The sequence below is a fragment of the Martelella mediterranea DSM 17316 genome (assembly GCF_002043005.1).
In the GTDB taxonomy this organism is placed as follows: domain Bacteria; phylum Pseudomonadota; class Alphaproteobacteria; order Rhizobiales; family Rhizobiaceae; genus Martelella; species Martelella mediterranea.
Window position 1 is genome coordinate 456,920 of sequence record NZ_CP020331.1, and the last position, 114,970, is coordinate 571,889.

Below are 114,970 nucleotides of genomic sequence, written 5' to 3' on the forward strand. Positions count from 1 at the left end.
GTGCGCAACGGCTTCGTTGGCTACAACATGACCAAGTTCGCGGTCATGGGGCTGACCCACACGACGCGTCATGTCGCCTGGGAAAAGGGCGTGCGTGCCACCGCGATCTGCCCAAGCTTCGTGCGCACTGAAATGAGCTCCTACACCAGCAAGGTCAAACCCGAGGACATGATCCAGCCGGAAACCATGGCCGAACTGGTGCGCACCGCGATCGAGCTTCCCAACAATGCGGCGATGGCGGAAATGCTGGTCAACTGCCGCCTCGAAGACATGCTCTGAGGAGAGCGCCATGCCGGTTCCGAATTTGCAGCGTCCGGGCTTTGCCGCGCCTCTGCCCGAAAGTGCTGATGTCGTCGTCATTGGCGGCGGTATTGCCGGGGTGACGACCGCGCTGTTCCTCGCCGAGGCCGGGGTCAATGTCGTGCTCTGCGAAAAGGGCACGATTGCCGCGGAACAGAGCTCGCGCAACTGGGGCTGGGTGCGGCAGATGGGGCGCGATCCCAAGGAATTGCCGCTGACGATCGAAAGTCTCAACCTCTGGCGCGATATCGACCGGCGTTTCGGCATCGAGACCGGCTTCCGCGAAACCGGCATCACCTATGTGTGCCGCACGAAAGCGGAGATCGCCGAATTCACCGCCTGGGAGAAATATGGCCGCGAGGCCGGCATGCCCTCGACGCTTCTCGATTCCGCCGGCCTGCAGAAACTGCTGCCGGGCATTGCCGCGCAATATACGCTGGGGCTCCATACTGCCAATGACGGCCGCGCCGAGCCGGAACGGGCCGTGCCGCAGATGGCATCGGCCGCCGTGCGTCTCGGCGCGACGATCACCGAAAACTGCGCCGTGCGCGGGATTGAGACGGCGGGCGGTCGCATCAGCGGCGTTGTGACAGAAAAGGGGACGATTGCAACGTCGAGCGTCGTCGTCGCGGCGGGCGCCTGGTCGCGTCTCTTCCTTGGCAATCTTGGGCTCGATTTCCCGCAGCTGAAGCTGCTCGGCACGGCCGCACGGATCGAAAGCGATGGCGCCGTGCCGGACATGCCGGTCGGCGGCGGCGACTTTTCCTTCCGCAAGCGTCTCGACGGCGGCTATACCATCGCCCAGCGCAATGCCAATGTCGCGCCGGTCACGCCGGACAGCTTTCGCCTGTTCTTCGACTTCCTGCCGACGCTCATGACGAGTTGGCGGGAGCTGAAGCTGCGCGTCAACGGCCAGACGGTGAGCGAACTGAAGATGCCGCGCCGCTGGTCGCTCGACCAAGTCACACCCTTCGAGGCGATCCGGACGCTCGATCCTGTCCCGCATGCGCCGTTCAACCGCAATGCGGTCCGCAACCTGACGCGCGCCTTTCCGGCCTTCGCCGATGCCCGCCTGACCCATAGCTGGGCCGGCATGATCGATGCGACGCCGGATGCCATTCCGGTCATCGGCCCGATTGCGGCCGTGCCCGGCCTCTATCTGTCATCGGGCTTTTCCGGCCACGGCTTCGGCAGCGGGCCGGGTGCGGGCCGCCTGATGGCCGAGATTGTCCGCAATGAAAAAACCTGCGTTGATCCGGCGCCTTTCCGGTATGAACGCTTTTCGAAGACTGCCAAGGCCGCCTGAAGAGCGGCGCGACGGCACGGCGCGCAGGCGGAAAAAAGGTGCAGACCTTTTCGTCCGCAATGCGCGTCAAAACAAAGGGAACACGATATGGCCTGGAGAATCGGCGTCGATTCCGGCGGAACATTCACCGATGTCTGTCTCTTCAATGATGAGACCGGAGCAATCGAGATCTGGAAGGTCTCGTCCACCCCGGACGATCCGTCGCGGGCGATCGCCCAAGGCGTGGTCGAGGGGCTGGAAAAGGTCGGCGCGACGGCCGGTGATCTCGCCTTTCTCGGCCACGGCACCACGGTCGCCACCAATGCGCTGATCGAACTGCGCGGCGTGAAAACGGGCCTCGTGGTGTCCGACGGGTTTCGCGACCTGCTCGAAATCGGCCGCCAGAAGCGTCCGAACCTTTACGACATGTTCGCCGAAAAGCCGGAACAGCTCGTCACCCGCGACCTGCGCCGGGAGGTGCCGGAGCGGCTGAAGGCGGACGGCAGCGTCGCCGTGCCGCTCGACGAGGATGCGCTGCGCGACGCCTTCCGCGCGCTTGCCGCCGAGGATATCAAGGCGCTGGCGATCTGCTTCCTCTATGGCTTCCTCAATACCGCGCATGAAGAGCGCGCGCTCGCGATCGCGGCGGAGGAACTGCCGGAGGTGTTCGTCTCTACCTCCCATGCCGTCGCGCCCGAGTTCCGCGAATATGAGCGGCTGTCGACCACGGTGGTCAACGCCTATCTCGGCCCGGTGATGCAGCGCTATATCCGCCGGCTGAAGGATAGGCTCGCCGAAGTCGGCCTGAAGGTTGCGCCGCAGCTCACCCAGTCCAACGGCGGCGTCATCGGCTTCGATCAGGCGAGCAGCCTGCCGGTGCGCACCGTGCTCTCCGGTCCCTCGACCGGCGTCGTCGGCGCCCAGGCGATCGGCAAGATGGCCGGTTTCGACAACATCATCACCTTCGATGTCGGCGGCACCTCGTCCGACGTGGCGCTGCTGCAGAACGGCGTCTGCCAGCTCACCGGCGAGGCCGATGTCCACGGCTACCCGATCAAGGCGCCGATGCTCGACATCCACACCGTCGGCGCCGGCGGCGGCTCGATCGCCCATGTCGATACCGGCGGCCTCCTGAAGGTCGGGCCGCGTTCGGCCGGCGCCCATCCGGGCCCGGTCTGCTACGGGCTCGGCAATGAGGAGCCGACGGTGACCGACGCCAATATCGTGCTGCAGACGCTGAACCCGGTGGAAATCCTCGGCGGCCGCATGAAGGTGCGGCATGATCTGGCGCTCGCCTCGATCCAGCGGCTGGCCGACAGGCTCGGCGTCGGCGTGATGGAAACGGCGCAGGGCATTATCTCGGTCGTCACCGCCAATATGGCGAAGGCGATCCGGGTGATCTCGGTCCAGCGCGGCCATGATCCGCGCGACTATGCGCTGATGGCCTTCGGCGGCGCCGGACCGCTGCATGCCGCACGCCTTGCGCGCGAGCTGGACATGAAGACGGTGATCGTGCCGCTGACGCCCGGAACGCTCTGCGCGCTCGGCCTGCTGCTGACCGACCTGCGTTCCGACTTCGCCCTGTCGCGGCTGATGCAACTTTCAGAGGCCGCGCGCCCCGCTCTGGAAGAGGGGTTCGCGACGCTTGCCGAACAGGCCGATGTCTGGTTCGCTGCGGAAAACATCGCCGGGGATCGCCGTGTCATCACCCGCACGGTGGACATGCGCTATGCCGGGCAGAATTACGAGCTTTCGGTCACGGTTCCGGCCGGACCGATCACGGCGGAGACCTTCACAGCGCTCGAGAAGGGCTTCGAGGCGGCGCACCGCCAGCGCTTCGGCTTCATCGCCGAGGGCGAGCCGATCCAGCTCGTCACCCTGCGCGTCGAGGCCGCCGGCATCGTCGACAAGGCCGAATTCCAGCGCCAGGACGATCACGGGCCCGATGCCTCGGGCGCGAAGATCGGCGAACGCGATGTGTGGATGTCGGAAGCCGGCGGTTTCGTCACCTGCCCGGTCTATGAGCGCGGCCTGATGAAGGCCGGCAATGTCATCACCGGCCCGGCGATCGTCGAGCAGATGGACACGACCACCGTGCTGCTGCCGGAGATGACCGGCACGGTCGATCCCTATCTCAATCTCATCCTGGAGGTTTGAACGATGACCGCCATCGATCCCATCACAGTAGAAGTCATCGGCTCGGCGCTGCAGTCCATCGTCGAGGAGATGGGCGAGGCGCTGGTGCGCGCCTCCTATTCGACCAATATCAAGGAGCGCCGCGACTGCTCGACCGCGCTGTTCGACCGCCACGGCAACACGCTTTGCCAGGCCGAGCATATCCCGATGCATCTCGGCTCCTTCCTCGGCGTGATTGGCGCGATCTACGGTCGGTTCAAGATGAACGACATCAAGCCTGGCGATGTGTTCATGGCCAATGACGCCTATGCCGGCGGGGCGACCCATCTGCCGGATATCGTGCTCGCCGAGCCGATCTTCGTCGCAGACACGCTGGTGGCCTGGGCCGTCAACACCGCCCACCATTCGGATTTCGCCGATCGCGGCCACGAGCATATCTATCAGGAAGGTCTGCGCATTCCGCCGGTCCGGCTCTATCGCGAGGGCGTGCTGAACCAGGACCTGCAGGAAATGTTCCTGCTCAACTGCCAGGTTCCGCGCGAACGCCTCTCAGACCTGCGCGCCCAGATGTCGGCCAACCGGCTCGCCGTTCAGCGCATGCAGGATCTCTGCGGCAAATACGGCACGGACAAGGTGCTGGCCGCCGGCGAGGCGTTGCAGGATTATGCCGAGCGCAAGATGCGCGCCGGCATTGCCGCCATTCCGGACGGCACCTACAGCTTCTCCGACCAGTTCGACTCGAACCAGCGCGGCGACCGGATCCGGCTGTCCGTCGAGATTACCATTGCCGGCGACGAGATGACCCTCGCCTTCGACGGTCCGCCGCAGCTTCGCGCCGGGCTGAACCTGATCTACACCTCGCTGCTGGCGGCGAGCTATTTCGCGGTGAAGTCGGTCGTCGATCCGACGATCCTGCCCAATGCCGGCCTTGCCCGACCGCTGACGGTGACCGCGCCGAAGGGCTCGATCCTCAACTGCGAGCATCCGGCGGCGGTCGATGGCCGCATCGCGGCGGCCCAGCGGGTCTGCGACCTCGTCTATGGCGCGCTCGCCAGGGCGCTTCCCGGCAAGGTCATGGCCGCCGGCAATGGCTGCTGCACCGGGGCGATCTTCAACGGCACCCATGAGGACGGCTCGATCTGGGTCTATCTCGAAACCATCGGCGGCGGCGGCGGCGCGCGACCATCCTCCGACGGGCTTTCGGGCATTCATGTCAGCCTCACCAACACCTCGAACCTGCCGGTGGAATCGCTGGAGCTCGAATATCCGCTGACGCTGCTGCGCTACGAACTGGTGGATGATTCCGCAGGCGCCGGCACCTGGCGTGGCGGCATGGGCGTGCGCCGGGTCTACCGCGCGGAAAAGGCCTGCCGGTTCACCGTCGAGGGGTCGCGGGTGGCTTCCGAGCCCTGGGGCCTTGATGGCGGCACCTCCGCACGGGGCACCGTGCTCGACTTCGGCGACGGCCGCACGGATTTCGCCGGCATGGTCGACCTGAAGCCCGGCCAGATCGTCTCCATCACCACGCCCGGCGGCGGCGGTTACGGCGATCCGGCGGGCCGCGATCCGGCGGCCGTCCGGCGCGACCTTGCCGAAGGGCGCATCAGCACGGCGACGGCGGAGCGCTTTTACAAGCAGTAATCGCCCGGCCGGCATTTCATCCGATTCCCATCCTCGTCGCAGGCGGCAGCGCCTGCGGACACTCTTCCTTTGTCCTTCTCAAACTCAAACCGAACAGGAAAAACCATGGTCAAGATCACCAAAGTCAAATCCGGCTCCATCTTCGAAACCAAGGAAAGCTATTCGCGCATCGTCTGCGTCGATGACTGGATCTTCGTGTCCAACACCGCCGGCCGCAACTACAAGACCCGCGAAATGTCGACCGATCCGGTCGAGCAGGCCCGCCAGTGCTTCGACAATATCGAGGGCGCGCTGAAGGCGGTCGACTCCTGCCTTGCCGATGTCGTCCAGTCGAAGATCTTCATCCCTTACGTCGAGGATGCCAAGGCGGTGATGGAATATGTCGGCGAGCGCTTCCGCGGCATCGATCCGCAGCGCACCGTGACCTGCTCGCCGCTCGGCGCGCCGGATTTCAAGGTCGAGATCGAAGTCACCGCCTATCGCGGCGCCTCCAAGGCAGAGGTCGAGGAAATCACCATCTCGCTCGGCTGACCACCGCGTTACAGCAATTCCAGATGAAGTGGATACCGGTTCACCGTCCGGAATTGCGTTAAAACAAAGAGATAGAACCTTTCCGCGTTTCCGTGAAATGCGGAAAGCTTCTAAAGCGCACTGCCGCTGCTGTCGCGGATTGCAAGTTCCGGCTCTATCATCGTAACGCGCGGAGAAGGCAGTTTGCCGGATGCCGCGATCAGCTTCAGAAGCCGTTCGATCGCAAGTCGTGTCAGGATATCGATCTCATAGCTCACGCTCGACAGCGGCGCGCTCAGGAATTCGCTCATTTCAAGATTATCGAAACCGATCAGCGCGACATCGTCGGGGACACGGAGCCCATGCTTCTGGCACCAGCGCACCGCGCCGACAGCGATATAATCATTGGCCACGAAAACGGCGGTGGGCCGGTTTGCTGCGGCCATCAGCGTATCCATCGCCCAGTAGCCGGCGGCCGGACCATAGCCCGCGGGCGAGACCTGCAACTCGGGATCGAAAGCAATGCCGGCGCTTGCAAGCGCCTGAACGTAGCCGTCGAATTTTTCATGATTGCCTTCGGAGGCATTGCTGTCGAGCGTGCCGATGCGTCGGTGCCCGAGATCGATGAAATGCCTTACGGCCTTGTAGACCCCGACTTTTTCGTCGACCCCGACCATATCCACGCCGATATCCTCGCCGCAGGTCAGCAGCACCACCGGAAAATTGGCCCGGCGCAGCTTGATCAGATGCTCGAAATTGCGATCGCCGCGCGCAGGGTAGATCAGCATGCCGTCAACCTGGCGCGAACGGAACATTTCGATGGCCGCGACTTCCTCGCGCCGCGTATTGTTGGAGGTCGCAAACAGCGTGCCGTAGCCGAGCTTCGCCAGTTCCTTCTCGATCATCCGCGAGGTTTCGGTGAGGATCGGGTTGGTGATATCGGCAAGCACGAGGCCGATGGTCTTGGTCTCGCGGCTGGTCAGCGATTTGGCGACGTGATTGGGCAGGTAGTTGAGTTCGCGCGCGGCGGTGCGGATGAGGTCACGCGTCGCCTCGGGAATGCGCGGGCTGTCGCGCAGGGCAAGAGAAACGGTGTTTTTGGAATAGCCGGTCCGGGCCGCGATATCGGCGAGCCGGGCCCCTGAATTGCCCATGCCTAACAGTCATCCTTTCTGCGGTGGGCCGCCGGCCCGAAGACCGGCAGGCTCGAATTCGTCTCAGCGGCCTTCGCGGTGAAGGCGATCGATCGCCTCGAACTGCAGGCAGCCGGGTTTCATTTCCATCAGTTCGATGCGGTTGCCGTCCGGGTCCTCAAGCCAGGCCTGACGGTTGCCGTCGAGCCCTTCCTTGATCGGCGACAGCAGCGTTATACCCGCTTCCTCGATGCGGGCAACCGTGCCGTCTAGGTCCTCGATCGTGAAGCACATGTGGTTGACGCCATTGGCGTTCCAGCCCGGCGCCCGGTCGTTTTCGGCGCCTGGGAAAATCTCCAGATACTGGTCGTCGGTGATCCTCAGATAGACCAGCCACGGCGTGCCGTCGTCATTGTGCAAACGCAGCATCTCCGGAAAACCCAGGCGTTTTTCATAATATTCCAGTGACTTTTCGAGGTCTGTCACCTTGATGGCGACATGCCCGATGTGAACGATACCCTTCATGAAATTCCTCCCACGCACACTTTCGAAGATAAGGACGACCCGGGCAAGGTGCAGTTCCCGGGATCGTATCCGGCCTGTAGTACCGGTAACACGGACAGGTTTTAGCCAAGCCGCATGACTTGTCAATGCCGTCTTCAGTCCCAGTCTGGCGCCCAGTCGAAATCGATATAGCGCCGGCCGCAATCGACCCTGGCGATCGTCGCCATATCCTCATCGCTCAACGTCACCGCCTGTGCGGCGAAATTGCTCTTCAGCCGCTCCGGCTTTCCCGACGCCGGGATAACCGCATGACCCTTGGCCATGGACCAGGCGAGCGCAAGCTGTTCGACGGTGCAGTTTTTCTCCGCGGCCAGCGGCTCCAGCACGGGGTCGCCCGCGAGCTTGCCCCTGGCAATCGGCAGGTAGCATGTGACGGAAATCCCATTTTCCCGGCAATAATCGGCCAGAATCCGGTTCTGGAGGTAGGGATGGCACTCGAACTGGTTGTTGACGATCCTGAGGCCTCCGAGCATCGACTGGGCCTCGGCAAGGAGAAGCCGGGTAAAATTCGAGACCCCGATCATTCGCGTCAGACCGGCCGCGTGCGCTTCCGCGATTTGCTCGACATAGGTCGAAAGCGCGACCTTGTTCTTCGGCGAGGGCCAGTGCAGCAGGGTGAGGTCGACCTGATCGAGGCCGAGCCGGTCAAGGCTCTGCCGGAGCGACGGCACCAGCATGCCGGGGCCGAAGTTCTCCGTGGAAATCTTGGTCGTGACGAACACGTCTTCCCGTTTCAGCCCGGATCGGCGAAGCGCCTCCCCGCATTCGCGCTCCGTGTCATAGGTCTGCGCGGTATCGATGTGCCGGTAGCCGATTTCCAGCGCCGTCAGGATCGCGTCGATACCGGCGGATCCCGTACGGTCGAACGTTCCGAGCCCCATCAAGGGCATACCGTATTGATTTCTCTTCATATTTCTCCTCCCCCTGTTCTTTCAACCGCTCCTCCGCCGCCGCCCGGCAATGCAGGCAACAACCGAAGCTTTTGCCGTGAAAGCGTGCTCGCCGATTTTCCCTGTTGACCGGAATACGAACATAGCCGTATGTTACCGGTAATACAACATTGATGGGAGCGATGTTGCAGGAAGCCGCGGACCCCGGCGCAAGGGGCAGGCGGAAAGGGAGGAACATGCGTATTCGGTGGAGCCGATGGTCGCCCCAGCTCGCGCTGGCGCCGGCGGTCATCATCACATTCGTCGCCTTTTTCGGGTCGATGCTCTGGACCATCTATCTGAGCTTCACCCGCAGCCGGCGGTTTCCGGATTATGCCATCGACTGGGGCGATTGGTCGCGTCAGTACGAGCGTCTGTTCAAGGATGACGCCTGGCTCATCTCGCTGAAAAACCTGCTGATTCTCGGTGTCGGCAGCACGCTGGCGATCGGCTTCGGTTTCATTCTCGCCTGCCTGATCAACGCCGAGAAGCGCGGGGAGGGCGTCTTCCGCACGGTCTTTCTTTATCCGCTCGCCGTGTCGCTGATCGTCACCGGCGTCGCCTGGCGCTGGCTGTTCGATCCGAGCCTCGGCCTGCAGAATTTCTTTCATTCGATCGGCATGGAATGGGTGCGGTTCGACTGGCTGTCCTCCGGCGATACCGCGATCTACGGCATCATTCTCGCCTCGATCTGGCAGGGCTCCGGCTTCTACATGGCGCTGATGCTGGCCGGGCTGAAGGGCATCAATTCGGAAATCTGGAGCGCGGCCAAGCTCGATGGCGTCGGCACGTTTCGCTTCTATATCGAGATCATCGTGCCGATGATGCGCTTCACCTTTCTCACTTGCGCCATCCTGCTCTCGCTCGGCGTGGTCAAGGCCTATGACATCGTGGTCGCCATGACCAATGGCGGACCGGGGCAATCGACCTATGTGCCGGCCTATTTTACCGTCAACGCCTACTGGCAGAAATCCAATCTCGGCTATGCCTCCGCCGCTGCGGTCATCATGCTGCTGATCACCCTCGCCGTGTTCCTGCCGCTAGTGATGCTGACGGCCTGGCAGCAGCGCCGCAAGGGGAGCCCCGCATGACGCTTCCGACAGATGCCGGACCGACAGCGCCGTTTCCCGCGGCAAGGCCGCGCGCGGTGACCGATCGCCCGGTCTATTTTCCCCGGCCGAAGAAACGGATCAGTCCGCGGTCGATCGCCATCCTGGTTTTCCTCGTCATGTGCGCTGCGTTCTTCTGCCTGCCGCTCTACGTCATCGTCGTCACCTCGCTGAAGACCATGGACCAGATCCGGCTCGGCGACATTTTCGCGCTGCCGACGACATGGACGCTTCAGCCCTGGCTGACGGCGTGGAACGATGCCTGTTCCGGGATCAACTGCAACGGGCTCAAGGTCGGCTTCGTCAATTCGCTGATGATCCTGTTTCCCTCGTTGATCCTGTCGCTCGCGGTTTCCTCGGTGACCGGCTATGCGCTGGCGCTGTGGAATGTGCGCTGGGCCGGGCCGTTCATGTTCCTTCTGTTCATGTGTGCCTTCGTGCCCTTCCAGATCATCATGATCCCGCTGATCGTGCTGTCGGGCCTCGTCAAGGTCTATGGCACGGTCTGGGGCATCGCGATCGTCCACGCAATCCTGTCGCTCCCGCTGCTGACCCTGATCTTCCGGAACTATTACAAGGACATACCCGACGAGATCATGCGCGCGGCGATGATGGATTGCGGCTCGTTCTGGCGGGTGTTCGTCGAGATCATCATTCCGATGTCCGGCAATATCCTGATCGTGGTGCTGATCATGCAGATCACCCACATCTGGAACGACTTCCTGGTCGGACTGACATTCGGCGGCCTCGGCACCCAGCCGATGACCGTCATTCTCGCCAATGTGGTGATCACCACCACCGGCGAGGTCCGTTACAACGAGAACATGGCGGCAGCGCTTCTGACCGCAATCCCGCCGCTCGTCATCTATTTCTTCCTCGGCAAGTTTTTCGTGCAGGGGATCACTGCCGGCGCAATCAAGGGATAATCCATGCCTGAGATCCGTTTCGAACACATCGTCAAGGATTACGGCGCGCTGACCGTGCTGGACGATCTCAATCTTTCCGTCGATGACGGCGCCTTCCTGGTGCTGCTCGGCCCGTCCGGCTGCGGCAAGACCACGCTTTTGAACCTGCTTGCCGGGCTCATCGAGGTTTCCGACGGCCGCATCACCATTGGCGGGCGCGACGTTACCGAGCTTGATCCCAAGGACCGCGGCCTCGCCATGGTGTTCCAGTCCTACGCGCTCTATCCGACCAAGACGGTGCGCGGAAACCTGAAATTCGGCCTTGCGGCGGCCAAACTCCCGAAGGAGGAGGTCGACAAGCGCATCGCCTGGGCTGCGAAGCTGTTGCAGATCGAGCCGCTGCTCGACCGCAAACCGGCCCAGCTTTCCGGCGGCCAGCGCCAGCGCGTCGCGATCGGCCGGGCGCTGGTGAAGAATGTCGGCGTGTTCCTGTTCGACGAGCCGCTGTCCAATCTCGACGCCAAGCTGCGCACCGAAATGCGCCTGGAGATCAAGAAGCTCCATGACGAGCTGAAGTCGACCATCGTCTACGTCACTCACGACCAGATCGAGGCGATGACGATGGCAACCGAGATCGCGGTGATGAATGGCGGCGTCATCCAGCAATTCGGTACGCCGGACGAGATTTACGAGCGCCCGGCCAATCTGTTCGTCGCCGGCTTCATCGGCGCGCCGTCGATGAACATGCTGGAGGCGACGCTGACGTTTGAGAACGGTCGCGTCGGCGCGCGGCTTGCCGATGCGGAGGGCTTCTTCGATCTCAGCGACCACGGTTTCGCGGAGCCGCCTTCCGATGGCCGAAAGGTCGTTCTCGGTCTCAGGCCGGAACATTTCGGGCCGCCCGGGGCGGCATCGACGGGCCAGGCCTTCACCTTCTCGCTGCCGCTGCAATATGGCGAGCGCACGGGATCGGACTCGACCGCCTATTTCAGCATCGGCGGCCGGCTGCTTGCGGTGCGCTGCGATCCGTCCGAACTGGCCGCCGTGCGGACCGGCGAGATTTCGGAAATCGGCTTCCTCAAGGGGAAAGTCCATGTCTTCGACGCCCATACCGGGCGGCGATTGTAAGCAACATCTTTGGGAGGAACGAGATGTACAGGAAATCGCTTTTGGGGCTCGCCGGCGCCCTCATGATGGGCACGGCCCTCAGCGCCTCGGCCGAGGAGCTCATCGTCTATCACGGCTGGTCGACGCCGGGAGAGGTCGGCGCGCTGAACGTGTTGCGCGATGCGCTGGCCGAACAGGGCATTACGTGGAAGGATCTGGCGATCCCGCACAATTCGGGCGTCAATGTCAGCCTCGTCAATATGGTGACCGGCGGCAACCCGCCGAACGCCTTCGTCGAATCCAACCCCGGCGTCTATCGTGACCTCGCCGATCGCGACCTGTCGTTGGACCTGACCGATCTCTACAATTCCACCGACATCGCCGCCAATCTGGCGCCGATCGTGCGCGAGCTTTCGACGGTCGACGGCAAGTTCGTCAAGGTGCCGGTGGCGCTGCATCTCGACGGCATGGTGTACTGGAACATGGACGTTGCCCAGAAGGCGGGCGTCGATCCGGCATCCTGGACCTCGGTCGATGAGATGCTTGGCGATTTCGACAAGGTCCGCGCGGCGGGCTTCGCGCCGGCGGCCGTCGGCAGCCAGGCGTTTCAGGTCGGCTACCTGACCCATGCGATGATCGCCGCGATCGCCGGTCCCGACATCTATAACCGCATCTACGGCCCCGAGCCGGATATTACCGCCATCGACACGCCGGAATTCGCCAAGGCCGTCGAAGTGGTCCGCGCCTTCTCGAAGGAAGCCGGGCCCGAAGCCCAGAACCGGCCCTGGAACGAGATCACCAACCAGGTGATCACCGGCAAGGCGCTGATGCACATCATGGGAGACTGGATGAAGGGCGAATGGAAGGCGGCCGGCAAGGTTCCGGGCGTCGATTTCGGCTGCATCGTCATCCCCGGTGCCAAGGCCGTGCCGGTGACCTCGGATGCCTTCGGCCTTCTCGGCGGGCAGTCCGAAGAGGCGACCGAGGCCGAATATACCTTCGCCAAGACGGCGCTTTCGCCGGAAGTCTCCGGTGAATTCGCCCAGAAGAAGGGGTCGTCCCCCGCCCGCCTCGATGCGCCGGCGGACCTGCTCGATGTCTGCAACGAGGTCGTGATCGACCAGCTCAAGGTTCCGGACGGGACGGTTCAGAACCCGTTCAACACCGCCGACAGCGACTGGCACCACGCCATATGGGATGTGATGTTCGCCTTCTGGAGCGACCAGGACATGACCGTGGATGACGTACGTGCCGACCTCGCCGATGAATACGACGCGATCTTCGGCTGAGGCCGGGAGCCTTTCCACCGGATCGGGACCGGCGCGGTGGCCGCACCGGTCCAACACGAGAGAGACACCAATGGACAAGCGCCTTCTCGACGAAGACAAGGTCATGCAGCTTTGCTTCGTCACCGACAATCTTGAAAAATCGACCGCCTGGTTCGCCGATCTCACCGGCAAGGAACCGGCCCATATCGGCAAGTCGGCCAAAGCCGATATCGCCCAAGCGACCTATATGGGAAAGCCCGCCGAAATCACCTTCCGCCTCGCTCGGGTAACGTTCCAGTGCCTGGTGCCGGCATAATCGAGGCCGAAATCCACTTAACGAAACGCCCGAAACTGTTCAGGCAAACCGAGTCACCTCAAACCACTCCAAAATTACAATATTATATTTTTATAATACTTGTTATATTGATTTTATATCCATCATGCGCTCTCCTTTATAAACGTTTAACACTTTGGGAGCATGTCGATGAACAGCAGAGCCGGACGCTTTACACAACTGGTCACAGGATGGCTGCTGACCTCGACGGTCATAATACTGCCAGGCACAACCGGCGCGGCCCGGGCCGATGATGAATGCGGGCAGGCGACCGGCGCCATCGTGACATGTGACGCCGGCACCTATTCCGACGGCGTACACTATCAGTCCGACACCAGTCTTGCTCTATACTTCATCAACCCGGACACCGTTATCGATGGTGATGTCTCGCTTGCCGTTACAGGCGCCGGACAGGATGCAGGCGTCGAAATGCCGGGGATCAAAGCCCTCAGCGGAGACATTTCCGTCAGTTCCTTTGCCGGAGATGCCTCTGCAAAACTGAACGAAATCCTCACGCCGACAGACAGCGTGCGTCAAATCAATGTCTCGTCGACGCAGGCAAGCGCCTCAATTTCCCTTAATCCGACTGCGCTTCTGAGCGTTAATCTTTCACATTACAACCTTAATGCGCGTTCTGATTCCAGCGCGGGCGGATCGGCCAAAATAGAAATTGATAATTCCGACGGGACGAATACGTTTTCCCTCGTAGCTAAAGGCAACAACGCGATAACATCCGAAACGACTGGCAATGGCGATGCTATCATCGTATTTGACAACGGAACGGCGCCCATGCCCTATGGAAGAATACTTGTCGATGAGTTTGACGATACCGCGATACTGGCAAGCGCCACAGGCTCCGGTAATGCCATCATTTCAGTACAAGACCTTTTTTTATTGAGTGGAGGCGTCGATCCTGATCAAAATTACTTGCTGGCGCAGACAGGGGAGAACAATTTACTTGGCGACGCAACCATCAACGTCAATGGCAACACCTTTTTTGATGGACCTGGCAATCTGAAGGCTGATTCTGCCCATGGGGATGCCAGCATTGTGTTGAGTGCCAATCCCGGTCTCTTTATCCAAATCAACGCCCCCCTGAGCCTCGTCGCTCTTGCCCCTGAAGGCACCGCGTCCGTCGGCCAAACGGGCGGTCTTGGCCCTGTGCAACTTAACTCATTCTATCAAACCGACGCTGTTATCCTGGCAAAAGGAAAGCAGGCGGCGGTAACCCTGGCCGACCTGGAACTCGACGCGACCACAGCCACCGGTTCAGTCACAACGGAACTCATTGGCGTCAAAGCCGAGAGCGCCACGCCCGGACTTTCCACAGTCGGGCTTGCCGGCGAAATTTCCGTCGGAAATCTGAACTATGAAAACGTAAAGGCTGTTCAATATAACGGTACGGGCGCGATCTCGGCCGCCCGGATTAAAGCCATGGGTACCACTGCCTCCGGCATATGGGTTGATGTCGACACAAAAGCAGCCGACCCGAATGTGACTTTCTCCGAAAATACTTCACTGGTCGTCGACGGCAGGTATCCTTCCGGCATCGTTCTGGCGATGGTGCCCGATTCCGCTGCTGCTCTCGATCTTGAAAACGGCTCAATTCTGGTGTCGACCAAGAAATACCCGAGCGACACCCCCCTTACGCCGGCCGCAATCGTGACCATGAAAAATTCAGACGCCGCCGGCGGTGATTATGCCGTCAAAATTGATGTCGGCGCGCAAATGGCAATCGGTGAGATCAAACATTATCTGGAAGAGCAGTCGATCCTTTACAGCGTATTGAACAAGGTCGATGCGGCAGGGGCCCGGATCACGCTCAGCAATACGGGGCAGGTTTTCGGCCACGCGATGATGGGAGGCGGCGCGTCGGATTTTACGTTTTCAGGCGGCAGTTTTACCGGCAATATCTACGGCGACTATGACGAGATCAACGGGCAATCCTCCGACACGCAAAATCAAGGCAGCGACGATTTCACCTGGACAGACGGCGTATTGACCGGCGATTTCTATGGCCAGGGCGGCAATGATACGGCGACCCTTGTCAATATCGGCGACGCGCTCTTCGGCAAGCAGTATATAAAGTTTGACGGCGGCGATGACATTGACACATTTGTCCAGTCGGACGGTTCGCTTTCCGTTTCCGACATCATCGCTGGTCCGGCCGATGTTCTTGTGGTCATGAATTTCGAGATCGGCAGCATCAGCTCCGGCGGGCGGACGACCCTTTCCGGGGCCGGCTTCGCCCTGAACGGCTACGCGCATCAGCCGGACGAGGCGTTTTTCAACGACCGCTACGGGGACCTGATCGTCAGGGAGGGCAGCGCCATCGTCATTTCTCCCGATGACGCCGGCGCTTTTGAACTTGCAGCCAATGTCCATATCGACGACGCCGACAGCAGCCTCGCCGTTTCCGGCGCCTCTCATGTCAACCTCGCCGGTAACCTTCACAATCGCGGTCTGCTGTCGCTGGCAAACGGCAAAACCGGAGAAACCCTCACAATCGGCAGCAGCGAGACAGCCGCCGCCTGCGATTGCGAGGGCAGCCGTATTGCGCTCGACATCAACCTTTCAGCCGGCGAAGCGGATACAGTCATCTTCGCCGGCGAGGTCACGGGCAAGGTCGCCCTTGAGCTCGCTGATATCGGCGGCATCGCAAGCGGCGCGGGGCTGACGCTCGTGCGCGCCGCCGATGGCGTGCGGCTTGCCCCTGAAGCCTTCAGCCTGGCGGATGGCAGACAGCCTGTTTCGGAAGACCGGGTTTTTGAGCTCCGTCATGTTGTCGACGATAACGGCGAGAGGATCGATCTTGTTGTGGCCGGTTCCCGGCCCTGACTTGCCTCAACGAGTCCAGCCTTCGGCGCTCGACCGTGGCCGAGCGCGCCCGCGAAGAGAAGGGCTACTAGACGGTCGGCGGCTGCGGCGGCAATATCGCCTGGCACACCGAAAACGACACGCTCGAGATCGCCGACAAGGATATCCTGTTGCGCGATATCAAGGTCTATCTTTTGGTCGTCCTGCGCGACGCTAACGCCGGAAACCGTTTCGATCTGACGCCGGTGCGGGGCGAGGCCGAAGCGCTTAAGGCGGCGCTCGTTGCCTTTTACGACGGCATTGCCGCTGGAGACATCAAGCCTGCAGCGGCTAACCATGTCATCCAGAGGCTCGCCCGAATTTTCGTGCCGCTGAACTTCATGCGCGAGCAACGCTTCCGGCACGATCCGGCGATCCCGGCGCTCCCTTTGCCTTGCCCCGGGCCCGCGCCAACAGCAGGCGGCGCCGCGTCGCGTGAATAGCCGGCCGGAACTGGCGCCGCTATTTCTCCTGCGCATCGCGCCAGGCGATATACTCGTCGTAAACCGCGTCGCTGAGGGGATAATAGCGCTGCAGGTCGGCCCCCTGGGAGAGGCGCAATCTGGAAAACTCTTCCCATTCGGCATGCCCCCCTCCGGCTTCGATCAGCTTTTCGGCGAGCGCGATCGGCACAACGACGGCGCCATCGTCATCGGCGATGATGATGTCGCCCGGCATGACGAATGCGCCGCCGCAGGCGACCGGCACGTTGACCGCATAGGGCACGATGTCGGTCTGGGCGTGATAGTTTGGCGTCACGCCATTGACCCATATGCCGAGGTCGAGTTTCTTCGCCGGCCCTGAATCGCGGATACAGCCGTCGATCACAACGCCCTGTCCGCCGCGGCCCTTGAAGTAGGTCAGCATCATCTCGCCGAAAATACCGCTCGACATATTGCCGCGCGCGTCGACGACGATCATGTCGCCGGCCTGGGCCGGATACATCACCTCGCGATGGAGCTGAAGTTCGGGATTGTCGTATTCGCCGCCGGCAAACAGGTCCTCGCGCTTGGGCATGAACTGCAGGGTCAGGGCCGGCCCGGCAACCCGCTTGCCCGCGACCAGCGCCTTTGGCCCCGCGATGTGACAATTGCGCAGACCCATGAGGTTGAGCTCACTGCTGGCGGTGGCTGTACCGATCGCGGCCAGCGCATCGCAAAGCTCTCGGCTCGGGCGCTTGATATCGTCGTATTTCATAGGTTGATCCTGTCTGCGGAGTGGGAGGGCATGCGTTGGTGCGGTTCTATTTCAGGCGGTCGCCGGTTTCGGCGCTGAACAGTTTGATCTGCTCGGCATCCGGTACGATCTGAAGCATCGTGCCGCTGCGCTCCGAGATACGTTCGCGGAAGACGGCGACCACCTGATGGCCCGCGAATTTGAGGGAAACCTGGGTTTCCGAACCGGTCGGCTCGACGGTCACGATCTCGCCGGCGAGGCCATTCTGTTCGAGGCGAAAATGCTCCGGGCGTATGCCGAGCGTGACCGGGCGGTTGGCGGCGCTTTCCGGCACGTTCGGGCCGAGCGCGATCATGGTGCCGTCATCGGCGATGAAATCGCCGCCTCTCACCGTGCCGGACAGCATGTTCATGCTCGGCGAACCGATGAACCGGGCGACGAAGGTATTGGCGGGTTCATCGTAAAGTTCAAGCGGCGTGCCGATCTGCTCGATGTTGCCGCCGTTCATAACCACGATCCGGTCGGCCATGGTCATGGCCTCGATCTGGTCATGGGTCACGTAGATAATGGTTGTCGTCAGGCGCTGATGCAGCGCCTTGATCTCGGTGCGCATGGCCACGCGCAACTGTGCGTCGAGATTGGAAAGCGGCTCGTCGAACAGGAACACCTGGGGGTCGCGGACGATGGCGCGGCCCATCGCCACGCGCTGGCGCTGGCCGCCGGAAAGCGCGCGCGGATAACGATCGAGCAGGTTTTCCAACCCGAGAATCTGGGCGGCGGCGCGCACCCTTCTATCGATCTCGGCCGGGCTGGTGCGGGCAAGCTTGAGCGAAAAGCCCATGTTCTTTGCGACGGTCATATGCGGATAGAGCGCATAGGACTGGAACACCATGGCAATATCGCGCTCCTTTGGATGGAGGTCGTTCACCACCTTGCCGCCGATCCGGATCTGTCCGCTGGAGATTTCCTCCAACCCGGCGATCATGCGCAGCAGCGTAGACTTTCCGCATCCCGAGGGGCCGACGAGAATGACGAACTCGCCGTCCGCGATATCGATGTCGATGCCATGCAACACCTCCAGAGCGCCGTATGATTTGCGGACATCGTCGATTTTCACCGTGCCCATGGGCGTCGTCTCCTTTGCAAGTCTGGCTGTCCCGTCATCGCGTCAATCGTCCCAGGCGGGAGCCTTGTCGGGATCGATCATCCGTTCGCCCCGGTCGAGCGCGCGAAGGGCGCTCACCTCGTCCGTGTCGAGCGTGACCGAAAGGGCGGCATGATTGTCCCGCAGCCGACCGGCATTGGACGAGGCGGGGATGACGATATGACCCTCGCCCATCAGGAAGGCGAGCGAGATCGTCGCGGCCGTCACATTGTGGCGTGCCGCGATCTCCCGCAGCACGGGGTCGTCGCTCACGCGGCCCTTGGCGAGCGGCATATAGGCCGTCAGCGGCAGGCCGCGCGATCGCGCGTAATCGCAGAGCCTCGGGCTTTGCAGGAAGGGGTGCAGTTCGACCTGGTTGGTTGAAAGAACGCCGCTACCGATCGCCGTTTCGGCACGTTTCAGGTCGGCGATGGGAAAGTTGGACACGCCGATCCTTGCCGCCCAGCCGCGCGCCCTGGTTTCGGCCAGCGCCTCCATATAGTCAGCGAAGGGCACGGCGTCCCTGGCCGAGGGCCAGTGGATCAGCAGCAGGTCGATGCGGTCGAGCGCCAGGGTTTCGAGGCTTTTCTCGACGCTTGGCAGAAAGTCTCCCCTGGCGAGATTGGTGTCGGCGACCTTCGTCGTGATGAAAAACGCATCGCGTGGAAGGCCTGAGCGTTCAACCGCCTTGCCGACATTTTCCTCCGTGCCATAGCTTTGCGCGGTGTCGATATGGCGATAGCCGATCTCGATCGCGTCGAGCAGGGCGCGCAGTCCATCGTCGCCCGTGCGTCCGAAGGTGCCGAGGCCAAGCTGAGGTATGCCGTTTACGGTTCTGTTGTGCATGGGTTTCCTCCTCATCCCTTGGTGGCGCCGGCCATGATGCCGCCGACGAACAATCGTTGCATGGACAGGAACAACACCGCGATCGGCACGGTCATGATCATCGAGGCGGCCATGACGGCGCCCCAATCGGTGTTGAATTCCGTTGTGAATTCGGCAAGTCCGATCGGCAGCGTTTTCACCGAGGAATCGGTGGCGAAGCACAGCGCGAAGATGAACTCGTTCCAGGTGGTGACGAAGGCATAGACCATGACCGCGACAAGACCGGGGACCGAAAGCGGCAGGGTGATGCGGAACAGCACGCCGAGACGCGAGGCGCCATCGATGATCGCTGCCTCCTCAAGCTCGACCGGGATCGCCTTGAAGTAGCTGGTCAGCATCCACACCGACAAGGGCAGGGTGATGATCATGTAGACCAGGATTAGCCCCAGATAGGTGTTCACCAGCCCGAGATAGCGCAGCGTGACGAACAGCGGCACGATGATCGCGGCCGTCGGCAGCAATTGTCCGACCAGCACGAAGGACTGGTAGTATGGCTTGCCCTTGAAGTTGAACCGGGCAAAGCCGTAGGAGGCAAAAACCGCGAGGATCAGCGCCAGCAGGGTGGAGCCGACCGAGATGACGACGCTGTTCAGAAAATAGCGCGGGATATTGCTGTCGAACAGAACGGTCTTGTAGTTGCCAAGCGTCGGGGTGTGCGGGATCCATGTCGGGGGAACCGTATAGAGTTCACGCAGCACCTTGATCGATGAAATCCCCATCCACAGAAACGGGAAAAGGCAGACGCTGATGACGAGCAGGGACGAAATCAGAATGATGACGCGGGCGAGCGGCGACGTTCTCATCGGGCCACCTCGTCATTGGAGGACAGGAACCGGATGTAGACGGCGACGATCGCCATGGCGACCACGAAGAAGATCAGCGAGAGTGCCGCGGCCTGATTGAACTGGAAGGATTCAAAGGCCAGGCGGAAAATCTGGATCGGCGTGATCAGGGTGAGGTTCGCCGGTCCGCCGCGCGTGATCGCATAGATCGTGGTGATATGGTTCAGCCCCCAGATCACCAGCAGCAGCGTCACCGCGATGATGACCGGGCGCACCTGCGGCAGGGTGATATGGATGACCTCGTCCCAGAATGTCGCGCCATCGACGCGGGCGGCCTCGTAGAGATCCTTGGGAATGGACTGCAGGCCCGCCAGAACCATGATGGCGACAAAGGGGAACAGCTTCCAGACATTGATGGCGATCATCGCCGGCATGACGGTATTGGGATTGGTGAGCCATCCGATCGGCTGGTCGAGCACGCCGGCAGAGGTCATCATGTAGTTGATGATGCCGAATTCGGTATGAAACATCCATGCCCAGGTGGTGGCAGCGACGATGCCGGGAACGACCCAGGGAATGACGGCAATGGCGCGCACCGCGCCGCGGCCGCGAAATTCCTGGTTGAGCAGGATGGCGGTCGCGGTGCCGAGCACGACCTGGAACACGATGGATCCGCCGACCCACCACAGCGTATTGACAAAGGCCTGCGGCGTGGCGCGCGAGCGCAGCACGTTGACGAAATTGGAGGAGCCGACATAGTTGCCGCGAATATCGGTCACGCTCAGGATCCCGGTATAGATCACCGGATATGCGATCAGCAGCAAGAGAACGATGAGCGCCGGCAAGGCGAACAGCAAACCTGTCGGGGGCCGTTTCATGGATCATCTCCGAAAAGACGCATTCAGTATTCCCCGGGGCGAGACGCCCCGGAGGTCGGTTCAAAAGGAAATATCGATTACTGATCGAGAAGCGCCTGGATATCCTGGGCGGCCAGATCCATCGATTCCTGCGCGGTCTGCTGTCCGAGAAGGATGCGCTGAATGCCGTCGAAATAGGCCTGGGTGATCTGCACCCAGTTCTTGTGGATCGGCAGCGGACGGGCATAAGGCAGCATGTCCTTGTAGACCTGGAGAAGCGGCGTGTTGAAGCGCTCCATGTCCATGGCGGATTTGCGGGCCGGGAAGGTATCCGTGTAGTTGCCCATGTTCTCGGTTTCGGTGAGGAACCGGATCAGCGTCTTGGCGTCTTCGGGATTGCCGGCGTCTTTCGGAATGACAAAGCTCCAGCCGGCGAGAATGCCCGAAGTATCCTTGCCTTCCGGATGCGGCGTCATCATCACGCCGATATCGATATCCGGATTTTCCTGTTGGATCGAAGCGAGGTCGAACTGGCCGGACTGATACATCGACACCGTGTCTGCGATGAACAGGCGGCGATTGGCGGTGCCGTCGTTTTCCAGCGTCGAGGAGGGCGAGGAGCCGTCCTTGTAGAAATTGGTCCAGTATTCGACGGCCTCGACCGCCGCCGGCTCGTTGACGGTCGCCTTGGTCAGGTCATCGGAGACGATCGTGCCGCCATTCATCCAGATGAAGGGAAGGGAGCGATAGAGCGTATTGCCCACCTCGCCGCCGCCGGTAATGGCGAAGCCGAACTTGCCGTCGCCGGTCAGCGTCCTGGCGGTTTGCGTCAGTTCGTCCCAGGTTTTCGGCGGGCTGTCGGGATCGAGGCCGGCCGCGGTGAAATCGCCGCGGTTGTAGATCACCGCCATGGTCTCGATGCGGTAGGGAATGGCGTAAAGTTCGCCGTCATAGGTCACGTAGTCGAGCGCCGCCTTGACGAAATCATCCTTGTCCTCGATGACGTCGCCGAGCGGCTGTACCAGATCAGCCTCGGCGTAGCCGTTCACCCACGGGCTCTGCACATCGATGATGTCGGGCGCGGAGCCGGACATCAGCGTCGTCAGGATACGCTGCGGCAGGCCGTTCGTGGTCGTGATCTCGAGATTGAGCGTGATGTCGGGATGCGCCGCCTCGAACGCGGTCTTGAGCTTCTGGGCCCGTGCCTCGTTGAAGTTGGGTGTCCACCAGGTGACTTCGCCGGCAGCAGCCATTCCCGATGCCAGCGTCAACGCCGACACCGAAGCGGCGATCAGCGCCGTCAGTTTAATCGCGGTCTTGGTCATGTTTCCTCCAATGCCGCGGCCTCCGCCGCAGCTCCTCGCGGCGTTGGCCGCTCATCTCCCTCGCGGTCGCGCGCCACGCATGGCCTTTCGCATCCGCTGTCCTCCTGCCGTCTTTCGACGACGATTTGCCTGAAGGAGCTCGCCGCTCTCGACCCATTTGCCTGAAAGCGAATGGTCCGCCGTCGTGCGGCGTGTCGCGAACAACCGGGGCAAAGCCCCGTCTCCTCCCAGGTTCAGATCGGAACGTCAATTCACATTTGAACTGAACCAGTTCGCAATTTAACTATGCCGCTGAACTGACGATGAGTCAAGTCGGCCGGGGCGACCCGCGTTCGTCGCTCTAAAGAATTGAAAAAATTATTATTTATTGATTTCAGGCGGGCGTCGCACGCGCGGCTGGCGGGGAAAATCAGTACACGCGCGCGACCTCGCGACCGTCATCGATGGATGATGCCGAGACTCCGGTCCGGATCGTCATGACGTTTCCGGCCGCTTCCATTTGCGCCGATCGCCTAATCCTTGGAGGAAAGGGTTTGCGCGCCGGTGGCGATCCCCTTGGTATTCATCGACCCGTCGAAGAGCGGCACGTCATAGGGCTCGTAGGGGAAATTGGCGCAAGCCTCCTCGATGAGCTCGACGCCGAGGCCGGGGGCGGTCGGCGCCAGCAGGTCGCCATTGTCGAATTGCAGGGTTTCCCTGACCAGCGACTTGCGCCAGGGCACGTCGATGGAAACCGTTTCGAAGATCGCGAAATTGGGAATGGCGACGGAGGTGTGCAGGGTCATCGCATTCATCACCGGGCCGACGGGATTGTGTGGCGCCAGCGGGATGAGATGCGCATGCGCCAGATGGGCGATGCGTTTGGTTTCCGAAAGCCCGCCGAAATGCGAAACGTCGGTCTGCAGCACGTCGACAGCGTGTTTTTGCAACGCCTCGAGAACCTTTCCCGGCTCGAACCAGCGCTCGCCGGCCGCGATTTCGACCGGCGAGTTGGCGCGCACCTCGGCCAGCGCATCGATACTTTCCGGCGGCGTCGGCTCCTCGATCCATCTGAGGTCGAAACGCGCGAGCTCCCGGCACATGGCGATCGCGGTCGGCACGTTCAGCCGGCCGTGCACGTCGAGCATAAGGTCGATCTCCGGGCCGACGGCATCGCGCACTGCGGCGACGATATCGATGGTTTCCCGGCGCTGCCTGCGACTCATTTCAAGATCGGCGACGTCGAATGGGTCCCATTTCAGGGCGCGATAACCCATCTTCACCGCCTCGCGGGCGCGCTCGGCATAGTCCTCCGGCTTCGTCGCGCCGAAAAACCAGTGATTGGCGTAACACTGTATGCGATCCCGGTACTTTCCGCCCAAGAGCTCGAACACCGGCACGCCGAGCGCCTTTCCCTTTATATCCAGAAGCGCGGCATCGATCGCGCCCAGCGCCGTGCGGAACACCGCGCCGGTGCGCCAGTAACTGTCGCGGTGCAACTGCTCGATGATCGCATCGCTTTGAAATGGATCGCGGCCGATGAGCGCGCGTTCCAGTTCCCTGAGCGCGGAAACGATGGTTTCGGTTTTCCATTCCAGCGTCGCCTCGCCCACGCCGTCTATGCCGTCATCGGTGTAGAGCTTGACGAAGACGAAATTGGTGCGCGACACATTGGCGACGAAGACGTTCAGCCCGGTTATTTTCATGTCCTGATGCCTTGCTTGAATGCTTGCTGCGGCCGCCGCCGGCGTGCCGGCCAGCAAGGTTCCAGACCGTCTGGCTTCGCGACGTCTTTCAGTTTACGCTGGCGCGGCTTCGGATAGTCGGGGGTCCTGCCATGATCGCGCGGCGAGCCCGGCTGCTGCATGGTGACTTGCGGTGCGATGACTGGCTGTTTCGTTGTCCTCCGCCCATGGTCCTGTCCGTGCGGGCGATGCCATGCTTGCCGGCCTCCCAACCAGCTCAATTCATATATGAACTTTTGCAGTTCAATAAATAATGCTATAGGCAGTTTCCATCAAAAGTCAATCGAGCTGAGGGCCCATGGAAGAACTGGCTGAACCCGCCGAACAGAAGAATACCGTTCCCGTGATCGACCGGATGATGGAGGTTCTGGGACAGCTTGAACGCCGCCCGGACGGGAGCAACATTCGCGAGCTCACGCAGGATCTCGGCCAGCCGCGCACGACCGTCTATCGCATCCTGAATACGCTGCAGCATCACAACATGGTGCGCCGCGATGAGGACGGCTTCTACTATCTCGGCGATCGGCTGTTGCGGCTTGCCTCGCATGTGGCGGGCGGCGGCGGGCAGGTGGATATCGCGGCCCTTGGCCAGCCGGTGCTCGACAAGCTGGCCGACGAGATCGGCGAGAGCTGCAAGCTTTCCGTGCTCGACGATCAGGGCCTGCTGGTCATCGCCGTTTCCCAGGGGCGACGGGAGTATGCGCTGGCGGTGACGCCGGGCCAGCGGATGCCGGTTCATGTCGGCGCTGCCGGGAAGCTTCTGCTTGCGCATCTGAGCGAGGACGAATTGCAGGACCGGTTCGCCCGTCCGCTGGTTGCGCTCACGCCGAAGTCGATCACCGATCCGCGTCGTCTGCGGCGCGAGCTTTCGCGGATCCGCAAGCAGGGTTGGGCGCAGGATGCCGGCGAGCACATGCTGAGCATCCAGGCTGTGTCTGCTCCGGTATTCGACCGATCCGGCAAGATGATCGCCGCCATAAGCGTTCCCTTCCTGAAAGGCACGGACCAGCAGCGGATCGACGAGATCCGCGAGGCGGTGCTGACGGCGGCCGAAGGCCTGAGCGTTGCCCTGAAGGGCCAGGCCGCCCAATGAGGATTACCGATCTCAAATGCGCCGTGATCGGCCAGCATCCGGTCGTGCGTATCGTCACCGACGAGGGTATTTCGGGCTATGCGCAGGCGGAGTTCTGGAAGCCTTATCTCAAACGCCATATTCTCGATTTCCGCGATATTCTGATCGGCGAAGACCCCACTTTGGTCGAGCGCACCATGCTGAAAATCCGCCAGCGCGGCAGCTTCAAACCAGCCGGTGCTGCCGTCAGCACCATCGAGATGGCGCTTTGGGATATCGCCGGAAAGGCGGCCGGTCTGCCGGTTCACCGTCTGCTGGGCGGCAAGGTGCGCGACCGGGTGCGGGTCTATAATGGCGGCGTGCGGTTTCCGATGGCCGGACACGGGCCGGAGGACTACGCCGAGGATACGCGGAAGATGCTGGCCTCGCCTGAAGGCTTTACCATTATCAAACAGCCGATTGCGTTCCACTCGGACATGAAACGGAAAGTGCCCGATTTTTACTACGGCGAGTCGCGTGCGAGCGAACTCCATGGCGCGCTCGATCGCGGGCCGATAACCGAGCGCGGCCTGGCGCATGCCATCGATTGCGTGGCGGCGATGAAGGAGGTGACCGGCGACCGGGTCGGTCTGGCGCTTGATTGCGGGCCGGGCTGGATGCTCGCGGATGCGCAGCGTTTCGCGCGCCGCGTCGAGGGTTTCAACCTGATGTGGCTGGAAGATCTGCTCACGGGAGACTACACGCCCTATGTCAATGCCGGGGTCTACCGCGAACTCACGCGGTCCTCGCCGACGCCGATCCATACCGGCGAGCAGATCTATCTGCGGCAGAATTTCAAGGAATTGATCGAAACCCAGGCCGTCCATGTCATCGGTCCCGATCCGGCGGATGTCGGCGGGCTTGCGGAATTGAAATGGATTGCCGAATTCGCCGATCTTCACGGCATCACCATCGCCCCCCACGGAACCGCGAACGGTCTTCTGGGACTTGCCGCCCTGGTACAGGTTTGCGCCACGCTGCCGTTCAATTTCATCGCCTTCGAATATCCGGTCGCAACGCCGGACTGGTGGGCGGATATTGTCGAAGGGCTGCCCGATCCGATCGTGCGGGACGGCATGATCACGGTTTCCGACCGCCCCGGCATGGGAGTGGACCTGATCCCCGAACGAGCGCTGGAACATATGGGGGAGGGCGATCGCGGGTTCTTCGACTGACGCAATGACCCCGCGCTCCTGCTGATGCGGTTTTTCAGGAGCACAACCCCATGTCGTCAGAAAGCGGCGAGCCAGCGTGGCGCCGGTGTTGCCTGGACCGCGTTATTGTGTCGTCCCCATGCATCCCTCGACGGGTATGACAAGCAGGGTAAGTTCCGCCTGTCCCGCCCGGCCGACCGGCAGGCGCGCAACGGGTTGGGGAACCTTCGGCAGGCATGACAGGGCCTTCCCGTTCTTTGCCCAGGCTTTCTCGCTGGCCACGATGACAAGTCCCTGCCTGCCGGCAAGACGCGGATCCGACCGTGTGGCAAATCCCCGCTTGTCCCGTCCCAGAACAAGCACGGGCGCGATTTCCCCCATTGCGAGATCCAGCTTTCCGGCCTCGGCCCAGTCCAGCCCCGCGACTGCGGGCCCGTCCGGCATCCCGATATTGAGCGGCGTGAGGACCTCCGCCACCGGAGACCAGTCGATCAGGTCCTCGGTCGGATCATGCAGGGAGGACGCCAACCGGTGCAGCGCTCCCGAGGCGCCGAACACGGCGGCGACCGTCAAGAGCGCGAGCGTCAGAACTGACGTCGCGATCGCATAGCGGATGGATGGCCGGACGCGGTGGCTCATCCGAGCGCCCAGCAAAGGAAAGATAAACAGCCACCCCGGCATCGGCCAATGCGGCAAACCGCTTCCGCTCCAGAGCGCCTGAAGCGTTGTGTAACCGATCGCCGGAACGGCGAGGGCAAGGCAAAACAGCTCTTTTTCCGTTCGCCCCTTTCGAAGGGCGTGAAGGGCCGCACCCATGAGCGGGAACGCGATCCACGGACCCAGCCAGACGATCTGCCCGAGAACCATGCGGGCAAAGGCCCAGGGCGAAAACTGCGGGTTGCCGCGCCCGGCCTGGAAACGCAACGATGCCCAGTCATGCTGAACATTCCAGACCAGCACGGGCGAAATGACAACCAGGCCCACTAGGCAGGCAACATATGGACCTGCCGTTGACAACTGCCGCCGATGCCGCGTCGCGATCACAAAGAACACAAGGCCGGCGAGCGTGAAAAGCGCTGAATATTTCGCGAGGCCCGCCAGACCGAACAGCCCGCCCGCGAGGATCCACCAAGATATCGTGGGCTCTTTGTCACCGGGTGACGGGAAAAGGATCCTTGCCATGACCTGTGCGGCGCAGGCCAGGAAGAAAAGAAGGGGACCATCCGGCACGATCCAGGCGCCGGCCGAGACGAGAAAGAACAGCGACAGGTTGAGGAAAAGGACGGAGAAGACCGCCGCTACGCCGCCGAACAGGCGCTCGGTCAGGCAGAAGATCGACCACGACGTCGCCGCAAACAGCAGGACCGTGGGAATGCGCACCGCCCAGCTCCATCCGAAGAGAACGCCTGCCGCGTGGGCGATCCAGTAGTGCAAAGGCGGGTGGTCAAAATATGACAGTGCGAGAAGCCGCGACTGGCCGATCGTATAGCTTTCATCGATGCCGAAGCCGAGCGCATAGGCCCACACAAGACGCACCAGCGTGAAGGCGAGCACGATCGCGAAAGCGATGCGTCGCGGCGATGCGGTGAGCTTTTCGGATAGCGTTTCGACGGAAAAGGGGTGGGCAGACTGTTGTCTTTCAACGGCACTGCCGCCCGCCTTGCCATTGCCCGGGCGCGCTGGCGTTACCATCGCGCAGGCCTCGGGCGGAAAGGGAGAAAGCCGATGGTCATAGCGCCCCCGGGCGGTTCCAGACGAGGGTTTGGGTGACCAGATAGTTCCACAGGCCGCTGACGAAGGCGCCGGCAAGACCCGCAACCCACCAGGGGCCGGCCACCGTGAACAGCGCCGTCGCGATACCGACATTGACCACAGCCCCAATGCCGCATATCGCGACATATACCAGCAATCCCCGGAAGAAGCTGCGCCCTCGCAATTGTTGGTCGTGATAGGTCAACAGGTTGTTGCCCGAGAAATTGACGACCATGGTGATCAGGGTTGCGATCGCTTGGGCGGCCGCGAAATTCACGCCCGCGACAAGAACCAGGATGAGCAGCGCCATGTGCAGGCCCAGGCCAGCGGCGCCGATCAGGAAAAAAGATACCAACCGCAAGGAGACCAGCCCTCTCGTTGCCTTGGTGAAGAGAAGTCCCAGGAATTGAAGGGCGACGCGACGATCCATCTTGCTGTGTCCGGCCGAACGGGTGGCGAAGCGATAGGGCAATTCGGCTATCCGGACATCCGGTTCCGCATTTGAAAGGATATCGAAGAGAATCTTGAACCCCCCATTGCTCAGCCGCGGCGCCATCGCTTCGACCAGATCACGGCGTGTCGCGAAGAAGCCGCTCATGGGATCGGTCGTCCGCGCCGTGATCAAGCGTTGCGCAAGGTAAGTCCCGATCCTCGACATGGCGCTCCTGAATGGCGAGAGCGCCGTTTCCTGGCGAGGCGAGCTATATCGGGTGGCGATGGCGAGATCGTTTCCGTCGCGTATGGCGGCGACCAGATCCGGCAGGAGCCGGTGATCATGCTGAAGATCGGCGTCCATGACCGCGACGATCTCGCCCTGCGCGGACAATATGCCCTCGATGCAAGCACCGGCAAGCCCGCGTCGGCCGACCCGGCGAATGCAGCGTATCCGCGGCTCATAATGGCCTATATCGCGCAGCACCTCGACGGTGCGATCGGCAGAATCGTCATCCACGAATATCACCTCCCAGTTCAGGCCGTGGAGGGTGGCGATCAGGTGGCTCACGAGCTTGCCAACATTCTCCCGCTCGTTGAATGTCGGTATGATCACCGAAACGTCCGGAGCTGAGTGAAGCCGTTCGGGTTGGGCTCGAGCGGCTGGAAGGAACATCTCCATGTGCTGACATCCTTGTTTGATTTGACGCGAAATTTGCGCGGCGGCGCTGGAAACTCTTGCTGATCGACAACACGTTCAGGCGGGAAACGCCGGGAAGAAGGGGCTCTCGGCCGCTGGCGCGCAGATCCCGCCGCGCATTGGGGAATTGTCGTGTTGATCCGTTGCCATCATGCGCCGGTCTTCAGCCCCATTTTTCCGTGGAGCCAGAACATCAGCCAGCAGACGAGCAGCCAGCCGAGCACGGCATCCGAGAGAAAATGGGCGCCCATGACGACGCGGTTCAGGGCGACGAAGATGGAGAGCGGAACGATCACCGCGGCGGCGTATTTGCGGTATGCGTCCGGGACGAACACCAGCACGGCCATGAATGCGGCCGCCGATGCGGCTTCCCCGGATGGGAACGAGCAACTGCTCTCGCACATAGATGCGAACTGCCATGCCGGCGTGAACTCCATCGCGCCGCCAAATTCGATCACGTGCTGGGGTCTGGCCCGGCCGAAGAAGAACTTGAACGCGTGCACCATGACTGCCGAACCCAGCGCATAGGTAAGCAGAACGAACAAGGCGCGCTTCGATATCTGAGGCGCCGAACGCCTGACCGGTCTCGCCGCCAGCAGGACGAGCATCACGGGCACGACAAGGTAGGGAAGCATGCGGTTGGCATCGCGGATCAACACCAGCAGTCGATCACCGGAAAGATAGAAGTGCGTGCCATCGGCGAAGAACCGCGAAACGCTGAGGTCAATCTGCGGAAACATGACGAACAGCATGCTGGACAGGAGGACCAGCTTTCCAAGCACAAGCGGCGGATGCAACGGGACGGTACGGCCGCGAGGAGCCCAGCTTCCGCCGGCCGTACCGTCGATGGGCGCGAGCGAAGCGAGCTTTCCGAGGGTAGGCCGGTTGACATCCTTCGACGCTGAATATGAGGTTTGCACGAGGACCATCCTCTCAATGACTAGTTGTTGAACTGGGCGTGGTGGGGGATTGCATGCTTCCGCCATCCGCTGCGGTGCGACATGGCGACTGCAAGTCTTCTGGTGCTTGATTTGGCGGGCTCGCGCTCAGTTCCTTGGCTTCACGCTGCTGTCCGCCGATGGCCAACTCCGGATAGGCGGTTTCAATGCCTATCTTGTGCCATGGCGCGAACCGCCGGGATGTTTGCTTGTGTGAAGTTTTGTTTCGGGCCGGCCCGACAGCCGCGGGCTCTGAAACAAATCTTAATATTGCTTCAGCCAACGCGCATGCTGCGCCGTGTTATTCAGAGACAGACACAGTGCCATATGAATGGTGAAGGAGCCGGAGCTTGGACGCTTCTCGAATTCTGATCGTCGAGGACGACGCCCAGATTGCAGCCATGCTGCGCGATAGCCTTATCGAAAGCGGAATGATCGCGGAGGTCGCCCGGGACGGTATCGCCATGGATGCACGCATGCGCGCATCCAGTTACGACCTGGTGATCCTCGATGTCATGCTGCCTGGCGAAAGCGGCCTCAGTCTCTGTCGGCGGCTGCGGGTCGCAACGAATATTCCGATCGTCATGCTGACGGCGGCCGATGCCGAGATTGACAGGATCGTCGGTCTCGAGATCGGCGCGGACGATTATGTGACGAAACCGTTCAGCGTACGGGAGCTCATCGCGCGGATACGCGGCCTGCTGCGCCGCGCCGCCTTGCCCTCGCTGAAGGAGCCGAGACAAAAGCAATTGCGTTTTGATGGTTGGTTGGTTGACCCCATCCGACGGCAGCTCTTCGATCCGACCAACGCCCGCGTCGGTCTGACGACGCACGAGTTCGATATCCTGCTCGCCTTTTGCCGAAACCCTGGCCACGTTCTGACGCGGGAGGAACTTTTGGGCGTCACCCATGCCGGTCTGGCCGGCCCGATCGAACGCAGCATCGATGTTCACATCAGCCGATTGCGGCAGAAGATCGAACATGATGCGCGCGACCCCGTCGTTATCAAGACCATCCGTCTGGGCGGTTACATGTTTACCGCCACTGTCGAGGAAGTATGAGGGTGAAGCGTTTCCTCCCCAACACGATCAGAGGCCAGATCACGCTCATCATCATCGTGGCGCTGATCGTCGTCACCCTCGTCGGCAGGGTGTTGGAGCAATGGGCAAGGGATGCGGCGCCCGACATGGAGGATATCGTCACGCGCGTGGATACGATGGCGGAACTCCTGAAAGCGTCCCCGCCCGATACGCGCGAAGCCATCCTTTCGGCATCGCGCGTTGCCGGCTGGAATTTCTCGCTGGAGCCGTTTTCGGTGAGCGAGGCCTTCACCGGACCGTCGGAACCCGAAGGCGCGCTGGCCATGGCGATCGACGTGCTGTTTCCCACCGATCACATCCGCCCACCGGTCGGCGGCTGGCGCACCTTCTGGAACGGGGAGAGGGTGATTGCAGCAAAGGTCGACGACGACACGCTTCTCATCCTGTCCGGCTTTCCGGATACGATCCTGAACAGCGCCATCCTCAACGAGGGGCCATATTATTCCGTCGCCATCGTCGTTCTGATCGCGTTCTTCTTCGTATTCGCCGTTCGCGTCATCACCGAGCCGATCAAGCGGATTTCCGAAGCGGCCATGCATGCGGACATCGCAAACAGCTCGGAGATTTTCGAAGAACGCGGACCTGTCGAGATCGTCGCGCTCGCCCATGCGCTCAATGCAATGCGCAGCCGGATACGGGTGATGGTCGAATCCAGGACGCGCATGCTGCGGGGCATCGGCCATGACCTTCGAACCCCTCTGACGCGGTTGCGGCTGCGCGCCGACCGCATGGAGGACGGCCCCGGACGCGATGGGCTGCTATCCGACATCATGCGCATCGACGGTCTCCTGAACGAGGTTCTGAAATATCTCAGGGATGATTATGCCACCGAACCGATACAGCGCGCTGACGTCGCCAGCCTGCTGCAGACCGTTTGCGCGGAGTTCAGCGATGTCGGTTTTCCGGTGCGGTTCGAGGGCCCCAACCGGATGGTCATCGATTGCAAGCCGATGGCCATCATGCGCGCGGTCACCAATCTCTGCGACAACAGCGTCAAGTTCGCGACGGATGTCACCGTCAGTCTCAGAGACTGCAAGGCGGGCTGCGAAATCTGTGTGACCGATAACGGACCCGGCATTCCGGAACATTTGAGAGAGCGGGTCTTCGAGCCGTTCTTCAAGGGCGATGAGGCGCGGCCCCATGGGGATGCACCGGAGGGCAAGGAAGATTTCGGGCTCGGACTCTCCATTGTCGCCGATATCGTCCACGCCCATCGCGGCGCCATCTCTCTCGCCGACAACGCACCGAGCGGCCTTATCTTTCAAATCCTTATCCCGACCCATGGCGGCAACAGAACCACAAACGAAGCGAAGTGACCTGCTCTCCTGAATGGCCCGGGCGGGCCAAAACCGAACGACGCAAACATTGGAGCAAAACTGATGAAGTCGATCCTGAACCCCCTGATGTCCCTCATGACGGGAGGTCCCACCCTTCCATCCGGCGTTCACGCACCTGATGTCGGCGCCGGATCGGCGCCCGGCATTGCCTCGCGCGCCGCGGCAACAGAGATTTCCGACATCGCTTTGCGTGACAAGGACCTGCCATTCATCGGCACGGAGGAAACCTTTTCCACCCGTGAACTGATGGCGTTGAACAACAGATTGTTTCTGGAGAAGACCGGACTTGCCGAAATCGGTCCGCGCCGCATCGCCGCAATGGACGAGGCGGGCATCAACGTCCAGATCCTCTCCGCCCATACGCCGGGGGTGCAGAATGTCCCCGGTCAGGAGGGCATCGATTTTGCCTATCGTCTCAACAAAATGCTCGTCGACGGCCCGATGGCCGCCTATCCGGGCCGGTTCCAGGCGTTTGCGACCTTGCCGTTACTCGATCCGGAAGCCTCGGCGGACGAGCTGGAGCGCGCCGTCCGGGACGATGGTTTCGTGGGGTGCCTGACCAATGGGATCATTGGGAAAAAATTCCTCGATCATCCCGATTTCGAGCCCGTACTGGCGCGCGCCGAAGCGCTGGATGTGCCGATATACCTCCATCCGGGCCTGCCGCCCGACGAGGTTTTCCAAGTTTACTACAGCAATATGCGGCCGGAGTATCAGAGGGAATACCAGGATCAGGTTCTCTCCATCTCCGCATATGGATGGCACCAGGAAACGGTTACGCAATGCCTGCGCATGGTCACGTCCGGTGTGTTCGACAGATTTCCCAAGTTGCAGGTCATTGTCGGCCACATGGGAGAGGGTCTTCCATTCTTCTACAAGCGCATCGTGGAGAAGATGGGTGAAGTGACCGAAGACACGCTGGAGAAGCCGTTCGAGCAGTATTTCCAAGACAATTTCTGGTTCACGACGAGCGCCTTCTTTCAGGATGAATTGCTCGCTCTCTTGCTGAAATACATCAGTGCGGATCGGGTGATGTTTGCAACCGACTACCCGTTCGCAAACACGAAGGAAGGAACCGACTGGTTCCGCGCAGTGGATCTGCCGCGCGAGACCAAGGAAAAAATCGCGTTCCGAAACGCAGAAAAACTGTTCGGCATAAAGGTCTGACGCATCCGCACCACCGGCGGCGCGGACGGGCGACGCACGTTCATCCGCGGTCGAGCGGGCGCGAGACACTGAACTGCGCAACGCAACATCGGAGTTGAAACTGGCATGAAACCGATCGGGAAAAAACAAACAAGTCTGGCGATGGGACGCCGCACGTTTCTAGGCGGCGCGACAGTCCTTGGCGCCGGATTGTCCGCGCCCGCCATTATCTCCCGCGCTGCCGCGGCAGGTCCTTCGGTCATCGCGGATCGTGACCGGGACCTGCAGTTTATCGCCGCGGAAGAGACCTACACCACCGACGAACTGATCGCACTGAACGCGATTAATGACGAACACGTCGCGTACCTCAAGGAAACCGGCCTTGCCGAACTCGGCCCTGACCGCATCGCGGCCATGGACGAGGCCGGGATCAATGTTCAGATCCTCTCAGCGCATACGCCGGGCGTGCAGGATGTCCCCGGTCAGGAGGGCATCGATTTTGCGGTTCGTCTGAACAAGATGATCGCCGATGGCCCGATGAAAGCCTATCCCGGACGGTTCCAGGCCTATGCAACCCTGCCGCTGCAGGAGCCGGAAGCCTCAGCGGACGAACTGGAACGCGCGGTTCGGGACGATGGCTTTGTCGGAGCGATGACCAATGGTTTCGTCGGCGAGAAATTTCTCGACCACCCCGATTTCGAGCCCCTTCTGGCGCGCGCCGAGGCGCTTGGCGTCCCGATTTACCTGCATCCGGGCTTTCCGCCTGAAAAGGTCTTCGACATTTACTACCGCACGTCGCGGCCGGGCTATGATCAGGAGTTCCAGAACTATATTTTCAGCGGTTCAGGCTATGGCTGGCATCAGGAGGTGCTTACGCAATGCCTTCGGTTGATCATCACGGGCGTGTTCGACAAGTACCCTGACCTGCAGATGATCATCGGCCATATGGGAGAGGGCCTTCCATTCTACTACGAGCGTATCGTGGGCGATATGAGCGAGTCGACCGAAGACGCGCTGAACAAGCCTCTCGGGCAATATTTCAGTGACAATTTCTGGTACACGACCAGCGCCTTCTTCCAGGACGAACTGCTTCATCTCTTGCTGAGATACATCAGCGTGGACCGGGTGATGTTTGGAACCGATTACCCGTTTGCGGACATGAAGCAAGGCACCGACTGGTTTCGGGCGGTCGATTTGCCGCGCGAGGCCAAGGAGAAAATCGCGTATCGGAACGCGGAAAAACTGTTCGGCATAAAGGTCTGACGATCGCGACGGGCAACAGCGTTCGAACCGCGGGCATGCTTGAAGACTGCGTATGGATCGCAGAGCCATCGATGATGTCGATCCTGATCGCCGCGGGATTGTGCGGTTTGCGGCGCCTGAACCGGATGAAGCGATCAGCCGGCTTCAGTCAGGTCGAACCGAGTCAGGGGGAGCTTGTATTTCAGGCGATTTGCTGAAGTCACGATGCTCGAGATCGGCTATGCTTCTTCTGTAACTGGTGCCAGCGGGACGCTTTCGATGACGCAGGTTAAATCCATGAGCTTTGCCCAGCAGCAAGCTGACCTCTTGCGTGTTCAAGGGACGGCAAGTCGTTTTGATGCCCATTTTCATAGCACCTACTCGATCGTGGCGATCAAACGGGGGGCGGCTGAGATCAGATCGGCGAGATGGAGTGAAACCGCACGCGCGGGCGATGTCTTCTTTTTCAATCCGTACGAAATCCATTCGGCTTGCTGCTCCAGGGAGGATGCTGAGTACGACACATTGTACCCCTCCAGGGCGTTTCTCATCAGCTGTCTCGCGATCGACCACCGCGGCGACGGACCTGTTAGCATCCAGACCGGCATTCTCAGGCAGAGCCGGGCGACAAGAGAGCTTATCGACGCCCTGAATACGCCGACGGTTGAGGACAAGATCATCGAGGTTTCGCTCCAGCAAATACTGGCAGCGTGTGTTTTTTCAACGGATTGCGTGGATGAAAGCACCGGAGCACTGGCGCGCAGGGCTTGCATGCTGATCCGGAAGAATTGCACGCGGGCGATGCGGACCGAAGACCTCGCGCGGGAACTGGGGGTGCACAAGAGCCACTTTGCCAGGGCTTTCGGCAAGGCGGTGGGCATGGCGCCTCAGACCTATATCCGTCAGGTAAGGGTGGCGAAGGCCAGGGAGTTGATTACAGAGGGCTTTCCGCTCAGCGAGATCGCGCTCATGCTGGACTTCAGCGATCAGGCCCACCTCACGCGAGAATTCAAGAAGGTCTATGGGGTGCCGCCCGGCGCGCTTTCGCGGGCCCTCGGGAAACATCGACGAATAGACCGGCGCTTGCCCCATCAAGCGCTTTGATAAGATTGAGCTGGCCGCTACGCCGTTTCGTCCGCCTTCGCGGCGCTCGGCCGCCAACGCGACATGCAAATCCTGTTCAATACGCCACAGGATGGGTCACGTAACTTCGGCACGCAAACGTCGAGGTTCCCAAGATGCAACAAGATGATCTTCCGTATTTGGTAAAATTCCCTGACGCCACGGGGCAATTTGGGCGATTTGGCGGCAATCATTATCCGCCGCAAGTATGGCCGGCCCTTGAAGAACTCACATCAACCTATCTGTCGCTGCGAGACAGGCCGGACTTTCAGCATGACCTCGATACGGTTCGCGTCGGTTTGCAGGGTCGACCGACACCGGTTCATTTTCTCAGGACCACCACAGCGGAAGTCGGCGGCGCGCGCATCTACATAAAGCGTGAGGACCTGAACCACACGGGCGCGCACAAGATCAATCACTGCGTCGGGTTCGCGCTGCTCGCCCGCAATATGGGCAAGCGCAAACTGATTGCTGAAACGGGCGCGGGACAGCACGGGGTCGCGCTCGCTGCGGCCGCCGCCTATTTCGGTCTCGAATGCGAGATCCATATGGGCGAAGTCGACATGGTGAAGCAGGCCTCGAATGTCGGGCGCATGCGTCTCCTCGGCGCGCGGGTGGTCGCGGCTAGCGCTGGGCAGTCCGCCCTGAAGGAGGCGAGCGACGCCGCGTTCAGCGCCTATATCGAACAGCATGAGCACGCCCTCTACGCGATCGGTTCGGCGATAGGGCCGCATCCCTTCCCCATGATCGTGCGCGATTTCCAGTCGGTCGTGGGGAAAGAGGCGCGCAGCCAGTTCCTGTCTCTGAACGGAGGGCAGTTGCCCGACCATGTCGTGGCCTGCGTGGCCGGCGGATCGAACGCAATGGGCATCTATTCAGGCTTCCTCGATGATCCAGCCGTCACGCTCCATGCCGTGGAACCTCTCGGCACGTCAGATGAGACCGGGAAACATGCCGCGACACTCTCCTTCGGAACGCCCGGAACGCTCAACGGTGCGCGGTCCCTCGTTTTGCAGCAGGAAGACGGAACGCCTTCGAAGGTGTCGTCCGTCGCATCGGGCCTGGTCTATCCCGGGGTCGGGCCAGAGATCGCGATGCTGCATGAGGAGGGGCGCCTGAAGATTGCGGCGATCTCGAACAACGAGGTGATTGCCACCTTCTTCCGCTTTGCAAAGTCGGAAGGCATCATTCCGGCGCTCGAGAGTTGCCATGCGCTGGCATTCGCGATCAAATTGGCAGAGCGCCGCCCGCCCTCGGAAACCATCCTGGTCAACCTGTCCGGCCGGGGCGACAAGGATGTCGATTTCGTTCTGAACGAGTTTCGGGACGCGGACGGTCCCGCGCGCTAGCCAGTCGCTATCCCATGGGGGCCACGCCTCGGAGACGATAGCGGCCATTCGGTCAAACGCTCCAGATCGTCTCCAGCGAAGCCAAGGCCGGAGCGTTGCCTCAGGCACCGGCCTCTTTCGCAATGCTATTCCGCTTCCGACCAGTGAGGATAGGTGACATAGGCGGTCAGCGCGCCTTCCGCGTGGGAGCGAATGATCACGGCGTTCCCCTTCGGCATATAGATAATTTCGCCGGGGCCGGCGGTCAGGGTCTCGCCGTCGGCTTCAACCGACACCCTTCCTTCCAGTACCACCATGACGTCGTCGACGACGATATCGGTCTCCAGGACCTGGTCGGGGCCGTAGCGTCCATATCCGACCGTGATCGGCCCTCCTTGTTTTTGATCCGCCATGTTGGCGGCGAAAATGTCGGCGTCCTGTCCGGGCGAACGTTCGAAAACGGCATCGGCAGGTTCAAATCTGAGGACTTTCATCTCTTTCCTTTCCGCGTTCTCGCTATTCACGTTTGGCGATTTCGGCGTCGGCGAGCCCCGACATCTGTTCCCCCATAACTTTCAGGAACACGAGCGCCCGCTCGCGGTAGAGCGCATGTTTTTCAGGCATCCGGTCCCAGGATTGCTGAAGGGTGGTGCCGGGGGTGGCGATCTTCATTCCATCACTGGCAAACAGAGCCAGAGCGACTTGGTCGATGATATTTGGCGTCATTTCTGAACCTCCTCATTTGGTTGGATCCGTCAGCTAGCAACCGACATTGGCAATTCTGGGGTCCCGCCAGCCTCGATATCCATGATCCGATCGCTCTCTGCCGGGTCAGGTTTCGGTTTCAAGGCGGCGGGGAGCATGGACTGCGCGCAGGTACTGGGCCGGCGTTGTCGGCTTGCGGCCGAGGAGTTTTTCCAGATCGCCGCTCTCACCGTCCCATTCGCCGGCATTGACGCCCTGCACCCATTTCAAAATGAAAGCAGCAGCCGGCTCCGGCAGCCCCAATGACATTAACTGGGCGACGTAATCCTGCTCCGAAAGGACGTTGAACGGTACGGGCTTGCCGCTGATGTCCGAAAGAATCTGCGCAATGTCGGCGAAGGACACGGCCGGACCGCCATAGAGCGCGTAGTCCTTGTACCCATGCCCGTCTTCGCTCAGCACGACGGCGTGCGCTTCTGCCAGATCCTCACGGCTGGCGTAAGCCGCCTTGCCCGTCCCGGCCGGCGCAAGGACGCCTTTTTCCAGAGGGGCTCCGCCTGCATAGTTTTCGATATTTTCGAGAAAAGGCGGATGACGCACCAGCGTGTAGACCAGGCCGGACGCCTTCAGGCTTTTTTCGACGAAGCGATCCTCTTCGGTGACCTGCGGCATGTGGAAGCCGGAATCCGCCTTTTGGATGATCGGCATAAAGACGATATGCCCGACGCCGGCCTGCTTCGCCGCGTTGATGACATTCTCGTGCTGGGTATTGCGATCGGTAAAGGCGGTGGCGGAGACGAGCATGACCTTGCCAATGCCCGCGAAGGCGCGCACCAGCCCCTCACGATCGAGATAGTCGCCCTGGCGAATCTCGATCCCCTTGGCGGCGAGATCGGCCGCCTTGGCCGGATCGCGGGCAAGGCCGACCAGATCGCTGGCGGGCACGCGTTTCAGAAGATGTTGCAGGGTCATGCGGCCGATATTACCGGTCGCGCCGGTGACGAGGATCCTGGTCATGGATTTTCCTTTCGGTTTATGCGGTTGGTGCGGCGCGGAGCGTCGACATCGTCGTTTGACCCAGTTAAGACATTGCAGACTTTCGTTCCAGTACCCACTATTTTGTAAGTATCGAATTTGGGAGATCAAAATGACCGAGACGCATTTCCGGTGTGGCCTGGAAGCGGTTCTGGCCATCCTCGGCGGCAAGTGGAAGCCGCTTATCGTCTATCATCTCGCTTTCGGCTCAAAGCGCACCGGGCAACTGCGCAAGCTCGTCACCAATGTGAGCGAAAAGATGCTGATCCAGCATCTGAAGGAACTGACGGATGACGGCGTCGTTCGCCGCATCGATTTCCAAAAAGTGCCGCCGCATGTCGAGTATGAATTGACCGACTTTGGCCGAAGCCTGGCCCAGGTGCTCGCGCCGCTATGCGAATGGGGAACGCACCACAACGACGAGGTCGCAAAGATCGTACAAAACCGGGATCATGGGACGAGGGTGGCTTAGCGTCTCGCTGGCAAGGTGGCCGCGACGGCGTGATGCGCTGTGCGCGAAAGGTCGACTTCCCGGCTATTATTGGTCTGCCCCGATGGTTCCCGGCGCGGGAACCATCGCCTTCCATTCGGCTTGTCCCTGCCATTGCGGCGCATCTGCGATCAGGTCCGCGGGCCGGCTTGGCGGAACCCGATTCAAATGGTTATGCTTCCGCCGTCGCACTGGAACGGCGGGGCGCGCTTGAAACGGGTATCGGACATGGATGCATATGGACATTTGCGGATATTGGTCAGCCTCATCCTCGGGCTGGCGATCACGCGCGTACTGTCCGGTCTTTCCCGCCGCCTGCAGGAGCCGATCAAGACCAACGGCATGCATGTCCAGATCGTCTGGTCGCTGGTGCTTCTTCTCGGCGCCGTGCACTTCTGGTGGTGGGAGTTCGCCCTTCGCCTGATCACCCAATGGAATTTCTGGATCTACATATTCGTTCTGTCCTACGCCTCGCTGTTTTTCCTGATGTCGACCCTGCTTTATCCCGACCACATTCAGGGACAGGTTGATCGGGAGGATTTCTTCTTCCGGCGGCGGTCCGCGTTCTTTGCCCTGTTCGCGATCTCCTTCGCTTTCGATCTGGTCGACACGCTCATCAAGGGACGAGAGCACCTGACGTCCCTTGGCGTCTGGTATGGCTTCCGCCTTATTGCCGGAACCGTGGTCGCCCTGATCGCGATGAGAACCGAAGACAACCGGAAACTGATGTGGCTTGGACTGGGCTGGCTTGCAGGCAACACCGTCTGGATCACCGTGCTCTACGGCGCCCTGAACTGAGCGGCACTTTGGACGCTTTTCGTCGGAGCGCTTCACTTTCTGCTGCAAGCGCCGCCAAACCGGATCGCGCGGCGATGCGCAATCTGCGCCGTCGGCCGGCCTGAATGACGAAATCAGGCAATATGAAAAGTCCCTGATCCAGCGGATGCTTGCGACCTCCGGCAACAATGTCGCGGCAGCCCGCAACGGTGCCCCATCAGCGATCCTTGCCGTTCATGCCTGTCACGGCCTTCAGATCTTCCAGCAACTGCCGGACAACGGGAATGCCAAGAGAGCTGAGCCGGACATAGGCGCCGGTGGAAAGCCGACTGATCGGCGGATCTGTCGGGCGGATGACGAGCCCGCCGATTTCGACATGATCGGCAAGCTGCAGCGGCGCCATCAGTTTGGCGCCCAGCGCGCGCGTCAGGTCCAGCGCCGCGGCAAAAGAGGTCGAATGGGCGATGATGCGCGGCGGGCTCAGCCGCTGCTCGGCGCAATAGCGCCGCAGCAAGGGCACGTTGTCGGTCGCGCCGCTATAGGCCACCCAGGAAAAGCCGGCCAGCTCGCGAGGCCCGAGCAACGGCAGTGCCGCCATCGGATCATCGGCTGCCATGATCACGGCAAGCTCGATCTCGGCCACCGGTATGGCGGTGATCAGGGCATCGGGCTCCGATGGTTCGATCGCCCCAAGCACGACATCGAGACGGCCATCGCGCAGCATCGGCAGCGTCACCGCATTCTGGTCTGCAACCAATTCGAAGGTCAGGGACGGGTACCTGTTGCGCAGCCGGGCAAACAGCGGCGCGGCATAGCGCAGGTGAAACAGCGGCCCCGCTCCGACCCGCAGGGTTTCAAGCCCGATGCCGGCGAGTGCCCGGATTTCCTCGCGCGCCTGCCGGTATTCCTGTTCGATTCGCTCGGCGCGGGCCAGAAAGTGACGGCCGGCGGCAGTCAGGCGCATCCCGCGGCGATGGCGCTCGAACAGCTTGCCGCCGAGATCCTCCTCGAGATTTGCGAGACGCTTGGTCAGGGAGGGTTGCGTCAGGCCGATCTTTTCGGCTGCGTCGGACAGATTGGCTTCCGCCGCGATCGCAAGAAAGGCAGTGAGGTTTCTGTCCACGAGCTATTCCATTTTTCTATCGCTAGGTCCGTAAAAATCGATTTTACAGAAAGCCTGCGATCCGACAAGTTCATCCTCCAAGATGTGGGAGGACTTTTTGCGGACGATTTTTGTACTTTTCGATTCCCTGAATCGAACGGCGCTCGGCGCTTATGGCGGCAAGGCGGTCCCGACGCCGAATTTTGATCGCTTCGCCGCCCGCGCGGCCACGTTCGACACCCATTACGCCGGTTCGCTGCCCTGCATGCCCGCACGGCGCGACATGCAGACGGGGCGGCTGAACTTCACCCATCGCCCGTGGGGCCCGCTCGAACCGTTCGACAACGCCTTTCCGCAATTGCTGAGCGCCGCCGGCGTCTATACCCATCTGGTTTCGGACCACCTGCATTATTTCGAAAACGGCGGCTGGGGTTATGCCCAGGCCTTCGACAGTTGGGATTTCATCCGCGGTCAGGAATATGACCCGACCACAGTGTTCACCGTGCCGCCGGTGGAGCGCATCCGCGAAAACTTCGACGCCCGCCACTATCCGACCGGAACGCTGCCGGAAGGCCGCACCGCCACACGCGGCACCTTGGCAAAGGATGTGTGGAAACGCTCCCGCCACGCCATCAACAAGCTCGAACCGTGGGATGAGGCGGACTATCCGACCGCGAAGTGCTTCGCCAAAGCCTTCGATTTCCTCGATCGCAACCGGGACAGCGACGACTGGTTCCTGCAACTCGAATGCTTCGATCCGCATGAACCGTTCGATGCGCCCGAACGGTTCAAGGCAATGTTCGCGACCGGCTATGACGGCCCTGTGCTGGACTGGCCGCTCTATGAAAAGTGCACGAATTCTGCGGAGGAGATCGCCGAAATCCGTTCCAACTATGCCGCCCTCGTTGCCATGTGCGACGATTATTTCGGCCGACTGCTCAACTGGATGGACGCCAATGACGCCTGGAAGGACACCACGCTGATCCTGACCACCGATCATGGCTACCTTCTGGGCGAGCATGAGTGGTGGGCCAAGAACCGGATGCCGTATTACGAGGAGATCTCGCATATCCCGCTGATGATCTGGCATCCCGATCATCCCGGGAGCGGCGGCGCGCGCATCGCGGAACTGACCCAGACCACCGACCTGATGCCGACGATCCTGGACCTGCATGGCGTGGCCACACCTGTGGAAGCGCGCGCGCATTCGCTGCTGCCGCTGCTGGACGAACGCCCGTCGGGACGCGACACGGCGATCCTCGGCATGTTCGGCGGCCCGGTCTGCGCGACCGACGGGCGGTACACCTATTTCAGGTTCCCCGAGACCGACGATCCGGCGGCGCTGCCGCTTTACACCCTGATGCCCAGCCATCTCGAAGACATGTTCTCGGTCGGCGATCTCGCCACCGCCGAACTGGTCGACGCCTTCGACTTCACCAGGGACGCGCCGTTACTGCGGGTCAGGCTTTCCAGAAAGCTCGGCGAATCCGGCATGGACATTCTTGCAAACTGGCAGGGCGGAAACGTGCTCTACGATCTCGCCGCCGATCCCGGGCAGACGACGCCGCTGGAAGCTCCGGAGATCGAAGCCCGCATGAATGCCGCCATCATCGAGCATTTCGTGGCGCATGACGCCCCGGAGGAGCTTTACGCCCATTACGGGCTGGCCCGCGATCAAACGCCGGCGGAAAGCATTGACGCCCTCGGTTGAGCGGCGAAAAATATCAAAGGAGGAGCAAATGAAAACAACGATAGCAATCACACTGGCCGCAATCGCCGCCATGCCGCTTGCCGCTGGGGCGGACGACTTTCCCAAACGCACGGTCGAACTGATCTTCCCCTGGGGGCCGGGCAACGCGATGTCGGCCAGCCAGATCCTGGCAGAAGCGATGTCGGAGGAGCTCGGCGTCTCGATCCCGGTGATTTCGACGCCCGGGGCCGCCGGTACCAAGGCCTTCCAGATCGCGATGAACAAGCCGGCCGACGGCTACACCATCCTCGATGGCTATGTCGCGCCGCTGGTGCTGCAGCCGGTGCTCGGCAAGGCCGACTGGACCTATGCCGACTTCGTGCCGCTGCACGCAGCCTTCTCCAACGCCTTCGCGATCGGCACGGCGGCGGACGATGACCGCTGGGCGAATTTCGAGGCGATGATGAACTATTGCGCCGATCACCCGGCGGAGCTTCGCTACACGACGGGGTCGCGCAACAACCTGCCCCATATGGTCATCGCCAAGGTGCTGCAGAGCTATGACTGCGTGGCCCAGAACATTCCCTATACCGCCAATGGCGACGCCATGTCCGACCTCAAGAACGGCGTTCTCGATTTCGGTTTCATCAATGTCGGCGATTACCAGCAGAATGGCGACGACTACACCATCCAGCTCGTGCTGTCGGAACTGCCGGCCAGCGCCGCGGCCTTCGGCGGTGCGCCGTCCATTGCCGACCTCGATGTCGATCTCGGCCTGAGCGGGCTTGGCCCCATGGGGTGGAACTGGTGGCTGGTGCGCAAGGACACCCCGCCCGACCGCCTGGAAATTCTGCGCGAGGCGATGAAGGCCGCGATCGAACGCCCCGAGGTGCAGGAAAAGGTCAACGCGCTCGGCTTCGCCGCCCTGGAATGGGACTGGGATCAGTACGATGAGATCGTGGGTCCGGTGGCAGGCCAGTTCGAGGCGATGGGCAATGCGCTCAAATGGGAAGAAGAACAGCTTGCCAAATACTGATCTCTACAAGCCGGGCCGGGAGGAAAGGGTGACCATGAGCATCGGTAAAAGACATGTCGAATGGCTCGCGGTCGCGCTTTTCCTCGCCGTCATCGGCCTTGTGTATCAGCAGGCCGCGACCAGCATGGCCGAACAGGGTATCGCCTCCGGCGGGCCCTATGACAACGCGGCGGCCTATCCGAAGACGATCGCTGCCGTGCTTGCCTTGCTGACCGCGATACAGGCGCTGCTGCAGATTTTGCGGGCGCGCAAGACGAAAGCCGAAACGGGCGTGCCGCTTGGCCAGCTCGCCCGGCCCGCGTCGCTTGTCCTGATATTCGCGGCCTATCTCGCAGCCCTCGGCATTGCCGGCTATCACATCGCCACGCCGATCATGCTCGCGGCGCTGATGATGCTTTGCGGCATAAGGCGACCGCTGGCGATCGTGGTTCCGGCGGTGCTGATCTCGCTGGGGCTTTCCTATGTCTTCGAAGCCTGGCTCAAGATCGTGCTGCCGGGCGGCCTCCTGCACCTGAACATTGCTTGGTGATCCATGCTCGCGCAATCGCTTGCCGCTGGCCTTGACCAGTTTCTCACACCGCTCACCCTCACACTGACGACGCTCGGCGTCATCTTCGGGCTCATCGTCGGTGCGCTGCCGGGTTTGGGACCGCTGATGGGCATCGTGCTGATGCTGCCCTTCGCGGTCGACATGCCCCCGGTGGCCGCCATGGGCTTTCTGCTCGCAATCGGCGTTGGCGGTTCCTGCGGCGGATCGATCTCGGCGATCCTGTTGCGGATTCCCGGCACGCCGCTTGCCGCCGCGACCCTGTTCGACGGCTATCCGCTGGCGCAGAAGGGGCGCGCTGCGGATGCCATCGGCATCGCGATATCCGCCTCCGCGCTCGGCGGGCTGTTCGGCGGTCTCGTGCTGATCCTGGCGGCGCCGGTTCTCGCAGACTTCGCCTCGAACTTTTCGCCGCCGGAATATGCGATGCTGGCGCTGACAGGCCTGATCGCGATCGCGGTCGTTTCCGAGGGTTCGCTGCTCAAAGGTTTGATGACAGGCTGTCTCGGCCTCCTGATCGCCACCATTGGCACGGATGAATTCTCGACCGGCTTCCGCTTCACCTTCGGCAGTTTCGAGATGCTGAACGGCTTTCACATCGTTGCGATCGTCGTTGGCATTTTCGCCATCTCCGAAATGGCGCATCAGGTGCAGGGCAATGACCTCAATCAGAAATCCGACGTCAAGATCGTCAGGCCCGGTTTCAGAACCCTCCTGATCACGCTCCGGCACTGGAAGAACCTGCTCCGCTCCTCGACCATCGGCGCGGCCTTCGGCGCGCTTCCCGGCGTTGGCGGCACGATCTCCACCTTCGCCTCCTACGCCGTCGCCAAGGCGTTCTCGAAACCGGAAGATGGCTATGGCGAAGGCGCGGAGGGCGGCGTTGTCGCCACCGAAAGCGCCAACAATGCAACGGTCGGCGGCGCGATGGTGCCGACCATGGCGCTCGGCATTCCCGGCGAAGCCTCGTCCGCCGTGCTGATCGGCGCGATGCTGATCCTGGGCTTTTTCCCGGGTCCGGCGCTGTTCGAGCAGCGGCCGGAGATCGTCGGCGGCGTGTTCCTGGTCTATCTGTTCTCCAACATCTCGCTGCTGATCGTCGGCATTCTGGCAACGCCCGCCTTCGTCTGGGTGCTGCGGCTGAAGAAAAGCTATCTGATCCCGATCGTGCTGCTGCTTTGCGCCATCGGCACATTCGCCCTGCAGAGCTCGGTGTTCGACCTGTGGGTGATGATGGGTTTCGGCATCCTCGGCCTGCTTCTGCGCAATGCCGGCTATCCGCTGGCGCCGCTGGTGATCGGCGTCATTCTGGGGCCGCTTCTGGAAAACAATCTCAGGCGCGCGCTGCTGATCTCGCGCGAGGGCTACTGGATTTTCCTGGACCGGCCGGTCTCCGCCGTGCTGGTGGCCGTCAATATCGCGCTGATCGCCGGCGCGATCTACTGGACGATCCGCCAGCGGCGCGAGCGCGATGTGCGGGCAACTGCTCAGTCCGAGGGCTGAGCGGATCGGGGTCGAGCCACGCCGCCATTAAAACCAGTGAGCGGCGGCCGGCCTCGCTCAGGGCGTGGGCATAGCCGCTGACGCGCAGCGGATCATGCTCGGCCGCCGAAACTTGGGTCTCCAGAATGTAATTTTTATTCTATAATATTGAATTATGAAATAAAATGAATATTCCTTGGTCCTGGAACATCTGCATCATAACCCGCAATCAATGCGCCTGAGGGGCGCAGGAGGCTAGCGCATGTCGTCTATCGGAATTGGCCTGATCGGAACCGGCTATATGGGCAAATGCCATGCTCTGGCATGGAATGCCGTTGGCCCGACATTCGGCGATTGCCCGCCGGTCCGGCTCGTGCATCTGGCCGAGGTCGATCGCGATCTCGCGCGCGAAAAGGCGAACGCCTTCGGTTTCGAGAAGGCCACCGGCAGCTGGCGCGATCTCATTGCGGACCCGGAGGTGGACGTGATCTCGATTGCCGCGCCGAATGCCTTTCATCCGGATATGGCGATCGCGGCGCTGGAAGCCGGCAAGCACGTCTGGTGCGAGAAGCCGATGGCGCCGAAATTCGACGACGCGCTCAAGATGCGGGCGGCAGCCCGCAGCGCGGGCCGCGCCGCCGTGCTCGGCTATAATTACATCCAGAACCCGATGATCCGCCAGATCGCAAGCTTCCTCGAGCACGGGGCGATCGGCACGGTCAATCATATCCGCATCGAGATGGACGAAGACTTCATGGCCGATCCGGAGCAGTTCTTCTACTGGAAGAGCGAGGCGAGTTCCGGCTATGGCGCGCTCGACGATTTCGCCGTGCATCCGCTGTCGCTGATCCGGATGCTGTTCGGCCGGCTTGCAAGCGTCACCACGGATATGGCCAAGCCCTACGCCGAACGCCCGCTGAAGGCCGGGGGGAAGCGTGCGGTGGAAACCCATGATATCGCCAGCGTGCTGTTTCGCATGGAAAGCGGCGCGTCCGGCGTGCTGATGGCCAACCGCGCCGCCTGGGGTCGCAAGGGCAGGATCGCGATCCAGATCTTCGGCTCTGCCGGATCGATCACCTATGATCAGGAGCGCATGAACGAGGTGGAAATCTACCGCGCCGGCGGGCCGGCCGCGGAGGCCGGCTATGCCCGGATTCTCGCGGGTCCGGCGCATCCGCCCTATGACCAGTTCATTCCCGCGCCCGGCCACGGCCTCGGCTTCAACGATCTCAAGGTGATCGAGTGCCGCCACCTGATTGCCGCGATGGCTGGAGAGCCTGCCCATGTGATCGACTTCGAGAAAGGCGTCGAAATCGAACGCGCGGTCCATGCCATGGCCGAAGCGCATGAAAAGCGCGGCTGGGTCGATATCGGCTATGATTGATGGCGCAATTGCCGCCTGACTCCGGCAGTTCAGCGAGCGTGTTGCGCGCCGTGGATTCCGGGTAGGCTGAGCGCGGGCTTTTCGCTCGTCTCACGCCGCTTCGAATGCCTCGATCGCGTCGATCTCGCCCTTCAGCGCTTCCGCCTGGCGCTTCAGATCGAAGCTGTCCTGCATGTTCAGCCAGAATTGCGGCGTGGTGCGGAAGAATTTGGCGAGCCGCAGCGCCGTATCCGGCGTGATCGCCGTTTCCTCCTTTGCGATCCGTTCGATGCGGGTGCGCGGCACGTGAAGGCGCTTCGCCAGTGCGCCGGCGCTCATGTTCAGCGGGATCAGGTATTCTTCCCGCAGGATTTCACCCGGGTGGACCGGCGGCAGAATGCTGGCCATGGTTCCTGTCCTTTTCTCAATGGTAATCGACGATTTCGACATCTTCCGCGCCGCCATCCGTCCAGACAAAGCAGATGCGCCACTGATCGTTGATCCTGATCGAGTACTGACCTTTTCTATTGCCCTTCAACGCCTCCAGCCTGTTGCCCGGCGGCGAGCGCAAATCATCCAGGGCGTGCGCATTGTCAATCATCGTGAGCTTTCGGATCGCCGCGCGCATTATATCGGCAGGAAAGCCTTTCGGCGCCTTGCCGCTGGCGACACTCTCCGTCGTGGCATTGCGATAGGATCGGATCAGCTGTCTTCCTTTTCTGTTTGTATCATAGAATGATACGCATCCCTGTCAAGCGATACGTATCACGTCACGATACAAAAAAGTCCGGAACTTCTCGCGGTTCAAAGGATGGACGCGCTGAACCGGCGACACGACTTAGATTATCCCTCGCCGGAAAAACGGGCGAGCGAGAAGGGTTCCATCTGTTCGGGAATCCTTCCCTCTTCAAGCCAGCCGGTGCTTTCATAGGCGTGAAGCGCGGCAAGCGATACGCCGCTGTGGCAGGTGATCAGGAAGGCGCCGGGGACGACTTCCTCGTAGGCGGCAAGATCACCGCCATTGAGAACTGACGCTGACCCTTTCAAGCCCTCATGCAGCCCTTTCTGCGCGCAGCGCTTCCTTGAAGAGTTCGAAAGCGGTCGTGCCGCGCCGATCGGGGTAATAGAGGTGGTAGCCGGAAAACGGCTCGCACCACGGCTCCAGCAGGCGGGTAAGACGGCCATCGGCAATCGGCGCCGCCACCAGATCTTCCAGGATGTAGAGGATGCCGAACCCTTCAATAGCGGCGGCGACCAGCAGGTCCGCATCGTTGAAGACCGGTCCGCGGCCTGGCGTGACCGTCACCGCGCGGCCGTCGCGCTCGAATGACCAGGGTGACAGATTGCCGTGCGCGTCGGCGTAGGCGATGCAGCGATGGGCGGTGAGATCGGCCGGCTCCATCGGCGTCGGATGGTCGCGCAGATAGCCGGGAGCGGCCACCACCGCCACGCGCAGCGGAGGCCCGACCGTGAGCGCGATCATGTCCTTCTCCAGTCGCTCGCCGAGCCGGATGCCCGCATCATAGCGGCCCGCCACGACATCGGTCATGCCGTCCTCCACGCTCACGTCCACCTCAATGCCCGGATAGCGGCGCATGAAGGCGGGCAGCATCGGCCACAGCACCGTGTCTGCAGCGTGTTTGCCCGTCGTGATCCGGACCGTGCCGATTGCTGTCCCGCGTGCATGGGATAGCGCCTCGATCTCGGCGTCCAGCCCGGCAATGGCCGGCGACAGGGTGGCGAGCAGGCGCTCGCCGGCGGCGGTGGGGGCAACGCTTCGCGTCGTGCGGGTGAGCAGGCGAAAGCCGAGTTGGCCCTCCAGCCGCTTCATGGTCTGGCTCAAGGCCGATTGCGTGACGCCGAGCCGCCGCGCGGCGCGGGTGAAGCTGCGGTCGGAGGCAATCGCCGCGAAGATGGCGAGGTCGCCGAACTGATCCGGACGCATTGATGATTCCTGCTACTGGGGCCTATTACTCATTAGGCGATTATAATGATCCATTAGCATAGCTACATAGTCGACGACTGCACAAGAGCAAGGAGACGACGATGCCAAAGGTTTGGTTGGTGACCGGCGCGAGCCGGGGACTTGGACGCGAGATCGCGCGCGCGGCGCTCGATGCGGGCGAAACGGTGGTGGCCACGGCGCGCTCCGCCGATGCGGTGCGCGAGGCCTTCGGGGACCACGATCGCCTGCATGCCCGCGCGCTCGATATCACCGATGCCGAGGCCGCCAATGCGGTGGCCGCCGAGACCGCGGAGCGGTTCGGCGCGATCGACGTGCTGGTCAACAATGCCGGCTATGCCGAGCTGGGTTTCTTCGAGACCTTCACGGATGAAGCGGTACGGCGTCAGTTCGAGGTCAATCTGTTCGGCACGATGAACGTCGCGCGCGCGGTCGCCCCCCATATGCGTCGCCGCCGCGCGGGCCTGATCGTCACCATCTCGTCGGTCAGCGGGCTGGTCTCCAATGCCGGCGGTGCGGTCTATTCGGCCTCGAAATTCGCGGTCGAGGGATGGATGGAGGGCTTTGCGCAGGAACTGGCGCCGTTGGGCGTCCGCTCGCTTCTGGTCGAGCCGGGCATGCTGCGCACCGACTTCATGGACGGCAAGTCGGCGCGCTTCGGCAGCATCGACATTCCGGATTATGCCGAGGCGATCGCGCAGTATCTCGCGTTTGTCGACGGCGCGAATGGCAACCAGCCGGGCGATCCGAAGCTGCTCGCGGCGCGGATCGTGCCGCTTGCCGCGCAGGACGATGCGCCGGCGCGGTTCGTGTTCGGCGACGACGCCCGGCAGTGGGCCGGCGCAAAGGTCGATCAGTTGCGGCACGAGATCGCCCGCTCGGCCGATCACGATTGATGCGACAGTCCAGTGCGCCGGCAGGCGGGTGATTGGGAGCCGGGCTGGCACCGATATTCTGCATCTTGCTCAATCCATGCGCGCCAGCCCAAGCCATCAATGCGGGCACGAACAGGTCTGGGGTCTCCCCGTCAGAGAGAGATTTTGCTTTTGCTCCCGTCGCCCGATCGTTCGAATTCAGCCTCGTCGAAAGCACGGCGCGAGGTCTCGATGTCCTGCCAGGTATCCCTGATCCAGCCCGTAAAGGCGGCCAGGGGGCCGAGCATGGACCTGCCACGGGCCGTCAGTTCATATTCCACGCGCGGCGGCACTTCGGCATGATAGTAGCGCGCAACGAGGCCGTCGCGCTCGAGATTGCGAAGAGTGAGCGTAAGCATCCTTTGCGAAATATCCGGAATGCCGCGCTTGATCGCTCCGAACCGCATGGGAGCATCCGGCGACAGGGCGAGCATGGACACCACCAGAATAGTCCATTTGTCGCCGAGACGCGCCAGCACGCTGCCCGGGGCGCATGGCGTCAGAACAGGCCCTCGCGCGGTTTCGATTACCGGGCGGCCATTGATTTCACGCTGCACGTAGGAACTCCTTCAATGGTTATGTCGATGTAACCGACGATCAAAAATGTGCCGTCTTGCGCTGATTTTCAATCAGTTCCAAATGATAACCATCATTAATTACAGATGGTAACCAAAATGGATCACACAGCGGAATTTCTCGTGTTCGGAGCGACCGGGCAGCAAGGCGGGGCTGTTGCGCGCGCGCTGAAAGCCAAGGGGAGGGAGGTCAAGGCCTTCGTGCGTGATCCCGACAGCGCCAGATCGAAGGCCTTGTCTGCCGCAGGCATCTCGCTGGCAGTCGGCGATCTGTTTGACCCAGCATCGATTGACCGTGCGATGGCAGGGGTCAAGGGTGTGTTCAGCGTTCAGACCAGTTCGCCGTCAGGCGAGGTCACCGATGCCCAGGAGGTCCTGCAGGGCAAGGGGATTGCAGACAGCGCCGTCCGGCAAGGGGTACGACATCTCGTTTATTCGTCGAGTGGAGCATCGGGCAAGGGCCTGACGGGAATGGGGCATTTCGACAGCAAATCGGAAATCGAAGCTTATGTGCAGAGCCTCCCCGTGATGACCACGATCACGCGCCCGGTAAGCTTCATGGAAATGCTGTTATTGCCCGGTCTGGGACTTCCTCAAGGCGAATTCACCTTCTTCATGCGCCCGGAGCAATCCATGCAGATGATCGCGCTTGCCGATCTGGGAAGGATGAACGCCCAGATCCTGGTGTCGCCTGAGCGCTATGCTAGCAAGGCCATCGAACTGGCGAGCGCGAATGTGACGGGCCGCGACCTAGAGCGGTTCTGTGTTTGACGGAATCAAAGGGATTCCCCTTTTGCTGGTTTTGTGATTCAAGATGCTGGCTGGGCAGGAGGCCAGCATCTGATGACGGCACCTCTTTCCAATGATCTTCGTAAGCGTGTGGTTCTTGCCATTGAGGCTGGCGAGAGCTGCCGCTCGGTCGCTTCCCGCTTTGGGGTTTCCGTGTCTGCTGCAGTGAAGTGGTCGCAGCGCTACCGGGCGACAGGTTCGGTCGCGCCCGGCAAGATGGGTGGCCATCGCAAGCGCATACTGGAACCGCACCGGGCCTTCATCATCGAGCGCATCAACCAGACCTCGCATCTGACGCTGCACGGGCTGAAGGATGAACTGGCTGCGCGTGGCGTAAAGGTCTCGCACGATACGGTCTGGAAGTTCCTGCGGCGCGAGGGTCTCAGCTTCAAAAAAAACACTGTTCGCCCTTGAGCAGGCGCGCGCCGACATCGCCAGACGGCGTCAACGCTGGCAGACTTTGCAGGCCGGCCTCGACCCCAGCAGGCTGGTGTTCATCGATGAAACCTGGATCAAGACCAATATGGCCCCGCTTCGGGGATGGGGCAAACGCGGCAAACGCCTTCGCGGCTTTGCGCCGCATGGGCATTGGCGAACCCTGACCTTTCTCGGCGCGCTGCGCTGCGACCGGCTGACGGCCCCTTGCGTCTTCGACGGGCCGATCAACGGCCAGTGCTTCCAAGCCTATGTCGAGCAGATCCTCGTGCCCACTCTCAAGCCCGGTGATATCGTCGTCATGGACAATCTCGGCAGCCACAAGTCAGCCGCGATCCGCAAGGCGATCAAAGCGGCAGGCGCAAGGCTATGGTTCCTGCCGCCCTATTCGCCCGATCTCAATCCGATCGAACAGGCGTTCGCCAAGATCAAACACTGGATGCGTATGGGGCAGAAGCGAACCGTCGAGGAAACATGGCGGGCCATCGGCCGCCTCGTCACCACCATCAAACCGCAAGAGTGCGCAAGTTACCTTGCAAATGCTGGATACGCTTCCATTAAAAACTGAAACGCTCTAGAGACCGCGTTCACGCACGCCGCCGGCCGCCCGATCGCCTACAAGCGCTTTCCCGTCGAACTGCTTGCGAACAACCCCTTCCTCAAACGCCTGGCCGAGCTTCTGGATAGTGGTTTGCTCGCTGGGGCCGCCGACCTTCCCTTTCTCGAACAGGAGTTCGACCATCTTACTTCGCTCGGGGAGTGGCTGGACGGTCCTGGCAATCCACTCTTTGAGGCGGCGCTCAATCATGTTGAAACCGAGGTGGCCCTTCGTTAGTCCGTTTCATTGCCACATCTGCCGCTCACAATCCCGGGACGCTCACCACCCAAGGGCATCGACGGCGTCGCGGCCCTGTCAGGTCAATTCAAGCCATTGCTCCCCGCCATCGCGTCGCCAGTTGACAACGGTCATCTTTTAATTTTACTAAGTAAGGAAATTAAATACGGGAGGCACCGTGAGGAGCGGAAGCGGGGAGATACTGACTAGGTTGCGAGACCAAGGCGCGATGTCGCGCGCCGAGCTGTCGCGCGTGACCGGCATTTCGTCTGCAGGCGTCACCAAAATCATGACGCAGATGATCCGCGAAGGTCTGGTGCGCGAGTGCGATCCATCGGGCGCGTTCAGCATCGGGCGGCCCGCAACAACCGTGGAAATCTGTCCCGAGGCTCGCCATGTTCTCGGCATTCATCTTGGAGCAGGGCAGGTCCATATCGCGCTGTCGGATGCGGCGCTCAACCTTTCCCACACGCGAAGCATCACCTACGACCTGACGGAGCCCGTCGAAGATTTGATCGCGCGCGTTTCTGATCTCGCCCGCAACGTCCTTCATGACGGCGCCCTTCCTTTCAACCAGATCCTCGGGATCGGGGTCGGCGTTCCCGGCGGCGTTGATCCGGCCCGACGCGTCAATACGCATTCCGTGCTGACGGGATGGAAAGGGATCGCCTTTGCGGAGGCGTTCGAGCAGTCGCTCGGCCTTCCGGTCGTGCTGGAGCACAATGCCACGGCCATGGCGATGGCCGAAGCCTGTTACGGCGTTGGGCGGGCCGCGGAAAGCATTCTCTATCTTCTGCTTGGCAAGGGCATTGGCGGCGGTTTCGTGCAGACCGGAGCCGCCGAGCGGCGCAGCGTCGTCGAGATCGGCCACATCGTCGTCGAGCCCGGTGGCCGACCTTGCCGATGCGGCGGGCGCGGCTGTCTCGAACGGTTCTTCTCGGAAGAGCCGCTCAGCGCGCTTGTCGGTCATCCCGATCTTCCCCGGTCGAAATTGGTCGCAGCCGCCATGGAGCGCCCGGAATGGCCCCAGCTTTACGAGTATCTGCTTCAGGCCATGTCCACGACCGTCACTCTTTTCGGTCCCGAGCGGGTCGTGCTGGGCGGCGATTTCAACGGCGCGCCCGAGCGGTTCTTCGCGGATCTGAGACGGGACCTGCCGCCGCGGGTGATGCCGCAGCAGCGGCTGAAGCTTGCGATCGAACGCACGAGCCTCGACGAGCCGGTCGGCGTGCAGGGCGCGGCCGGCGTCGCGCTTGAACAATTTCTTTATTCAAACGGCCCCTTGGCCGCCGCGCGGATGTCTCACCGGCAATCTGTGCGCGTCTAAGGTCGGCCACGGGAGGAACGAATGAGCGTCGCAAAAGACCTCGACATTGCCGAACCGCGCCGGGACTTCGTGTTTCGTTCGCCGAAACTTCTCTGGGGGATTGTGTCCTTTGCCTGCGGCATCGGGCTGTGGTGGCTTGCCACGGCCTCCGGCGTATCGGTGCTGCCAACGCCCCTGACGGTTTTCCAGCGCATGATCGAGCTCGCCATTTCCGGCCAGCTGTGGATGGATATGTTCGCTTCCCTTCGCCGCGTGCTGATCGGCTTTCTCATCGGTTCGCTGATTGCGGTGCCCGTGGGCTTTCTCATGGGGTGGTACAAGATTGCCCGCGCGGTCATCGATCCGTGGATCCAGTTCTTCCGCGTCATCCCGCCGCTTGCCATCATTCCGCTTGCGATCGTTACGCTCGGCATCGATGAAAAGCCGAAGATCTTCGTGATCTTTCTCGCCGCCTTCCTGTCCTCCGTGGTGTCGACCTATCAGGGCGTCATCAGCGTGGACCGGACCTATATCAATGCCGCGCGGGTGCTTGGCGCCGGCGACCGCGTGATCTTCACCCGGATCATCATTCCCGCATCGACGCCGTTCATTCTGGTGGGCTTTCGCATCGGTCTCGGCTCGGCCTGGGCGACCGTGGTCGCCGCGGAACTGATCGCCGCGCAATCCGGCCTCGGCTTCCGCATGCAACAGGCGCAGCTCTACTACGACCTGCCGACGATCTTCGTCAGCCTCATCGCCATCGGCATTCTCGGCCTGATCATGGACCGCATTGTCGTGCGTGCCGAAGAGCGCCTGACCCACTGGCAGGAAAGAATTCATCATGACTGACCCAAACCCCAAGATCGCGTTTCGCAATGTGAGCAAGTCCTTCGGTGAAGGCGACAAGTCGTTTGTGGCGCTCAGGGACCTGACGCTGGATATCGCCGATGGCGAAATCGTCACCGTGGTGGGGCCGTCGGGTTGCGGCAAGTCGACGGCGATGAACATCGTGGCGGGGCTCACAGGCGTGACCTCGGGCGAATGCCTGGTCAATGGCAAGGCGGTCAACGGCCCCGGTCCCGATCGCGGCGTCATCTTCCAGCAATACGCGCTCTTTCCCTGGCTGACCGTGATCAAGAATGTCGAGTTCGGCCTCAAGCTGCAGGGCATGGGCCGGGAACAGCGCCGCGAGCGGGCGCTGCATTACCTCGATCTCGTCGGGCTCAAGGATTTCGCCGAGGCCTATCCCAAGACGCTGTCCGGCGGCATGAAGCAGCGTTGCGCCATTGCCAGGGCCTATGCCGTCAATCCCAGCGTGTTGCTGATGGATGAACCCTTTGGCGCGCTCGATGCGCTGACGCGGGTCAAGCTGCAGGACCAGTTGCTCGATACCTGGTCCAAGGACAAGCGGACGGTGATGTTCATCACCCATGATGTCGACGAGGCCGTCTACATCGCCCACCGCGTTATCGTTCTTGCGGCCCGCCCCGGGCGCCTGCAGGAAATCATCAATGTCGACCTGCCCTTTCCGCGTAACGAGGAAATCCGGCTGTCGCCTGAATTCACAGAGATCAGAAACAATGTCTGGCGGGCGGTTTATGACCGGTCCCAACAGGCGGCATGAGCAAAACGGAGGAAAAATCATGCTGAAGAAACTGGTACTCATGGCCGCGGTCGCCGCGGCTGCCCTGTCCGGCCCGGCCAGCGCCGAGGAGCTCGACAAGATCCGGATGGGCTATATCGCCGATTATTTCGGAACGAGCGTCGCGGCCATCGCCACCGAAGAGGATCTCTGGGCCAAGCACGGCCTTGAGGCGGACCTCAAGGTCTTCACCAATGGCCCGATCCAGGTCCAGGCGCTCAATGCCGGCTCGCTCGATTTCGCCTATATCGGTCCCGGCGCGCTCTGGCTGCCGGCAAGCGGACAGGCCAAGGTCATCGCCGTCAACGCGCTCGGCTATACCGATCGCGTGATCGCCCAGCCGGGCATCGACAGCATTGCCGATCTCAAGGGCAAGAAGGTCGGCGTGCCGGAAGGCACGTCCGGCGACATGCTGCTGCGTCTGGCGCTTGAAAAGGCGGGGATGACGCTCGACGATATCGACGTGATCCCGATGGATCCGTCGACCGTGGTGACCGCCTTCGCATCGGGGCAGATTGACGCCGCCGGCATCTGGTATCCCTTTGTCGACGTCGTCAAGAAGCGCGTTCCGGACCTCAAGGAGCTGAGCTCCAACGAGGACTTCTTCCCCGATATCGCGTTCCCGTCGAGCTTCATCGTCAGCGATGCCAAGGCCGGCGATGAAGACGTCATCAAGAAGGTGGATGCGGTCATCAAGGACGCCATCGATTTCCGCCGCGAGAACCCGGAAAAGTCGGTTGAGATCACCGCCGCGTTCCTGAACGTGCCGGCCGAGCCGCTGCTGGTGGAATCCAAGCTCGCCAAGCTGCCCTCAAGCGAGGAACTGGTGGAACTGACCCGCGACGGGAAGGTCGACAACTGGTTCGATACACTTGCCGGGCTCTATGCCGATTTCGGCAAGATCGAAAGCCCGCTTCCGGCTTCGGAATTCTATCTGGGCAAGCTTTACGCCGAATAAGTCTTACCACGGGGCGGTCCGTGCCGGCCGCCCCGTTTCTTCCCGCATCAGGAGCCGAAATGACCCGCCCCAACATCATCTTCATCATGTCCGACGATCATGCCTCGCGCGCCATTTCGGCCTACGGCGCGGGCATCAACAACACGCCGAACCTCGACAGGCTGGCCAATGAAGGCGTGCGGAGCGATGCGACCTATGTCACCAATTCGATCTGCACGCCCTCGCGCGCCGCGATCCTGACCGGAACGCATAACCACGTAAACGGCGTGACGACGCTTTCGACCCATATCGACAACCGCCTGCCTAATGTTGCCAAGGCGCTGAAGGCCGGCGGATACGCGACCGCGATCTTCGGCAAATGGCATCTCGGCGAAGGCCCGGCGCATGAGCCGACCGGTTTCGACGAGTGGGCGGTGGTGCCGGGGCAGGGCGACTACTGGGATCCGGGCTTCCACTTTCCCGATGGCTACCGCCGTGTGCCGGGTTATGCGACCGACATCATCACCGACATGTCCGTCGACTTCATCGATCGCCACAAGGACGAGCCCTTCTTCCTGATGTGCCACCACAAGGCGCCGCACCGCAACTGGCAGTATCATCCGCGCTACAAGGATATCCACGAACCGGGCAGCATTCCGCTGCCGCCGACCTTCGAGGACACCTATGAGAACCGCGCCGCGGCGGCGGCCGCCGCAAAGATGCGCATCAAGTCCGACATGCTTTATGAGGACCTCGGCCTCGTCCAGCCGGAAGGCGGTGCCGAAATCGCCGGCGAACTGATGGTCGAGGGCTGGCCGGCGCGCAAGATCCCCGAACTGAAGGACGGCGAGACGATCTCGGTGATTTGCGCGGAGACCGGAAAGACCTTCACCTTCGACGATCCGAAGGCCTTCGCGGAATTCAAGTACCAGCGCTACATGTCGCGTTATCTGCGCACCGTCCAGGCGATCGACGACGGCGTCGGGCGCATGCTCGACAAGCTCGACGAACTGGGGCTCGCCGAGAACACGATCGTGATCTACACCTCGGATCAGGGCTTCTTCCTCGGCGAGCACGGCTGGTTCGACAAGCGCTTCATGTATGAGGAAAGCTATCAGATGCCGTTCCTGTGCCGCTATCCGGCGGAGATCGCCGCGGGCTGCACCTCCAGCGACATCGCCTGCAATGTCGATTTCGCCCCGACTTTCCTCGACTGGGCGGGCGTGGCCAAGCCGAGCTACATGCAGGGCACCTCGATGCGCGCGATGCTGCGCGGCGAGACGCCTGAGGACTGGGACCAGCTCGCCTATCACCGCTACTGGATGCACAATGACGAAATCCACGAAGCCTGGGCGCATTACGGCGTGCGCGATGAGCGTTACAAGCTGATCTACTGGTACAACAAGGCGCTGGGGCAGGACGGCGCGCGCGAGAACGATGCGCCTCCGGAATGGGAATTGTTCGACTGCGACAAGGACCCGATGGAGCTCTTCAACGTCGCGAACGACCCCGCCTATGGCGAAACCTTCAAGACGATGCTCGAAAAGCTCGATGCCAAGCAAGCCGATATCGGCGACGTGCCCGAACATGACAGCGCCGAGGTTCTGGCAAGCCTGCCGGTAAAGTCAGGGTGAGACCGTCTCAGGCGCGGCGGCAGTGCCGGCAAAAAAAACGGCACTCATCGGCATGCCTTCAGCGCCGCTGACGGCTCAGCTCATCCACTGGCCGCCGTCGACATTGTATGTCTGGGCGAGAATATAGTCGGCCTCCGCGGAGGCCAGGAAGACGGCCATGCCCGAGAGGTCTTCCGGCTTCGCATAGCGTCCGGCGGGAACGCCGGCCTCTACCTCGGCCTTCTTCTGCCCGAGTTCCTTGCCCTCGAGCTTGGCGAAAAGGGAATCGACATGCTTCCAGTGGTCGCCCTCGACCACGCCGGGGGCGATGGCGTTGACGTTGATGCCGTGGCGGATGAGGTTGAGCCCGGCCGATTGCGTCAGCGAGATCACCGCGGCCTTGGTCGAGCAGTAGACGGCGACGAGGCTTTCGCCGCGCCGCCCGGCCTGGGAGGCCATGTTGATGATCTTGCCGCCATGGCCCTGGCGGATCATCTGCCGGGCTGCGGCCTGAAGCGTGAACAGGGTTCCGGCGACATTGACGGCGTATAGCCGTTCATAGCTTTCCCGCGTGATATCGACGATGTTATCGGCATCGAAAAGGGCGGCGTTGTTGATCAGGATGTCGAGCTTGCCCGCCCGCGCGACCACGGTCTCGATGGCGCTGTCGATGCTCTCCTGACGGGTCACGTCGAGTTCGACGGCATAGGCCGCATCGCCGATCCCGGCGGCCGTGCGCTCGGCGGCTTCCAGGTTGATATCCGCGATCGCAACCCGAGCGCCCTCGCGCGCATAGGCCTCGGCAAAGCCCTTGCCGATGCCGCGCGCAGCCCCCGTGATCAGGGCCGATTTTCCCGCCAGTCTCTGTGTCACAACCTTGCTCCCTTTTCATCGAAGCGATGGATCTTGCCCGCTTCGGGCGTCATATAAACCGTGTCGCCATGGTGAAGACCGATCTCGCCGGTGGCCCGGATGGTGATCGAGCCGGCAATGCCCGTGCCATGGACGTGGAAAAACGTATCGGAGCCGAGATGCTCTGCAACGCCGATCACGCCGCGCCAAGCGCCCTCGCTCGCCGAGACGGCGATGTGTTCGGGACGGATGCCGATCGCGTGGGCGCCATGCTTGCCGGCTTCCTCGCCCTCGATGATGTTCATCTTTGGCGAGCCGATGAACTCGGCAACGAACCGGTTGGCCGGGGTGTTGTAGAGCGTCAGCGGGGTGCCCACCTGCTCGATATTGCCGCGCTGGAGGACGACGATCCTGTCGGCCATGGTCATCGCCTCGACCTGGTCATGGGTTACATAGATCATTGTCGTTTTCAGCCGCTCATGCAGCTCGGAGATCTCGAGCCGCATATTGACCCGCAACGCCGCGTCGAGGTTCGACAGCGGCTCGTCGAACAGGAATGCCGCCGGTTCCCGCACGATCGCGCGGCCGATCGCCACGCGCTGGCGCTGGCCGCCGGAAAGCTCGCTCGGCTTGCGGCCCAGATAATCGATGAGGTTCAGGGCCTCGGCGGCCTTTAGCACCTTCTCCTCCGCGACCGCCTTGTCGATCTTGGCCATGCGCAGCGGAAACATCATGTTCTCGGCAACCGTCAGATGCGGATAGAGCGCATAGGACTGGAACACCATCGCAAGACCGCGGTCGCCGGGGGGAAGGGCAGAGATATCCTTGCCGGAGATGCGGATCGCGCCGCCGGAGAGGTCCTCCAGCCCGGCGATCATGCGCAGCAGCGTCGATTTCCCGCAGCCGGAAGGTCCGACGAAGACGACGAATTCGCCGTCCTCGATCTCAAGATCGATCTGCGGGATCACCTCGACCTTGCCGAAGCGCTTGGCGACTTTCTCAAGGGCTATGCTACCCATTTCATACTCCTTCCCGTATCGGCGGCCGATTGGCCAGGGCCTGTCGGAACCCTTGGGTTTTTCTGTCGCTCTGGATGCGCCATTCGAGGATCTTCATGGTCAGCGAGCGGCGAATTTCGGCATATCCGGGATCATCCCAGAGATTGACGGTTTCGCGCGGGTCGGTCTGAAGATCGAAGAGCTGCCCCTCGTCGCTGTCAACGAAATGGACGAGCTTGTATCGCTCGGTCCGCACCATCGTCATGAATTCGGTATCGCTGAGGATCGCGTCGTTGGCGTGCTCGGCGAAGACGCAATCACGAGCCTCGCCCTTTCCCGCCATCAGCGGATTGAGCGAGCGCGCCTCCATCCAGCCCGGCGGCTTGACGCCCGCCCATTCTAGGATCGTCGGACCCCAGTCGAACAGCGAAACGAGGGCGTCGCAGCGCTTTTGCGCAATGCCCTTGCCCCAGACCAGCGCCGGAACATGGACGCTCTGCTCATACATGTTCCATTTCTGCGAATGGCCATGATCGTTGAGGCAGTCGCCGTGGTCGGAGGTGAAGACGATGATGGTGTTGTCGAGAACGCCGCGCTTTTCCAGCGCCGCAAACAGCTTGCCGAGCTGGGCATCGATCATCGAGACGTTGGCATAGTAATGGGCGCGCTGCCTGCGCATCTGGTCGGCCGTGGGATTTTCAAGGTGGACGATGCCGTCATGGTCCTGGGCGTAGTGCCCCTCGCGCAGCTTGCGGATCGGCCCGGGCTGGGTGCCGAAATCATAGTCGCGGATCGGCTCCGGCAGGTCATTGCGGCCTTCGTAGAGGTCGAGATAGTTCTGCGTCGGATCATAGGGCGGATGCGGGCCGGGAATGCCGATCTGCAGGAAGAAGGGCTCATCGCCCGGATAGCGGTCGAGCCACATCTGCGCCAGTTCCGGCACGAAATTGTCGGCGTGCAGGTCCTCCGGCGCGTCCCAGACATAGCAGCCCAGCCGTTCCTTGTAGTCGGCAAGGCGGCGCTGGGTGATCCGGGTCGGCTTTTCGATGCCGCGCGTCCAGAAGGCCTTGTCCCAGGTGTCGAGATAGAAGGGCAGATCTGGATGAGCCCGATCCTTGTTTTCCACGACGTGCCGCTCGTGGAAGCCGAACGCGTCCTCAACGGGCCAGGTGTGCATCTTGCCGGTGTTGACGCAGCGATAGCCCGCCTGTTTCAGGAGATCGACCCAGCACCAGGACCAGGGCTCGTCATTGCGGTAGACCCCGTTGGTATGCGGGAAGGTTCCCGAAAACAGCGAGGCGCGCGACGGGCTGCACGATGGCGAGGTGACATACATCCGGTCGAAACTGGTGCCCTCTTCGACCATGCGATCGAGGTTCGGCGTATGCATATAGGGAAAGCCGAGCGCATTGACGGTGTCGTAGCGCTGCTGGTCCGTGATGATGAAGACGATATTCGGACGTTGCTGCATGCGCCTTGCCTAGCCTTTCACTGCTCCGCCCAGCGACTGGACGATGTATTTGTTTGCGATGATGATGATCGGGACGACCGGCAGCGTCAGCGCGATGGACGCGACGGCGATCGCGCCCCAGTCGACGCTGGCATAGGAGACGAAGTTCATCACCGCGACCGGCGCCGTCATCGTATCGGCGCGGGTGATGATGAGCGCGAAGAAGAAGTCGTTCCAGGCCAGCAGGAAGCTGAGAACGGCAGCGGCCACCAGGCCGGGGCGGGCCGCCGGGATCGCCACCTTCAGGAGCACGTTCCACATCGATGCGCCGTCCATCAGCCCGGCCTCGACAAGCTCGTCCGGGATCTGGTTGAACGAACTCCACATCGACCACACCACGAATGGAAGGGTGAGGGAGGTGTAGGCGAAGATCAGGCCGGCATAGGTGTCGATCATGCCGGTCTTGATGTAGATGAGGAACAGCGGGATCACGAAGCCCACCGGCGGCGCCATGCGCAGGAGCAGCAGCAGCCACGATGCCAGGAACTTGTTGGCAGCCTTGCGCTTCGACAGTGAAAACGCGCCGGGCACGCCGAGGATCAGGGCAAGCGCCGTCGAGCAGCCGGCGGTGATGAAACTGTTGACCAGCGCCTTGGGGAAATCCGACCGGGTGATCGAATAGATGTTGTCGAGCGTCAGCGCCAGCGGCGAGCGCCAGATCGGTTCGAACAATTGCTGGGCCGGCCGCAAGGCAAGGATAATGACCCAGATGACCGGCAGAAGCGCGAACAGCAGGAAGGCGAGCATCATGGCGATGCCGAGGCCGCGCTTGACCCGGTAGCTGGCGGTTGAATCACGCATTGGAATACCTTGCGTTGAAGCGGGCGATATAGAAGCTCACAATGGCCGCGAACACGAACAGGACGACGGCAATAGACGCACCGTAGCCGACATTCGAATTCTGGAAGGTCTGGACATAGGCGTAGTAGTTGGTCGCCTGCGTGGCCCGGCCCGGCCCGCCATTGGTCATCACGAAGATCAGCGGAAAATGCTTCAGCGTTTCGATGAAGCGGAACAGCGCGACCATCAGCAGCGTCGGGTAGAGCAGGGGCAGCGTGATCAGGAAGAACGTCTTGACGCGGCTTGCGCCATCCAGCGCCGCCGCCTCGTCAAGATCGGGCGAAATGCCCTGAAGCGCTGCCAGCACGATCAGCATGACGAACGGATAGGTCGCCCATGTGTCGGCGATCACGATTGCCGCGATCGCGCCGCTCTGGGTGGTCAGCATCGCCGGCACGGTGATCCCGAACATGTCGAAGAAGGCGTTGATCGGCGACAGCGTCGGCGTGAACAGCGACAGCCAGATCAGCGCCACCGCGACATGCGGCACGGCGAAGGGAATGACGAAGATGCCGCGCGCCGCCTTCCAGCGGCTGACGATCTTGTCGAGGCCAACGGCGACCGCGGTACCGAGGACGACCTGCGCAAGCACGCCGAAACCCGAAAGGGCCGCCATTATATAGACGGAGGCGATAAACCGGTGATCATCGAGAAGGCGCAGGAAATTGGCGATCCCGATCTCTCCGCTCCAGCCCCGGATCAGATTATAATTCGTCAGCGACAGGGCGAACATGCCGGCAAGCGGTGCGATCGCGAAAATTCCGACCGCGATGGAAGCCGGCAGCATCATGGCTCTGTAGCCGCGATTCATCGAGGCCGAGGCGCGCGCTGGCGTCATGGATCAACTCCGGTTTCTTGAAGATATGTATCCGCCGGAGGACCGGCGGATACGCTGGGGGAAACGATCAGTTGTCGAGGATGGCTTCCATCTCGTCCTGAGCGGCCGCAAGGGCCTCCTCGGGCGTCATCAGGCCATTGACTGCGGCGTTGATGTTTTCGCCGACGGCTGCGCCGATTTCCGGCCAGGTCGGGATCAGCGGGCGATAGTTTCCGACCGCAAGGTTCAGCGCTTCGACGCGCAGGTCGAGGAAATTGTCCTGGATGCCGGCATATTTAGCCTTCACCTCGGGGTTCTGCGCCACCGAAGCCCGGGTGAAGTCGGGATAGGCCTCATTGATCGCGAGCTTCGTCAGGGTTTCGGTGCTCGTTGCCCATTCTATGAACTTGCGGGCAGCCTCGCTGTGCTCGGCGCCGGCGGGAATGCCGAGACCGTGCACGGCGATCGCGGGCGAACGGCCGGCCGGGCCGCCGGGCGGGAGCGCCAGCACGAACTCATCGGCGAACCGGCTCTTTTCGGGATCGACGGCCTGGCTGACGATCGAGGTGCCGTCCACGGTCATCGCGGCCTGACCGGACTGGAGTGCGGCGACCACTTCCGGGAAGTTGAAATTGCCGATGCCTTCCGGCCCGTAATCGTTCATCAGCGTGATGTAGGTCTTCAGGGCCTCAAGATTTTCGGGCGAATCCAGCGCCGGCGTCAGGTCGTCGGGGTAGTTCTCGAAGAACTTTCCGCCATAGGCGCGCATGATCATCGGGAAGACGAACATGTTGAAGCCCTGACCGGGCGCGACGCGCATGGCGATGGCGGCCGTATCGCCGGAATCGATCGCGGCGGCGACGTTCAGCATCTCTTCCCAGGTCTCGGGCGGATTGACGCCTGCGGCCTCGAGAATGTCACGGCGGTACGCCATCAGCCCCGTCTCGGCGAAGAACGGCACGGCCCAGTATTCGCCGTCGACGAGATAGGAATTGAGAGGGCCGGCGAGAATGTCGTCACGGTCCTCGATATTTTCGACCAGATCGGTAATCGGCTGAAGCCATCCGGCCTCCACCCAGCGCTGGACCTGGATGACGGGCGTGTGGACCACATCGATATCGCGCGCGCCGCCCGCAAAGGACAGGGTTATCCGGTTTTCGAACACGTTCTGGCCAACAACATCGATATTGGCCTTGATGCCCGTTTCGGCCTCAAAGTCGCCGGCCAGCTTCTGCAAGCCCTGCGTGGACGGCATCGAGAACAGCAGGACATTCACTTCCTGCTCCTGGGCACTTGCCTGCCCGCCCATGAGCGCGGTGGTGCACAGCAGCGCCGTGACACCTGAAATCATTGTCTTGAATTGCATCGTTTCCTCCTCCTTTTTGAGAACAATTCGCCCGTGTCGCCTGCCGGCTATTGCACGAGCCTGAACTTGGCCGCGGCCTCGTTTGCGCGGCGTTCGTTCGCCAGAAATTCCGTAAGACGATCTCTCTCCTTAAGAAGCGCCTCCCGGTTGCGCGTGGCAATCGCGCCCTCGCCTGTTCCGGGGGGCGCGTTGTCGGCAATCGACAGCAGATGCAGAAAGGCGTTGTCCGGGCCTTGAACCATCGTCGCGAAACGGCGGATGCCGATATGGTTTGCAACCGCGTCACAGGCGAAATCGCTGCCGCGGGTCGCCGCTATGCGGCTTCGAACTTCCTCCTCGGCGAGCCACTTGATTTCGCGACCGCTGGCGCAGCCGGTATCGAAGAAGCCGATCAGGTCGAAATTGCGCTCGAGGTCGTCCGGCGCGAGCGTGGACAGATAGAGCCGCGACAGCGCATCGAATTCCAAAAGGCTTCGCCGGAAACCGCCGCGCGCCAGGATCGTCACGTTCGGATCGGGATGCGGCGTGCGGGAATGCCAGAGCAGTTCGTGCCCGACGACGACCACGATCTCCGCGGCGCCGCCGGTCTTTTCCGTCAGCGCCCTGGATGCACGGTCCAGTTCTGCGAGATAGGCCGACGACATCGCGATGGTGCGCTCCAGCGTGAAGTTCTTGACCAGATATTTCTCCGACGTCCTGAACAGGTAGCCGCGATCGGACAGGATTTTCACGATCCGGTTGAGGGTCGCGGGCGAAACACCCAGATCGCGTGCGATATCGACCTGTTTCACCGGCTTCGACCCCGCCGAAGCCAGGTATTCAAGCACCTCAAGTATGCGATCGGTGGGACCCATTGGACGATTCAAGTCTCGCTTAAAATTTCATTATTGAAATTAACAATTATCATAAATAAAATTTCATGCAAGGGGTGGCGTGCTCAAAACGCTGTTCGCAGAGCAAGGCAAGGCCTGGGCGATGTTGATATTGACGATTGCCCGGCATGAAGCGCCGTCGATCCGGGATATCGTTTTCAAGCCTACCGGCGGATCGCCGCTGTCATCGCCTCAGACAAGACAGTCTGATCTACCGCGCCGCGAACACGCGGCCGATCGTGTTCAGCAGGATCTGGGCGGCGAGGCTGATCGCCTTCATCAAAAAATGAATTCGATGCTTTTTGGCACGCCGAAACCGGGCCGGGTCTTGCTTTCGTCAAATTTATATGTAGTATGCTAACTAATAGCTACCTAACATATAGTGTTCTATCGACATGTCCCAGACATCGACCGAGTTGCAGATCGCCTTTATCGAGGCGCTAGGCGTTACCAGCCGCAAGATGCGCACGCTTTACAATGCGCGGGTTGCGGAACTGGGGTTGACCTTTTCGCGCGCCCGCGTGCTGACGCTGCTTGCGAAAAGCGAGAGTTGCAATCAGAGCGCGCTTGCCTGCGAACTGGAGCTGGAGAAGCCGACTCTGGTGCGCATGCTCGACAGGATGGCGGAGCTCGACCTGATCGAGCGGGTGCCCGACCCGGATGACCGCAGGGTCAACCTGGTGCGCCTGCGCCCGCACGGAAAGGCGATGGCGGAAAGGCTTCTTGCCGAACGCGCCGGTTTTATCGGCACCTTCTTCGTTCCGGAAGACGAAGAGGCGCTGAAGGAGGCGACCAGCCTGCTGCACGCGATCGTCGACCGTATCGAGCGGATGGAGCGCGAACCATGAGCGCCGTCCAGAGCGCCGAACTGAGCGACGAGCCGGAAGAGAAAGCCGCCGAAACGCCGGACGAACAACCGGCTGCGCCGCCGCCGCTCTATCCGGGCGCGCCGCCGGCGCAGCCGCCAAAGCCGCTGCCGCAATTGCTGCTCTACATGTTCGCCGCAACCGTCGTCGGCCTGACCCAGGCCCTTGGCATGTCATTCATCACCGTGTCGATCCAGCAGATCGCCGGCCCGCTGAAAGCCACGACGGCAGAGGCGACATGGCTGCTTGCCGCCTATCTTGTTCCCAATGCCAGCCTGACGCTGATGCTGTTCAAGATGCGCCAGCAATTCGGGATTCGCCGCTTCGCCGAATATTCGATCGTTCTCTATGTGCTGATCAGTCTCTGCCATCTGTGGACCGACAGCTATCAGTCCGCGATCATCGTGCGTTTCTTTGCCGGCGTCGCCGCCGCGCCGATGTCGTCGATCGCGATCCTCTACATGCTCGAGGGCCTGCCGCGCGAGAAGAAGTTCTCGATCGGCATCTGCGCCGCGATGACGGTGATTTCGCTCGGCACGCCGCTTGCCGGGCTGATGGCGCCGGTGCTTCTGGACCACGGCGGCTGGCAGCGGCTTTATATCTGCGAGATCGGCCTCGCCCTGATTTCGCTCGCCCTGATCTACAAGCTGCCGCTGGTGTCGGGCGAACGGGTCAAGGTGATCAGCCGCAACGACCTGATCGCCTTCGGCTTCCTGTTCGTCGGCATGGGCGCGCTCACCGTCGCGCTGACGGTCGGGAGGATCTACTGGTGGACGGAAAAGCCGTGGATCGGCTGGCTGATGATCCTCGGCGTCGCCTGCCTGACGATCATGGTGCTGATGGAGACGCACCGGGAGAACCCTCTGCTCGACATCAGATGGATCACCTCCGCCGAGATCATCCATTTCACCGGCGCGCTCTTGATCTTCCGCATCATCCTCTCGGAGCAGTCGAGCGGTGCGCGGGCGTTTTTCATGATGCTCGGGCTCGGCAATGAGCAGTTGCGCGGGCTCTATATCGTCATCCTGCTGGCAACGATCGCGGCCGGCGCCGCCTGCGCCATGCTGCTGAAGCCCGGACGGGTTGCCGCCATGCATGGCTTCGCGCTGGTGCTGCTGATTATCGGGACCTGGCTCGACAGCCATTCCACCAGCCTTACCCGTCCCTCGCAGATGTATCTGAGCCAGACCCTGATCGCCTTTGCGGCGGGCCTCTACCTGCCGCCCGCCATGCTGGTCGGCATCATGGCGGCGCTGAAACGCGGACCCAATTATCTCCTGAGCTTCATCATCGTGTTTCTCACCACCCAGCGCATCGGGGGGATCCTCGGCTCTGCCCTGTTCGGAAGCTTCGTCACATGGCGCGAGCAGGTCCATTCCGCAGCACTTGCGCAGGATCTCGCCGCCGGCGATCCGCTCGTCAGCCAGCGCATCGCCCAACTTGCCGGGGCCTATGGTTCGACCATAAGCGACACGGTGGTGCGAAAGGCCGAAGGCGCGGTCCAGTTTGCGAGCCAGGTGCGCCAGCAGGCCTATGTGCTTGCCTATAACGACGCCTTCCGTTTCCTCTGCCTTCTGGCCTGCGTCGCCCTTGTCGTTCTCATCGTCGATGTCGCCTTCGAGACATGGGAACACAAGCGCGCCGCCGCCGAAGGCCTCCCCGCCTGACAACCAAAAAGACATTTCAAGATGACACGCATTATCCGCTCATTCGCCACCTATCTGACGCTCGCCATCGGTATAGCCGGGATCGTCGCCCTGTTGTTTGCCTGGAACCTGCCGCCCTTCGGTGGCGCCGTGGAGCGCACCGACGACGCCTATGTCCAGGGCAAGGTCACGCTGCTTTCGCCGCAGCTCTCCGCCCTTGTGGCCGAAGTCCCCGTGACCGATTTCCAGACGGTCAGGAAGGGCGATCTCCTGGTCCGTCTCGACGACCGCATCTATAGCCAGCAGCTTGCTCAGGCCGAGGCCAGCCTGCGCTCGGCCGAAGCCGCGCTCGATAGCAACGCGCAGGCGCAAAAGACCGCGAAGGCCAATATCAGCTCGGCCGAAGCCGGCGTAGAAAGCGCCAAGGCAAGCCTTGAAAACGCAAAGTCGCAATGGGACCGCATGGAGCGCCTGAGCGCCAAGGAGCTTTCCACCGGCAGCGACATGGACAAGGCGCGGGCAACGCTCGATCAGGCGAAAGCCGCTGTCGCGCAGGCCAATGCCAAGGTTGCGGTCGCCAGGGAAGCGCTGCAGACCACGATCGTAAATCGCCGGGCCCTCGAAGCCAGCGTGGCCGCGGCCGAGGCTGCGCGCTCGCTTGCCGAAATCAACCTGGAAAACACGAAGATCACGGCGCCGCGCGACGGCACGCTCGGCCAGGTCAAGGCGCGCGAGGGGCAGTATGTTACCGCCGGCGCCCAGCTCGTGGCGCTGGTGCCAGACAGCCGCTGGGTGATCGCGAATTACAAGGAAACCCAGCTCAAGGGATTGAAGCCGGGCCAGAAGGTCACCTTCACCGTCGATGCCCTGAACGGCGAGGCCTTCACCGGCCATATCGAGAGCTTCTCTCCGGCCTCAGGCTCGCAGTTCTCGGTGATCACGCCGGACAATGCCACCGGCAATTTCACCAAGGTCGCCCAGCGCGTCCCCGTCAGGATCGAAATTGATCCGGGCCAGACCGATGCCGACAAGCTCGCCCCCGGCCTTTCGGTCATCGCCCGCGTCGACACCAGCCAGAGCTGATCGCATTTTTGAGGCGCCCCTTTGCCGGGGCGCCTCGAGCTTCAGAAATCGTAGGAGAACCGGAGCATTCCGGAATTGCTGGAGGTGTTCTCCGAGAACGCCCCGTCATATTCGGCGCGCAGATGCATGCCGTTGTTGAGATTGGTCAGCTCCGCGCCGAGGCTCACCCGACCGAACACATCGTCCATCGGCAGGGTGATATCGAAGGTTCCAGCACCTGCCGGGGCTGCGGTGAAGCGGGCCTTGGTGTTCCAGTCGTCAGCCGACGAGACGGTCACGCCGGCCCGCGCATAACCGCGAAGCTGGTAGGTTTCCGAGAGAGCGAAGCGCGAGCCGACCTCGAACGAGGGCGAGGCCATGATCGCCCACTGGTCGCTGTCTTCCACCGTCTGGTTGAAGACGCCGGCTCCGGTTTCGGTGTAACCGCCGGCATTGGCGTAGATCAGGTCGATATCGACATAGGGCTTGGCGTAGAAGCTGTCCTGCGCGAAGGTGTAGGCCATCCTCCCGCGGGCGGCGAAGGTGGTCACGTCGCTGGAGCTGGTCGCCAGGCCGCCTGTCGAACCGAGGATCGACTGGCGGCTGTTGTCGAACGAGCCGTAGCTGCCCGAAACCGCGCCGGCAAAAAGCCATGGCCCGGGATTGTATTTCAGGCTTGCGCCGACCGCGAAGGTGTCGCCGTTGACCGAGGTGCGGCCGTCCGCGCCGTTGATGTCGCTATTCTCATAAGCCGCCGTCAGCCCCATGAACAGATCATCGGCAATGGCGAACTGCCCGCCAAGGGCGTAGCTGTAGGTGGTGTCATCATAACCGCTGACGCCATCGATCGTGCCCTGGTTAAAGCGCTGGCCGCCGAACTGGGCCCAGACGCATTCCGTCTGCACGATCATCGCCGTCGGGCCGTCGAAGACCGGGCAGCTCATCAGCCGGTCGAGACGCTGCGCGGCCATCGTCGCGGACTGCGCCGCAGGTACGGCGGCCATCGGCGAGTGGATCGCGTCGATCGCATTGGCAAGTCCGCTGCCGCCGGCCCTGGCGAGTTCGGCAAAACCTGTGCCGAACCCTTCGCCGCCCGTGTCCCAGACCCGCTGGAAATAGTCGGCGATGCGGGCGCGATTGCCGGTCAGGCCGAAGCGCGAACCGTCGAAGTCGGCATCGACCGACAAGGCCAGCGACGAGCCTTCCTCCAGAACCCTGTAGGTGAAGATGTCATGCAGCTTGCCGGTCAGCGTGCCGGTGCGCGCGCCATCCACCGTGAGGAAGGGGAGCTTGCGGGGCAGCAGCGAGATCGGCGCGACGTCGAGCGTGCCCGAAAGAGTCGCGTCCTGTTGCAGGATGAGCTGGTCGATCCGGTTGTTCTCGAAATCGGCATCGACGACCAGCGTTCCGCTGTCCACCTGCCGGAAATTGCCGGTCACGCGGGTCTCGCCGATGCCATTCTCGTCGCCGACGAACAGCTGGCCGTGGTTGACCACATTGGCCTGCAGCGTCCGCGCGCCCCGGCTGACGCCGAAATTGTTGAACGCGCCGGCATTGTAGGGCACCGCGATGAACGCGGTCGTCGCCAGGCTCTGGGTCGCAAGGTCGTATTCATAGCCCGCGCCCGAACCGTTGCCGTCGGCGTTTTCGAGCAGGACATCGCCAGCGACAACGCCGTAATTGTAGATGTCCAGCCTGCTGCCGTCCGCCGATGACCTGTCGCCGACGAAGCGGACCGCCGTGCCGGAATAGGCGCTGACCATGGCGCCATTATCGACGAGCAGCACATTGTCGCGCCCGCCGCTGACGAAGACGCCCGCGCCCTGGTTTGTGCCGCCGCCGACATTGCCGCCGACCTCGATGCTGATCGTTCCGAGATCGGACGCATCGGTACTGGCAGCGCCCTGGCTCTGCGCGAAAATGCCGATGCCGTTCGAGCCGATCGCGTTGACCTCGCCGCTCTGGACGACGTTGACGTCGCCGCCGTGACCATCGCCGAACAGGCTGGTCGAGCCGGCGAACGCGCCGGAACTGTCGCCGCCAAATCCGCCGCCGCCGCCGATCGACTGCGCGACGATGCCGTAGGCGTCGACGCCCGAGACTTGGATCGTGCCGTCGAACTCTACGCCGACATCGCCGCCGTCGCCGCTGCCGTTGATGCTGTCGAACTTGCGGTCGAGCGAGAGCGTCGACGTCGTCGCATCGCCGGCAATGCCGCCGCCGCCGCCGACCGACTGGGCGAAGAGGCCGTGCGCGCCGCTGCCATGGGTTTCGATAGAACTGCCATTGCCCGCGATCACGGTGACATCGCCGCCGTCGCCGCCGGAACCGCCGCGGCCGCCGACGCCGAGCGACAGGATGACATCGGACGCGCCGACCGCGCCTATGCCGCCGCCGCCGCCCACCGACTGGGCGAGCACGCCAAAGGCGCGGCTGCCATTGGTGGTGATGTTGAGGCCGGACTGGATGTTGACATCGCCGCCATGGGCGCTTCTTCCGCCATTGCCGCCGACCTGAATTTGCAGCGTCGCGTCGCGCAGGCGGTAGGAATCTTGTCCGCTGCCGATCGCCCCAAGCCCGCCGCCGCCGCCGACCGACTGGGCCACCAGGCCCATTGCGTCATTGCCATCGGTCGCGATATTGGCGGTGCCACCCTTCACGGTGACGGTGTCGCCATCCGAGCCTTCACCGCCATCGCCGCCGAAATTGGCGCCGAGCACCATCGCGCCGAAAGGATTGTCGGTCGCATCGCCGCCAACGCCGCCGCCGCCGCCGATCGATTGCAGCAGCACGCCATGCGCCATCACGCCGTTGGTCACGATCGCATTGGCGTTTTCGAAGGTCGCCGTCACCTTGCCGCCGTCGCCGCCGTCGCCGCCCGTGCCGCCGAGCAGGAGGTTGGCCTCGCCGGTCACCCGGCCGCCGGGGATGGTTGCCGCCCCGCCGAGGCCGCCGCCGCCGCCGATCGACTGGGCCATGATGCCGATCGCATGATCGCCCTTCGTGCCGATGGAGCCGCCGAAGGTGACGTCGACCGCCTTGCCGACGCCGCCCGTGCCGCCCGCGCCGCCGATGCCGACATTGCCCTGATAGGTCTGGTAGAGCAGCGAGAGGTAGGAGCCCGCCGCGACATCATTGCCGGCGACCGAGCCGCCGATACCGCCGCCGCCCCCGATCGACTGCGCCGCGATGCCGATGGAGCCGACACCGGTCGTGGTGATGGTGCCGTAGTCGGAGATCGTTACGTCGGAGCCGTCGCCGCCCACGCCGCCCTGCAGGCCAAGCGTCATCGACAGCGAGCCGGTCACCGTCATCGGCGTGCCCGTAACGCCGACCTTGCCGGAAATGCCGAAGGCGCTGCCCTGCGAGGTGCCGCCGCCGCCGCCGATCGACTGCGCCACGATGCCGTGGGAATTGTCGCCCGTGGTCTGAACGCCGGCGCCATTGGCAAGCGTGACCGTGACATAGTCGCCGTTGCCGCCCGCGCCGCCATCGCCGCCAAGCTGTTTCTTGCCGGTGAAGCCGACAAACCCGAACGAGGCGGAGGCACCTGTCGATGCCCGCCCGGCATTGCCGCCGCCGCCGCCGATCGATTGCGCCACGATGCCATCGGCATTGTTGCCGCTGGTTACGACCGAGGCCGTGTCGTTGAGCGCCACGGTAACGGTGTCGCCATTGCCGCCGGCTCCGCCCGTACTGCCGAGCGTCTCGCCGAAGGATGCGGAGAACACGCCGGCGCCGAGGCCGCTGGTCATGGCATAGGTCCATGAATTGCCGCCCGTGCCGCCGCCACCGCCAACCGACTGTGCGAGAATGCCGTGCGAGCCGTCGCCGGCGGTCACCACGCCGGTCGTGCCGTTGAGGCCGACATCGACATCGCCGCCCTTGCCGGCCGCGCCGCCATCGCCGCCCGCCGAGAGGGTAAAGCTCATCGATACCGGGACCTCGACCGGGATCACCTGGGCGATCGCGGCCGACATGGCGCGCCCGCCAATGCCGCCGCCGCCGCCGATGGACTGGGCGAGGATGCCGATCGAATCCGACGTGTCGTCGCCCGCCGTGCCGGTGGAGATAATGCTGTCGGTGAGGTCGACATTGACCCGGCCGCCATCGCCGCCCTGGCCGCCCGTGCCGCCAAGCGAGAAGGTCGAGGCGAACACCAGCGATTCATTCGCGCCGTAAGCCGCGCCGCCAATGCCGCCGCCACCGCCGATCGATTGCGCCACGATACCGTTGGAATTGGAACCGAGCGTCGATGCCTGCAGGCTATCGAAGGCGACGTCGACCCTGCCGCCGGTGCTGCCATCGCCGGCGTCGCCGCCCACCGTAAGCTGTGCGACCGTCAGCACCGCTTCGCTGACCGCATTGCCGCCCGTGCCTCCGCCGCCGCCGATCGACTGCGCGAGAATGGCCGAGGCATTATCGCCGGCGGTGGCGACGGCCGGCGCGCCGCTATAGGCGCCGGTGGCGAGATTGCGGTTGCCGACGGAGACGGGGCCGCCATCGCCGCCGATCCCGCCGCTGCCGCCGATGCCGACGCCGACAAGCACGCCGAAATCAAGCACGTCGCCGCCATCCCCGCCGCCGCCGCCGATCGACTGGGCGGATAGGCCATAGGAGAAATCGCCGCCGGTATAGATCGAACTGTCTTCCAGGAAGGCTTGAACCGCGCCGGCATCGCCGCCTTCGCCGCCATCGCCGCCGACGGAAAGCAGGCCGAAACCGCCAGCGCCCGCGCCGCCGCCGCCGCCGATCGACTGCGCCAGAATGCCGGTCGAGGCGTTGCGCGAGGTCTGCACGGAACCGCGATTGTAAACCTGGACGAGGCCGCCGGCCCCGCCGCCGCCGCCGCTGCCGCCGACAATCAGCTTGCCGCCGCCAAGCGTGCCGGCTGCACCCCCGCCGCCGCTGATCGATTGGGCGATGATGCCGCGCGAACCATAGCCGAAGGTCGCGATGATGCCGGTATTGGTGACGGAGACATGGCCGCCATCGCCGCCAAGGCCGCCATCGCCGCCAAGGCTGATGATCGAGGCGACCGGCAGGTCGCCCGCGCCGCCACTGCCGGCGATCGACTGGACCAGCATGCCGGGCGCCAGATTGCCGCTGGTGTAGATCAGGCCGGCATTGGACGCGGTGATCGCGCCGCCATCGCCGCCCTGTCCGCCGGCGCCGCCGGCCCCGAGCACGGTGACGAAATCGCCGCCGGTGCCTCCGCCGCCGCCGATCGACTGCAGGGCAATGGCCGCGGAATAATCGCCGAAGGTCTCGGTCTGCGTGCCGCTGTCGGTCGCAAAGGTGATGCGCCCGCCATCGCCGCCAACGCCGCCGCCGCCGGTCTGGCCGACGAGGGCTGTATTGTCGCCGCCATCGCCGCCGGTCCCGCCGATCGACTGGGCGAGGAAAGCATAGGCAGACGTGCCGGACGTGGTGATCGAGGCGGTGTCGTAGATGCCGACGGAAAGCGCGCCGCCATTGCCGCCATCGCCGCCGGAACTGTCGCGTTCGCCGTCCTCGCCATCGCCGCCATCGCCACCCTTGCTGCGCATCACGACGCCCGAAATCGCCTCGCCCTGGGTGGTGATGTTGGCGCTGCCATGCAGTTCGACCTTGCTGAGGCCGGCGACATCGCCGCTGGTGTCGCCGGCATTGCCGCCGTCTCCGCCCTTGTTGCTGCCGGGCGCCTCGCCGCCATCGCCGCCCTGGCTGATGGCCACCACCGCGCCGGAAAGCCCGTCGACATGGTTGTCGGAAACGATATGGATGTCGTTATTGACGTAGACCTCGACCTGGTAGCCGGCCTCGCCCTTTCCGCCCTTGTCGCTGTTGTCTTCGGAATCCCGGCCATCGCCGCCCTTGCTCAGCGCATAGATGCCGCGCACGCCGTCATCGGAGCCGTTGTGGTCGTTCCAGTAGATGTCGATCGTGCCATTGTTGGTGACGGAGATATTGCCGCCCGTGCCGCCATTGCCATTGTCATGGCCGCCCTTGTTACCCTCGGCGATCGCGGCGATGCCCCAGCCGAAGTCGCGGCCGTCGATATGGGCGCTGCTCGTGCCGAGCGTGATCGCGCCATTGTTGACGATGGCCATGTCCTTGGCGTCGCCGCTACTGCCGCCGCGCTGGTCACCGACCGTCGAATCCTGGTCGCCGCCCTTGCCGGCATGGGCGAGCGCATAGATGCCCGCGCCGCCGTTCGGAAGCGCCTGCTGAAGCGAGATGGTGGAATTGTTCTCGATGGTGATCGTGCCGCTGTCGCCGCCGCGCCCGCCATCATCGCCGCCGGCGCCGGTATCGTCCTCGTCGCCGCCGCCATGGCCGCCGAGGCTCTGGACGAGAATGCCGTAGACCTCGTCGTTCGAGGATCCGGCAATGGTGATCGGGGCGTAGTTGTAGACCGAGAGATTGCCGCCATCGCCGCCATCGGTGTGGCCGTCATCGTCGCCGTCGCCGCCGCTGGAGGAGAGCGCCAGGCCATAGCGGCCGTCGTCGCCGATGGTGATGGTGCCATAATTGTCGAGCCGATAATCGGGGCCATCATCGCCATTGCTGTCGTCGTCGCCATCATCGCCCTCGCCGACCAGCGGATAGCTGGCCGTGTAGGTGCCGCTCGAAATCGTGCAGGAACTGGCGTCGTCAGGGGAGAGGCAGAACACGGTCTGCGCCCCGGCTGCCGGCGGCATCAGCAGGGCGAGGGCGGAGACCGTTGTCAGGAGGAGCGACGCTCCGGTCGCTCCGTTGTTTCCGGTTCCGCGAACCGCGCCGCGCTCGCCCCCCAGACGCTTCCAACCCTTGGCCATCAGTCTGTCCTCGTCCCTCAGCTCGCCGCAGCGGCGATGTTAACAATGGAAAAGTGCATGATGGCTGTAAAGAGCGGGCCAAAACCGGTCAACGCGTCGCCGATGAAACGGCCGTTTCACTCGATGAATCGGCACGAAGGCCAGAGCCGCCACCCGACAGCCCCGACCTTCTGCAAATCAAGTCGCATTGCGAAGCCCCGATTTCGGGGCGGCGCGCTAGAAACGGATCTTCAGCCCGGCATTGACGCCGTTCTCGCTGCCGCCGTCGGAAAACTGGCCGACATAGTTGACGTAGAGATTGGCGTTTTCGGCCAGGTTGAAATTCAGCCCCGCATTGACGATGGCCGCGTTCTCGTTGATCGGCGTGCCCTCGATGGAAAACGGCGCGCTTCCGGCAATCGCCATGGCCATCTCCGGCGTGATGTCGCCGAAGGCGTGACGCCAGCCGATCTGGCCGTTGACGCTCGCGGTCCGCTCGCCGATCGCGAAGGTCTTCGAGGCGCGAACACCAAGATCCATATAGGTGACGTTCATGTCGCCGTCGCCAGCCGAAAGCGCCGCCATGCTGCCGTTGTCGGTAAAGCCGTCGGTTTCGGCATGAACCTGGGCGAGGCCGAGATAGGGCTCGAACACGCCGCCGGCAAAGTCGATCCGATAGGCGGCCTCGGCGAAGACCTGGCTGACGGAGCCGTCATAGCTCGCCGTCAGATTGTCCGAAAGCGAACCGAAATCGATCGTGCGCCTGGCATCGGTCTCGTTGAAGGCATAGGCGCCGCCGAAGGTCAACCGGAAGGCATCGACGCTGGCCGCGCCATAGACGCCGATCAGATAGCTGTCGGTGTCGGCGGAAGCGCCCTGGCCATCGAGGCTGAAGCTCGAACGGCCATAGCCCGCCATCGCGCCAAGCGTGAAGGCGTCCGAAAGCGCGGCGTCGCCGCCGAAGTAGAAGCCGCCGGTGTTACGGTCGAGTGTTGCGACATCATTGCCGTCGAGCGAGCCATGCGCGCCATAGGCGTGGCTCCAGACCGAGAACTGGCCTTCGGTCCCCGTTCCAGCGCCTGTGCCCGTTTCTGCGGCTGCGCCGCCGGAAAAGCGTGCGGTAACGGCGTCGCGGAAGAAGTGACTGTCTTCCGCCAGTGCAGCGGTGACGGAGGGATAGAGTTCGCCGGAAAGCTGGTTGAAGGCATAATCGGCGGTACCCGCATCAAGGCCGACGATCGAGTCGTAGAGCCCGCCGCCGCCGAGACCGTCAATGGCCGCGGCCACGGCCTTGCGGTTCTGAGTCGTGCCGACAAAGGCGTAGGGCGTATCGTTGCGCTCGGTCGAAAGCACGAGCTGGCCGCTGGCCGCGTCGAAGCTTGGCGTCAGGAAGGCCATGTTGGTGGTAACGCTGTCGAAGGCGCCGGTCACGCCGCCATCGGCGATGAGCACCGCATAGCGGGCGCCTGCCTGGTAATTGCCATTGGCGGCAACCGTCGCCATTGTGCCGCCATTGATCGTGGCCGTGCCGGAGGCGATGACCTTGTCGGCATTGCCCTCGGCATCGACCTCGACGATGAAGTTCGAGCCCTGCTCGAAGGTGACATCGCCCTGGACGGTGAGCATGCCGATCGAGTTGCCGGGCGAAAGCGTGCCGCCGCCCGCAACACGCAGGCTGCCGAGCGTTCCGTTGCCGCCGAGCAGGCCGCCGTCATTGATAGTCGTCAGGCCGGAGGCCGCAATCGAACCGTTGACGAACAGCGCGCCGCCATTGACGAAGGTCTCGCCTGAATAGGCGTGGACGCCGGTCAGGTTCAGCGCGCCGCCGCCGGTCTTTGTCAGGCCGCCCGAACCCGCGATCGCGCCGGCAAAGGCCGTCGTGCTGCCATCCGCGCCGACGGTCAGTATGGCGCTGCCGGTATCGACGGAGCCCGCACCCGTCAGCCCGCCAATGGTTTCGTCATCGCCAAGCGCAAGCCGGGCATTTTCGGCGATTGCCACCGTGCCGTAATCCGGCAATGCCGCGCCGCCGAGCGCGCCAAGCGTGCCGCTTTCGATGAAGGTGCCGCCGGCATAGGTGTTTGCGCCGGCGAGCACCAGCGCGCCGTCGCCTGCCTTGGTCAGCGCGCCTTCGCCCGAGATCGTCCCCAGCGCCGTGACATTTGCCGCGGCGTCGGAGACGTGGAGCGTGCCGCCGACGCCTTCCAGGACGACGTTTCGGTCGAGCGTCGGCATCGCCGTGCCCGCAATCGCGAGCGTGCCGTTGTTTAGGCGAAGATCGGCGTCGGCATTGCCGAGCGCCAGGTCCTCAGCGACGATGATCGTGCCGCCATCGGTGATCAGCGTTTCGCCGATGAAGGCATGATCGTCAATGCAGTAGGCCGCGATCGCATCCTGCAGCCATGCCTCGTCGCTTTCGCAGTCGAGCTTGGTTTTCAGCACGTCGACCGGGAGATCGGTGAAGATCGGATTACCGTCATCATCGGAAATCTGGCCGATGGTCATATCGGTGCGCATATTGTTGCGGGTGAGATGGAAGACGCCGCCATCTTCCGCGAACGTGTTGGCGTCCGCGCTCCAGATCAGGGTCTTCTTGCTCGCGTCGCCTTCATAGGCCTCCAGCACGGGACCGACCCAGCGGATTTCGTGGGCGACCAGTTCGTGGTCGGAAAGCGCCTTGCCATCGTCGTTGACCGCGATGCCGTTCAGGACGCCGAGATAGTCGTCGTCGGGGGCGTCCACCACGGTCCACCACTTGCCATAGGGGCGGGAGGCCAGGAAGTGGTCGATCTTTCCATGGGCCCAGCCGGGCGAGGTGATATTGCCTTCGTCATATTCCGTGCCCGGCCAGGTGACGCTGCCGTCGCCATGGCTATGCGGCGCGTAGCCTTCCCGCGTGGAGGCCGAGTTGAGCGCGATGAACCGCTTCTTCAGAATGTTCATCGTCACCGGCTGGTTGCTTGCGGTCGGGTAGGTTTCATCCTCGAGCACGAGACCGTTGGAGGCCATGTCCTTCTGGATGATGACCGCCCACTGTTCCCAGCTCATGTCGGAGATCTTCGAAATTCCGGGGAATTCTTCCGGGTGGGCGTCGAAATAGGCCTGCAGCACATTGCGATAGTGCTTGGCATTGTTGGGATCGGTGGCGCGCATCGCGTCGATATAGGCCTGCGCCTGATCTTCCCTGCCTTCCGGCGCATATTCGAGAACGAGATCGCGCCAGAGCTGCGACGGCGCCGCGTCGTAAATGACGCGGGTATAGAGATAGGCCTGCTGCAGGGCGGAACTCAGACCGCGCTCGGAAACGTCGCCGGCATTCAGATCGCCCATCAGGATAACCGGGTTGTTGTGATCCAGAACCCAGTTATTGACCTGTTTCGCTTCGCTGATCCGGTAGGTCTCCGGCTCGTTGCGCCAGTCGAAATGCGCGGAGGCATAGGTCGTCTGCGGTAGACCCTCGCTTGCATCCGCCGTCACATAGGCGAACTGCCCGGAGAAGTAATTGCCCCAGTGGTGGGAGCCGCCTTCACCGGCAAAGCGCGTCACGACGCCATCCTCGCCATCGCGGTAACCCGCGGCATTCGACCAGCCCTGGCCGGACAGCATCTCCGGTATCGTATCCATATAGGTGCACTGGCTGGCGTAGTAGCACAGCTCCTGAAGGCCGATGACATCGTAGTCACCCGCTTCGAGGAACGCCTTCATCGAGGCGTCATCTCCGGAAAACAACTCGCGGTAGGTGTTGAAAGTCAAAATCCGAACAGTATCCTTGGCGTCATCCGCAGCATGGCCAGCGATCGGCATTGCAACCGAGCCGGCGAGAGCCGCGCCGCACAAGAGGCGGCGGACGCGACGGGCATGGCTGGTACGGCTTCGTGTCGAGGACACGGAATGTAACTTTATTGACATTTTTGACCTACAGAAGTTGGAAAAGGTGGGTGAACTCCGCTGTAGGTCGATATCAACACAACTTTATGTAGGTAATATTACATTTATTAACCCTGCCGAATCTGTGGCAACATGAGGCGCTCGCGGGTGGCGGCCGGCGCGGTCAGGCCACGAGCAGCCGCTTGAGGAAGGGGTTTTCCAGCAATTGTTCGCTCTCGATACGGTTGTGGGCCACCATGCCGCTTACGCCGAACGCGCCCTTTCGCAGAAGGTCGATCAGGCTTGCGGCGTAGGCGGCGGCGACCGAGGTCATGGCGTTGAACGACTGATGCCGGTCGGAGCGGAAGCGCAGCGACAGCGATCGTTCAGCGGGACGGTTGCGATGCGTGCTGCGCGCCGTCAGGAACAGAAGGAGTTCATCCTCGTCGATGACGGGCAGTCCGTTCATCAGCAGGGATCGCAGCATATCGCGGCGGGTTTTCAGCCCCAGATCGTCCAGAAGAAAGCGCATATAGTCGAGATGGCCGGGATAGCGCAGGGTCTTGAAGGTGACGTTCCGCACCCCGGCCTCCAGATAGGGCGTTAGGTCGGACAGGCCGCGCGCGGTGGTGAAGCACTCATAGGCCGTTCCGTCGAGAATGACCTTTTCCAGATGCTCCAGTGGTTTCAGGAACACCGCCTTGCCGTCCTGCACGGCTTCGCAGGCCCGGGTATATTCCTCGATCATCGCGTCGATGTCCCAGATCTGGCCGTAGCCCAGCCGGTTTGTGGGGTAGCGCGGCAGCGATCCGACCCGGATCGTCAGATCGCTGATTGTCCGGCCGGGCTCCATCAGCCCCGAGGCGATGTTGTCCACCAGCCCCGGCGCCACGCCGGCGCCCGAAAGCACGACGCGGGTTCGGGCAAGCTGTTGCAGCAGGGAAAGATTTTCCGGCCGGATCGGGGAGAAGTCCAGAAAATGCGCGTTCGAAGCGCCTGCAAGCTCGGCAATGCCGGATGAAGCCCAGTCGGGGGCGGCGGCAACGATCAGATCGCTGCCGCGCGCCTCGGCGGGCATTTTCTCATTTTGGCGCTGGCGCAGCGCCTTCACCGGAAGGCCGAGCGACGCAAACGCGTCGAGCGCCTCCTCGGAAGGGTCGATGATCGTGACGTCGATGTCTGAGGTAAGACACAGCGTTGCCGCAAGCGCCGAACCGACCTTGCCCGCGCCGAAGATCGCAATCTTGAACCTGTCCATGATCTACCCCCTGAAGCGGGAAACGAAGGCCTGAAGCCTCGGATTTTGCGGATTGAGGATCACCTGGTCGGGCGAGCCGGTTTCCGCGATCACGCCCTGGTCCAGGAACAGGACCCGGCTCGAGACATCGGCGGCAAAGGCCATTTCATGGGTCACGATCGCCATGGTCATGCCGTCCTCGGCGAGCTTGCGGATAACGGCGAGAACCTCGCCCACGAGTTCGGGATCAAGCGCGCTGGTCACCTCGTCGAGCAGCAGAACCTCCGGCTCCATCGCCAGCGCGCGGGCAATCGCGACGCGCTGTTTCTGGCCGCCGGAGAGATGATTGGGGTAGGCAGCGTGTTTTTCGGCGAGACCGACCTGGCCGAGAAGTTCCATTGCGTGGGCGATGGCCTCCTTCTTCGGCTTGCGGCAGACGATCACCGGCCCTTCGATCACGTTTTCGAGCACCGTCTTGTGCGGAAACAAATTGAAATGCTGGAACACCATGCCGACATGGCGGCGAAGCGTGCCGATGCCGATCTTGTCGCCGGCATCGCGGAAACTGGTTCCCACGTCGCGTCCGCGAAAGCGGATCGTGCCGCCGGTGGGCGTCTCCATGACGTTGAGGCAGCGGATGAAGGTGGACTTGCCGGACCCCGAGGGCCCAATCAGGGCAACCACCTCGCCGCGCGTCAATGTCAGGTCGATCCCTTTCAGGACCTCGTGAATGCCGTAGCTTTTCTGAAGGCCGGCAGCTTCGAGAACCGGCGCGCCGGTCTGGCTTTGCTGTGTCATATTCATCTTCCTTCCCTCAGTCGCTGACCCTGAGCCGTTTTTCAAACCAGTCCGCGGCCTGCATCAGAGGCAGCAGCACGACGATGTAGAGCACGGCCATGACCGTGTAGGATTCCAGCGGCCGGTAGGTCTGGCCGTTCACCACCGCGGCCATATAGGCGAGGTCGGCAACCGAAATGACGGAGACGAGCGAGGTGTTCTTGAACTGGATGACCGACTGGTTGATGAAGGACGGCAGCACCCGTTTCAGCGCCTGCGGCAGAATGATCCGGCGCATCGATTGGAACGGGCTCATGCCGATCGCGGCCGCCGCCTCGCGCTGGCCCTTATCGATCGACACGATCCCGCCGCGGAAGATTTCCGCGTAAAAGGCGCCGACATAGAGTGACAGGGTCAGCATGGCGGCGAACCGGTTGTCGATGTTGACGCCGATCAGGAGCGGGAAGGCGTAGTAGAACCACAGCAGTTGCACTAGGAGCGGGCTGCAGCGGAAGATTTCCTGATAGATTCGCCCGATCCAGTTGAACACCCTAAACCGCGACAGCCGCGCCGCGCAGGTGATAAAGCCGAGGATCACTCCGAAAAAGATCGATCCGAACGTGTAGACAATGCTGATCCCGAGCCCGTAGAGGAACAGGTCGCGATACTGCCATACCGAATGAAAGTCCCAGTTATACTGCATCATCTTGCTCCCTGGCTGTCATGTCGATGCCTTGTCAGGGCCAATCTTCGCCCGGAACACTGCTCCTGATGCCGTTTCTCGTTCATTTCGGTTCCCCTCGTTATGGTGAAGCCCGGCCCCTCTCGAGATAAGGAGCCGGCGTCTGTCGCCGGCGCGCTGACCGGCATTCCTGTTAGCCGTTGCCGCGCGCCGGGCAATTGTCCTTGCGCAAATCCGGACCGAAACGGGCGGATTTCCGTCGGGTTGCCGCGATGTCTCAGCGCGCGCCGAGCACGCCGGAGGCCGCCGACGTGTAGCGGTTCAGGATGCCGGCGAGGCGCTCGCGGTTGGCGTCGGAGACCGGTACCATGGGCAGCCGCATTTCCGGACCCGAAAGGTTGTTCAGCGCCAGCGCCGCCTTGACCGGGCCGGGATTGCTTTCGACGAACATGCCATCGGTGAGTTCCGCCACCAGATCGTGCAGCGCAAGCGCGTGGGCGGTATTGCCCTCATGCCAGGCCCTGACCATCGCCACCATCGTGTCCGGCGCGACATTGGCGACGACGGAGGTGACCCCGACCGCGCCGAGCGACAGGAACGGCAATGTCAGCCCGTCATCGCCCGAATGCACGATCAGCTCGTCGCCGCAGGCGCGGCGCAGCTCGCTGACCCGGGCGGCGGAGCCGCCGGCCTCCTTGATGGAGAAGATATTGGCGTGCTTGCGCATCAGCGTCGCGCAGGTTTCCGGCGCGATCTCGACGCCGCAGCGGCCGGGCACCGAGTAGAGCATGACGGGCAGCGCGGTCGCCCCGGCCACGGCGCCGTAATGGGCGATGAGGCCCGCCTGGGTCGGCTTGTTGTAATAGGGTGTGACGACCAGCACGGCGTCGGCGCCGGCCGCTTCGGCGCGGCGGATCTTCTCAACCGCCTTCTTGGTGTCGTTGGCGCCAGCGCCCGCCATGACCAGCGCGCGGCCCTTGGTTTTCTCGACCGTGCGGGCGATCAGTTGATCGGCCTCGTCATCGGAAAGGGTCGCGGCCTCGCCGGTGGTGCCGACGGGCACGAGACCGGCGACGCCGGCGGCGATCTGCCGCTCCACAAGCGCATCGAAGGCGACAAAATCGATCGATCCATCGCGAAACGGGGTCACGAGGGCGGTGAAAACGCCGGTAAAGCGGCTCCTGAGTTTGTTCATGTTGTTCTCCTCTGATTGGAATATCACCGGGCGGCGAGGCTGTCGGCGAGTGAATAGCGGCGGGGTTCGCGATGACCGGAGCTCAGCCACTGGGCTGCGGCGATGGCGCCCTCGGCATAGGCCGAAAGCGTGTGGACCTGATAGGTGAAACGGGCCTCCGCCGAACCGAGATCGAAGCTGACGGCGTTGATGCCCACCGTGTCGCCCTCGCGGAATACGGTGATCGGCGTCTTTGCGGCGGCAAAGCCCATGACGGCGGTTCTCGCCTCCTCGATCTGTCCGGCCAGCAGTCTGGACGTTCCCGAAGGCTCGGCCTTCTTGCGGACGTGATAGGTCTCGCTCACGCGCGGCTCGCCTTCCGGCATCATCCGGGCAAAGCCGAGAACGTTCAGGCGAAAGGCCTCGAAGCCGCGGGCGAAATTCGCGCTGATCAGCATAGGCCGGTGGGCGCAGCAGGCCGACAGGCGGGCATCGTCCTCGGCGGAGAACCCGGTCGTGCCGATGACCACGGGTATGCTCTTGACGCCGATGGCGTCCTGAAGCGCCATGCTGGCTTGCGGGGTCGAAAAATCGATGATGACGTCGCAATGGCTCTTCATCGCCGCGTCGGCGGGGCGATATTCGATGCTGCTGCCGGCGACGGGCTTGCCGACAAGCCTTGACCCCGGCGACACCAGCGCCGCCGCAAGCTCAAGGCCGGGATTGGAGACGATCAGCTCCACGAGACTGGTTCCGACACGGCCCGAAGCGCCGAGAATTCCGATACGCATTGTACTCTCCTTAGTCGATCACGACCTTCTGTTCCGACATTTCCCGGATGGCGACGCGCACGCCCTCGCGGCCGAGGCCGGAACGCTTGATGCCGCCGAAGGGCACATGCTCGGCGCGGAAATCCGGCCCCTCATTGATCATCACGCCGCCAACGGCGAGGTTGCGGGAAAACATACGGATCAGGGCATGGTCGTTGGTAAAGACGCCCGCCTGCAGCCCGTATTCCCCGGCATTGACCTCCGCGATCGCCGCGCCGGCGTCGGAAAAGCGGCGGATCGCGATCACGGGGCCGAAGGTCTCCTCGGCAATGACCGGAGCATTGGCGGCGACATCGGTGAGAACGGTCGGTGCGAAAACGGTGCCATCATGATTGCCGCCGGCAAGCAGCCGGCCCTCGCCGGCGCTGACCGTCGCCGCGATCCTTTCGGCGACCATGCGAGCCGCAGGCAGGTCGATCACGGTGCCCATGTCGGTGTCGTCACGCGCAGGGTCTCCGAATTCCACCCCGTCCACGGCGGCCATCAGCCTGTCGGTGAAAGGCTTTTCGATATCGGCGTGGAGATAGAGCTTCTTGACGGCGGCGCAGCTCTGGCCGGCGATCTCGAAACGGTGGCCGATCGTGGTGGCGACGGCACGGTCGAGGTCAGCATCGGGCAGGACGAACAATGGGTCGTTGCCGCCAAGCTCCATCAGGCAGCGCACCAGACCGCTGGCGTTTTTGAGCGCCAGCCCGGCCGCCGGTCCGCCCGTGAACGAAAGCAGGTCTATCGGCGCGCGGGCAAGGGCAAGGGCCGCCTCCGCCCCACCATTGACGACCTGGAACAGGTCGTCCGGCCAGCCCGCCTTGCGCGCCAGCTCGCAAAGCCTGTTGGCGGCAAGCGGCGCCTTCGGCGAGGGCTTGGCGACCACGGCATTGCCGGCGGCGATCGCCGGGCCGAGCTTGTGGCACAGCAGATTGACCGGATAGTTGAAGGGCGTGATCGCCCCGACAACGCCGACGGGCTCATAGGTGACGGTCGCAAGCCGGTCGGCGCCACCCTCGACGACGGCGCAATGCAGGGCCTCACCGTCAAGGAAGGTGGCTGCGTCGCCGGCAAGCTTCAGCGTGTTCTGGGCGCGGCGGATTTCGTTGCGGGCCTCCCGGATTGTCTTGCCCATTTCCGATGATACGATCCGCGCCAGATTTTCGGCATCGGCGGCCATTTCGGCGGCAAGCGCGTTCAGCAGCGCGCGGCGCGTGGCCGGGGTCGAGAAACGGAAGGCGCGGGCGGCGGCCTTGGCGTTGATCACGGCGGCGTCGATCTCCACCGGCGTGTTCACGCAAAGCTCGCCCACCGGCGCGCCGGAAAACGGGTTGCGGATGGAAATCGTTTCTGTTTGCGGCAGGATCGCCGCCTGTGCCTGTGCCATAGATGCCTCACTGGTCTTTCGGTTCAATTGGGGAGGAAGCCGCGGTGATCATCGCGTCGATCGGGACCGGGCGGATCGGCCATCGCCTGCCGGCCAGATTTTTGGCCGCGGGGACGGTCTGGTCCGGTCTGAGCTCGGCCATGAATGCTGCCGTATTGTGGGCGCAGAACCGCCCCTGGCACGCGCCCATGGCGAAGCGGCCATTGTGCTTGATCTCGCGCTCCGAGGGCGCATCGACGCCGAGCACGAGCCGCTTCAGATCGCCCGCGGTCTTGCCCTCGCAGCGGCAGAGGATCGTGTCATCGGGCAGCGCCGCGAACGGGGAGGCGCCTGATACCGGTGCGAAGATCCGGTCGAGCACCGCCTGCGCCGCGCGCATGTGCGCCAGCATTGCTTCGGGCCTTGGCGCATGTCCGGACAGCGCGGCAATCACCTGGCCCGCGGCCTTGCGCCCATCGGCTTCGGCGGCGCTGCTGCCCAGCGCCTCGCGCCCGTCGCCGGCATGGAGGATCAGGGGGTGGCTTGGGGAAGGCTGACCCTCCGGCGGCAATGCGAAATCATTGGGCCGGATACCGTCATGCAGGCCTACGCGATCGACGATGATTTCCCGGGTGCGGCCATTCCGATCGGCAAGCGTGACGGCGAAGCCGTCGTCGGTTCGACGGATATCGCGCACCGTTGTCGCCTGCAGAACCGGTATCCGCCGCGTGAGCAGCGTCGTCATGTAGCCGAGGGATTCCATCAGCAATTGGGGAAACCGGAAAAGCTGAAAGCCGGCGGCAACCGCCCTGAAGGGCGCGCCCGCTTCGACGACCGCCACCGGCGGATTGCCAAGCCGCGTCATCTGGGCCGCGACGGCGAGAAGGAGCGGGCCGTTGCCCGCGAGCAGGACGCGGCCCTGCGGCGGCCGTCCGGTTTCCTTCATCATCACCTGCAGGCCGCCGGCGGTGGAAACGCCGGGCAGGTGCCAGCCGGGACGCGGCAGAATTTTCTCGACCGCCCCGGTTGCGATGATCACCGCCTGCGGCCGGCGCGCTTCGATATGCCCTGTCCGGCGGTTTTCGGTGACCACCCAGCCGTCGCCGTCGACCGCGATGAAGACCTGTTCATGGTGGATCGGGATGTTTTCAGCGGCCTGTCTCAGCCGCGCAAAACGCGCCTTGGCCGCGCGCGGCTGCGGGATCGGGGTGACGCCGTCGATGGGCTGGCGGAAGATCGCGCCGCCGATCGTCGGGCGTTGTTCGATGATCTCGACCGAAACACTGGCGCGCTTCAGCGTGGCGGCGGCCGCGAGCCCTGCCGGACCGGCGCCGATGATCAGCACTTCAACCACGGGCTCAGACATAACCGCCCTCCATGCTTTCCACCTGCATGCCTTCGCGAGCAGGGGTCAGGCAGGTTTCGCGCGCGATCCCGTCGACCCGCGCGACACAGCCCTGGCAAGCGCCGATGCCGCAGAAATAGCGGGTCGGCTGGCCGAGCCCGTCGGCGCCGAACTGCGTCACGCCTTCGGCGGCAAGGGCGGCGGCGATGGTTTCGCCCGGGCGGAAGACGATTTCGCGCCCCATGAAGAAGAATGTCCCCCGGCTCATGCCGCCACCTCGCAGATGCCGAAGCGGGCGGGATCGAACGGGCTGATATCGATCGACGGGCGCTCTCCGGTGACAAGTTCGGCGATCGTCCTGCCGGTGACCGGGCCAAGGCAGATGCCATCACCTTCAAAGCCGGTGGCGATGAAGCCGTTTTCTATGCCGGGCAGCCTGCCAATCAGCGGCAATCCGTCGGAAACGGCGGTGCGCGCGCCGGCGAAGGCCCTGAGAAGTCGAAGCCGCGCGAGCCCCGGCACCAGCGCGACGGCATCGCTCAGGATGCGGGACACCGCCTCGAGATCGTTGACCTTGCGGTCGCCAAAGGCTTCGCGCGTGCCGCCGATCAGGAATTGCCCCGTCTCCAGCGGGTCGATGACAAGCCCAAACCCGCGTCCGGGCGGGGCGGCGTCGCTGGTGCCGGAACGCTTGGAAAGCAGATAGCGGCCCGACATGATCGCGCCGGGCATGGATGCGTTGAGGGCGACGGCGCGTTCGGTCACGAGCAATTGCCCCTTGCGCGGAATGAGGCCGGCGCCGACATTGACCAGACGCTCGGAACCGGAGCCGGCGCAGATGATGACAGCGTCGGCGGCAAGAAACCCGTTGTCGGTTTCAACGCCCTCGACCCGTTCGCCATTGCCGGCAAGCCGCAGGCGGCTGGCGCGGGTATTGCGGTGGACGGCGATGCCGGCGGCTCCGATCAGCCGGTGAACGATCCGGTAGCCGATCGCGTGTCCCTCCGCATGAACTTCGACGGCAAGGGACGCGCTTTCGGAAAGCGCCGGAAAGCGCCGGCGCAAGGCGCAGCTGTTGAGGTCCTCCACGCTCACGCCGGCGGACGAAAGGGCTGCTGCATGCGCCTCCAGCACCGTGCATTCTTCCGCGCTGGAGGCAATGATGAAGGTCGAGCGCTGCTTGAACAGGCCGGCGAACAGTCCGTCTTCGGCAAGCCTGCGGTAAAGCGCAATGCCTTCCAGGGCCGTCGTCATCATCGGGCCGGGACGCTTGCTGGCCGCGGAGACCGCGCCATCGGCAGCACCGGTCGCTTCCGCCGCCGGCGCGCTGCTGTCGATCAGCGTGACGCGGACGCCCTTTTTCGCCAGAAAATAGGCGGTCGCCGCGCCGACGATGCCGGAACCGATAACGATGGCGGATGGTGAGGAGCGGGCATGCATTTGGTTTGACCGGTATGATGACGTTCGATATCGGTCATATTGACGGCTGTCGGCTTCGGGCGTCGATACAAGAGAATGGCCTTCAAAGGTCATGTTTTTTGTATCAGGTTAGCGGCCGGCCACCCCTTAAAAGAGAAGAAAGGGGATTTTCGCGATGGCAAAGATCAGTCTTACGCTGGTGCAGACCTTCTATCATGTGGCGCGCAACGGCTCGTTCTCGGCGGCGGCGCGCGAGCTGAACCTGTCCTATCAGTCCGCCGCCAACCATGTGCGCCGGCTCGAGCAGATTTTGAAAAGCAGGCTGATCGAATCCGAGCAGGGGGCCAAGCGCATCACGCTCACGCCGCGCGGGCGCGCGCTGTACAATCTGCTCCATCCCGAACTCGACATCATGCTGGAACGGCTGACGACGCTGATCGAGAACCAGCGCTCCGCGCTCCGGGTGGGCATGCCGCAGGCGATCTTCTTCTATCTGTTTCCCAAGGTTCTGGCCCGCTTCCGCGAGGCTTTTCCGGAGATGGAGTTTTCCGTCTACGAGCGCGATACGGTGCTGGCCGAACTGGTGAAGAATGGCAGCCTCGATGTCTGCATCTCGGAACGCTATTTCGGCGATCCCGTCGTACCGCAGCGCATGCTCGGAAGCTACCGGCTTTCGCTGGTTTTCCCGCGTGCCTGGGGCGATGTTCCGGCGCAGGAGGATATTCCGGACTGGGCCGCGGACAAGCCGTTCGTGACCTATGAACCCGGGCAGACGCTGCGCAATGTCTCGGTCGATTTTCTCGGCCGTGGCGGCAGGGCCGTTCACCCCGCGATTTCGACGTCGGGCAGTTCCAGCGTGAAGCTGTGCGTCGAGGAGGGGCTCGGCTTTTCCATCATTCCCTCATGGTGCGTGGCCTCCGATGACGAGAAGGTCGCCTCGCTCCGCCTCACCAGCCTGCCGGAAATCCGGGTCTATTTCGGCAGTGCCGGCTTCCTGCAAACCCACCCCATGGTCCAGCAGCTTTACGAGGATTGCCAGCGCGAACTGGTGGGGCCGGTTCTGGACCCGCCGAGCGGCGATATCCTGCCGCCTCTATGACCCGACATACAAAAAAGCGCACAAGCGCCGTCTTTTCTCTAGCATTGTCTCGATCGGCTGAGCCGCTAGCCTGTTCCCGACGTGACCGATGGGGGTTGCGGTTCGAAAAAAACGATCAATCCGGGGAATTATGGAGATCTCTCAATGAATTTGTTTGCCAAGATCTGTGGCGTGACGGCGGTGGCGCTTTCGCTGTTCTCAGCCGCCGCCAGCGCCGACACGGTCAGTGATATTCGCGAGCGCGGCACGCTGCGTATTCCGGCGATCCTGAACGAAGTGCCCTATTTCAACAAGGACCCGCGCACGGGCGAATGGACCGGCTTCGTCATCGATATGGCGTCGGATATCGCCAAGACGCTCGATGTCGAGCTTGAAGTTGTGGAATCGAGCTGGTCCAACGCCATTCTGGATGTCCAGAGCGGCAAGGTCGACATGGCCTTCGCCGTGACTGCAACGCCGGTGCGCGCGCTGTCGGTTTCGTTTTCCGACCCGACCTATTACAACAGTTTCGTGCTGATCTCCGCCGATGAAACGCTGGAAGGCAAGAGCTGGAACGAACTCAACGACCCGCAATACACCTTCGCCGTGGATCTCGGCTCCGCGCAGGATCTGATGGCGCAGCAATATCTGCCCAAGGCCAACATTCTGCGCTTCAAGACCCGCGACGAGGCGATCGTCGCCGTCACCACCGGCAAGGCGCAGGGGCTGATCAACACCATGCTCAACGGGCTGGTGATCTCCAAGAAGGCCGCCAATGTGGGCAGCGTCAAGGTGCCGACCCCGGTTCTGTCCACCCCTTCGGTGATTGCCGTGAACTACGGCTCGGACGAGACCTTCAAGAGCTTCGTATCCGCCTGGGCCGAATATAACCGCCGCATCGGCAACAACCAGACCTGGATCCTGAAGAGCCTGGAGCCGTTCGGCATCTCGCTGACGGACATGCCTCCCGGCTTCGGCTTCGGCGGCTGATCGGGACCACGGATTGCCGTCCATTTCAGCAGATGGAAAGACGCCCGGCGCGTGTGCCGGGCGTTTCTTGCGCGTGGCCTGCGACGGCAGAACCCGGTTGTGAAACGGCGGGTACGCGCCAGCGGGCTCGCGGCCGCCCGAGAACAGTTATCGCGCATCCCGGGCGGGAACCGCGTCCCCCTGCAGCCGGCCATCGCGCCAGAGCTGACGCGACATCGGGCCGTCGGCGTCATAATAGGTGGTGGTGCCGTCGCGCTTGTCGTCCTTCCACATCTGCACTTCCTCAAGCGCGCCGTTTTCCGCCAGAATGTAGCGCGGCCCGTCCTTCATACCGTTGCTGAAGCTTGTGACCGCGATGCGGTAGCCGTTGCCGTCAAAGGTCGTCCAGCGGCCTTCCTGGATACCGTGGTCGTAGCGGCCCTGTCGCGTTTCGTCGCGGTAGGGCACCTGTTCCAGCCATTCGCCGTGCTTCTCGCCGTCGACATAGCGGCCACCGGCAATCATCCGGTCGCCATCCAGTTCCTTGTAGGGCCCGTTCAAGACGCCCGCGTCATAGGTGGCGAGCCGCTTCAACTCGCCGTTCATCCTGTATGTGCGCTGCGCGCCGGTCAGCTTTCCGTCATCGTTATAGGTCTCGTGGATGACGTCGCTGGAGTGTTCCGTCCGGCGCCAGTCGCCGACGCGCTTGCCATGGTCGTAATAGCCCCGGTCCCACTCCCGGCCGCGCCAGGCGCGGGTGTAAAGACCATCCTCCTTGCCGTCGACATAGTGGACGCGGGTGGTGATCTGGTCGATTTCGGTGGTCGAGACGAACAGCCCGCGATATTCGCCATCGACCAGTTCGGTGCGGTCCAGCAGCTGGTCGTTGAGATACTTCGTGAAGAGGAGATAGCCGTCGGCCTTGATCTCGGTCTCGGTGAAATTGCCGTAATGCTCGACAGTTTTCTGTCCTTCGCCACGGCCTTCGATCTGCACCGGCTCTTCGAGCCAGATCAGCGCTCCGTCCTTCCATTTCCGGTTTCTCAACGCGTTGCCATCCTCGGCATAATCGGTCTGGGCCACGAGTTCGCCGGATTCCGACCAGCGTTTTGCGCTGCCGGTCGGCGTCCCCATGTCGTAGTGACGCTCGGCCCGGCGCGCGCCCGAGGGCCAGTATTCGGTGACGACCCCATCGGCCGCGCCATCGACATAATGGCCTTCCTCGATAAGGTTGCCGTCCTTGTCGTAGTCCCTGTAGGGGCCATCGCGCCGGCTCATCGACCAGTGGATTTCGGCGGCAAGCTTGCCGTTTTCGTGGTATTTGCGTTCCACGCCATCGATATGGCCGTCGACATGGTTGTTTTCGGCCGAAAGCGTGCCGTCCTGATAATAGAGACGCCAAGGGCCGTTGAGCACGCCATCCTTCCACGTTGTTTCGCGCTGCGTCTTGCCGTCCGCCCAGTACCGGACCTCCGTGCCGTTTTTGCTGCCGTCATCATAAGGCGTGCGGCCCACGACGTTGCCGTCCTCATCGAAGGTCACCATCTCGCCGTCGCGGCGGCCGTCCTCGTTGAGCGGAACGCGGGTTTTGAGGTAGCCCGAGCCGGGATAGAAGGTCTCGATCTTTCCGACCTTGCGGCCCTCATCCAGCGTCGGGGCGGTGTTCCAGACACGGGCATAACGGTCATCGTCTTCATCGTAGATATCGATGATATAGACGCCGTCCTTTGCCTTTTCCGGCGGGGTGTAGCTGTAGGCGCCGTCCGGGGAGGGTGCCAGATTTTCATCGACATTGGCGGCATGTGCGGCGCCTGCCGCCAGAGCGAGTAGAAGTGCGAGAGCGGTTTTCATCGGGCGTCCTCCCTCGGTTCAGGCAGATCGGGAAAGCGGATTTCGAAGCGCCGGCTCACCGGGTCGGAACCGGCGTCCGCTTCAAGGATGCGCTCCGGCCGGCCGGCGGCGCGGATATGGCCGTCTTCGAAGAGCGCCGAGGCGAGCGTGTCGTCGGGGGCGAGGGGCGGGCCATCCGGCGCGACCAGCGCCAGCGCGGTGCCTTCGGCATCGACCAGCCGGAAGCGCGCGTTGAATGCGCCAATCGTCATGGTGCTGTCTGCGCCGAGGGTTTCCGGATCGATCAGCCATGGCCGCGCGGGATCGAGCGCCGCGCTCACCTCGCGCCATGCCACGGCGGTCTCGCAATCGATCACGACGGCGATCGGGTCATGCCCGTAGAAATGCGTGCGGATGCCGTCATCGGTCTGAAGCTGCAGCGTCGTCGTACCGGTCCGTTCGTCCGCCTGCGTTTCAAAGACCAACTCGTGACCGGCAAGCGGTGCGGGCTCATCGAGCCCGGCCTCGCAGTGCTTCGTCTGCGTCGTCGCGAGCCTGAAACGCAGCGCGGCCAGATCGAGGCCTTCGGGCGTGAGCGCATCGAGCGCCGGCGGTGCGCCTTCCGGATAAAGCGCTCGCGTCTCGGGTTCGGTGTCGGGATCGAGGCGTTTGCCGCGCTCGGTGCGGAAGGTGACCGCGCGGGTCGCGACCGGCGTTTCGGCATAGCGCTCGACCCGGATTTCGATCTTCTCCGGCACGGTTTCAGCCTTGAGCGCAACCTTGAGGCCGCTGTAATCCGGCAGCGCCAGTCGTCTCGCCTGGCTTTCGGCCGGCGTCAGCCAGTCCGCGCCGCTGTCGGCGGCATAGATCTGTCCCTTGACCGCGCTGCCTTCCGGGAAGGAAAGGCCGAAGAAATCCCAGGTTTTGCCGGAGAGCAGCAGCTCGTAGCCGTCATCTGTCGGCCGGAGTTCGGCCGACGCGCCGTTGCGGCTTACGCTGGCCGCCCCGTCCGCGTCCGGTCGCAGCGTCAGGGTGAACGGCTCTGACGGATACCAGTCGACCTTGGCGCTGAGCGCCGTCGCCCGTTCCAGATCGTCGCGGACATCGCCGATGCCGACGGGACGCGCGCGCGAGACCGTCCGGAAACCGTCGGCGTCCGGAACAGTTACGGGCATGGTGGCGATGAACGCGGTCGGCAGTTCGGCGTCGCCGTCGAAGAGATGGAGATCGTGGAGCGCGAAGCGGCCGATATTGCTGCCGGCTGCGGGATCGTGGGCAAAGCTCAGCGTGTAGGTCTTGCCGTGCTTGTCGGCCTCTCCCGGTTCGCCGGTGAACACCATGTCCGGCTCGGGCGGCATGACGATGGTTGAAAACGGAAAAGTCGGCATGTCATGCCATTCAGGCTCGCCCCGGAACGCATGGGTATAGAGCGGGAAGGGACTTTCCGTGTTCGCCATCGCGATGGTCTGGCGCGAAAAGCGCTCGTCGTCCGCGCCGGGATTGATGCGCATGTCATAGGTCATCACCGAGCGCTCGACCCAGCCGCTGTCGCGCGCCAGCACCGAAACGCCGGACAGTCGCGTATCCGCCGACGCGCCGTCATAGCTGAGAAACACTGCATCCGGCGTCACCGCGCTGACGGTGATCTCGACATCGGCGATGCCCGGCAGCGTGGTGGTGGTGGACCAGCCTTCCTCGGCTTCGATTTCGACCGGCAGGACCGGCTGACCGAGCTGGTCGCGCATCTGGGCGAGCATGGCTTCCGGCATCTCGGCATCGCCGCGCGGGGCGAAATCCGTCAGCCCGTGGCTTTGCGGATCGATCGTGGCGGAAAAGCCTTCGCGCATCAGCGCGGCAAGGTCATCGGGCGCGTCGCCGAAGGCGGTGCTGGTCACGCGCGATCCCTCTTCATAGGCAAACCACAAAGGGAAGACGTCCATGCTGATGCCGCCGTCCTCGTCGCGTCCGGTGACCGCAAAGCGGGTCAGCGCCGAAACGAACTGGTTGTCGTAAAAACCGTCCGAATCGCTGAAGCCGGAAGCCATGGAAATTTCGAGGTGATAGGTCCGTTCGGCTCCGACGGCCGGGTCGAAAATGATGGTCTCGGCCTTTGCCACGCCGGGAATGGCGGCGACAAGCAGGGCGAACCAGAAACGTCGTTCGATCATGCTTTCTCCTTCGATGGCGCAGTCATGAAGGGGCAGGCGGGCAGAGGCAAGTAACTGCAAGTTGAGATTTACTCCCTGCCGGAAAACCATTGTAACGAACGGGTTTGTCTATGCTTTTTCGCCGGGCTATAAGGCCCCGTCACCCGGATTCGCCACACCAAAAGCCAGGGCAGTCAGCCATTTTATTCATGAAATCACGCTCGGTTTTCCAGACAGTTTTTTTCCGCCGGCATGGTAAATCGGATGACGGCCTTTTGGTCTCGGGGAAGCGGATCGTCGCGGCCTTCCTGCTTGTGCTGATCTGGCTTGGGCCGGCCTTGGCGCGCGAGAGGATCGAGCGTTTCGAAAGCGACATTACGATCGGCCCGACCGGTCGCCTCGACATCACCGAGACCATCGCGATCAGGGCGGAGGGTTACCGGATCGAGCATGGCATCTTTCGCGATCTGCCGATCGCGGGACGGACGGCGGAGGGTGGCGTCGATCCGGGCGCGCTGCAGATCCTGTCGGCCACGCTCGACGGCGCGCCGGTGTCCATGCGCGTCGCCCGCCGCAGCGACTATATACGCATCTTTCTGGGGGATGCCGGAACCGATCTCGAACCGGGCGTTCACACCTTCCGGCTTTCCTATCGCACCGGACCGCAGATCGAAAGCCGCGACGGCCAGGACGAGTTCTACTGGAATGTGACCGGCAGCTACTGGGCCTTCCCGATCGACAATGCCGCTGCGACCATTCATCTGCCGGAGGGTGCTGCGGCCACACAGGTTGCCGGCTATACCGGCCCGCTCGGCTCGACGCGCACCGAGGTGTCCCGCCGCCTCAGCCCGGATGGCGGCACGGTCGATATCTCGACCTACCGCATTCTCCGCCCGGAGGAGGGGCTGACGGTCGCCATCACATTCCCCAAAGGTTTCGTCAGCGAACCGGCTGCCGCCGAGCGGTTCCGGTGGTGGGTGCGCCGCAATCCGGGCGTGGCGATTTCCGGCGTCGGTCTCGGCGCTCTCGGCCTGCTTTTCCTGTTGGTCTCCCGGCGGATCAGGCGGCCCGGAGAGGAGCACGCCGGACGCTATCCGGTGGTCGAGCGGCGCAAGCCGCCGCGCGGCACGACGCCGGCTCAGGTGCAGTATATTTCGATGCGGCGCATGCTCGGCCATTCCGCGCTCCTCGCCACGGTCATCAATCTCGGCCTGCGCGGGCTGATGACCATCGTTCCCGAGGGCAAGGCCTGGCGGATCGTGCTGGACGAGGGCGACACCGGCACGCTGGCGCCCGAGGAGGAAGCGCTGGTTTCTGGCGTGCGCGCCGAAGGCGGCAGCATATTGGTCGAGCGCAACAACCGGCAAACGCTGAGACGGCTTTACGGCGATTTCGCCCGCGCCGTGCGCGCCACCCATGGCCGGCGGTATTACGCGCCGAACGGCAAGTGGAAGCTGGCGGCCGCCTTCCTTTGCTCCGGCCTTGCCGCAGCGCTTGCGCTGACCGGCATGGATGGCGAGGGGTGGATCCTCGCCTATGGCCCGCTGCTGCCGATCGCGCTCGGCATTGCCTTTGCGGGCTTCGATGCGCGCGCCTCGGCGGATACGGTCAGCAATGCCGCCGGAAACGGCATGGGCGGCGGGCTGGTCGCGAGCGCGGGTCTGTGGCTGATGACGGGCTTCTTCACCGGGGCCTTCGGATGGGCGACGGCGCTTGGCCTTGTCGCGACGCCGGTGCTGTTCTGGTGGTTTGCCGCGCGGATCGGCCAGCCGACGGAGGAGGGGCGGGCGCGCGAGGCGGAAATCGAGGGGCTGCGCCTCTATCTCGAGCGCGTCGGCGACATGCGCCACGCCAATCGCAGCGAAAGGGACGCGCTTCCCGCCCTGCTGCCCTTCGCGGTGGCGCTCAATATGAAATCCGAATGGAGCCGGGCCTTCGACAGCGTGATGGACGCCGGCCGCGGCACCATCAACCCGATCCCCTTCGGCCTGCACCCGACCTTCTATGACACGGGCGCGAACGGCGCGACCATCTTCGGCGCCTGCCAGGCGCTCAGCACCAACCTCACGGCTTGCATCTCGCCCAACGGTTCGGGCTCTGGCGGCGGCTTTTCGGGTGGGGGCTTCTCCGGTGGGGGCGGCGGCGGCGGTGGGGGCGGCGGCTGGTGAATGGCTGTCTCGAGATCAGAACTGGCTGACCGCAGGCGAGGGCGCGGCGATTTGCGGTTGCTCGTGAGTTGACCGGAGGTCACAGCCGGTTGCATGCGGCTTTGTATTCCGCATCGAGCCGGGTGACGAGATTGCCGGCGTATGGACGATATCGGCGGCGCTTCAAACGGCCGCACTATCCTCATATTTCGCCTTTTCCCCGATGGGATCAGGGAATGGTCGCGGGGCCTGCGGTATCGTCTTTCGGAGAGGTTCCGAAGGTGCGGCGGAAAGCCTGACTGAACGCACTTTGCGACTGGTAGCCCACCATCTCGGCGACATCGGCCACGCGCAGATTGTCCCGCATGAGCGCCGTTCGCGCGACTGTGAGCCGCCACGAGCGGAGGTATGACAGTGGCGGCTGGCCGATGCGGCGGGAGAACGCGGCGGAGAAGGCTGCGCGCGACATGCCGGCAATCCCCGCCAGTTCCGCCACGGTCCATGGATGGGCGACGTTTTCGTGCAGGGCGGCAAGCGCCCGGCCGATCCGCGGATCGAGAAGCGCGCCAAGCCAGCCCATGCCGGTCGCCCGGACCTCGCTCGCACAGGCGCGGATCGCTTCCACCAGAAGAATATCGGCAAGGCGGGAGCGCACGATTTCGCCCCCGATCGCCTCGCGCTCGGTCTCGTTCGATATCAGGCTGAGAGTTATCCCGATCGCGCTTGAGCCCGAGGCATCCCTCGGCACGACCGAGAAATCCGGCAGCATGTCCAGCAGGAAATCCGCATTTGCCCCGGCAAAGGTGACGCTGCCTCCGATGCCGACAGTCTCATCGCCGTTGATCCGGGCAACATCCCGCTCCGGACCGTCGTAAAGAGCGCGGCCATCGGCCGGGGCGAGTGTCGGATCACTGCATACCACATAGTCCGTGCGTCCGATCAGACAGACATCGCCCGCCTGCATGCGCCGGGGCTGATGCCCCGGGACCGAAATCCACGCATCGCCGCGAAGCAATGCCACGAATTTGAGACGATCGAGGCCGGGAAAGGAGAGCGACCACGCGCCAGCGGCTTCTATTCGTGTGCGCCGCGCCACGCGCGCGCCCAGAATATCGAGCACGTTTGAAAGCGGATCGACGGCGATGCTGGACGATCGCGACAATTTGAGAGACTCCTTCGCGTCGCTAATCTTTCCTTCCTGGCATAGATAACTGCAAAAGCAAATCATCTATCGGGAGTGCCAAATGACCATTGAAGGCAGAGTTGTCGCCATTACCGGCGCCAGCAGCGGCATCGGCCTTGCAACAGCGAAACTGCTGGCCGCGAAAGGGGCCCGCGTCGTGCTCGGCGCGCGCAGAGAGGCCGAGCTTGAAACGATCACACGCGAGATCGTCGCCAACGGAGGCCAGGCTGTTTTCAAGGCCACCGACGTTCGCCGCCGCGCCGATCTCGAAGCTCTGGTCGCCAAGGCAATCGACAGCTTCGGCCGGCTCGATGTCATCGTCAACAATGCCGGTATCGGCCCGATCTCCCGCTTCGATGCTTTGCGGGTCGACGATTGGGACGCGATGATCGACGTGAACCTCAAGGGCACGCTTTACGGCATAGCGGCCGCCCTTCCGGTGTTTGGACGACAGAAGAGCGGTCACGTCATCAATGTCGTCTCGACGGCAGGCATCCAGATCGTGCCGACGATGGGGGTCTATGGCGCCACGAAAAATGCCGTCAGAACGGTGACCGAGGCGCTCAGACAGGAGGCGGGGCCGCATTTGCGGGTCACCGAAATATCGCCCGGAATGATTGCCACGAATTTCGGCGACAGCATCACGGACCAGACGACAAAACAGATGATTACGGAGCGTCTGGGGGCGATCGCGATCTCGCCGGATGCGATCGCCGGCGGCGTCCTCTACGCGCTGGAACAGCCCTTCGATGTCGACGTTGGCAGCATCGTCATCCGCCCGACGGCGCAAGGCTGAATCCGTTCTGCTGCTTTCTTTGCTTCTGGCAGAAAGGGAGTTGAACTCACGCCGGCTTCCGCCGACCCCGATCCGGACGATTGACATACCGCCCACACCCGTTTATTTCCGAACGGTCGGAAATAAACGGGTGATCGATGGCGCGTCCCAGAAAACATGATCAGGATAAGATACTCGATGCGGTCGAACGGGTTGTCGCGCGCGACGGCGTGCTGACCGTCGATGCGGTGGCGAAGGAAGCGGGCGTCTCGAAGGCGACCGTGCTTTATGAACATGCCAGCAAGCGCGCGCTTGTCGCGGCGCTGGTCGATCGCACCATCAAGGCCGACAACGCCTTCAACCAAGCCTGCGCGGCGGCGTTTGCCGGCGAGGCGGATGCGCCTTTGAAGGGCCGCATCGAGGCCGCCCGGCGCAGCCCGCCCGTGCCCGAGGGCAATCCCGCGGTGCTGAGCCTCGTCGCCGCCCTGATGCAGGATGCCGATTTGCGCGCGGAGTTTCGCCGCAACCAGAAGACGCTTTCCCGTCAACTGCTGGCGGAAGCAAGCGATCCCCGGGCCGCACGGCTTGCCTGGCTTGCGCTGGAGGGCCTGAAATACCAGCAGCATCTCGAACTCCATGACTGGGACGAGGCCGAACGCGCGGAAATTCTGCGCGACATCGAAACCCTCGCCGGCCTTGGCAAAGACGGCATCGGACATGACAATGGCTGAAGAGCACGTATTCATCACCGGCGCGTCGGGCTATGTCGGCCGCAACCTGCTGCGGCACTTCGTCTCCAGGGGCCATCGGGTGACCGGGCTTGTCCGCAGCCCGGAGGCTGCCGAGCGGGTCGCGTCCTGGGGCGCGCGTCCGGTTCAGGGCGACATGCTGACCGCCGACCTTGCGCCGCTTATGTCCGGCGCGGATGTGCTGATCCACGCAGCGGCCAATGTCGACCATGGAACGGGCTCAAAGGCGGCATCTGTCAATCCGGAGGGCGCGCGCCGGGTATTGGAAGCGGCAAGGGATGCCGGGGTCAGGAAGATCATTCACATCAGCACGGATTCCGTGCTGCAGGACGGTCGTCCTCTGCGCAATGTCGAGGAGACCGCGCCCTATCCGGACCGCCCCGCCGGGGCCTATTCGGCCGGCAAGGCCGAGGCGGAGAGGGTCGCCCGCCGGGCCGCCGCCCAAGGCCAGCATGTCGTCATCCTGCGTCCGCGCATGGTCTGGGGCCGCGATGATACGACCGCGCTTCCGATGCTGGTCGAAGCCGTGAAGAGCGGCAAGTTCGCCTGGATTTCGGGCGGCGGCTATCGCTCCTCCAGCCTGCATATCGCCAATCTGTGCCATGCCGTGGAGCTTGCCTTTGCCCGTGGCGGGCGCGGCGAGATCTACCACGTCACCGACGGACCGGCCCGCCCGTTTCGCGAAACCGTCAGCGGCCTGCTCGCAACCCAGGGGCTGGAAGGCGGGACCAGGAGTGTGCCGCGCGGCGCGCTCTGCATGATTGCCCGCCTTGGCGACGGGCTGTATCGCCTGAGCGGCGGCAGGTTCAGTGGACCGCTGAGCTATCAGGACTATGCCACCAGCGCGGTCGAGATCACGCTCGACATCCGAAAGGCGGAACGCGACCTCGGCTATCGGCCGGTGGTTACGTTTGAGGAAGGTCTGCGCGAATTGCGGGCGCTTCGGTGACCGCCCGTGATCGGAAGTTGCCGGGCGCTTTCGTTATTGCGGGGACCGTTCCGGCATGAGTTGATCGAGGGTCACCTCGGCAAACTGCGCCAGAAACAGCGATTCCGCCTGTTCCATCGTGTCTGAAAGCGCCGCGTTGACGCGCTCCTGAACCTTGCAATCAGGATGCTCGCTGCGGTTTCCGATGGCGAACAAAGTGGGCCGACCAAGGGCCTCGTAGACGGAGAGCAGCGTGATCTGGTGGAGCGGCCGCGCAAGTTGCCAGCCGCCGCCGTGGCCCTTGCCGGATTTGACATGGCCGGCCTCGCGCAGGCCCGCCATCGTCCGGCGGAACACGGCCGGGTTGGTGCCCATGTTTTTTGCCAGCGCCGCCGAGGTCAGCGGCTTGTCGACCTGGCCCATATGCAGCAGCACGTGCAGCACATCCGACAGGCGGGTATCCTTGTTCATCCTGCATTTGCTCCATGGTTTTTATGTATCAGTTGTTGATGCATGAAATCGGACCTGATATGTAGCTCCAACTGATACATATCATGAGGTCGCGATGTCCAGCACAGACAGTTTCTTTTCAGCCGGTTCGCCCGCGGCGAGAGAGCCAACGGCAGGCGCAAAGGCCTTCACCGATCCGGGCGCGGTATCATCCTATGTCAGCGATACGCCCAGAAAGGTGCCCGGTCTGACCGATCTGCACCGCATGACCACACTTCTGCTCGACGAGCACGCGCCGGAGGCCGCCCATATTCTGGTGGTCGGCGCTGGCGGCGGCCTGGAACTGAAAGCGATGGCGGAAGCGCGGCCCGGCTGGCGGTTTGACGGCGTCGATCCCTCGGCAGCGATGCTGGATATCGCCCGGAGGGTAACCGCGCCTCATGCCGAGCGGATCGCGCTTCTCGAAGGGACCGTCGATCAAACCGGGGCCGGCCCTTACGATGGTGCGACATGCCTGCTCACCCTGCATTTCCTCGACAGGGAGGCGCGCCTGCATACGTTGAGGGAAATCCGTCGCCGCTTGAAGCCGGGCGGCGTGATCGTGGTCGGGCACCACGCCGCACCTGACGGGAATGCCGGGCTCTGGCTGGAGCGTTCCGCCGCCTTCGCCAATCGTGCCGATGCCGATCGCGTTGGCGCGGCCGCATCGGCAAGGGCGATGCGCGCGCACTTGCCGCTCCTTGCGCCAGACGAGGAAGAAGCGCTGTTGCGGGAAGCCGGTTTTTCGGCGCCGGCCTTGTTCTATGCCGCCTTCTCGTTTCGCGGCTGGGTCGCAATCGCCGGCTGACGGTCGCCGCGATCGCGCGAAAGCCGGTGCGGCGTCGATCAAGCTCTACGATTTCGCCTGTGATCCCGGCGGCTAGGCCGCCTTCTCCGGAATGCGGGCAATCACCTTGATTTCCACGTCGAAGCCGGCAAGCCAGTTGACGCCGACGGCGGTCCAGTTCGGGTAGGGCGCTTCGGGAAACACCTCGTTCTTGACCTCCATGAAGTCTGCGAACTGGCGTTCGGGGTCGGTGTGAAAGCTCGTCACGTCGACGATGTCCTCAAGTCCGCATCCGGCGGACGCCAGGACCGCCTTCAGGTTGGTGAAAGCCTGCCGCGCCTGTTGCCGGTAGTCCGGTTCCGGGCTGCCATCGGCACGGCTGCCGACCTGGCCGGATACGAAAAGAAGGTCGCCCGACCGGATGGCCGCGGAATAGCCGTGGGCCTCGTAAAGGGCGTGTCGGTCGGCGGGGAAGACGGGTTCTGGCTTGGTCATTGTCTGGCTCCACTGGCTGGCATGTTTCGGACTTCTCAGTCTGCGCGTGAAATGATATACGCAACGTATGTCAAATAGTACACATACGCGGCGTATGTCAACAGGTGCGCGCCAGCGTTGGAAGGCGGAGCACGATATGGCCTCTATGACCCGATCCGAGATGATGGAACAAACCCGCGCCAAGCTGATTGCCGCAGCGCGGCGGGCCTTTGCGGAAAAAGGTTTCGCCGCCGCATCCATGGACGATCTGACGGCGGCCGCGGGACTGACCCGCGGCGCGCTCTACCATAATTTCGGCGACAAGAAGGGGTTGCTGGCGGCCGTGGTGGCGCAGGTCGACGGCGAGATCGCGGCGCGGGCGCGGGAGGCGAGCCGGCATATGGAGGGTGCGTGGGAGGCGCTTCTGGCAGAGGGAGTCGCCTATATCGAACTGTCGCTCGAACCCGAGGTTCAGCGCATTGTCCTGCTGGACGGTCCCGCCTTTCTCGGCGATCCGTCGCACTGGCCCAGCCAGAGCGCCTGCCTTGAGGAGACCAAATCGGTCCTCGCCAAGCTGATCGACGCCGGCATCGTCAAAAAGGTGGACGTCGAGGCGGCCGCGCGATTGCTGAACGGGGCGGCGCTCAATGCGGCGCTCTGGGTGTCGGCCAGCGACAGGCCGGAGGAAACCCTTGCCGGGGCCATCGAGGCTTTCACCGCACTGGCATCCGGGCTTCTCGCCGACTGAGTTCGGCTCTTTTCGGGCTGGACCGGAAATGATGGCGCGGGCCGCATTGCCGCGACCCTGCGCTTTGCTTGCCTATCACTCAGTTGTGACGGATTTCCGTGCCGAGAACCTTGAGGCATTCCCGCATGAAGGCGGCCAGCCCGGTCCAGCCCTTGGCCGACACCATCGTGCCATCGACATAGGCCTCTTTCGGCTCGACGTCGATATAGGTGCCGCCGACCGCCGCGACCTCCGGGGCGCAGGCGCCGAGACCGGCGACCTTGCGGCCCTTCAGCACGCCGGGCACGGCCATCAGGATCTGCACGCCGTGGCAGATCGTGAAGATCGGCTTGCCGGCATCGTGGAAATGCCGGACCATCGCCTGGATGCGCGGATCGGTCCGGATATATTCCGGTCCGCGGCCGCCCGCGGCATAGACCGCGTCATAGCTGTCGAGCTCGGCCTCGGCCTCGGAGAAGGTCTTGTTGATCTCGGCGAAATGGCCGGGCTTTTCGGTATAGGTCTGGTCGCCCTCGAAATCGTGGAGCGAGGTCTTGATCAGGTCGCCTTCGCTCTTGTCCGGGCAGACGACGTGAACCGTGTGGCCGACGGCCTCCATGCCCTGTTGATAGACGTAGATTTCATATTCTTCCGTGAATTCGCCGGTGAGCATGAGGATTTTCTTGCCGCTCATCTCGATCTCCTGATTATGGGATTGATCCGTCCGGCCGCCGCGAGGCGACCGGACAGGGTGTTTCGGTTCAGAACGGGGAGTTGGGGAAGTAGAACTGGTCCGCGTTCTCAGGCGTGATCAGCGGGGCGTCCAGCTTGAACGATCCGCGCATCGGCGCCTGGCCCGCGAACTGCGCCGCGGTCATGTACATGGCCGAGGCGATCATCGACGGCGGGTAGGGGGTGGAGATGGGCGTACGCTCATCGCCTGCCTGCACCATCTCGATCACCTGTTTCATGCCGTTGCCGCCAAGGGCGAACTTGATATCTCCCCGTCCGGCCTGATCGACGGCCTCGATCACGCCCAGCAGCATGTCATCGTCATTGGCCCAGACCGCATCGATATTCGGATAGCGGGCGAGGTAGTCCTGCATCAGGGTGAACGCTTCGTCCTGGTTCCAGTTGGCATACTGCATGTCGAGGATTTCGATGTCGGACTGGTCGATGACATCCTTGAAGCCCTGGATGCGTTCGTCATCGATCACGGTGGGGATGCCGCGCAGCACGACGATCTCGCCCTTGCCGCCCAGTTTGTCGACCAGCCACTTCGCCGTGTTCGCGCCAACGGCGATGTTGTCGCCGGCGACATAAAGGTCCTGGATCGACGGGTCGGAAAGACCCCGGTCCACCACGGTGATGAAGGTGCCGTTCGAGGCGACCTGCTCCACCGGCCCGGTCAGTTCCTCCGACGTAAACGGCAGGATGACAAGCGCGTCGAGCTCGTTCGTCGCCGAGAGGTCCTCGAGCGAAGACACCTGCGCGGTTGCCGACGAGGCTGTCGAGACGATAACATCGATGCTCGGAAATGCGGCCTCGATCTGCTTTTCCGCCTCTTGGGCATGGTAGACCACGCCGCCTGTCCAGCCATGTGTGGCCGCCGGTATGGAAACCGCGATGGTGAATTCCTTGTCCTGGGCAATAGCGGCGTGCCCGAACAGCGTTCCCGCCACCACTGTGGCCGACAGGAGCGCCGCGCTTCTGGTCTTGATTGTCATAATTTCCTCCTCCTCTGTTTAGATATGAGCCTCGCCCCTTCAGCGAGAGCTGGTGAAGCGGTGAGCCAGCATGGCGATGATGATGATCGCCCCCTGGACCGCGGCCACGAGGTATTCCGACACCATGTCCGAAAGAACCATGACGTTGGCGATAACCTCGAGAATGAGCGCGCCGGCAACGGTGCCCCAGATATGGGCCTTGCCGCCGCGCAGAAGCGTGCCGCCGATAACGACGGCGGTGATGACCTGAAGCTCCCAGAGCTGGCCGGTGGTCGGCGTGGCGGCGCCAAGGCGCGGGACGTAGCAGATCGCTGCGACGGCGACGCAGAAGCCCTGTATGACGAAGGCCATGGTCCTGATCCGGCCGACATGCACGCCGGAAAACCGCGCGACGTCGGAATTCGAGCCGACGGCGGTGACGCGGCGGCCGTATTTCGTCCGGTAGAGGATGAACGCGCCGAGCAGGGCGATCACGATGGTGATCAGCACAGGGTAGGGAATACCGAGGAAATCACCGAAATAGACGGGCCGGTAGGCATCCCTGAGGCTGCGATCGATGGACAGCGAGCCGCCATCGGTCATGTAGGTGATGAAGGCCCGGAAAATCCCCATCGTGCCAAGCGTGACGATGAAGGGCTCAATGCGCCCCACGGTGATGATCAGACCGTTCATCAACCCGCAGAGCGAGCCGACGATCAGCGCGACCACAGCGCCCGCCGGGATCGCCCACGGACCAAGGTAAGGAACGAGTGCATTCATGGCCATGATCATGATGCCGACGACGAAGGCCAGCATCGAACCGACCGACAGATCCAGCCCACCGGTCGCGATCACGAAGGTTGCGCCGACGCCGATAATGGCGATGAAGGCGCTGCGCGTGATGACGTTCAGGATATTGTTCGTCGCCATGAAGTTGGAATTGATCATCGTTCCCAGCAGCACGATCAAGGCCAGGGCAATGAACGGAGCGAGGTCGCTCCAGCGGATCTTGAAGCCCTCTTTTTCCGGAAGTGCTGCGATTTCTGCGCTGCTCATGCGCGTTTCCTCCCCTCGGTATCATGTCTGCTGCTCGCGGCGGCATAGACGACGTTCTGCTCGGTGATGTCGTCGCCCGCCAGTTCCGCCACGAAACGTCCCGCCCGCATCACCAGCACGCGGTCGGACAGGCCGACGAGTTCGGGCAGTTCGGACGAGATAACGACGCAGGCCTTGCCCGCCCGGACGAGCTCGTCGATGAAGTGGTAGATCTGGCTCTTGTTGCCGATGTCGATCCCCCGCGTCGGCTCGTCTATGATGACGACCGAGGGTTCGGCGAGCATCACCTTGGCCAGCAGCAGCTTCTGCTGGTTGCCGCCCGAAAGCTGCCCGGCCTCCACCGAGAGCGTGCGAACGCGGATGTCGTAATCCTGAACGGCCGACCGCACGGCGCTTGCTTCCTTCCTGCGGTTGAGACGCAGGCCGGGAAGGATCATGTCGAGTGCCTGCAATGTGAGGTTCGGCCCCAGCCTCTCGTTGAGAAGGAGGCCTTTGCCCTTGCGGTCCTCGGTCAGGTAGACGACGCCCGCGGCCATCATCGAGCCGACATCTGGCTTTGCAACGGGCGTGCCGCTGACCGAGACCGTGCGCGCCTGCGCCGGGCGAAGCCCCATCAGCCCTTCGATCAGTTCCGTGCGGCCGGCGCCGATCATGCCGCCGATGCCGAGGACCTCGCCCGGCCGGACGCTGAAGGAACCGGAGAACCTGCCATGGTCGACGGAGAGCTCCTCGACGCTCAGGATCGGTTCCGCGGTCGCCGGTTCCCGTTTCGGCGGATAAAGCATGGAGAGCTCCCGCCCGACCATCAATTCGGCCATCTGGCGCTGATCGAGGTCCTGCGCGGGCCAGGTGCCGATCATCTTGCCGTCACGCAGCACGGTGACGCGGTCGGCCAGCGCCTCGACCTCTTCCAGCCGGTGGGAGATGTAGAGCACGGCGACGCCATGGGCGCGCAGGTTCCGGACGATCTCCAGAAGCGCGTCGACCTCGTCATTGGCCAGCATCGCCGTCGGCTCATCCAGGATCACGACCTTGCGATCGTCGAGCAGGGCGCGGGCGATCTGGACAAGCTGGCGCTGCGCGAGCGGCAGATCGCCCACCCGCGTGGTGGGGCGCGCCGCGGAGCCGACGCGCGCCAGCACCTCGGCCGTGCGGCGGTTCATCATGCGGTCATCCACGGCAAACCCGCGCGACAGTTCGCGCCCCAGGAAAAGGTTCTCGGCGACGGTGAGATCGGGCGCGAGCAGGATTTCCTGATGTACCAGAACCACGCCGGCATCCTCGGCCTGGACGGCGTTGGCGAAGGCGACCGGCTTTCCCGCCATCGACATCGCGCCGGCCGTCGGCGCGGCGTGACCCGAAAGCAGCCTCATCAGGGTCGACTTGCCGGCGCCGTTCTCGCCGATGATCGCGTGAACCTCGCCCGCATTTATATCCAGCGTCACATCGCTCAAGACCGTGATCGGGCCATAGGCCTTGGAAAGGTCCTCGGCGCGGAGCACAGGCGCTTCCTGCGCCGCGCCGTCAACGGCGGTATCAGTCATAGCGAAGGTCATTCGAAGGCCGCCGCGAGCCGGTCCCGCGACCGCTCGATGTGATCGTGCATTGCGTGATAGGCCGCATCCGCGTCGCCGGCGCGGAATGCGGCAAGCAGGCGCTCGTGCTCCTCCAGCGCCTCCTGGGTCACGCGGCTGTGGAACATCAGGCGGAAGATGTGCAGGTGGATGTGCCGGTCGTTCAGCGCCTGGCGAGCGAACTCGTTGTCCGCGACCTTCAGGATCTCGTCGTGAAAATGCGCATCCGCCCGGGCAAAACGGGAATAGCGGCTGTTGCGGCTCACGGGCTGCTCGCCCTTTTCCATGTCGGCGGCGGCGTTTTCCAGCCGCTCGAGCTTTTCCGGAGTTAGTCTGAGGCAGGCCTGACGGGCGCTCTCCGGCTCCAGCATCAGCCGGAACCTGTAGAGATCGTCGAATTCCTTCGGGGTCAGCTGGGGCGCGGCGGAGTAGCCGATCAGGTGGGCCTTGCGCACCAGCCCCTCGCGCTCCAGCCGCGTGAGGGCGTCGCGCACCGGGGTCTGGGAGACATTCAGCTCTCGCGCCAGCTGGTCGATCGGGATTCGCGCTCCCGGCAGGATCTCCAGCGACATGATGCGTTGGTATATCTGCTCGTGAACGCTTTCGGAAATGCTCAGTGGCCGTGCGAACCCGGCTTTCTGGTCGTGATCCGTCGCTGCCGCCATCTGAACCTCCCCGTTCTGCATTCTTGACATGCTTCGCTTTATCGTCGATATGATATCGAATGTCAAATACAATATCATATACGATTTGATCCGGGAGGGTGGGCATTTGTTGGTTTCGGCCGATTATCTGCGCGAGATTGCGGAGAAGGCGCTTCTTGCGCAGAAGGTCGAGCCCGCCAACGCCCGGCTCCAGGCAGACGTTCTGATCGAAGCGGAACTGCGCGGCCTGCCGTCTCATGGCCTTCAGAGGTTGCCCCGGCTGGTTGCGCGTCTGCGCGCCGGCCTTGCCGATCCGGCTGCAGACGGCAGGGCGCGCAGAACCGGTGCCGGCGCTTTCACCATCGATGGAGAGCGTGGGCTCGGCCCGGTGGTCATGATGCGCGCCCTGGACCGGCTTGCGGCGGTGACGCCCGAGCAGGGCATCGCGCTGGCATCGATCCGCAACGCCAATCACATCGGGATGCTCGCCTATTATGTGGAGGCGGCGGCCAGGCGGGGATTGATCGGCATCGTGATGACCACCAGCGAAGCGCTGGTACATCCCTATGGCGGCACGGAAGCAATGCTGGGAACCAACCCGATCGCTATCGGCATCCCCACCGGCGCCGAGCCCTTTATCCTCGACATCGCCACCAGCCGCGTCTCGATGGGAAAAATCCATCACCACGCCCTGACCGGGGCGCCGATCCCGGATGACTGGGCCGTCGACGCGGACGGCCGCCGCACCACCGATCCCGAAGCGGCGCGGACCGGCGCGATCGCGCCCTTCGGCGACGCCAAGGGATACGGCCTCGGTCTCGCCGTGGAACTGCTGGTCGCATCGCTTGCAGGCTCGGCCTTCGCGCCCGAGGTGGGCGGCACGCTGGACGCAACCAGACAAGCTAACAAGGGCGATATCCTCATTCTGATCGACCCAGCGGCGGGCGAGGGTCATCCATCCGGGCTCGCCGCTTATCTCGATCGCCTGCGCGCCTCCCGGCCGGCCGACCCTTTGAGGCCGGTGGCTGTTCCAGGCGACGGCATGCGCGCCCGCAGGATGAGGGCGCTCGCCGGGGGCATCGACCTGCCCGACCCGCTGCATGAAGAAATCCGGGCCCTCTCGGAAGGCTGAGGAAAAATCAAAGGAGACAGGATGACCCTATTCGGCACGATCAGAGCCCCGAGAGAATTGATCTTCGGCTCGGGCCAGCGAGAAGCACTGGGGGCGGTGGCTGCGAAACTCGGGCAGCGCGCCCTGGTGGTGACAGACGAGCGGCTGGCCGGCGATGGCGATTTCAACCGCATGGTGGCCCAACTGGAGGCGGCGGGCCTCGCCGTCCAGGTCGATGGTTCGGCGCTTCCGGATGTGCCCGTCGAAGCCGCGGCCGCCAGCGCCGTCAAGGCCCATGATTTCGCGCCCGATCTAGTGATCGGCGTCGGCGGAGGGTCCTGCCTCGACATGGCCAAATGCGTGGCCGTGCTGCTGACGCATGGCGGCAGGCCGCAGGATTATTACGGCGAGTTCAAGGTGCCCGGACCGGTGATGCCGCTGATCGCCATCCCGACCACGGCGGGCACCGGTTCCGAGGCGACGCCGGTCGCGGTGCTCTCGGATTCCGAGCGGCAGCTCAAGGTCGGAATCTCCTCGCCCTATATCATCCCGACGGTCTCGATCTGCGATCCGGACCTGACGCTGACCTGCCCGCCCGCGCTGACCGCCATCGCCGGCGCCGACGCCCTGACCCATGCCATCGAGGCCTTCACGGCGCTCCGGCGCGATCCTGTGCCGGGACTGGCGCAGGAACGGGTCTTCGTCGGCAAGAATGCGACCTCCGACCATTTCGCCTTGACGGCCATCGGATTGCTCTGGAACGGCCTCGAGAAGGCTTGCATGGAGGGGGGCAACATCGAGGCGCGCGCCAATGTGATGCTGGGGGCGACGACGGCCGGGCTCGCCTTCGGCGTTGCCGGAACCGCCGCGGCCCATGCGATCCAGTACCCGGTCGGCGCGCTCACCCATACGGCACATGGGGCGGGGGTGGCCTGCCTGATGCCTTATGTGATGGCGTGGAACGCCCCCGCGATCGGACCCGAGCTCGACCAGATCGCGGGGATCATCGGTCTCGAAGGCCGGGCGGAGGTCATCCCGGCCATCGCCGCGCTGTTCGATCGTATCGGCATTCCCCGCACGTTGCGCGATCTCGGCCTTGGCGAAGACCGGCTCGACTGGGTGGCCGAGCAATCCTGCGGCATCGCCCGGCTGATCCAGAACAATCCGCGCCCACTGCCGCTTTCGGATATGCGGCGGCTGGTCGGCGCGGCCTATCACGGCGAACTGACCGCACTTTCAACGCATTGAGGGAGAAATCCAATGACGCAAGACACCGCCTTTTCCGGTTATGCCGATCCCGCCCTTCACGCCAGGGGCCTGTTCATCGGCGGGAACTGGGCGCCCGGCGCCGGAGCTATTCCGGTGCATGACCCCTCGACGGGAAACAGGATTGCCGATGTCGCCGATGCCGGCGTCGATCACGCCTTGCGAGCCGTGGATGCCGCCGAGGCCGCCGCCGAAGGTTGGCGCAAAATGTCGTCGCGCCAGCGCTCGGAAATCCTGCGCCGCTGGTTCGAACTGATGCGCGCGCATGCCGAGGAACTCGCCCTTCTGATTTCGCTCGAGAATGGCAAGGCGCTCCCGGATGCGCGCGGGGAGGTAGCCTATGCCGCCGAGTTCTTCCGCTGGTATGCCGAAGAGGCGACGCGGGTTGGCGGTGAATTCCGCCACACGCCCTCCGGCGCGCACAATATCCTGGTGGATCACGAGCCGATCGGCATTGCCGTTCTCATCACGCCGTGGAATTTCCCGGCCGCGATGGCGACGCGCAAGATCGGCCCGGCGCTGGCCGCCGGCTGCACCGTGATCCTGAAGCCCGCCTCCGAAACGCCGCTGACCGCCTATGCCATGGCCCGGCTCGGCGAGGAGGCCGGCGTCCCGCCCGGCGTCGTCAACGTGCTGACCACCTCGAAGCCCGGCCCCGTGACGGCGGCCATGCTCGCCGACAAGCGGGTGCGCAAACTGTCGTTCACCGGATCGACCGGCGTCGGGCGCACGCTTCTGGCCGAAGCGGCGAAATCGGTGGTGAGCTGTTCGATGGAACTGGGCGGCAATGCCCCCTTCCTGGTATTCGACGATGCCGATATCGATGCCGCGCTCGATGGCGCGATGGTTGCGAAGATGCGCAATGGCGGCGAGGCCTGCACCGCCGCCAACCGGTTCTACGTGCAATCCGGCATTCACGACGCTTTCGTGGAAGGGTTGACCAGGAGGATGGCAGCGCTGAAACTGGGCCGGGGTTACGATCCGGATGTCCAGTGCGGCCCGATGATCACCACCAAAGCGGTGGAGAAGATCGACCGGCTGGTGTCGGAGGCCAAGGCCCGCGGCGCCAGGGCGACAACCGGCGGGGAGCCTGCGGGCGAAAGCGGATACTATTATCCCCCGACGGTGCTGGTGGACGTGCCGACCGACGCGGCGCTGGCGCATGAGGAGATTTTCGGTCCCGTCGCCGCCGTCTACCGCTTCGAGACCGAGGAGGAGGCCGTGCGTCTCGCAAACGATACCGAATACGGGCTTGCAGCCTATGTCTATTCGGGCGATGTCATGCGGGCGATGCGTGTGGGGCGCGGGATCGATACCGGGATGGTGGGCATCAATCGCGGGTTGATGTCGGATCCGGCTGCGCCGTTCGGCGGCACCAAGCAGAGCGGCCTCGGGCGGGAAGGCGGCGTTACCGGCATACTGGAGTTCATGGAGCCCAAATATTTCGCCGTCGAGTTTTGAGAGGGGAGACGACCATGGCGAAGCGCGATCTCTATCGCAACCGGGATTTCATCCCCGACTTCGACGCGATCATGGCCGAGACGGAGGCGCGCAGCCGCGCCTTCGCCGATCGCTCGCGCGTCGAGCGGAATGTGCGTTACGGTGAAACGCCCCGGCAGAGCTTCGACCTCGTCTTTCCGCCGGAGCCCGCGCCCGGCGCGCCGCTTCACATGTTCATTCACGGGGGCTACTGGCGCGCGGGCAGCAAGGAAACGCATACGCTCGTCGCGGCACCCGTGGTCGCGGCGGGCGGGATCGCGGCGCTGGTCGGTTATGATCTGATGCCGGAGACCCGGCTGGCGGAAATCGTGGCTGAGGTGCGCGCGGCGGCCCGACGCCTCGTGGACCTTGCTCCTGAGATCGGCGCGGACCCGGAGCGCTTCACCGTCAGCGGCCATTCCGCCGGCGCGCATCTGGCATCGCTGCTCGCCTGCAGGGCGCCCGGCGACAATCTGCCGCCCGATCTGCCGAAGCTGCGCGGCATGCTTCTGGTCAGCGGCATCTACGATCTTTCCGGCATTCCCGGCTCCTTTCTGAAGGACGAGGCCGGAATGCGTGCGGATGAAGCGCAGGCATGGTCGCCGCTCGCCGCCCGGCACATGCCGGGTCCGCTGCGGATCATCACGCGTGGGGAGCACGAGACCGCGCCTTTCCAGGACCAGGCTGTTGCCCTTCATGGTCTGCTTACCCGTGAGGCGCAGCAGGCGGAGCTCAGGACGGAGCCCGGCGTCAATCACCTTTCGATCGTCTTCGACCTTTCCGACCCGCAGGCAGCGCTTGGCCAAAGACTTTCCGCTCTGGTGGCGACATCCTGAAGCGTTCCGTCGCGATGACATTGGCCCTTGAGGACGTGAAGACCAGGCGCCTTTTCGCGGTGCTCGGATCATCCGGTTGAGGCCCCTCACTTCGGCGCCGGTCCCGTCGATTGGCGTTCTATGATCTGGCAGGGCACGTGGAGGCGGAGCGGGCAGGCGGGAAAATCCTGGTTGGTGATGCGCTGGTGCAGCACGCGCGTCGCCATTCTGCCGATATCGACGCCCGGCACCTTCACCGTCGTCATCTGCGGCGAAATCTGCTGGGCAGCCGAGTAATCGCCGAAGCCGACAACGGAGGCATCGCGCGGTATCCGGTAGCCGCGGGCGAGCAGTTCGGAAATCACCGCCAGCGCAAGCCCGTCATGGGCGCAGAAGAATGCCGTCGGCTTTTCGATGTCCGTGATCAGCCGCGCAAAGGCCTCGCCGAAATCGCGGCCCTCCTCGAGAATGAGATCGTGGAGGAGGACATCCGGCGCGCGCTCGCAGACCTCCCGCAAGCCGTAAAGCCGCTCCATGCGCCCGCGAAAGCGCGGGTCGCCATGGATATAGACGATCGTGCGATGGCCGAGGTCCAGAAGAAAGCGGCCGACCGCGGAGCCGGCCTCATGGTCGGTCGCGCCCACCTGATCGACCGGCTCCAGCGGCTCCAGCCAGCTGTTGCGCACGATCGGAATGCCGGAATTGTGCAGCCGTCTGAGGTTTTCCTCGTCATGCAGGCCGACGATCAGCAGGCCGCTGCACTCCTCCGCCAGCGCCTCGAGCTCCATGCCGTTGCGCGTGCTGCGGATGCGCAAGGCATAGCCAAGCAACTGGGCCTCACGCTGGACGCCGTTCTGGATCTGCATATGGAGTTCGGTGTTGGTGATATCGTTGTCATCGAAGACGACGCCGAGCACGCGGCTGGTGGACGCGGTCTTGCGGTAGCCAAGGCGAATGGCCGTCTCGTTCACCTTCAGCCGCGTGGCCTCGCTGACGCCGCTCTTGCCCGAAAGCGCGCGCGACACCGCGAATTTCGAAAGACCGGTTTCATCGGCAATGGTCTGGATCGTTACGCGCGACACGGCGGCTCCTCACATTCATGCGGCATTATGGCCCGAAAGGGCGCGCGATGCCACGGTTCAAAAAAAACCTGAACCTAACGCTTTACATAACAAAACTTCTATTTCAAGCTAGTTGTTAGTCGATGAAGGATAACGGAGCATCGACAGTAGGAGGAAAATCCATGAGGAATTTGAGCCGCAGAGCTTTTCTCGCGGCAGGGACGGCGTTTGCCGCTCTGCTGGCGCTGCCCGCCTGGGCCGAAATGGAATACAAGTCGCCCAATCTGGAAGAAGCGGTTCAGGCCGGCGATCTTCCCCCGCTTGCCGAACGCCTGCCGGAAAACCCGCTGGTGATCACGCCCCGCGATCAGCCGGGCACGCAGGGCGGCACCTGGAACCATGCGCTGGTTGGCGGCGGATCGCTTTCCATGCTGGTGCGCTATCAGGGCTACGAGCCGATGGTGCGCTTCACGCCCGACTGGTCGGGCGTCACGCCCAATGTCGCCGAATCCTTCGAGGTCAACGAGGATTCCACCGAATATACCTTCACGCTGCGCAAGGGTATGAAGTGGTCGGATGGCGAGCCCTACACCACCGAGGATGTGAAGTTCTGGTATGAGGATGTGTTCCAGAACCCGGAACTGACCATCGGCGATCAGGCCTTCTGGTATTCCACCGACGGCTCGGTTGCCGAACTGGAAGTGGTCGACGACCAGACCTTCAAGGTCAAGTTCGCGCAGCCGAACGGTTTCTTCGCCCAGCAGCTCGCCTGGGCGCAGCAGGACCAGATCACCCGTACGCCCAAGCACTACCTCAAGCAGTTCCACATCAAGTACAATCCGGATGCCAACGAACTCGCTAAGGAGCGCGGCTATGAAAGCTGGGTGGCGCTGTTCCAGCGCGAATGCGGCGTGCAGCAGGACAATGACTTCTTCCAGAATTCCAACCGTCCGACGCTGAACGCCTGGAAGTTCACGATCGCGCCCGGGGAGGACACCGAACGGGCCGTCGCCGTGCGCAACCCCTATTACTGGAAGGTCGATACCGAAGGCACGCAACTGCCCTATTTCGACCAGATCAATTACCAGATGGTCGGAGACCCGGAAGTGCTTCTGTT

General features: G+C 63.0%; 104 protein-coding genes (2 of these 104 cut by a window edge). 52 read left to right on the top strand and 52 right to left on the bottom strand.

What is annotated here, in order from left to right:
• From Mame_RS23865 to Mame_RS23885, 5 genes are all read left to right on the top strand, one after another.
• Window positions 1-279, top strand: the 3' portion of a protein-coding gene (locus Mame_RS23865) for an SDR family NAD(P)-dependent oxidoreductase (protein WP_018064072.1). Its footprint begins 438 nt before the window's first position; only the last 279 of its 717 coding nucleotides appear in the window; the start codon falls outside the window, past its left edge; its stop codon occupies window positions 277-279.
• 10 nt (window positions 280-289) lie between these two features.
• Complete coding sequence (locus Mame_RS23870; protein WP_018064073.1) at window positions 290-1,606, top strand: NAD(P)/FAD-dependent oxidoreductase; 1,317 nt, start codon at window positions 290-292, stop codon at window positions 1,604-1,606.
• 87 nt (window positions 1,607-1,693) lie between these two features.
• Window positions 1,694-3,742: a hydantoinase/oxoprolinase family protein gene (locus tag Mame_RS23875; protein ID WP_018064074.1), complete on the top strand. Its 2,049-nt coding sequence runs from the start codon at window positions 1,694-1,696 to the stop codon at window positions 3,740-3,742.
• A 3-nt stretch (window positions 3,743-3,745) separates the two neighbouring features.
• On the top strand, window positions 3,746-5,362 hold the full coding sequence (locus Mame_RS23880; RefSeq protein ID WP_018064075.1) for a hydantoinase B/oxoprolinase family protein: 1,617 nt from the start codon (window positions 3,746-3,748) through the stop codon (window positions 5,360-5,362).
• Between the two features lie 105 nt (window positions 5,363-5,467).
• The gene (locus Mame_RS23885; protein ID WP_018064076.1) at window positions 5,468-5,893 is read left to right on the top strand and encodes a RidA family protein; all 426 of its coding nucleotides are present in this window, start codon (window positions 5,468-5,470) and stop codon (window positions 5,891-5,893) included.
• Window positions 5,894-6,003: 110 nt separating this feature from the next.
• Here the strand turns inward: Mame_RS23885 and Mame_RS23890 are convergent, their stop codons facing one another.
• The 3 genes from Mame_RS23890 to Mame_RS23900 all read right to left on the bottom strand — a co-directional run bounded on the left by Mame_RS23890 (window position 6,004) and on the right by Mame_RS23900 (window position 8,480).
• Entirely contained in the window at window positions 6,004-7,026 is a 1,023-nt protein-coding gene (locus tag Mame_RS23890) for a LacI family DNA-binding transcriptional regulator (protein WP_018064077.1), read from the bottom strand.
• A 63-nt stretch (window positions 7,027-7,089) separates the two neighbouring features.
• Window positions 7,090-7,530 carry a VOC family protein gene (locus Mame_RS23895; RefSeq protein WP_018064078.1) on the bottom strand — a complete coding sequence of 147 codons (441 nt, stop codon included), beginning with the start codon at window positions 7,528-7,530 and terminating at the stop codon, window positions 7,090-7,092.
• Between the two features lie 134 nt (window positions 7,531-7,664).
• Window positions 7,665-8,480 carry an aldo/keto reductase gene (locus Mame_RS23900; protein ID WP_026173354.1) on the bottom strand — a complete coding sequence of 272 codons (816 nt, stop codon included), beginning with the start codon at window positions 8,478-8,480 and terminating at the stop codon, window positions 7,665-7,667.
• 215 nt (window positions 8,481-8,695) lie between these two features.
• Between Mame_RS23900 and Mame_RS23905 the strand changes: the two genes are divergently transcribed.
• The 7 genes from Mame_RS23905 (at window position 8,696) to Mame_RS23935 (ending at window position 16,520) form a co-directional block, all read left to right on the top strand.
• Window positions 8,696-9,589, top strand: a complete 894-nt coding sequence (locus Mame_RS23905) for a carbohydrate ABC transporter permease (protein ID WP_018064080.1) — start codon at window positions 8,696-8,698, stop codon at window positions 9,587-9,589.
• Window positions 9,586-10,533, top strand: a complete 948-nt coding sequence (locus Mame_RS23910; RefSeq protein ID WP_018064081.1) for a carbohydrate ABC transporter permease — start codon at window positions 9,586-9,588, stop codon at window positions 10,531-10,533. Before Mame_RS23905 ends, Mame_RS23910 begins: the two co-directional genes overlap by 4 nt.
• A gap of 3 nt (window positions 10,534-10,536) precedes the next feature.
• Window positions 10,537-11,640, top strand: coding sequence for an ABC transporter ATP-binding protein (locus Mame_RS23915; RefSeq protein WP_018064082.1), 1,104 nt, complete (start codon window positions 10,537-10,539; stop codon window positions 11,638-11,640).
• Window positions 11,641-11,663: 23 nt separating this feature from the next.
• The gene (locus Mame_RS23920) at window positions 11,664-12,908 is read left to right on the top strand and encodes an ABC transporter substrate-binding protein (RefSeq protein ID WP_018064083.1); all 1,245 of its coding nucleotides are present in this window, start codon (window positions 11,664-11,666) and stop codon (window positions 12,906-12,908) included.
• A 70-nt stretch (window positions 12,909-12,978) separates the two neighbouring features.
• Window positions 12,979-13,203: a hypothetical protein gene (locus Mame_RS23925; protein ID WP_018064084.1), complete on the top strand. Its 225-nt coding sequence runs from the start codon at window positions 12,979-12,981 to the stop codon at window positions 13,201-13,203.
• 168 nt (window positions 13,204-13,371) lie between these two features.
• Window positions 13,372-16,059: a hypothetical protein gene (locus Mame_RS23930; RefSeq protein WP_018064085.1), complete on the top strand. Its 2,688-nt coding sequence runs from the start codon at window positions 13,372-13,374 to the stop codon at window positions 16,057-16,059.
• A gap of 149 nt (window positions 16,060-16,208) precedes the next feature.
• Window positions 16,209-16,520 carry a hypothetical protein gene (locus Mame_RS23935; protein WP_018064086.1) on the top strand — a complete coding sequence of 104 codons (312 nt, stop codon included), beginning with the start codon at window positions 16,209-16,211 and terminating at the stop codon, window positions 16,518-16,520.
• A 19-nt stretch (window positions 16,521-16,539) separates the two neighbouring features.
• Here the strand turns inward: Mame_RS23935 and Mame_RS23940 are convergent, their stop codons facing one another.
• The 7 genes from Mame_RS23940 to Mame_RS23970 form a co-directional block, all read right to left on the bottom strand.
• Complete coding sequence (locus Mame_RS23940; protein WP_018064087.1) at window positions 16,540-17,274, bottom strand: ribonuclease activity regulator RraA; 735 nt, start codon at window positions 17,272-17,274, stop codon at window positions 16,540-16,542.
• A gap of 46 nt (window positions 17,275-17,320) precedes the next feature.
• Complete coding sequence (locus Mame_RS23945) at window positions 17,321-18,379, bottom strand: ABC transporter ATP-binding protein (protein ID WP_018064088.1); 1,059 nt, start codon at window positions 18,377-18,379, stop codon at window positions 17,321-17,323.
• A 42-nt stretch (window positions 18,380-18,421) separates the two neighbouring features.
• The gene (locus Mame_RS23950) at window positions 18,422-19,243 is read right to left on the bottom strand and encodes an aldo/keto reductase (RefSeq protein WP_018064089.1); all 822 of its coding nucleotides are present in this window, start codon (window positions 19,241-19,243) and stop codon (window positions 18,422-18,424) included.
• Window positions 19,244-19,254: 11 nt separating this feature from the next.
• A complete protein-coding gene (locus tag Mame_RS23955; protein ID WP_018064090.1) occupies window positions 19,255-20,085 on the bottom strand; it encodes a carbohydrate ABC transporter permease in 831 nt (276 codons plus the stop codon).
• Window positions 20,082-20,942 (bottom strand): carbohydrate ABC transporter permease, encoded by an 861-nt coding sequence (locus Mame_RS23960; RefSeq protein ID WP_033409755.1) that lies wholly within the window; start codon window positions 20,940-20,942, stop codon window positions 20,082-20,084. The genes Mame_RS23955 and Mame_RS23960 overlap by 4 nt, the downstream gene beginning before the upstream one ends.
• 77 nt (window positions 20,943-21,019) lie before the next feature.
• Window positions 21,020-22,246, bottom strand: a complete 1,227-nt coding sequence (locus tag Mame_RS23965) for an ABC transporter substrate-binding protein (protein ID WP_018064092.1) — start codon at window positions 22,244-22,246, stop codon at window positions 21,020-21,022.
• A gap of 512 nt (window positions 22,247-22,758) precedes the next feature.
• Entirely contained in the window at window positions 22,759-23,931 is a 1,173-nt protein-coding gene (locus Mame_RS23970; RefSeq protein WP_033409808.1) for a mandelate racemase/muconate lactonizing enzyme family protein, read from the bottom strand.
• A 337-nt stretch (window positions 23,932-24,268) separates the two neighbouring features.
• Between Mame_RS23970 and Mame_RS23975 the strand changes: the two genes are divergently transcribed.
• Window positions 24,269-25,063 carry an IclR family transcriptional regulator gene (locus Mame_RS23975; protein WP_018064094.1) on the top strand — a complete coding sequence of 265 codons (795 nt, stop codon included), beginning with the start codon at window positions 24,269-24,271 and terminating at the stop codon, window positions 25,061-25,063.
• The gene (locus tag Mame_RS23980; RefSeq protein ID WP_018064095.1) at window positions 25,060-26,256 is read left to right on the top strand and encodes a mandelate racemase/muconate lactonizing enzyme family protein; all 1,197 of its coding nucleotides are present in this window, start codon (window positions 25,060-25,062) and stop codon (window positions 26,254-26,256) included. The genes Mame_RS23975 and Mame_RS23980 overlap by 4 nt, the downstream gene beginning before the upstream one ends.
• Window positions 26,257-26,358: 102 nt before the next feature.
• Here the strand turns inward: Mame_RS23980 and Mame_RS23985 are convergent, their stop codons facing one another.
• The 3 genes from Mame_RS23985 to Mame_RS23995 all read right to left on the bottom strand — a co-directional run bounded on the left by Mame_RS23985 (window position 26,359) and on the right by Mame_RS23995 (window position 30,105).
• Entirely contained in the window at window positions 26,359-27,927 is a 1,569-nt protein-coding gene (locus Mame_RS23985; RefSeq protein WP_018064096.1) for an ArnT family glycosyltransferase, read from the bottom strand.
• A 37-nt stretch (window positions 27,928-27,964) separates the two neighbouring features.
• On the bottom strand, window positions 27,965-29,101 hold the full coding sequence (locus Mame_RS23990; RefSeq protein WP_033409758.1) for a glycosyltransferase: 1,137 nt from the start codon (window positions 29,099-29,101) through the stop codon (window positions 27,965-27,967).
• 167 nt (window positions 29,102-29,268) lie between these two features.
• Entirely contained in the window at window positions 29,269-30,105 is an 837-nt protein-coding gene (locus Mame_RS23995) for a phosphatase PAP2 family protein (RefSeq protein WP_079921044.1), read from the bottom strand.
• A gap of 302 nt (window positions 30,106-30,407) precedes the next feature.
• On the opposite strand from Mame_RS23995, the gene Mame_RS24000 reads away from it, so the two are divergent.
• From Mame_RS24000 to trpB, 6 genes are all read left to right on the top strand, one after another.
• A complete protein-coding gene (locus tag Mame_RS24000) occupies window positions 30,408-31,118 on the top strand; it encodes a response regulator transcription factor (protein WP_018064100.1) in 711 nt (236 codons plus the stop codon).
• On the top strand, window positions 31,115-32,473 hold the full coding sequence (locus Mame_RS24005; protein ID WP_018064101.1) for an ATP-binding protein: 1,359 nt from the start codon (window positions 31,115-31,117) through the stop codon (window positions 32,471-32,473). The genes Mame_RS24000 and Mame_RS24005 overlap by 4 nt, the downstream gene beginning before the upstream one ends.
• A gap of 63 nt (window positions 32,474-32,536) precedes the next feature.
• The gene (locus Mame_RS24010) at window positions 32,537-33,661 is read left to right on the top strand and encodes an amidohydrolase family protein (protein WP_018064102.1); all 1,125 of its coding nucleotides are present in this window, start codon (window positions 32,537-32,539) and stop codon (window positions 33,659-33,661) included.
• A 105-nt stretch (window positions 33,662-33,766) separates the two neighbouring features.
• Window positions 33,767-34,903, top strand: a complete 1,137-nt coding sequence (locus Mame_RS24015) for an amidohydrolase family protein (RefSeq protein ID WP_033409760.1) — start codon at window positions 33,767-33,769, stop codon at window positions 34,901-34,903.
• 204 nt (window positions 34,904-35,107) lie between these two features.
• Window positions 35,108-35,986 carry a helix-turn-helix domain-containing protein gene (locus Mame_RS24020; RefSeq protein ID WP_018064105.1) on the top strand — a complete coding sequence of 293 codons (879 nt, stop codon included), beginning with the start codon at window positions 35,108-35,110 and terminating at the stop codon, window positions 35,984-35,986.
• 134 nt (window positions 35,987-36,120) lie between these two features.
• The gene (gene trpB, locus Mame_RS24025; protein WP_018064106.1) at window positions 36,121-37,353 is read left to right on the top strand and encodes a tryptophan synthase subunit beta; all 1,233 of its coding nucleotides are present in this window, start codon (window positions 36,121-36,123) and stop codon (window positions 37,351-37,353) included.
• 125 nt (window positions 37,354-37,478) lie between these two features.
• On the opposite strand, the gene Mame_RS24030 is transcribed toward trpB, so the two are convergent.
• From Mame_RS24030 to Mame_RS24040, 3 genes are all read right to left on the bottom strand, one after another.
• Window positions 37,479-37,826 carry a cupin domain-containing protein gene (locus Mame_RS24030; protein ID WP_018064107.1) on the bottom strand — a complete coding sequence of 116 codons (348 nt, stop codon included), beginning with the start codon at window positions 37,824-37,826 and terminating at the stop codon, window positions 37,479-37,481.
• Window positions 37,827-37,848: 22 nt separating this feature from the next.
• Window positions 37,849-38,058 (bottom strand): hypothetical protein, encoded by a 210-nt coding sequence (locus Mame_RS24035; protein ID WP_018064108.1) that lies wholly within the window; start codon window positions 38,056-38,058, stop codon window positions 37,849-37,851.
• 105 nt (window positions 38,059-38,163) lie between these two features.
• On the bottom strand, window positions 38,164-39,183 hold the full coding sequence (locus Mame_RS24040) for an SDR family oxidoreductase (RefSeq protein ID WP_235726801.1): 1,020 nt from the start codon (window positions 39,181-39,183) through the stop codon (window positions 38,164-38,166).
• 1 nt (window position 39,184) lies between these two features.
• Between Mame_RS24040 and Mame_RS24045 the strand changes: the two genes are divergently transcribed.
• A complete protein-coding gene (locus tag Mame_RS24045) occupies window positions 39,185-39,544 on the top strand; it encodes a winged helix-turn-helix transcriptional regulator (RefSeq protein ID WP_018064110.1) in 360 nt (119 codons plus the stop codon).
• A gap of 246 nt (window positions 39,545-39,790) precedes the next feature.
• On the top strand, window positions 39,791-40,360 hold the full coding sequence (locus Mame_RS24050; protein WP_018064111.1) for a hypothetical protein: 570 nt from the start codon (window positions 39,791-39,793) through the stop codon (window positions 40,358-40,360).
• Window positions 40,361-40,556: 196 nt separating this feature from the next.
• Here the strand turns inward: Mame_RS24050 and Mame_RS24055 are convergent, their stop codons facing one another.
• Window positions 40,557-41,462, bottom strand: coding sequence for a LysR family transcriptional regulator (locus Mame_RS24055; RefSeq protein ID WP_018064112.1), 906 nt, complete (start codon window positions 41,460-41,462; stop codon window positions 40,557-40,559).
• A gap of 97 nt (window positions 41,463-41,559) precedes the next feature.
• Here Mame_RS24055 and Mame_RS24060 point away from each other — a divergent pair, with 97 nt between their 5' ends.
• The 5 genes from Mame_RS24060 to Mame_RS24080 all read left to right on the top strand — a co-directional run bounded on the left by Mame_RS24060 (window position 41,560) and on the right by Mame_RS24080 (window position 47,580).
• Window positions 41,560-43,152 carry a sulfatase gene (locus Mame_RS24060; RefSeq protein ID WP_018064113.1) on the top strand — a complete coding sequence of 531 codons (1,593 nt, stop codon included), beginning with the start codon at window positions 41,560-41,562 and terminating at the stop codon, window positions 43,150-43,152.
• Between the two features lie 28 nt (window positions 43,153-43,180).
• Window positions 43,181-44,167 carry a Bug family tripartite tricarboxylate transporter substrate binding protein gene (locus Mame_RS24065; RefSeq protein WP_018064114.1) on the top strand — a complete coding sequence of 329 codons (987 nt, stop codon included), beginning with the start codon at window positions 43,181-43,183 and terminating at the stop codon, window positions 44,165-44,167.
• Between the two features lie 34 nt (window positions 44,168-44,201).
• Window positions 44,202-44,696 carry a tripartite tricarboxylate transporter TctB family protein gene (locus Mame_RS24070; RefSeq protein WP_018064115.1) on the top strand — a complete coding sequence of 165 codons (495 nt, stop codon included), beginning with the start codon at window positions 44,202-44,204 and terminating at the stop codon, window positions 44,694-44,696.
• A 3-nt stretch (window positions 44,697-44,699) separates the two neighbouring features.
• A complete protein-coding gene (locus Mame_RS24075; protein WP_018064116.1) occupies window positions 44,700-46,217 on the top strand; it encodes a tripartite tricarboxylate transporter permease in 1,518 nt (505 codons plus the stop codon).
• A 241-nt stretch (window positions 46,218-46,458) separates the two neighbouring features.
• A complete protein-coding gene (locus Mame_RS24080; protein WP_018064117.1) occupies window positions 46,459-47,580 on the top strand; it encodes a Gfo/Idh/MocA family protein in 1,122 nt (373 codons plus the stop codon).
• 90 nt (window positions 47,581-47,670) lie between these two features.
• On the opposite strand, the gene Mame_RS24085 is transcribed toward Mame_RS24080, so the two are convergent.
• The 4 genes from Mame_RS24085 to Mame_RS24100 all read right to left on the bottom strand — a co-directional run bounded on the left by Mame_RS24085 (window position 47,671) and on the right by Mame_RS24100 (window position 49,504).
• Window positions 47,671-47,967, bottom strand: coding sequence for a HigA family addiction module antitoxin (locus Mame_RS24085; protein WP_018064118.1), 297 nt, complete (start codon window positions 47,965-47,967; stop codon window positions 47,671-47,673).
• 16 nt (window positions 47,968-47,983) lie between these two features.
• The gene (locus Mame_RS24090; RefSeq protein ID WP_026173357.1) at window positions 47,984-48,265 is read right to left on the bottom strand and encodes a type II toxin-antitoxin system RelE/ParE family toxin; all 282 of its coding nucleotides are present in this window, start codon (window positions 48,263-48,265) and stop codon (window positions 47,984-47,986) included.
• Between the two features lie 137 nt (window positions 48,266-48,402).
• Window positions 48,403-48,606 carry a hypothetical protein gene (locus Mame_RS24095; protein ID WP_018064120.1) on the bottom strand — a complete coding sequence of 68 codons (204 nt, stop codon included), beginning with the start codon at window positions 48,604-48,606 and terminating at the stop codon, window positions 48,403-48,405.
• 4 nt (window positions 48,607-48,610) lie between these two features.
• Entirely contained in the window at window positions 48,611-49,504 is an 894-nt protein-coding gene (locus Mame_RS24100) for a LysR family transcriptional regulator (RefSeq protein WP_018064121.1), read from the bottom strand.
• 101 nt (window positions 49,505-49,605) lie between these two features.
• Here Mame_RS24100 and Mame_RS24105 point away from each other — a divergent pair, with 101 nt between their 5' ends.
• A complete protein-coding gene (locus Mame_RS24105) occupies window positions 49,606-50,418 on the top strand; it encodes an SDR family NAD(P)-dependent oxidoreductase (RefSeq protein WP_018064122.1) in 813 nt (270 codons plus the stop codon).
• Window positions 50,419-50,549: 131 nt separating this feature from the next.
• Here Mame_RS24105 and Mame_RS24110 read toward each other — a convergent pair whose 3' ends face one another.
• Window positions 50,550-50,993, bottom strand: coding sequence for a winged helix-turn-helix transcriptional regulator (locus tag Mame_RS24110; protein WP_018064123.1), 444 nt, complete (start codon window positions 50,991-50,993; stop codon window positions 50,550-50,552).
• 117 nt (window positions 50,994-51,110) lie between these two features.
• Here Mame_RS24110 and Mame_RS24115 point away from each other — a divergent pair, with 117 nt between their 5' ends.
• Complete coding sequence (locus Mame_RS24115) at window positions 51,111-51,782, top strand: NmrA/HSCARG family protein (protein ID WP_155122273.1); 672 nt, start codon at window positions 51,111-51,113, stop codon at window positions 51,780-51,782.
• 72 nt (window positions 51,783-51,854) lie between these two features.
• Window positions 51,855-52,803, top strand: a protein-coding gene (locus tag Mame_RS24120) for an IS630 family transposase (RefSeq protein ID WP_155122056.1) whose coding sequence is annotated in 2 segments (ribosomal slippage) — window positions 51,855-52,190 and window positions 52,192-52,803 — 948 coding nt in all. Because the reading frame shifts where the segments join, the coding sequence is not laid out codon by codon here.
• 6 nt (window positions 52,804-52,809) lie between these two features.
• Here Mame_RS24120 and Mame_RS24125 read toward each other — a convergent pair.
• The gene (locus Mame_RS24125) at window positions 52,810-52,977 is read right to left on the bottom strand and encodes a hypothetical protein (RefSeq protein ID WP_155122274.1); all 168 of its coding nucleotides are present in this window, start codon (window positions 52,975-52,977) and stop codon (window positions 52,810-52,812) included.
• A gap of 322 nt (window positions 52,978-53,299) precedes the next feature.
• On the opposite strand from Mame_RS24125, the gene Mame_RS24130 reads away from it, so the two are divergent.
• Genes Mame_RS24130 through Mame_RS24150 form a run of 5 tightly spaced genes read left to right on the top strand, consistent with a single transcriptional unit; the run spans window position 53,300 to window position 58,589 of the window.
• Window positions 53,300-54,397, top strand: coding sequence for an ROK family protein (locus Mame_RS24130; protein ID WP_018066790.1), 1,098 nt, complete (start codon window positions 53,300-53,302; stop codon window positions 54,395-54,397).
• A gap of 21 nt (window positions 54,398-54,418) precedes the next feature.
• A complete protein-coding gene (locus tag Mame_RS24135; RefSeq protein ID WP_018066791.1) occupies window positions 54,419-55,225 on the top strand; it encodes an ABC transporter permease in 807 nt (268 codons plus the stop codon).
• The gene (locus Mame_RS24140) at window positions 55,218-56,000 is read left to right on the top strand and encodes an ABC transporter ATP-binding protein (protein WP_018066792.1); all 783 of its coding nucleotides are present in this window, start codon (window positions 55,218-55,220) and stop codon (window positions 55,998-56,000) included. Before Mame_RS24135 ends, Mame_RS24140 begins: the two co-directional genes overlap by 8 nt.
• 19 nt (window positions 56,001-56,019) lie before the next feature.
• Window positions 56,020-56,976: an aliphatic sulfonate ABC transporter substrate-binding protein gene (locus tag Mame_RS24145; protein WP_018066793.1), complete on the top strand. Its 957-nt coding sequence runs from the start codon at window positions 56,020-56,022 to the stop codon at window positions 56,974-56,976.
• Between the two features lie 59 nt (window positions 56,977-57,035).
• Complete coding sequence (locus tag Mame_RS24150) at window positions 57,036-58,589, top strand: sulfatase family protein (protein ID WP_018066794.1); 1,554 nt, start codon at window positions 57,036-57,038, stop codon at window positions 58,587-58,589.
• Between the two features lie 75 nt (window positions 58,590-58,664).
• On the opposite strand, the gene Mame_RS24155 is transcribed toward Mame_RS24150, so the two are convergent.
• The 7 genes from Mame_RS24155 to Mame_RS24185 form a co-directional block, all read right to left on the bottom strand.
• Window positions 58,665-59,441, bottom strand: coding sequence for an L-iditol 2-dehydrogenase (locus tag Mame_RS24155; protein ID WP_018066795.1), 777 nt, complete (start codon window positions 59,439-59,441; stop codon window positions 58,665-58,667).
• A complete protein-coding gene (locus tag Mame_RS24160; protein ID WP_018066796.1) occupies window positions 59,438-60,439 on the bottom strand; it encodes an ABC transporter ATP-binding protein in 1,002 nt (333 codons plus the stop codon). Before Mame_RS24160 ends, Mame_RS24155 begins: the two co-directional genes overlap by 4 nt.
• Before the next feature lies 1 nt (window position 60,440).
• Entirely contained in the window at window positions 60,441-61,889 is a 1,449-nt protein-coding gene (locus Mame_RS24165; protein WP_018066797.1) for a sulfatase family protein, read from the bottom strand.
• A 9-nt stretch (window positions 61,890-61,898) separates the two neighbouring features.
• Complete coding sequence (locus Mame_RS24170; protein ID WP_018066798.1) at window positions 61,899-62,729, bottom strand: carbohydrate ABC transporter permease; 831 nt, start codon at window positions 62,727-62,729, stop codon at window positions 61,899-61,901.
• Entirely contained in the window at window positions 62,722-63,606 is an 885-nt protein-coding gene (locus tag Mame_RS24175) for a carbohydrate ABC transporter permease (RefSeq protein ID WP_018066799.1), read from the bottom strand. Before Mame_RS24175 ends, Mame_RS24170 begins: the two co-directional genes overlap by 8 nt.
• Window positions 63,607-63,673: 67 nt before the next feature.
• A complete protein-coding gene (locus tag Mame_RS24180; protein ID WP_018066800.1) occupies window positions 63,674-64,951 on the bottom strand; it encodes an ABC transporter substrate-binding protein in 1,278 nt (425 codons plus the stop codon).
• Between the two features lie 47 nt (window positions 64,952-64,998).
• Window positions 64,999-65,805, bottom strand: coding sequence for a MarR family transcriptional regulator (locus tag Mame_RS24185; RefSeq protein WP_018066801.1), 807 nt, complete (start codon window positions 65,803-65,805; stop codon window positions 64,999-65,001).
• A gap of 79 nt (window positions 65,806-65,884) precedes the next feature.
• On the opposite strand from Mame_RS24185, the gene Mame_RS24190 reads away from it, so the two are divergent.
• Genes Mame_RS24190 through Mame_RS24205 form a run of 4 tightly spaced genes read left to right on the top strand, consistent with a single transcriptional unit; the run spans window position 65,885 to window position 69,418 of the window.
• Window positions 65,885-66,184 (top strand): hypothetical protein, encoded by a 300-nt coding sequence (locus Mame_RS24190; protein ID WP_018066802.1) that lies wholly within the window; start codon window positions 65,885-65,887, stop codon window positions 66,182-66,184.
• Window positions 66,185-66,218: 34 nt separating this feature from the next.
• Window positions 66,219-66,671, top strand: a complete 453-nt coding sequence (locus tag Mame_RS24195; RefSeq protein ID WP_018066803.1) for a MarR family winged helix-turn-helix transcriptional regulator — start codon at window positions 66,219-66,221, stop codon at window positions 66,669-66,671.
• The gene (locus Mame_RS24200; protein WP_018066804.1) at window positions 66,668-68,356 is read left to right on the top strand and encodes an MFS transporter; all 1,689 of its coding nucleotides are present in this window, start codon (window positions 66,668-66,670) and stop codon (window positions 68,354-68,356) included. Before Mame_RS24195 ends, Mame_RS24200 begins: the two co-directional genes overlap by 4 nt.
• Window positions 68,357-68,377: 21 nt before the next feature.
• Window positions 68,378-69,418: an HlyD family secretion protein gene (locus Mame_RS24205; RefSeq protein ID WP_018066805.1), complete on the top strand. Its 1,041-nt coding sequence runs from the start codon at window positions 68,378-68,380 to the stop codon at window positions 69,416-69,418.
• A gap of 41 nt (window positions 69,419-69,459) precedes the next feature.
• On the opposite strand, the gene Mame_RS24210 is transcribed toward Mame_RS24205, so the two are convergent.
• From Mame_RS24210 to Mame_RS24260, 11 genes are all read right to left on the bottom strand, one after another.
• Window positions 69,460-76,197, bottom strand: a complete 6,738-nt coding sequence (locus Mame_RS24210) for an autotransporter outer membrane beta-barrel domain-containing protein (RefSeq protein WP_018066806.1) — start codon at window positions 76,195-76,197, stop codon at window positions 69,460-69,462.
• A gap of 216 nt (window positions 76,198-76,413) precedes the next feature.
• On the bottom strand, window positions 76,414-79,929 hold the full coding sequence (locus tag Mame_RS24215; RefSeq protein WP_162141096.1) for an autotransporter domain-containing protein: 3,516 nt from the start codon (window positions 79,927-79,929) through the stop codon (window positions 76,414-76,416).
• 298 nt (window positions 79,930-80,227) lie between these two features.
• Entirely contained in the window at window positions 80,228-81,301 is a 1,074-nt protein-coding gene (locus tag Mame_RS24220) for a saccharopine dehydrogenase family protein (RefSeq protein ID WP_018066808.1), read from the bottom strand.
• A 3-nt stretch (window positions 81,302-81,304) separates the two neighbouring features.
• Window positions 81,305-82,084 carry an amino acid ABC transporter ATP-binding protein gene (locus Mame_RS24225; protein ID WP_018066809.1) on the bottom strand — a complete coding sequence of 260 codons (780 nt, stop codon included), beginning with the start codon at window positions 82,082-82,084 and terminating at the stop codon, window positions 81,305-81,307.
• 10 nt (window positions 82,085-82,094) lie between these two features.
• Window positions 82,095-82,760: an amino acid ABC transporter permease gene (locus Mame_RS24230; RefSeq protein WP_018066810.1), complete on the bottom strand. Its 666-nt coding sequence runs from the start codon at window positions 82,758-82,760 to the stop codon at window positions 82,095-82,097.
• A 256-nt stretch (window positions 82,761-83,016) separates the two neighbouring features.
• Window positions 83,017-83,934 carry a 4-hydroxy-tetrahydrodipicolinate synthase gene (dapA, locus tag Mame_RS24235; protein WP_018066811.1) on the bottom strand — a complete coding sequence of 306 codons (918 nt, stop codon included), beginning with the start codon at window positions 83,932-83,934 and terminating at the stop codon, window positions 83,017-83,019.
• Between the two features lie 23 nt (window positions 83,935-83,957).
• Entirely contained in the window at window positions 83,958-84,704 is a 747-nt protein-coding gene (locus tag Mame_RS24240) for a 4-hydroxy-tetrahydrodipicolinate reductase (RefSeq protein ID WP_018066812.1), read from the bottom strand.
• Between the two features lie 10 nt (window positions 84,705-84,714).
• Window positions 84,715-86,115 carry an aldehyde dehydrogenase family protein gene (locus Mame_RS24245; RefSeq protein WP_018066813.1) on the bottom strand — a complete coding sequence of 467 codons (1,401 nt, stop codon included), beginning with the start codon at window positions 86,113-86,115 and terminating at the stop codon, window positions 84,715-84,717.
• Between the two features lie 7 nt (window positions 86,116-86,122).
• A complete protein-coding gene (locus Mame_RS24250) occupies window positions 86,123-87,460 on the bottom strand; it encodes an FAD-dependent oxidoreductase (RefSeq protein WP_018066814.1) in 1,338 nt (445 codons plus the stop codon).
• Window positions 87,453-87,707, bottom strand: coding sequence for a 2Fe-2S iron-sulfur cluster-binding protein (locus Mame_RS24255; RefSeq protein ID WP_026173829.1), 255 nt, complete (start codon window positions 87,705-87,707; stop codon window positions 87,453-87,455). Before Mame_RS24255 ends, Mame_RS24250 begins: the two co-directional genes overlap by 8 nt.
• Window positions 87,704-88,879 (bottom strand): NAD(P)/FAD-dependent oxidoreductase, encoded by a 1,176-nt coding sequence (locus Mame_RS24260; protein ID WP_018066816.1) that lies wholly within the window; start codon window positions 88,877-88,879, stop codon window positions 87,704-87,706. The genes Mame_RS24255 and Mame_RS24260 overlap by 4 nt, the downstream gene beginning before the upstream one ends.
• A 154-nt stretch (window positions 88,880-89,033) precedes the next feature.
• On the opposite strand from Mame_RS24260, the gene Mame_RS24265 reads away from it, so the two are divergent.
• Window positions 89,034-89,957, top strand: a complete 924-nt coding sequence (locus Mame_RS24265) for a LysR family transcriptional regulator (protein ID WP_018066817.1) — start codon at window positions 89,034-89,036, stop codon at window positions 89,955-89,957.
• 144 nt (window positions 89,958-90,101) lie between these two features.
• Window positions 90,102-90,926: a transporter substrate-binding domain-containing protein gene (locus Mame_RS24270; protein WP_018066818.1), complete on the top strand. Its 825-nt coding sequence runs from the start codon at window positions 90,102-90,104 to the stop codon at window positions 90,924-90,926.
• Between the two features lie 147 nt (window positions 90,927-91,073).
• Here Mame_RS24270 and Mame_RS24275 read toward each other — a convergent pair whose 3' ends face one another.
• Together Mame_RS24275 and Mame_RS24280 are read right to left on the bottom strand one after the other, a co-directional pair.
• Window positions 91,074-92,756, bottom strand: a complete 1,683-nt coding sequence (locus tag Mame_RS24275; RefSeq protein WP_018066819.1) for a toxin-antitoxin system YwqK family antitoxin — start codon at window positions 92,754-92,756, stop codon at window positions 91,074-91,076.
• Window positions 92,753-94,903, bottom strand: a complete 2,151-nt coding sequence (locus tag Mame_RS24280; RefSeq protein WP_018066820.1) for a hypothetical protein — start codon at window positions 94,901-94,903, stop codon at window positions 92,753-92,755. Before Mame_RS24280 ends, Mame_RS24275 begins: the two co-directional genes overlap by 4 nt.
• Window positions 94,904-95,157: 254 nt before the next feature.
• Between Mame_RS24280 and Mame_RS24285 the strand changes: the two genes are divergently transcribed.
• A complete protein-coding gene (locus tag Mame_RS24285) occupies window positions 95,158-97,050 on the top strand; it encodes a DUF2207 domain-containing protein (protein WP_157624573.1) in 1,893 nt (630 codons plus the stop codon).
• 208 nt (window positions 97,051-97,258) lie between these two features.
• Here Mame_RS24285 and Mame_RS24290 read toward each other — a convergent pair whose 3' ends face one another.
• Window positions 97,259-98,191 (bottom strand): AraC family transcriptional regulator, encoded by a 933-nt coding sequence (locus tag Mame_RS24290; RefSeq protein ID WP_018066822.1) that lies wholly within the window; start codon window positions 98,189-98,191, stop codon window positions 97,259-97,261.
• 82 nt (window positions 98,192-98,273) lie between these two features.
• Between Mame_RS24290 and Mame_RS24295 the strand changes: the two genes are divergently transcribed.
• The 3 genes from Mame_RS24295 (at window position 98,274) to Mame_RS24305 (ending at window position 100,685) form a co-directional block, all read left to right on the top strand.
• Window positions 98,274-99,008 (top strand): SDR family oxidoreductase, encoded by a 735-nt coding sequence (locus Mame_RS24295; protein WP_018066823.1) that lies wholly within the window; start codon window positions 98,274-98,276, stop codon window positions 99,006-99,008.
• Between the two features lie 137 nt (window positions 99,009-99,145).
• Window positions 99,146-99,718, top strand: a complete 573-nt coding sequence (locus Mame_RS24300; RefSeq protein WP_018066824.1) for a TetR/AcrR family transcriptional regulator — start codon at window positions 99,146-99,148, stop codon at window positions 99,716-99,718.
• Entirely contained in the window at window positions 99,711-100,685 is a 975-nt protein-coding gene (locus Mame_RS24305; RefSeq protein ID WP_018066825.1) for an NAD-dependent epimerase/dehydratase family protein, read from the top strand. Before Mame_RS24300 ends, Mame_RS24305 begins: the two co-directional genes overlap by 8 nt.
• 33 nt (window positions 100,686-100,718) lie before the next feature.
• Here Mame_RS24305 and Mame_RS24310 read toward each other — a convergent pair whose 3' ends face one another.
• Window positions 100,719-101,135, bottom strand: a complete 417-nt coding sequence (locus tag Mame_RS24310; protein ID WP_018066826.1) for an Rrf2 family transcriptional regulator — start codon at window positions 101,133-101,135, stop codon at window positions 100,719-100,721.
• A 94-nt stretch (window positions 101,136-101,229) separates the two neighbouring features.
• Here Mame_RS24310 and Mame_RS24315 point away from each other — a divergent pair, with 94 nt between their 5' ends.
• Complete coding sequence (locus tag Mame_RS24315; RefSeq protein WP_018066827.1) at window positions 101,230-101,961, top strand: class I SAM-dependent methyltransferase; 732 nt, start codon at window positions 101,230-101,232, stop codon at window positions 101,959-101,961.
• A 72-nt stretch (window positions 101,962-102,033) separates the two neighbouring features.
• Here Mame_RS24315 and Mame_RS24320 read toward each other — a convergent pair whose 3' ends face one another.
• Window positions 102,034-102,435: a RidA family protein gene (locus Mame_RS24320; protein WP_018066828.1), complete on the bottom strand. Its 402-nt coding sequence runs from the start codon at window positions 102,433-102,435 to the stop codon at window positions 102,034-102,036.
• A gap of 136 nt (window positions 102,436-102,571) precedes the next feature.
• Between Mame_RS24320 and Mame_RS24325 the strand changes: the two genes are divergently transcribed.
• Entirely contained in the window at window positions 102,572-103,162 is a 591-nt protein-coding gene (locus tag Mame_RS24325) for a TetR/AcrR family transcriptional regulator (RefSeq protein WP_026173830.1), read from the top strand.
• 79 nt (window positions 103,163-103,241) lie between these two features.
• Here Mame_RS24325 and Mame_RS24330 read toward each other — a convergent pair whose 3' ends face one another.
• From Mame_RS24330 to Mame_RS24350, 5 genes are all read right to left on the bottom strand, one after another.
• Window positions 103,242-103,835, bottom strand: a complete 594-nt coding sequence (locus Mame_RS24330) for a DJ-1/PfpI family protein (RefSeq protein WP_018066830.1) — start codon at window positions 103,833-103,835, stop codon at window positions 103,242-103,244.
• Window positions 103,836-103,902: 67 nt separating this feature from the next.
• Window positions 103,903-104,868: a substrate-binding domain-containing protein gene (locus Mame_RS24335; RefSeq protein WP_018066831.1), complete on the bottom strand. Its 966-nt coding sequence runs from the start codon at window positions 104,866-104,868 to the stop codon at window positions 103,903-103,905.
• A 39-nt stretch (window positions 104,869-104,907) separates the two neighbouring features.
• Window positions 104,908-105,903, bottom strand: a complete 996-nt coding sequence (locus tag Mame_RS24340; protein ID WP_018066832.1) for an ABC transporter permease — start codon at window positions 105,901-105,903, stop codon at window positions 104,908-104,910.
• Window positions 105,900-107,447: a sugar ABC transporter ATP-binding protein gene (locus Mame_RS24345; protein WP_235726865.1), complete on the bottom strand. Its 1,548-nt coding sequence runs from the start codon at window positions 107,445-107,447 to the stop codon at window positions 105,900-105,902. The genes Mame_RS24340 and Mame_RS24345 overlap by 4 nt, the downstream gene beginning before the upstream one ends.
• An 8-nt stretch (window positions 107,448-107,455) precedes the next feature.
• Window positions 107,456-108,142 (bottom strand): GntR family transcriptional regulator, encoded by a 687-nt coding sequence (locus tag Mame_RS24350; RefSeq protein WP_018066834.1) that lies wholly within the window; start codon window positions 108,140-108,142, stop codon window positions 107,456-107,458.
• 106 nt (window positions 108,143-108,248) lie between these two features.
• On the opposite strand from Mame_RS24350, the gene Mame_RS24355 reads away from it, so the two are divergent.
• Genes Mame_RS24355 through Mame_RS24370 form a run of 4 tightly spaced genes read left to right on the top strand, consistent with a single transcriptional unit; the run spans window position 108,249 to window position 112,813 of the window.
• The gene (locus Mame_RS24355) at window positions 108,249-109,253 is read left to right on the top strand and encodes an Ldh family oxidoreductase (protein ID WP_026173831.1); all 1,005 of its coding nucleotides are present in this window, start codon (window positions 108,249-108,251) and stop codon (window positions 109,251-109,253) included.
• A 21-nt stretch (window positions 109,254-109,274) separates the two neighbouring features.
• The gene (locus tag Mame_RS24360; protein WP_018066836.1) at window positions 109,275-110,480 is read left to right on the top strand and encodes an iron-containing alcohol dehydrogenase; all 1,206 of its coding nucleotides are present in this window, start codon (window positions 109,275-109,277) and stop codon (window positions 110,478-110,480) included.
• Between the two features lie 12 nt (window positions 110,481-110,492).
• Window positions 110,493-111,959: an NAD-dependent succinate-semialdehyde dehydrogenase gene (locus tag Mame_RS24365; protein WP_018066837.1), complete on the top strand. Its 1,467-nt coding sequence runs from the start codon at window positions 110,493-110,495 to the stop codon at window positions 111,957-111,959.
• Window positions 111,960-111,973: 14 nt separating this feature from the next.
• Complete coding sequence (locus Mame_RS24370; protein WP_018066838.1) at window positions 111,974-112,813, top strand: alpha/beta hydrolase; 840 nt, start codon at window positions 111,974-111,976, stop codon at window positions 112,811-112,813.
• Between the two features lie 86 nt (window positions 112,814-112,899).
• Here the strand turns inward: Mame_RS24370 and Mame_RS24375 are convergent, their stop codons facing one another.
• Entirely contained in the window at window positions 112,900-113,874 is a 975-nt protein-coding gene (locus Mame_RS24375; RefSeq protein ID WP_018066839.1) for a LacI family DNA-binding transcriptional regulator, read from the bottom strand.
• A gap of 161 nt (window positions 113,875-114,035) precedes the next feature.
• Between Mame_RS24375 and Mame_RS24380 the strand changes: the two genes are divergently transcribed.
• A protein-coding gene (locus Mame_RS24380; RefSeq protein ID WP_018066840.1) for an ABC transporter substrate-binding protein crosses the window boundary here: on the top strand, window positions 114,036-114,970 show its 5' portion. 991 nt of this gene lie beyond the right edge of the window; 935 of the gene's 1,926 nt are visible here — the first part of the coding sequence; the start codon lies at window positions 114,036-114,038; the stop codon falls past the right edge of the window.

Excerpts from the sequence above, each read along its gene's own strand:
- Mame_RS23990 (WP_033409758.1), bottom strand. The coding sequence starts at position 29,101 with ATGGAGATGTTCCTTCCAGCCGCTCGAGCCCAACCCGAACGGCTTCAC.
- Mame_RS24230 (WP_018066810.1), bottom strand. The coding sequence starts at position 82,760 with ATGCAGTATAACTGGGACTTTCATTCGGTATGGCAGTATCGCGACCTG.
- Mame_RS23995 (WP_079921044.1), bottom strand. The coding sequence starts at position 30,105 with ATGGCGGAAGCATGCAATCCCCCACCACGCCCAGTTCAACAACTAGTC.
- Mame_RS23960 (WP_033409755.1), bottom strand. The coding sequence starts at position 20,942 with ATGAAACGGCCCCCGACAGGTTTGCTGTTCGCCTTGCCGGCGCTCATC.
- Mame_RS24140 (WP_018066792.1), top strand. The coding sequence starts at position 55,218 with ATGACTGACCCAAACCCCAAGATCGCGTTTCGCAATGTGAGCAAGTCC.
- Mame_RS24100 (WP_018064121.1), bottom strand. The coding sequence starts at position 49,504 with ATGCGTCCGGATCAGTTCGGCGACCTCGCCATCTTCGCGGCGATTGCC.
- Mame_RS23975 (WP_018064094.1), top strand. The coding sequence starts at position 24,269 with ATGGAAGAACTGGCTGAACCCGCCGAACAGAAGAATACCGTTCCCGTG.
- Mame_RS24245 (WP_018066813.1), bottom strand. The coding sequence starts at position 86,115 with ATGGCACAGGCACAGGCGGCGATCCTGCCGCAAACAGAAACGATTTCC.
- Mame_RS24020 (WP_018064105.1), top strand. The coding sequence starts at position 35,108 with ATGCTCGAGATCGGCTATGCTTCTTCTGTAACTGGTGCCAGCGGGACG.
- Mame_RS24005 (WP_018064101.1), top strand. The coding sequence starts at position 31,115 with ATGAGGGTGAAGCGTTTCCTCCCCAACACGATCAGAGGCCAGATCACG.
- Mame_RS24315 (WP_018066827.1), top strand. The coding sequence starts at position 101,230 with ATGTCCAGCACAGACAGTTTCTTTTCAGCCGGTTCGCCCGCGGCGAGA.
- Mame_RS23970 (WP_033409808.1), bottom strand. The coding sequence starts at position 23,931 with ATGAAAATAACCGGGCTGAACGTCTTCGTCGCCAATGTGTCGCGCACC.
- Mame_RS24030 (WP_018064107.1), bottom strand. The coding sequence starts at position 37,826 with ATGAAAGTCCTCAGATTTGAACCTGCCGATGCCGTTTTCGAACGTTCG.
- Mame_RS23900 (WP_026173354.1), bottom strand. The coding sequence starts at position 8,480 with ATGAAGAGAAATCAATACGGTATGCCCTTGATGGGGCTCGGAACGTTC.
- Mame_RS24075 (WP_018064116.1), top strand. The coding sequence starts at position 44,700 with ATGCTCGCGCAATCGCTTGCCGCTGGCCTTGACCAGTTTCTCACACCG.
- Mame_RS24370 (WP_018066838.1), top strand. The coding sequence starts at position 111,974 with ATGGCGAAGCGCGATCTCTATCGCAACCGGGATTTCATCCCCGACTTC.
- Mame_RS24270 (WP_018066818.1), top strand. The coding sequence starts at position 90,102 with ATGAATTTGTTTGCCAAGATCTGTGGCGTGACGGCGGTGGCGCTTTCG.
- Mame_RS24135 (WP_018066791.1), top strand. The coding sequence starts at position 54,419 with ATGAGCGTCGCAAAAGACCTCGACATTGCCGAACCGCGCCGGGACTTC.
- Mame_RS23910 (WP_018064081.1), top strand. The coding sequence starts at position 9,586 with ATGACGCTTCCGACAGATGCCGGACCGACAGCGCCGTTTCCCGCGGCA.
- Mame_RS24210 (WP_018066806.1), bottom strand. The coding sequence starts at position 76,197 with ATGGCCAAGGGTTGGAAGCGTCTGGGGGGCGAGCGCGGCGCGGTTCGC.
- Mame_RS24015 (WP_033409760.1), top strand. The coding sequence starts at position 33,767 with ATGAAACCGATCGGGAAAAAACAAACAAGTCTGGCGATGGGACGCCGC.
- Mame_RS24255 (WP_026173829.1), bottom strand. The coding sequence starts at position 87,707 with ATGAGCCGGGGGACATTCTTCTTCATGGGGCGCGAAATCGTCTTCCGC.
- Mame_RS24225 (WP_018066809.1), bottom strand. The coding sequence starts at position 82,084 with ATGAATATGACACAGCAAAGCCAGACCGGCGCGCCGGTTCTCGAAGCT.
- Mame_RS24265 (WP_018066817.1), top strand. The coding sequence starts at position 89,034 with ATGGCAAAGATCAGTCTTACGCTGGTGCAGACCTTCTATCATGTGGCG.
- Mame_RS23890 (WP_018064077.1), bottom strand. The coding sequence starts at position 7,026 with ATGGGCAATTCAGGGGCCCGGCTCGCCGATATCGCGGCCCGGACCGGC.
- Mame_RS24160 (WP_018066796.1), bottom strand. The coding sequence starts at position 60,439 with ATGGGTAGCATAGCCCTTGAGAAAGTCGCCAAGCGCTTCGGCAAGGTC.
- Mame_RS24185 (WP_018066801.1), bottom strand. The coding sequence starts at position 65,805 with ATGGGTCCCACCGATCGCATACTTGAGGTGCTTGAATACCTGGCTTCG.
- Mame_RS24105 (WP_018064122.1), top strand. The coding sequence starts at position 49,606 with ATGCCAAAGGTTTGGTTGGTGACCGGCGCGAGCCGGGGACTTGGACGC.
- Mame_RS23980 (WP_018064095.1), top strand. The coding sequence starts at position 25,060 with ATGAGGATTACCGATCTCAAATGCGCCGTGATCGGCCAGCATCCGGTC.
- Mame_RS24195 (WP_018066803.1), top strand. The coding sequence starts at position 66,219 with ATGTCCCAGACATCGACCGAGTTGCAGATCGCCTTTATCGAGGCGCTA.
- Mame_RS24300 (WP_018066824.1), top strand. The coding sequence starts at position 99,146 with ATGGCGCGTCCCAGAAAACATGATCAGGATAAGATACTCGATGCGGTC.
- Mame_RS24080 (WP_018064117.1), top strand. The coding sequence starts at position 46,459 with ATGTCGTCTATCGGAATTGGCCTGATCGGAACCGGCTATATGGGCAAA.
- Mame_RS23950 (WP_018064089.1), bottom strand. The coding sequence starts at position 19,243 with ATGCACAACAGAACCGTAAACGGCATACCTCAGCTTGGCCTCGGCACC.
- Mame_RS24325 (WP_026173830.1), top strand. The coding sequence starts at position 102,572 with ATGGCCTCTATGACCCGATCCGAGATGATGGAACAAACCCGCGCCAAG.
- Mame_RS23940 (WP_018064087.1), bottom strand. The coding sequence starts at position 17,274 with ATGAAATACGACGATATCAAGCGCCCGAGCCGAGAGCTTTGCGATGCG.
- Mame_RS24130 (WP_018066790.1), top strand. The coding sequence starts at position 53,300 with ATGTCGCGCGCCGAGCTGTCGCGCGTGACCGGCATTTCGTCTGCAGGC.
- Mame_RS24295 (WP_018066823.1), top strand. The coding sequence starts at position 98,274 with ATGACCATTGAAGGCAGAGTTGTCGCCATTACCGGCGCCAGCAGCGGC.
- Mame_RS24250 (WP_018066814.1), bottom strand. The coding sequence starts at position 87,460 with ATGTCTGAGCCCGTGGTTGAAGTGCTGATCATCGGCGCCGGTCCGGCA.
- Mame_RS24010 (WP_018064102.1), top strand. The coding sequence starts at position 32,537 with ATGAAGTCGATCCTGAACCCCCTGATGTCCCTCATGACGGGAGGTCCC.
- Mame_RS23955 (WP_018064090.1), bottom strand. The coding sequence starts at position 20,085 with ATGAGAACGTCGCCGCTCGCCCGCGTCATCATTCTGATTTCGTCCCTG.
- Mame_RS24050 (WP_018064111.1), top strand. The coding sequence starts at position 39,791 with ATGGATGCATATGGACATTTGCGGATATTGGTCAGCCTCATCCTCGGG.
- Mame_RS23930 (WP_018064085.1), top strand. The coding sequence starts at position 13,372 with ATGAACAGCAGAGCCGGACGCTTTACACAACTGGTCACAGGATGGCTG.
- Mame_RS24125 (WP_155122274.1), bottom strand. The coding sequence starts at position 52,977 with ATGGTCGAACTCCTGTTCGAGAAAGGGAAGGTCGGCGGCCCCAGCGAG.
- Mame_RS24310 (WP_018066826.1), bottom strand. The coding sequence starts at position 101,135 with ATGAACAAGGATACCCGCCTGTCGGATGTGCTGCACGTGCTGCTGCAT.
- Mame_RS24115 (WP_155122273.1), top strand. The coding sequence starts at position 51,111 with ATGGATCACACAGCGGAATTTCTCGTGTTCGGAGCGACCGGGCAGCAA.
- Mame_RS23965 (WP_018064092.1), bottom strand. The coding sequence starts at position 22,246 with ATGACCAAGACCGCGATTAAACTGACGGCGCTGATCGCCGCTTCGGTG.
- Mame_RS24320 (WP_018066828.1), bottom strand. The coding sequence starts at position 102,435 with ATGACCAAGCCAGAACCCGTCTTCCCCGCCGACCGACACGCCCTTTAC.
- Mame_RS24240 (WP_018066812.1), bottom strand. The coding sequence starts at position 84,704 with ATGCGTATCGGAATTCTCGGCGCTTCGGGCCGTGTCGGAACCAGTCTC.
- Mame_RS24085 (WP_018064118.1), bottom strand. The coding sequence starts at position 47,967 with ATGGCCAGCATTCTGCCGCCGGTCCACCCGGGTGAAATCCTGCGGGAA.
- Mame_RS24065 (WP_018064114.1), top strand. The coding sequence starts at position 43,181 with ATGAAAACAACGATAGCAATCACACTGGCCGCAATCGCCGCCATGCCG.
- Mame_RS24175 (WP_018066799.1), bottom strand. The coding sequence starts at position 63,606 with ATGACGCCAGCGCGCGCCTCGGCCTCGATGAATCGCGGCTACAGAGCC.
- Mame_RS24070 (WP_018064115.1), top strand. The coding sequence starts at position 44,202 with ATGAGCATCGGTAAAAGACATGTCGAATGGCTCGCGGTCGCGCTTTTC.
- dapA (WP_018066811.1), bottom strand. The coding sequence starts at position 83,934 with ATGAACAAACTCAGGAGCCGCTTTACCGGCGTTTTCACCGCCCTCGTG.
- Mame_RS24150 (WP_018066794.1), top strand. The coding sequence starts at position 57,036 with ATGACCCGCCCCAACATCATCTTCATCATGTCCGACGATCATGCCTCG.
- Mame_RS24350 (WP_018066834.1), bottom strand. The coding sequence starts at position 108,142 with ATGGCGGCAGCGACGGATCACGACCAGAAAGCCGGGTTCGCACGGCCA.
- Mame_RS24340 (WP_018066832.1), bottom strand. The coding sequence starts at position 105,903 with ATGAGCAGCGCAGAAATCGCAGCACTTCCGGAAAAAGAGGGCTTCAAG.
- Mame_RS24260 (WP_018066816.1), bottom strand. The coding sequence starts at position 88,879 with ATGCATGCCCGCTCCTCACCATCCGCCATCGTTATCGGTTCCGGCATC.
- Mame_RS23945 (WP_018064088.1), bottom strand. The coding sequence starts at position 18,379 with ATGGGCACGGTGAAAATCGACGATGTCCGCAAATCATACGGCGCTCTG.
- Mame_RS23905 (WP_018064080.1), top strand. The coding sequence starts at position 8,696 with ATGCGTATTCGGTGGAGCCGATGGTCGCCCCAGCTCGCGCTGGCGCCG.
- Mame_RS24275 (WP_018066819.1), bottom strand. The coding sequence starts at position 92,756 with ATGAAAACCGCTCTCGCACTTCTACTCGCTCTGGCGGCAGGCGCCGCA.
- Mame_RS23880 (WP_018064075.1), top strand. The coding sequence starts at position 3,746 with ATGACCGCCATCGATCCCATCACAGTAGAAGTCATCGGCTCGGCGCTG.
- Mame_RS24305 (WP_018066825.1), top strand. The coding sequence starts at position 99,711 with ATGGCTGAAGAGCACGTATTCATCACCGGCGCGTCGGGCTATGTCGGC.
- Mame_RS24165 (WP_018066797.1), bottom strand. The coding sequence starts at position 61,889 with ATGCAGCAACGTCCGAATATCGTCTTCATCATCACGGACCAGCAGCGC.
- Mame_RS24205 (WP_018066805.1), top strand. The coding sequence starts at position 68,378 with ATGACACGCATTATCCGCTCATTCGCCACCTATCTGACGCTCGCCATC.
- Mame_RS24035 (WP_018064108.1), bottom strand. The coding sequence starts at position 38,058 with ATGACGCCAAATATCATCGACCAAGTCGCTCTGGCTCTGTTTGCCAGT.
- Mame_RS24330 (WP_018066830.1), bottom strand. The coding sequence starts at position 103,835 with ATGAGCGGCAAGAAAATCCTCATGCTCACCGGCGAATTCACGGAAGAA.
- Mame_RS24360 (WP_018066836.1), top strand. The coding sequence starts at position 109,275 with ATGACCCTATTCGGCACGATCAGAGCCCCGAGAGAATTGATCTTCGGC.
- Mame_RS23870 (WP_018064073.1), top strand. The coding sequence starts at position 290 with ATGCCGGTTCCGAATTTGCAGCGTCCGGGCTTTGCCGCGCCTCTGCCC.
- Mame_RS24200 (WP_018066804.1), top strand. The coding sequence starts at position 66,668 with ATGAGCGCCGTCCAGAGCGCCGAACTGAGCGACGAGCCGGAAGAGAAA.
- Mame_RS23920 (WP_018064083.1), top strand. The coding sequence starts at position 11,664 with ATGTACAGGAAATCGCTTTTGGGGCTCGCCGGCGCCCTCATGATGGGC.
- Mame_RS23915 (WP_018064082.1), top strand. The coding sequence starts at position 10,537 with ATGCCTGAGATCCGTTTCGAACACATCGTCAAGGATTACGGCGCGCTG.
- Mame_RS24170 (WP_018066798.1), bottom strand. The coding sequence starts at position 62,729 with ATGCGTGATTCAACCGCCAGCTACCGGGTCAAGCGCGGCCTCGGCATC.
- Mame_RS24280 (WP_018066820.1), bottom strand. The coding sequence starts at position 94,903 with ATGATCGAACGACGTTTCTGGTTCGCCCTGCTTGTCGCCGCCATTCCC.
- Mame_RS24365 (WP_018066837.1), top strand. The coding sequence starts at position 110,493 with ATGACGCAAGACACCGCCTTTTCCGGTTATGCCGATCCCGCCCTTCAC.
- Mame_RS23885 (WP_018064076.1), top strand. The coding sequence starts at position 5,468 with ATGGTCAAGATCACCAAAGTCAAATCCGGCTCCATCTTCGAAACCAAG.
- Mame_RS24220 (WP_018066808.1), bottom strand. The coding sequence starts at position 81,301 with ATGGACAGGTTCAAGATTGCGATCTTCGGCGCGGGCAAGGTCGGTTCG.
- Mame_RS24345 (WP_235726865.1), bottom strand. The coding sequence starts at position 107,447 with ATGACTGATACCGCCGTTGACGGCGCGGCGCAGGAAGCGCCTGTGCTC.
- Mame_RS24145 (WP_018066793.1), top strand. The coding sequence starts at position 56,020 with ATGCTGAAGAAACTGGTACTCATGGCCGCGGTCGCCGCGGCTGCCCTG.
- Mame_RS23895 (WP_018064078.1), bottom strand. The coding sequence starts at position 7,530 with ATGAAGGGTATCGTTCACATCGGGCATGTCGCCATCAAGGTGACAGAC.
- Mame_RS24180 (WP_018066800.1), bottom strand. The coding sequence starts at position 64,951 with ATGCAATTCAAGACAATGATTTCAGGTGTCACGGCGCTGCTGTGCACC.
- Mame_RS23925 (WP_018064084.1), top strand. The coding sequence starts at position 12,979 with ATGGACAAGCGCCTTCTCGACGAAGACAAGGTCATGCAGCTTTGCTTC.
- Mame_RS23875 (WP_018064074.1), top strand. The coding sequence starts at position 1,694 with ATGGCCTGGAGAATCGGCGTCGATTCCGGCGGAACATTCACCGATGTC.
- trpB (WP_018064106.1), top strand. The coding sequence starts at position 36,121 with ATGCAACAAGATGATCTTCCGTATTTGGTAAAATTCCCTGACGCCACG.
- Mame_RS24335 (WP_018066831.1), bottom strand. The coding sequence starts at position 104,868 with ATGACAATCAAGACCAGAAGCGCGGCGCTCCTGTCGGCCACAGTGGTG.
- Mame_RS24045 (WP_018064110.1), top strand. The coding sequence starts at position 39,185 with ATGACCGAGACGCATTTCCGGTGTGGCCTGGAAGCGGTTCTGGCCATC.
- Mame_RS23985 (WP_018064096.1), bottom strand. The coding sequence starts at position 27,927 with ATGGTAACGCCAGCGCGCCCGGGCAATGGCAAGGCGGGCGGCAGTGCC.